Origin of the sequence: Streptomyces sp. NPDC053079 (assembly GCF_044546695.1) — a bacterium.
Lineage (GTDB): Bacteria > Actinomycetota > Actinomycetes > Streptomycetales > Streptomycetaceae > Streptomyces.
In genome coordinates this window covers 535,190-650,532 of record NZ_JBITZJ010000004.1, presented here as the reverse complement: position 1 = coordinate 650,532, position 115,343 = coordinate 535,190, and the positions used below count along the sequence as shown (strand labels likewise).

The window sequence follows — 115,343 nt, the reverse complement described above, 5'->3', positions numbered from 1 at the left end:
CTCGCCGACCAGGTCGAGCAGTACCTCCCGGACGACTTCCAGGCGGGGCTCTACGAACGCCTCGCGGAGACCGGCACGGTGGAGGCCACCGCGGCCGTCGTCAGCGCGTTCCCCGTCGACCGCATGGTCACCGTCCTCGTCGGCGACGCGGCCGAGATCGCCGAGCCGGTCAAGGCGCTCGGCATCGGCGAGGTGACCGTCATCCCCGCCTGACGGACCTGCCTGACGGAGGTTCAGCCGCCGTATTCCCGTGCCCTGTGCCGGATATGAGCGGACAAGGGAGGCGCGTGAGCCCGAAGAGGCACACGCGCCTCCCTTATGTCCAATTTCATGCAGTGGTTGCACGTTGGTCGTGTGGCGTAGGTCATAAAAGCGCCGTTCTGTTTGCCGTTCGAATCCGACGCGGATTAGCGTCAGGGCGGCAGTCCGTCAGATCGGAGCCGCAACCGCGGTCCCGGGCAGCCATCGCCGAGTTCCCGAGGCACCAGCCGAGGGGAGCCGGGGACCCAAACGTCCCTGGGGTGAATCGGGTCCCTCTCACGAGGGAGCCGTAGGAGACCTTCCTGCTCCGAACCCGTCAGCTAACCCGGTAGGCGAGAAGGAAGGAAAGGATCGCCCAGGCATGGGTAAGCACCGTCGTCCGAGTCGTGCCGTGCGCGTCAGCGCCAACGTGGCGGGCATAGCCACCCTCACCGCCGCAGGCGTGGTCGCCGGCGTCGCCGCCCCGGCCTTCGCCTCCACCGACGACGGCCACCGCACCGAGGACACCGGCCTGACGCAGGCCATCGTCATGGGTGACGTCATGGCCGGCAACGTCGACGCCCAGGCCGAGACCCAGCGCAGCGCCGCCGACGAGGCCGCCATCCGCCTCCAGGCCGAGGCCACGGCCAAGCAGAAGGCCGCCGAGGCCAAGCAGCGCGCCGAAGAGGCCAAGCGCAAGATCGAGGAGGAGCGCGCCGCCAAGGAGCGCGCCGCCCGCGACGAAGAGCGCAAGCGTCTGGGCACCTACGTGAGCCCGATCGACAGCTCCTACGTCTCCACCTCCTACAAGGCCTCCAGCGGCCTGTGGTCCTCCGGCAGCCACACCGGCATCGACATCCACGCCGAGACCGGCACCTCGGTCCACGCGGTCGCCGCCGGCACCATCGTCGAGGCCGGCTGGGGCGGCGCGTACGGCAACAACGTCGTCATCAAGCACAACGACGGCACGTACACCCAGTACGCCCACCTGTCGTCCCTCGACGTCTCCGCCGGCCAGACGGTCACCCCGGGCCAGCAGATCGGCCTCTCCGGCGCCACCGGCAACGTCACGGGCCCGCACCTGCACTTCGAGGCCCGCACGGGTGCCACCTACGGCTCCGACATCGACCCGATCGCCTACATGAGCGCCCACGGCGTCAGCCTGTAGGACCGCATCGCGGCACCGCTTCTTCACGCAAGGCCCCGGCCCCTGGCCGGGGCCTTCGTGTTTGGCCAAAAGATATCCATGAACCGGCCCACCCATCGGAAATCCCACCCGATTGCAATAGAGTCGCTGAACGGGCGTCAATCGGCCGTGATTCACGGGGGTTAAGTCATAAGTCGGAGGTACACCCATGCGGGGCCGTACGTGAACGGCGATGACGAGGGCGTGCACCGGAGGGGCGGTATTTCCGCGCACGCCGTGTGCACGGCGATCCGCGACGACATCGTCTCCGGCGCCTTTCCCCCCGGCAGCAGACTTGTCGAGGAACTCCTGGCCCGCCGTTACGGCGTCTCCCGGGTGCCGGTGCGCGAAGCGCTGCGCACCCTGGCCTCCGAGGGCTTCGTGACCACCCGGCGGCACGCCGGCGCCTGTGTCGCCGAGCCCACCGAGCGCGAGGCCGCCGACCTGCTCGACGTCCGTGCCCTGCTGGAGCCGCTGGGCGCCGCCCGGGCCGCCCAGCGGCGCACCGAGGCCCATCTGAAGGTCCTGCGGGGGCTCGTACGCCTCGGCCAGGAGCGCGCGCGTACGGGCCGGACCAGCGAATTGCGCCCGCTGGGCGACTGGTTCGACGAGACCCTCGCCCAGGCGTCCGGCAGCCCCAGCCTCGCGGCGCTGCTCACTCAGCTGCGGCGCAAGATCGCCTGGGTGTACGCGGCCGAGCCGCCCGTCAGGCCGCTGGAGAGCTGGCAGGCGTGCGGGGCGCTGGTGGACGCCGTGGCCCGCGGGGACGCCGAGCGGGCGCGGACCCTGGCCGTGGCCCGGGCCGGCCGTTCGCCCGGGAAATTCCGGCAGTGGCGGCCCGCGGCAGCGGACCGGGTGCCGGGCCCGAAACAATCCGTAAACGCGGCTGGCGCACGTTCTTAACAATGAGCCGCTATTCGCCGGGAATAGCGGCCGGGAATTCGCGGCGGTTACGACAACGGGGCCGCGGCTGCCCCGAGTCGGCCGCCGCGGCCCCGTAGCGGTCCGCGGCAATCGACGCGGGCCCGGTGGATCAGACGGTCTCGGGGAGCTCCTCGAGACCCTCGGCGACCAGCTTGGCCAGACGGTCGAGCGCGGCCTCGGCACCGTCCGCCTCGGTGGCGAGGACGATCTCCTCGCCACCCTGGGCGCCCAGGCCCAGCACGGCGAGCATGGACGCGGCGTTGACCGGGTTGCCGTCGGCCTTGGCGATCGTCACGGGGACGCCCGCGGCCGTCGCCGCACGGACGAAGATCGACGCGGGCCGGGCGTGCAGGCCCTCGGCCCAGCCGACGTTTACGCGGCGCTCAACCATGGTGTTGCCCTTCAAGTCGATATTGGTTGTCTAGACCATTGTCGCACGGGGCGCGCGGTGCCCCTGCGCGCGCCCGCTCGGGTCCGGGTAGGGCCGTCCGGCCCGCGGCCATGGGCCGCACGCCACCACCGGCTGTCAGCGGGCGGCCTTACGCTGGCCCCATGCAGACGCCGTCCGAGCATGCGTACCCGGCCCACTGGGAAGCCGATGTGGTGCTGCGCGACGGGGGCACCGCCCAGATCCGGCCCATCACGCCCGACGACGCCCAGCGCCTGGTCAGCTTCTACGAACAGGTCTCGGACGAGTCCAAGTACTACCGCTTCTTCGCCCCCTACCCCCGCCTCTCCGACCGGGACGTGCACCGCTTCACCCACCACGACTACGTCGACCGCGTGGGCCTGGCCGCGACCGTCGGCGGCGAGTTCATCGCCACCGTCCGCTACGACCGCATCGACGGCCACGGCATGCCCGCCTCCGCCCCCGCCGACGAGGCCGAGGTCGCCTTCCTCGTCCAGGACGCCCACCAGGGCCGGGGCGTCGCCTCCGCCCTGCTGGAGCACATCGCCGCCGTCGCGCGCGAGCGCTCCATCCGGCGCTTCGCCGCCGAGGTGCTGCCCGCGAACACCAAGATGATCAAAGTCTTCACGGACGCGGGCTACACCCAGAAGCGCAGCTTCGAGGACGGCGTCGTCCGCCTGGAGTTCGACCTGGAGCCCACCGCCGAGTCCCTCGCCGTCCAGCGCGCCCGCGAGCGGCTCGCCGAGGCCCGCTCGGTCCAGCGGCTGCTCGCCCCCCGCTCCCTCGCCGTCATCGGCACCGGCCGCACCCCCGGCGGCATCGGCCGCACCGTCCTGCGCAACGTCCTGGCCGGCGGCTTCACCGGCCGCACGTACGCCGTCAACAGGGCCTTCCCCGCCGAGCCGTCCGTGCTGGAGCCCGAGGGCGTCCCCGCCCACCGCTCCGTCCTCTCCATCGAGGACCCCGTGGACCTCGCCGTCGTCGCCGTGCCCGCCGAGCACGTCCCCGACGTCGTCGCCGACTGCGGCGAACACGGCGTCCAGGGCCTCGTCGTGCTGTCCGCCGGATACGCCGAGAGCGGGGCCGAGGGCCGCGAGCGGCAGCGCGAGCTCGTCCGCCAGGCCCGCTCCTACGGCATGCGCGTCATCGGTCCCAACGCCCTGGGCCTGATCAACACCGCCCCCGGCGTCCGGCTCAACGCCTCCCTCTCGCCCGAGCTGCCGGCCGCCGGCCGGGTCGGGCTCTTCAGCCAGTCCGGCGCGATCGGCATCGCCCTGCTCGGCGGGCTCCACCGGCGCGCGGCCGGCCTGGTCGGCATCTCCACGTTCGTCTCCGCCGGCAACCGCGCCGACGTCTCCGGCAACGACTTCCTGCAGTACTGGCACGACGACCCGGACACCGACGTCGCCCTGATGTACCTGGAGTCGATCGGCAATCCGCGCAAGTTCGCCCGCCTGGCCAGGCGCACGGCGGCCCGCAAGCCGCTCGTCGTGGTCAAGGGCGCCCGCCACGGCTCCGCGGCGCCGGCCGGGCACACCGTCCCCGCCCCGCGCATCCCCGACGCCACCGTCTCCGGCCTGCTGCGGCAGGCCGGGGTCATCCGGGTCGACACGGTCACCGAGCTCGCCGACGCGGGCCTGCTCCTCGCCTCCCAGCCGCTTCCCGCCGGCCCCCGCGTCGCCATCCTGGGCAACTCCGAGTCCCTCGCCCTCCTCACCTACGACGCCTGCCTCACGGACGGGCTGCATCCGCTGATGCCGCGCGACCTGACCACCGCCGCCGCCCCGGAGGACTTCCGCGCCGCCCTGGCCGAGGCCCTGGCCGACCGGGCCTGCGACGCCGTCGTCGTCACCGCCATCCCCTGGGTCGGCGACGCCTCGGCGGCCGACCTCGCCGACGCCCTGCGCGCGGCGGTCGCCGGCGCGCCGGCCGCCAAGCCGGTGGCCGTGGTCCACCTGGAGATCCCCGGCCTCGCCGAGGCCCTCGCCGCCCCGCCGCCCCACCGGCCCCCGGCGCCGGAGCCCGCGGACCCCGCCGCACCGGACGACGGGCCCCCCGCCCCCGCGGTCCGCATCCCCGCCTACCCGGCCGCCGAGCGGGCCGTCCGCCCGCTCGCCGAGGCGGTGCGCTACGCCCAGTGGCGGCGGCAGGCCGCCGCCCCCGGACGGGTGCCCGAGTACGACGACATCGACGAGGCGGGTGCCGACGCCGACATCGACGTGCTGCTCGAGGCGCACGGCGCGACCGCGCCCCGGGCGGTGACCCTCTCCGCCGCCGACACCCAGCGCCTCCTCGCCCGCTACGGCATCGCCGTGCTGCCCGCCCTGCCCGCGGCCGACCCCGACAGCGCCGTACGGGCCGCGGACCGGCTGGGCTTCCCCGTCGCGCTCAAGCCCACCGCACCGCATCTGCGCCACCGCGCCGACCTCGGCGGAGTCCGCCTGGACCTCGGCGGTGAGAGGGAACTGCGCCGCGCCTACGCCGAGTTGACCGATCTGCTCGGCAAGCCCGAGGAGACCCGGCTCGTCGTGCAGTCGATGGCCCCCCGCGGCGTCGACACGGTCGTCCGGGCCACCATCGACCCGGCCGCCGGGGCCGTGCTGTCCTTCGGGCTGGCCGGCGCCCCGTCCCTGCTGCTCGGCGACACCGCCCACCGCCTCGTACCGGCCACCGACCGGGACGCCGCCGAGCTGATCCGTTCGATCCGCACCGCGCCCCTGCTGTTCGGCTGGCGCGGCTCCTCGCCGGTCGACACCCCCGCCCTGGAGGAGCTGCTGCTGCGGGTGTCCCGGCTGGTCGACGATCATCCCGAGGTCGTGGGCGCCGACCTCGAGCCGGTGATCGTCGCCCAGCACGGCGTGCACGTCCTCGGCGCGTCCATACGGCTCGCCCCGCCGCCGGCCCGCACCGACCTCGGCCCGCGCAGCCTGCCCCCGTACTGAGCGCCCCGGCCGGGGATCGGCGGCAGGAGGGCCCCGTACGCCCCGTAGGATGGGCATATGGCGAAGACCGGTACGACGACCCAGGGGCTGCGCGCAGCGATCGAGCGCAGCGGCTACTACCCGGCCCTCGTGGCCGAGGCGGTGGAGGCCGCCGTGGGCGGGGAGCCGGTCGTGTCGTACCTGGTCCACCAGGAGACGACGTTCGATGCCAACGAGGTGCGCCGCCATGTGACCGTCCTCGTCCTGACGGGCACCCGATTCATCGTCAGCCACACCGACGAGCAGGCCGCCGACGGCACGTCGCCGTCCCCGTACGCCACCACCTCCACCGAGTCCGTCAAGCTCGACCGGATCTCCTCGGTGGTGCTCAGCCGCGTCGTCGCCAACCCCGAGGCGTACACCCCGGGCACCCTGCCCCGCGAGGTCGTCCTGACCATCGGCTGGGGCGCCGTCTCCCGCATCGACCTGGAGCCCGCCGCCTGCGGCGACCCCAACTGCGACGCCGACCACGGCTACACCGGCTCCTCCACGGCCGACGATCTGAGCCTGCGCGTCAGCGAGGCCGGCGACGGTCCGGACACCGTGCGGCAGGCCCTCGCCTTCGCGCAGGCGCTCTCCGAGGCGACCGCGGCCACGGCGGCGACCGCCCGCCGATGACCGGATACCCCCCGGGCCCCACGGCCGCAGGCTCCGCCTGGCACGATCCGGCCCCGCTCGCCCCCCGCTCCGCCCCGCTGCCCCGCTACGGCACCGGCTCGCTCGCCGACCTGCTGCCCACGGTCGCGGCGGGCATGGGCGTGCCCGGGCTCGGCTCGGGCATGGAGCTGACGCCCGCCGACCGCGTGTGCGTCTTCCTGATCGACGGCCTGGGCTGGGAGCTGCTGCGCGCCCACCCCGCGGAGGCGCCGTTCCTGCACTCCCTGCTGTCGAGCTCGATGAACGGCACCGGCGCGCCCATGACCGCGGGCTTCCCCTCGACCACGGCGACCTCCCTCGCCTCGGTCGGCACGGGACTGCCGCCCGGCGCCCATGGCCTCGCCGGCTACACCGTGGCCGACCCGGCCACCGGGCAGCTGATGAACCAGCTGCGCTGGCGCCCGTGGACCGATCCGCACGCCTGGCAGCCGTACCCCACGGTCTTCCAGCTCGCGGACGCCGCCGGGATCGCCACCTGCCAGGTCTCGGCCCCCGACTTCCAGCACACCCCGCTGACCAAGATCGCGCTGAGCGGCGGCACCTTCCACGGCCGGCTCTCCGGCGAGGAACGGATGGACCTCGCCGCCGACCGGCTCGGCGCCGCCGACCGCTCGCTCGTCTACACCTACTACAGCGAGGTCGACGGCAAGGGCCACCGCTTCGGCGTGGACTCCGAGGAGTGGCGCGGCCAGCTGATGTACGTGGACCTGCTCGCCCAGCGCCTGGCCGAGCAGCTGCCGCCGCGCTCCGCGCTGTACGTCACCGCCGACCACGGCATGATCGACATCCCGTTCGACCCGGAGTCGCGCATCGACTTCGACGAGGACTGGGAGCTGCGCGCCGGCGTCGCGCTCCTGGGCGGCGAGGCCCGTGCCCGCCACGTCTACGCCGTGCCCGGCGCGGCGGCCGACGTCCTGGCCGTGTGGCGCGAGGTGCTCGGCGAACAGATGTGGGTCGCGGGGCGTGACGAGGCGATCGAGGCGGGCTGGTTCGGCCCGCCCGGCGAGGGCGTCGACGACCGGGTGTACGGGCGGATCGGCGACGTCGTCGCCGCCGCCCGGGACGACGTCGCGATCGTCGCCACCGAGACCGAGCCGAACGAATCGAAGATGGTCGGACTGCACGGTTCCATGACGCCCGTCGAGCAGCTCGTGCCGCTCCTCGAAGTCCGTTCCTGACCCTTTTCCGACCTTCCCTCACGACAAATGAAAGGCATTGGCCTTCCCATGCCCGAGCTGGTGTTCTTCTCCGGAACGATGGACTGCGGAAAGAGCACCCTCGCTCTGCAGATCGAGCACAACCGCTCGACCCGCGGCCTGCAAGGCATGATCTTCACGCGCAACGACCGCGCGGGTGAGGGCAAGCTGTCGTCCCGGCTCGGCCTGGTCACCGACTCCGTCGAGGCGGGGGAGGGGTTCGACTTCTACGCGCACGTCGTCGGGCACCTCTCGGCGGGCGGCCGTGCCGACTACGTCATAGCGGACGAGGCGCAGTTCCTCACCCCGGAGCAGATCGACCAGCTGGCCCGGATCGTCGACGACCTCGAGCTCGACGTCTTCGCCTTCGGTATCACCACCGACTTCCGCACCAAGCTCTTCCCCGGCTCCCAGCGCCTGGTCGAGCTCGCCGACCGCATCGAGGTGCTGCAGGTCGAAGCCCTGTGCTGGTGCGGTGCGCGGGCCACGCACAACGCCCGTACGATCGGCGGACACATGGTCGTCGAGGGCGAGCAGATCGTCGTCGGCGACGTCAACCAGCCCGAGACCGTGGTCGGTTACGAGGTGCTGTGCCGCCGCCACCACCGCCGCAGGCTGACGGCCGCCGCGGCCCGTGCCGCCGCGCTGTCGCCGGATGTGCTGCCGGTGGATCCCGAGGGCTCCGACTAACGTCCCGTCCGCTGCAGGGTGAAGGCCGCGCCCTCGGGGTCGGCGACCGTCGCCACCCGGCCGGCAGGGGTCTCCTGCGGGGCGCTCACCACGCGTCCGCCCAGCTCGGCGACCCGACGAGCGGTGGCGTCCACATCCGCCACCTCGAAGTACGTCATCCAGTGCGGGTGGCGCAGCGAGGGCCCGGCGCCGCGGATCGAGGCGACCGGACGGCCGTCCACGTGCAGCGTGAAGGCGTCGGAGTCGACGGCTCCGGCCGCCTTCGTCTCGTACCCGAAGAGGGCGCGGTAGAACTTCAGCACCGCCGCCGCGTCATGGGTCACCAGTTCGTGCCAGACCGGCGTGCCTTCGGCGCCGGGCGTGCCCGCCGGCCGGGGACCCAGCAGCCGCTGCCCCTGCCAGACGCCGAAGGGTGCCCCCGCGGGGTCCGTGGCCAGCACCAGCCGCCCCGCCCCCTCGGCTGCCAGCGGGCCCACCCCGACCGTGCCGCCGGAGCAGCGGATCCACTCCGCGCACACGTCCGCGTCGTCGCTCGCCAGATAGGTGGTCCACGCGTTGGGGAGTTGACGGTCGGGCGGCAGCTCCCCGATCCCGGCCACATTGTGGCCGTCGAGCGTGGCGCGGACGTACGGCCCCAACTGGCGTGGACCGGGGCTGTAGTACGTCCAGCCGAACAGCCTGCCGTAGAACTCCTTGGTCGCCTCCAGGTCGTGCACCAGGAGGCTCGTCCAGCAGGGAGTGCCCGGTGTGTGGTGCCGGGTCTCCTCCTCGCCGGTCTCGGAGGATCCCCATACCTCGGTCATCGTCAGTCGTCTCCTCGGACCCTCGTGGTGGCCGCGCGTCCCGCTCTCCGGGCGCGCGGGGGGTGGTACAGGGCGGTGCCCGACCAGATGTTTGCACCACCTGTCGTGAGACGCCCCCCGGCCGCGCCGGACTTCATGGGTTCCCGCAGGAGAATGCCCGCTTTCGCGTCCCGCTTCCCTGCCCGCGTCATTGCCGTCCAGTATCGATCAGCATCGCGGCGTCTGGCCAGGGGGCCATTCGGCGCAATGCCGACTACGCCAGGATGGGGGCATGGATGCCATCATCACCGCACAGCAGTGGGCGAGCGCCTCGGAGGGCGAGCGAGGGCCCACGCTTCTGGACGTTCGCTACCGCCCCGGGGGCCCGCCGGGCCTGCCGCAGTACGAGGCCGGGCACCTCCCCGGCGCCGTCTACGTCGACCTGGAGAGCGCACTCGCCGCCCCCGCGGGGCCGAGGGGCCGTCACCCGCTCCCGGACACCGAGGTGTTCGGCGCCGCCATGCGGCGCGCCGGGGTCCGCTCGGACCGCTCGGTCGTCGTCTACGACGACGGGCTGGGCTGGGCCGCCGCCCGCGCCTGGTGGATGCTGCGCTGGGCGGGTCACCCGGACGTACGGGTCCTCGACGGCGGGCTCGCCGCGTGGACGGCGTCGGGCGGGCGGCCGACACGGGAGGTGCCGCCCGTGGAGGAGGGCGACTTCGTGCCGGCGCCGGGGGCGCTGCCGCTGCTCGACGCGGACGGCGCCGCGGAACTGGCGCGCCGGGGGCTGCTGCTGGACGCGCGGGCGGGGGAGCGGTACCGCGGCGAGGTCGAGCCGCTCGACGCGGTCGCCGGCCACATCCCCGGCGCCGTCTCCGCGCCCACGACCGACAATGTGGGCGCGGACGGGTGCTTCCTGTCGGCCGCCGAGCTCGCGGCGCGGTTCGCCGGCCTGGGCGCTTCGGCCGGTACCGAGGTGGGGGTCTACTGCGGCTCGGGGGTCTCCGCCGCGCAGGAGGTGCTGGCGCTGGCGGTCGCGGGCATTCCGGCGAGCCTGTACGTGGGTTCGTGGAGCGAATGGTCGTCCGACCCCGCCCGACCGGTGGCGACCGGGCCCCTGCCGGGCTGACGGCCTGTCGGAAACAGCCCTCAGGCGCCGGACGGCTCCACTGGAGTCCGTCCGGCGCCTGAGGGCGTGTCAGCCCTGGCTAGTCCTGTTTCTTGCGGCGGGTGCCGAAGACGATCTCGTCCCAGCTCGGGACCGCGGCGCGGCGGCCGGGGCGGACGCCGTCCGCTTCGGCCTGGCGATCGGTGGTGCCGATCAGGCGGTCGCGGTGGCCGGCCACCGAGCGTGGCATGAGCACATCGGCGTACGCGGACCCCGCACTGGCGGCCGGGGCCGGCGGTTCCACGGAATCCGCTTCCTCGCCGGGCGTGTCGGAGGCCGGCGAGGGGATCGGAGCCGTGGTGGCGCTCTCCGGTACGACCATGTCGCCCCGGAAGCTGGGTACCGCCTCGAGCAGGCTCGTCAGCGAGTCCCGCTCCTTGGCGGGCTCCTCCGCCGGCGCTTCGTCGGAGGACGCCTCCGGATCGGTGGAGGGGGCGGACGTCTGCCGCTCCCGGTCCAGGGTGCGGTCCAGCGGCCGGTCGCGCGGCAGCCGGGCGATGCGCGGCACGAACGGGAAGCTCGGCTCGGGCGTCTCGTCGGTCTCGCCGATGAGGGCCCGCGCCTCGTCGTCCAGCGCCTGAACGATCCGGCGCGGCGGGTCGTAGGTCCAGCTGGCCGCGCGCGGCTCGCCGGAGGCGCGGTAGACGAGCAGGACCTCCCACGTGCCGTCGTCGCGGCGCCAGGAGTCCCACTGGGCGCTGTCCTTGTCGGCACCGCGCAGCAGGAGCCGCTCTCCCACGGCCTCGCCGAGCGGCGGGCCGGTGTTCTCGCCGGGCCGGCGTACGGGTGTCTTACGGGCCCGCTCCGCCATGAAGGCGCGCTCGGCGAGGACGGGGCCCTCGAAGCGCCGGACCCGTTCCACGGGAATGCCCGCGAGCTGCGCGACTTCCTCCGCCGACGCACCGGCCCGGATACGGGCCTGGATGTCGCGGGGGCGGAGGTGGCTCTCCACTTCGATCTCGATCTGGCCGAGACGCGCACGGTCGTTGCGCACGGCGGCACGCAGCCGCTCGTCGATGGGAAGCGTGTACTCCGTGCTGTCCGCAGCCTTGAGCACCAGCCGTGTGCCGTCGTTGGAGACTGCCACGACACGCAGTTCGGGCATGGGGACCTCCCGGGTGGTGCCTGCCGACGTCACCTGCGTCGCTGCTTCCGCTAGTCGAGTGTGGCCTGCCCGGGTAGCAGCCTGCCACAACATTGCCGAGTTGACGGGGCCAGAGCCGCCCGAGCCCCTCCCGTTGGGTCCGGTTCGTTCCGGGCGGTCCGGACGGGATATTGGGGCCAGGGCTCGTCACAGTACTCCATTCGGGCCACTGGGGGTGGATCGGCGCGCCAGCGAAGTTCACGTGCGACAAGGGAGTTGAAATGCGCCCCTTGTGGCGGAGCGCCTACCCGTGGGTGGCGAGGTTCACACAATCGCCGGATCCGGAACTGTTCGTTAGGCTCGAATGTCTCTTCTGGCTACAAGAGGTACTGAAGGGACCAACAGGGGCTGGAGATGGACGACAAACCCGAAAGTGAGGCAAAACCCCAGGGCAAGCGGCTCGACCTGAGCGTCGCACAAGTGGCCGGTAGCGCACTGGCGGCGGTGGTCGCCGCGCTGCTCGCGGGCAAACTCGGTGTATACGGCACGGTCATCGGTGCCGGTGTCGTCAGCGTCGTGGCCACCACGGGTGGCACAGTTTTTCAACACCTGTTCAAACGTACGGGTGAGCAGCTCCGCGATGTCACGCTGCCGCCGGAGACCGGATCGCGCCGGGTTCCCGTGCGGGACACGGCCGACACGACGCGCGTGCTGCCGAAGGCCCAGGACCGCACGCAACTGCTGCACCAGGCGCCACATCCGGGAGCAAACCCGGCGCAATCTGAGGCGCACGCCGGTGCGTACACCGGCGCACCTGATCACGCGCACTTCCACGGGTACTCCGAGGACTACACGACCGGCACGACCCACGGCACCCGGCTGCGCGGCTGGAAGCGCCCGTTGCTGGCGGCCGGCGCCGTCTTCGCGCTGGCGATGGGCACGGTGACCGCCGTGGAGCTGGTCTCCGGCTCCAGCGCGGACGGCAGCAAGGACGGGACGACCGTCAGCCGGCTGTTCCAGCCGCAGAAGCAGGAGCAGAAGCGGGACCCGGATCCCTCGCACGTGCCGGACCCCGGCCGTTCCCAGGGCGGCGCCGGGCAGGAGACGGACGGAAGCGACGGTCCGTCGCCGTCCCCGGGCGCGTCGCAGGGCGGCGGTACGGGCAAGCAGTCGCCGAATCCCTCGACCTCCCCGTCCTCCGGCAGCGGTTCCTCGCCCTCGCCCGCCCCGTCGAACCCCACCCCCGGCGCGTCGCCGGGCGGCAAGGGCCAGGACGACGGCAAGGGCACCACCACCGGCGGCCAGGGCGCGGGCGGCACCACGGGCGGCCAGTCCACCCCGCCGCCGCAGGGCCAGAACGCGGCGGCGGGCACGAGCGCGGGCACCGCCGCCGGCACGACCGCCTAAGGGCCGGCCGGCGCCGGCCTCACTCGCCGAGGACGCGCCGCACGTAGTCGTTGGTGAACACGCGGTGCGGGTCCAGCCGGTCCCGCACCGCGAGGAACTCCGCGAAGCGCGGATAGACACCGGCCAGATATGCCGCGTCGCGGCTGTGCAGCTTCCCCCAGTGCGGCCGGCCGCCGTGGGCCGTCATGATCTGCTCGGCCGCGGTGAAATACGCCCGGTGCGGCGTCCCCCTGTACATGTGTACGGCCAGATAGGCGGTGTCCCGCCCGGCGGCCGTCGACAGCGGGATGTCGTCCGCCGGAGCCGTCCGCACCTCCACGGGAAAGGCGATCCGCAGCCGCTTGCGCTCGATCACCGCCCGCAGCTCCCGCAGCGCCGCCATCGCCGCCTCGCGCGGCAGCGCGTACTCCATCTCCAGGAAGCGGACCCGGCGCGGGCTGGTGAAGACCTTGTACGGGACGTCGGTGTACGTACGGGCCGACAGGGCGCGTGCGGCGAGGGCGGCGATGCCCGGGACGGCGGCCGGGACGGCCCGGCCCAGCGCACAGGCGGCCCCGAAGACGCCGTTGGACAGGAGCTCGTCCTCCACCCAGGCGCCGATGCGGCCGTTCGGCACGGCGGGGCCGGCGCTGCGGTTGTTGCGCTTGGTGGTGCAGCTTTCCGTATGCGGAAACCAGTAGAACTCGAAGTGCTCGTTCTCGGCGACGAGCTGGTCGAACTCCGCCGTCACCCGGCCGAGCGGCATCGGTTCCTCCCGCGCCCGCAGCAGGAACTCCGGCTCCACCGCGAAGGTGATCGCGGTGATCACGCCCAGCGCGCCGAGGCCGACCCGGGCCGCCGCGAAGACCTCCGGGTTCTCCCGGGCCGAGCACGTCAGCACCGAGCCGTCGGCCGTCACCAGCTCCAGGCCGGTGATCTGGGCGGCGATCGAGCCCGAGTCGCGGCCGGTGCCGTGGGTGCCGGTGCTCACGGCACCGGAGACCGTCTGCTCCATGATGTCGCCCATGTTCGTCAGCGACAGGCCGTGCGCCGACAGGGCCGTGTTGAGGTGCTTGAGCGTGGTGCCCGCCGCGACCGTGACGGTGCCGGCGGCCCGGTCGACCGCATGGATGCCGGTCAGTCGTTCGGGGCGTATCAGCAGCCCGTCCGTGACGGCCGTCGTCGTGAAGGAGTGACCGGTGCCGGCCGCCTTCACCTTCAGGCCGTCCGAGGCGGCCCGGCGGACCGCCTCCGCCAGCTCCCGTGCCGTGGCCGGTGCCACCGACCGCGCGGGCCGGGCGGTGACGTTGCCCGCCCAGTTACGCCACGCGCTGCTCGTTCTTGTCCTTGTCGTTGCGGTCATCTGTGCCGACCCCCACCCGCTCAGGCGCCGGCCGGAGCCGGCGGTACCCGAGGAACGCGCCGGCGGCCGCGAGCCCACCCGCCACGCCGGGCACCGCGTACCCCGCCGCGGCGCCGGCGGCGTCCACCACCCAGCCGGCGGCCGACGAGCCGAGCGCCACTCCGACCGCGAGCCCGGTGCTCGTCCAGGTCATGCCCTCGGTCAGCTTCGCGCGCGGTACGTACTGCTCGACGAGGGCCATCGTCGTGACCATCGTCGGCGCGATGGACAGGCCCGCGACAAAGAGAGCCACGGCCAGGAACGGCAGGTTCCCGACCAGTTGGAGGGGGATCATACTCACGGCCATCGCACACACGCCCAGAACCCAGCGCCGGGCCGGGTCGCCCTTCAGATGCAGCAGGCCGAAGACCGCCCCCGCCAGGCAGGAGCCCAGCGCGTACACCGCGAGCACCAGGCTCGCCGCGGCCTTGTGCCCCTCCTCCTCGGCGAAGGCCACGGTCACCACCTCGATCGAGCCGAAGAGGGCGCCGGTGGCCACGAAGACCCCCACCAGGACCTGCAGCCCCGGCGAACGCAGCGCCGAGCCGCCCGTGTGCTCGGCGCGCGGATGGGGCGTGGGCTCGGTGGCGCGCTGGGCGGTCAGCCAGTAGACGCCGGCCGCGAGGAAGCAGGCGGCCAGCAGGGGGCCCGCCTCGGGGAACCACGCCGTCGACAGACCGATCGACAGGATCGGCCCCACGATGAAGACCACCTCGTCGATCACGGACTCGGCGGAGTACGCGGTGTGCAGCTCGCGCGGGGAGCCCCCGTAGATCGCCGCCCACCGGGCCCGCACCATGGAGCCCACGCTCGGCACGCAGCCCGCCCCCGCCGAGAAGACGAACAGCGTCCAGTCCGGCCACCGCTGCTGCGCGCTCACCAGTAGTCCGGCCACCGCCACGAGCGCGATCGCCGTCGCGGGGCGCAGCACGCGGCGCTGTCCCAGCCGGTCGACCAGCCGGGAGACCTGCGGACCGCAGACGGCCGCGGAGAGCGCCATCGTCGCGGAGAGCGCGCCCGCCAGGCCGTACCGCCCGGTCAGCTGCGAGACCATCGTGACGATGCCGATGCCCATCATCGACAGCGGCAGCCGGCCGAGGAAGCCCGCCGCGGCGAAGCCCTTGCTGCCGGGGGCGGCGAATATCGCGGTGTAGGGACTGGACAAAGACGGCTCCCAGGAGGCTTGGGACGGGGGGACGGGACGAGGGTGCCGTAAGGGATGTAGGTGGCCGATACAGATTACGTCCGGACCTTCGTTCGATGCACTCGCATTTCCCGCTGTCAGCGCCGGGTGGCAGGATCGGAGCCATGTCGGATCAGCCAGCCCACGCCCCCTATGACGCCCTGCTGTTGCTCTCCTTCGGCGGGCCCGAGGGACCGGACGACGTCGTCCCGTTCCTGGAGAATGTGACCCGTGGCCGCGGCATTCCCCGCGAGCGGCTCAAGGAGGTCGGGCAGCACTACTTCCTCTTCGGCGGCGTCAGCCCCATCAACGACCAGAACCGCGCGCTCCTGAGCGCCCTGCGCGAGGACTTCGCCGCCCAGGGCATGGACCTGCCGGTCTACTGGGGCAACCGCAACTGGGCGCCGTACCTGACCGACACCCTGCGCCGGCTGGTCGCCGACGGACACCGCCGCGTCCTCACCCTGGCCACCAGCGCCTACGCCTCCTACTCCGGCTGCCGGCAGTACCGGGAGAACCTCGCGGACGCGCTGGCCGCGCTCCAGGCGGAGGGGCTGCCGCTGCCGCGCGTCGACAAGCTGCGGCATTACTTCAACCACCCCGGGTTCGTGCGGCCCATGGTCGAGGCGACGCTGGCCGCGCTGGAGCGGCTGCCCGAGGAGGCCCGGGCCGGGGCGCACCTGGCCTTCACCACGCACTCCATCCCGACGGCCGCCGCGGACGCCTCCGGCCCCGTCGAGGACCACGGCGACGGCGGGGCGTACGTCGCCGAGCACCTGGAGGTGGCCCGGCTCGTCGCCGACGCGGTGCGCGAGGAGACCGGCGCCGACCGGCCCTGGAGCCTGGTCTACCAGTCGCGCAGCGGCGCCCCGCACATCCCCTGGCTCGAACCCGACATCTGCGACCACCTGGAAGCCGTCCACGGCGAGGGCGCGCCGGGCGTGGTGATGGTGCCGATCGGTTTCGTCTCGGACCACATGGAGGTCAAGTACGACCTCGACACCGAGGCCACGGCCAGGGCCGCCGAGATCGGCCTGCCCGTGGCCCGGGCCGCCACGGTCGGGGCGGACCCGCGCTTCGCCGCCGCCGTGCGCGAGCTGGTCCTGGAGCGGGCCGCGAGCGAGCGCGGGGAGCTGCCCGAGCGCTGCGCGCTGGGCGCCCTTGGGCCCTCCCACGACCTCTGCCCCGTCGGCTGCTGCCCGGCCCGGGCGCCGCGCCCGGCCGCCGCGGGCGCCGACAGTCCGTACGCGTAAGGAGCACCAGCACCGTGAGCGACACCCTGAAGGCCGAACTCCTGGCCGTGGCCCTCGAGGCCGCGGGCCGCGCCGGCACCCTGCTCAGGAACGGCCGCCCGGCCGACCTGGGCGTGGCCGCCACCAAGACCAGCCCCATCGACGTCGTGACCGAGATGGACATCGCCGCCGAGAAGCTGATCACGGAATTCCTCGCGGAGAGGCGCCCGCAGGACGGGCTGCTGGGCGAGGAGGGCGCGCAGAGCGAGGGCACCAGCGGGATCCGGTGGGTGATCGACCCGCTCGACGGGACGGTCAACTACCTCTACGGCCTGCCGTCCTGGGCCGTGTCCATCGCCGCCGAGATCGACGGCGAGGCGGTCGTCGGCGTCGTCGCGGCGCCGGTGCGCGGCGAGACGTACCGGGCGGTGCGCGGCGAGGGCGCCTTCGTCGGCGACCGGCGGCTGCGCTGCCGGCCCGCGCCCGCCTTCGAGCAGGCCCTGCTCGGCACCGGCTTCGGCTATCTGACCGACAGGCGGGCCGCGCAGGCCGAGGTGCTGCGGTCGCTGCTGCCCGAGGTACGGGACATCCGGCGCGGCGGCTCCGCCGCGATCGACCTGTGCGACGTGGCCTGCGGCCGGCTGGACGCTTACTACGAGCGGGGGCTCAACCCCTGGGACTTCGCGGCCGGCACGCTGATCGCCCGCGAGGCGGGGGCGATGACGGGCGGGCGCCCGGGCGAGCCGGCCTCCGGCGAGCTCACGGTCGCGGCCCCCGCCGGGCTCTTCGAGCCGTTGCAGGAGCGGCTGGAGGCGCTGGGGGCCTGGCACGACTAGCCGGGGGAGGGAAATCGCCGGACGCCGGGCGGCTGGGTGGGCAGCCGTCCGGCGTCCGGGTGTGGGGCGGGGCCCCGGTTCGTGGGGGGATCAGGCGGCGCTGATCGGTACGCCGTGTTCGGCGGCCAGGCGGTGAAGATCCTCCAGCTCCGCCTGTTCGACGTCGGCGAGGTAGTCGTCGCCCGTTCGGCGGGCGTGGTCGAGGTCGGACCGGGTGCTCTCTATGCGCTGCAGGATGCCTGCTGTGAACGCGTCCATGGTGCTGCGCCCCCTCGTCGTGGATAGGCGGCACGGGGGTGTGCCACGGCGAAAACGATCACGTGCGTGGGTATCCGCGTACGCCGATGCGTACGGAGAAGCGTGATCGCGGGTGTGCAGACGTCTTCCCCACCCTTCTCCGGGCGGAAACCTGCGATCACCGAGCAATCCGGAATCCCTTCCCATCCTGGCCGCCGGACACCCCTTACGGCCGGTTTATCGACATCCGAGGCAGGATGGAGTGACCCACCGGGGTCATCGAAGCTGCCCACAAGGGCTCAAAAGGAAGGACCAGCGCCGTGCGCGTACTCGTCGTCGAGGACGAGCAGCTGCTCGCAGACGCCGTAGCCACCGGACTGCGCCGGGAGGCCATGGCCGTCGACGTCGTGTACGACGGGGCCGCCGCCCTGGAGCGCATCGCCGTCAACGACTACGACGTCATCGTGCTCGACCGTGACCTGCCGGTCGTCCATGGCGACGACGTCTGCCGCAAGGTCGTCGAGCTGGGCATCCCCACCCGCGTGCTGATGCTGACCGCCTCCGGCGACGTCAGCGACCGCGTGGAGGGCCTGGAGCTCGGGGCCGACGACTACCTCCCCAAGCCGTTCGCGTTCACCGAGCTGACCGCGCGCGTACGGGCCCTGGGCCGGCGCACGACCGTCGCCCTGCCGCCCGTCCTGGAGCGGGCCGGCATCAAGCTGGACCCCAACCGCCGAGAGGTGTTCCGCGACGGGCGCGAGGTGCAGCTGGCACCCAAGGAGTTCGCGGTGCTGGAGGTGCTGATGCGCAGCGAGGGCGCCGTGGTCTCCGCGGAGCAGCTGCTGGAGAAGGCCTGGGACGAGAACACCGACCCCTTCACCAACGTCGTCCGCGTCACCGTGATGACGCTGCGCCGCAAGCTCGGGGAGCCCCCTGTGATCGTCACCGTTCCCGGCTCCGGATACCGGATCTGACCCGCGATGGCACCCTCCCCCGCCACCCCCGCGCCCCCCACGCCCCCGCAGTCCGGGTCCCGGCAGGACGCCACCCCGCCGAAGCCCACCTGGGACCCCCGCCAGCCGGTCGTACGCCCGTTCCCGTGGCTGCGCCCGACCATCCGCATACGGCTCACCCTGCTCTACGGCGGGATGTTCCTGATGGCCGGCGTCCTGCTGCTGACGATCATCTATCTGCTGGCGGCCCACGCGCTGAGCGTCGGCAGCGAGCCTCTGATCAAGCTGGTCAACGGCAGCCAGGTCCAGGTGACCCGCAACACCTGCCCCGAGCTGAAGAGCCCCGGCCTCACCGCCGAGCAGGCCAACGGCATCCTCGAGGCCTGCATGCGCGACCAGCGCGCCGAGGCCCTGGGGTCCCTGCTGCGCCGCTCGCTGCTGGCGCTGCTCGGGCTCGCCGTGATCGCGTTCGCCTTCGGCTACGCCATGGCGGGCCGGGTCCTCTCGCCGCTGGGCAAGATCACCCGCACCGCCCGCCGCGTCGCCGGCACGGACCTGACCCGGCGCATCGAACTGGGCGGGCCGGACGACGAGTTGAAGGAGCTCTCGGACACCTTCGACGAGATGCTCGACCGGCTGGAGCGGGCCTTCACCGCGCAGCAGCGCTTCGTGGCCAACGCCTCGCACGAGCTGCGCACCCCGCTCGCGATCAACCGGACGCTGCTGGAGGTCCATCTTTCGGACCCCGGGGTCTCCCCGGAGCTCCAGCAGCTGGGCAAGACCCTGCTGGCCACCAACGAGCGCAGTGAGCAGCTCGTGGAGGGCCTGCTGCTGCTGGCGCGCAGCGACAACGAGATCGTGGACCGCAAGCCCGTGGACCTCGCCGAGGTGGCCTCCCAGGCCCTGGACCAGGCCCGTACGGAGGCGCAGGGCAAGGGCGTGGAGCTGCGCGGCACCCGCCAGCCCGCGGTCGTCCAGGGCAACGGCGTGCTGCTGGAGCGCATCGCGCTGAACCTGGTGCAGAACGCCGTGCGCTACAACACTCCGGACGGCTGGGTGGAGGTGACGACCCAGGCACAGCCGGGACAGGCGGTGCTGGTGGTGGAGAACACCGGCCCGGTCGTCCCCGCCTACGAGCTGGACAACATCTTCGAGCCGTTCCGCCGGCTGCGTACGGAGCGTACGGGCAGCGACAAGGGCGTGGGCCTGGGCCTGTCCATCGTGCGCTCGGTGGCCCGCGCGCACGGCGGACGGATCACCGCGGAGCCCCGTGAAGGGGGCGGCCTGGTCATGCGGGTGGTCCTGCCGACCTGAGCCGGTCCGGGAGTCTGCGAGAATGGGTCGGCCACTGGTTCGCTTTGGGCGGAATTTTCCCGTTCCGACCGACGCTGTGGTCGTGTGTGTTCAGTCACATACGCAGACTTCCGGCCATCTACTCTCCGTGACCGAAAGAGCTTCGGGAACGCCTGAAAAATGGGGGTTTCCGGGGGTCCTGATCACGGGAAGTACACGAGATGGTGCGGCCGCACCCGGCTTTCCGGCCGTGTACGGTCCCGATCGCCACCCATCCCGATCACCTCTTCAGGTGTGCGGTTGGGTGTCGATTGAGTAACAGACCTTGATGTGAGGCAAAATCTCCGCCTCGGGTCGGGCACAAGTCCGGCCTCTCACGCGTTACGTGCGCTGGAGACACCGCAGACACCCAGAGGGGGAGAGCGACATGGCAACGGACTACGACACCCCACGCAAGACCGATGATGATGTCAACGAGGACAGCATCGAAGAACTGAAGGCCCGGCGGAACGACAAGTCGACCTCGTCGGTAGACGTCGACGACTTCGAGGCCGCTGAGGGCATGGAGCTGCCCGGCGCGGACCTCTCCAACGAGGAGCTGGCCGTCCGGGTCCTGCCCAAGCAGGCCGACGAGTTCACCTGCATGAGCTGCTTCCTCGTACACCACCGCAGCCAGCTGGCCGGAGAGAAGAACGGTCAGCCGGTCTGCCGCGACTGCGAGTGAGGCGAGGGTCTGCCATGGCAGGCTCGACCCCGTTCCGGAAGCGGCGTTCCCGGCAGCCCGACCTGACCACCGGGCCTGCCGAGGGCGCACCTGGCGGCTCCGCCGGGGCCGACGTCGACCCGAGCATCGAGCGAGGCCGTAAGGCCTCGCTCGCGGCCGTGGTCGGCCGCGGCGCGCAGAAGGTGAGGATGGGCGGCCGGGGCGCGCGGGCGGGACTGACCGCCGTCGCCGACCGGATCATCGCGAACGCCCCGCGCATCCCGGTGCGCGATCTCGCGACCCTGCGCGTCCAGTTCCCCGGCCTCGGCCCGGAGGAGCTGGCCGACAAGCTGGTGGCCGGTGCCGTCTACGGCACGTCCACCGTGGGCGCCGGCATCGGCGCGGCGGCGATGCTGCCCGTGCCGCCCGCCATGCCCGCGGAGCTGGCGGCGGAGGTCATCGGCGTCGCCGCCGTGGAGTTCAAACTGATCGCCGAGCTGCACGAGGTCTACGGCGTCCCCGCGCCCGGGTCCGTGCGCCAGCGGGCCACCGCCTACCTCGGCGCGTGGGCCGACGAGCGGGGCATCGACGTCACGTCCCCCCTGACGGTCAACGCCGCCCTCGGCGGCCAGCTCAGGCGCGAGCTGCGGCAGCAGGTCCTCAAGCGCACGTTCCGCAGTCTGCCCAACGTCGCGCCCTTCATGATCGGCGCGGCCGTCGGCGCGGCGATGAACCGCCGCGACACCAAGCGGCTCGCCGCGAAGGTCCGCAAGGACCTGCGCAAGCACCAGGTGCCCTGGGACGAGTCGGGCCTGGGTCTCGCCTAGGTCAGGCCCGTACGGCCGTCAGAGCGGCCGCCAGGCGCTCGGGGGAGCGCGTGGAGAGGTAGAGGTAGGGAGTCGGGTCCGCCGGGTCCGTGACCTCGATGCGCACCGCCGTGGGCACGTACCCGCGCAGCAGCATGAACGCGCGAGTGTCGGCCTTGTGTGTGCGCCAGGCGCGGGCCTCCTCGGCGTCCAGGACCTCGGGCACCCCCAGCGCGGCCACGGGGATCCTCGCGTCCCCCGCCACGAGCGAGTCGCCCACCACCCGGATCCGCACCGCACCGTACGAACTGACCGCGACGGCCGCGAGCACCCCGCCGCCGGCCAGGCCGCCGAGCATCGGCAGCGTGCCCAGGGGCAGCAGGATCAGCGCCATGGCGATACCGGCGAGAACCGCGATGAACCACCAGGAACGGGGCGCGGTCAGGCGTTCTTCGTAAGGCTGCATACGCACAAGCTTGGCACGGACAGGACCGGGTGCCGTCGGCGCGGGTAAGGTCAGCCCCTGTGAGTGGACGAACGACAGCGCTGACACCGCCGGCCGACGCCGGGCCCCCGGTGCGGCACCCCGAAGCGCCCGCGCCCGGCGAGATCATCGGGTCGCACTACGAGTACTGCTTCGGCTGCGGCGGCGGCGTGCCGCACGGGCTGCACCTGCAGACGCGGGCCGGCGAGGGCGTGAGCGTCACCGCCGAGTTCCAGGTCAAGGAGGCCCACCAGGGCGCCCCCGGCCTGGCGCACGGAGGCGTGCTGGCCACGGCCCTGGACGAGACGCTGGGCGGGCTGGGCTGGCTCCTGCGGGTGATCGCGGTGACCGGCCGGCTGGAGACGGACTTCCTGCGTCCGGTGCCGGTGGGCACGGTGCTGCACCTGACCGCGGAGGCCGTCGCGGTGCACGGTCGCAAGATCTACTGCACGGCCACGGGACGGATCGGCGGCCCGGACGGGCCCGTCGCCGTCCACGCGGAGGCCGTCTTCATCGAGGTCAAGGTCGAGCACTTCATCGAGAACGGCCGCAAGGAAGAGATCCAGGCGGTACTCGCCGATCCCGACCAGGTCAGGGTCGCCCGTGCCTTCGAGGTGAACCCGTGAGCGCAGCAATGAGCAGGAGTACGCAGTGAGCCGTCAGCCCGTCGACGTCCTGATCCGCCGGGTCGACCCCGAGGTGGCCATTCCCTCGTACGGGCACCCCGGTGACGCGGGCTGCGACCTGGTCACGACCGAGGCCGCCGAGCTGGCGCCCGGCGAGCGGATGGTGCTGCCCACCGGCATCTCGATCGCCCTGCCCGACGGGTACGCCGCGTTCGTGCACCCCCGCTCCGGCCTCGCCGCCCGCTGCGGAGTGTCCATGGTCAACGCCCCGGGCACCATCGATGCCGGGTACCGTGGAGAGATCAAGGTGATTGTGGTCAATCTGGACCCGCGCGAAAGCGTTCGGTTCGAGAGGTTCGACCGCATCGCCCAGTTGGTTGTACAGCAGGTCGAGAAGGTTCGCTTCCACGAGGTGGCGGAGCTTCCCGGCTCGGCGCGGGCCGAAGGGGGCTTCGGGTCCACCGGTGGCCACGCTGCCGTGGGGAATGGATTCGCTTCGGTCGCCTGCGACCGGGAAGGACAGTGACGTGTTCGGTCGTCGCCGCAAGCGCAGCGAGGACGTTGTCGATCATGATCGTATCGATGACGTGACCTCCGATGAGTTGGCCGAGGACGCCCTCGCCAACGAGGACGCACATGCCTCCGCGGCCGAGAGCAGGATCCGGCTGGAGCCGGAGCCGCGCCCCGACGGGCCGTGGGACATCTCCGAGGTCATGGAGCCCGGCGACGGCCGGGTGGACCTCGGCGGGCTGTACGTCCCCGGTGTCGAGGGCATGGAGCTGCGGGTCGAGGTCGCCGGGGACGCGATCGTCGCCGCGACCGTGGTGCTGCGCGACAGCGCCGTGCAGCTGCAGGCGTTCGCCGCGCCCAAGCGCGAAGGCATCTGGGTCGAGGTCCGTGAGGAGATCGCCGGCGGCATCACCCAGCAGGGCGGTGTCGTGGACGAGGTCGAGGGCCCGCTCGGCTGGGAGCTGCGGGCCCAGGTGCCCGTGGCGCTGCCGGACGGCACCCAGGGCGTGCAGCTGGTGCGCTTCGTCGGTTGTGACGGTCCGCGCTGGTTCCTGCGCGGTGTCATCTCCGGCCAGGGCGCGGTGCAGCCGCAGACCGCCGGGCTGCTGGAGCAGATCTTCCGCGACACGGTCGTCGTGCGCGGGGAGTCCCCGATGGCTCCGCGCGACCCGATCGTGCTGAAGCTGCCGGAGGACGCCCAGATGGTCGCCGAGGGGCTGCAGCAGGAGGAGCAGGGCTCGCGCTTCGCCGGTGGCGTGGACCGCCTCCAGCGCGGTCCGGAGATCACCGAGGTGCGCTGAGCCAGGTCTGCCGCACGGCGCCGGAACGGGCCGCCGCGCGGCCGGAAGAGGCCGTTTCGCTGGGCCGGAACCCGAAGTACGGGTTCCGGCCCAGCGGCGTTTTCGCAGGTCCGGGAGGTACGCGTATGGATCTCGTCAAGGGCGCGCTAATGGCCGTAAGGGAGGCGTCAACGGACTTCGAACCGATCGGTATTCGCTGTTTCCTCTAGAGGTCCGTTCATCCGAACCTCTCTAGGAGCACACGATGGCCGATGTGGCCTTCGTCGTCACCACGATCGCGGTCTTCGCGCTGGTGGCTCTCGTCGCCAAGGGGGTGACGAAGCTGTGACCGCCGAGAACATCGTCGGCCTGCTCGTCGCCGTCGCCCTCCTGGGCTACCTGATCCTCGCCCTTGTCTTCCCGGAGAGGTTCTGAGTACAGACATGAGCCCCGTTCTCTCCGGAGTCCTCCAGCTCACCGCGGTCGTCGCGGCGCTGGCGCTGGTCTACCGCCCGCTGGGCGACTACATGGCCGGCGTCTACAGCTCCGACAAGCACCTGCGCGCCGAGAAGTGGATCTACCGCCTCATCGGCGCCGACCCCGGCGCCGGGATGCGCTGGCCCGCCTATCTGCGCGGCGTCCTCGCCTTCTCCGCCGTCTCGCTCCTCTTCCTCTACCTGCTGCAGCGAATCCAGGGCGTCCTGCCCGACTCCCTGTCGCTGGGCTTCACGGCGATCAGCCCCGACCAGGCGTTCAACACCGCCGCGTCGTTCGTCGCCAACACCAACTGGCAGTCGTACTCCGGCGAGCAGGCCATGGGCCACGCCGTGCAGACGCTCGGCCTCGCCGTGCAGAACTTCGTCTCGGCCGCCGTGGGCATGGCCGTCGCCATCGCGCTCGTCCGGGGCTTCGCCCGCTCGCGCACCGGCGACCTCGGCAACTTCTGGGCGGACCTGGTGCGCGGCACCGTCCGCATCCTGATCCCGATCTCCGTCGTCGGCGCGCTCGTCCTGGTCGCCTGCGGCGCCATCCAGAACTTCGCCGGCATCCACGAGATCGGGCAGCTCACGGGCGGCACCCAGCAGGTCAACGGCGGCGCCGTGGCCTCGCAGGAGGTCATCAAGGAGCTCGGCACCAACGGCGGCGGCTACTTCAACGCCAACTCCGCCCACCCGTTCGAGAACCCCAACGCCTTCACCAACCTCTTCGAGATCTTCCTGATCCTCGTCATCCCCTTCTCGCTGACCCGCACGTTCGGCAGGCTCGTCGGCAACGTCAAGCAGGGCTACGCGATCCTGGCCACCATGGGCCTGATCTGGCTCGCGTTCACCGCGCTGATGATGTGGACCGAGTACGCCCACCACGGCGCGGCGCTCGAGGCGGCCGGCGGGGCGATGGAGGGCAAGGAACAGCGCTTCGGCGTCGGGGCGTCCGCGATCTTCGCGACCACGACGACGCTGACCTCCACCGGCGCGGTGGACTCCTTCCACTCCTCCTTCACCGGCCTCGGCGGCGGCATCACCCTGCTCGGCATGATGCTGGGCGAGATCGCGCCCGGCGGCGTCGGCTCCGGCCTCTACGGCATGCTCGTCATGGCGATCATCGCCGTCTTCATCGCGGGCCTGATGGTCGGCCGTACGCCCGAGTACCTCGGCAAGAAGATCGGTACCCGCGAGATCAAGCTCGCCGCGTGCTACATCCTCATCACCCCGACCCTGGTGCTGGGCTTCACCGCGCTGTCCATGGCGCTGTCCTCGCCGCCGGAGTCGATCCTCAACACCGCGGGCAACTCCGTGGACAGCAGCGGGGCGCACGGCTTCTCCGAGGTGCTCTACGCGTTCACCTCCGGCGCCAACAACAACGGCTCCGCCTTCGCCGGCCTCAACGCCAACACCCCCTGGTACAACACCACCATCGGCCTCGCCATGCTCCTCGGCCGCTTCCTGCCGATGGTCTTCGTCCTGGCGCTGGCCGGCTCGCTCGCCGAGCAGAAGCCCGTGCCCGAGACCGCGGGCACCCTGCGCACGGAGAAGCCGCTCTTCGCGGGGCTGCTCGTCGGCGCGATCCTCATCATCACCGGCTTGACCTACTTCCCGGCCCTGGCCCTTGGCCCGATGGCGGAGGGACTTTCATGAGCACCACCACCCCCGTACGTACCGCCCCCGACGAGCCCCAGGACGAGCGTCCGCACGGCTCCGAGGAGTCCGGCCGCGTCTCCGGTGGCCTCTTCGACCCGGCGCAGCTGCTGAAGTCGCTGCCCGACGCGTTCCGCAAGCTCGATCCCCGGGTGATGGTCAAGGCCCCGGTGATGTTCGTGGTCCTGGTCGGCTCGGTGGCCACCACCGTGCTGGCGCTGAAGGACCCGGGCGACTGGTTCGGCTGGGCGATCACGGTCTGGCTCTGGCTGACCGTCCTGTTCGCCAACCTCGCCGAGGCCGTCGCCGAGGGCCGCGGCAAGGCCCAGGCCGACACGCTGCGCAAGGCCAAGACCGACACGGTGGCGCGCCGTCTGAACGGTGACACCGAGGAGTCGGTGGCCGGCACCGAGCTGCGCGTGGGTGACCTCGTCGTGTGCGAGGCCGGCGACATCATCCCGGGCGACGGCGACGTCGTCGAGGGCGTGGCCTCCGTCGACGAGTCCGCGATCACGGGCGAATCGGCGCCGGTCATCCGCGAGTCGGGCGGTGACCGCTCGGCGGTCACCGGCGGCACCAAGGTCCTCTCCGACCGCATCGTCATCAAGATCACGACGAAGCCGGGCGAGACCTTCATCGACCGCATGATCAACCTCGTCGAGGGCGCCGCCCGGCAGAAGACGCCGAACGAGATAGCCCTCAACATCCTGCTGGCCTCGCTCACCATCGTCTTCCTGCTGGCCGTCGTCACCCTCCAGCCCTTCGCGATCTACGCGAAGGCGGAGCAGACGATGATCGTGCTCGCCGCCCTGCTGGTCTGCCTCATCCCGACGACCATCGGCGCGCTGCTCTCCGCGATCGGCATCGCGGGCATGGACCGTCTCGTGCAGCGCAACGTCCTGGCGATGTCCGGGCGCGCGGTGGAGGCCGCGGGCGACGTCTCGACGCTGCTGCTCGACAAGACCGGCACCATCACCTACGGCAACCGCCAGGCGGCGGAGTTCGTACCCGTCGAGGGCGTCACGGCCGCCGAGGTCGCGGACGCAGCCCAGCTCTCGTCGCTCGCCGACGAGACGCCCGAGGGCCGCTCGATCGTCGTCCTCGCCACGGGCAAGTACGGCCTGGCCGAGCGTCACCGGAGCGAGCTGGTGGGCGCCGAGTGGGTGCCCTTCACGGCCCAGACCCGTATGTCGGGCGTGGACGTGGACGGCGAGAAGGTCCGCAAGGGCGCGACCGGTTCGGTCATCGCCTGGGTGGAGGAGCGCGGCGGCCGCGTCGCCGAGGACGCCCGGACGCTGACCGACGAGATCTCCCAGGCCGGTGGCACGCCGCTGCTCGTAGCCCGGGAGGACGAGAAGGGCGCGCGCGTCCTGGGTGTCATCCACCTCAAGGACGTCGTCAAGGAGGGCATGCGGGAGCGGTTCGAGGAGCTGCGCCGCATGGGCATCAAGACCGTCATGATCACGGGTGACAACCCGCTGACGGCCGCCGCCATCGCGGAGGAGGCCGGCGTCGACGACTTCCTCGCCGAGGCCACCCCCGAGGACAAGATGGCCCTCATCAAGCGGGAGCAGGCCGGCGGCAAGCTCGTCGCGATGACGGGCGACGGTACGAACGACGCCCCCGCGCTCGCCCAGGCGGACGTCGGCGTGGCCATGAACACCGGTACCTCGGCCGCCAAGGAGGCCGGGAACATGGTGGACCTGGACTCCGACCCCACCAAGCTCATCGAGATCGTCGAGATCGGCAAGCAGCTGCTCATCACGCGCGGCGCGCTGACCACCTTCTCGATCGCCAACGACGTCGCGAAGTACTTCGCCATCATCCCGGCGATGTTCGCGGTGGCCTACCCGGGCCTGGACAAGCTCAACATCATGAGCCTGACGTCCCCGGAGTCGGCGATCCTCTCGGCGGTCATCTTCAACGCGCTGATCATCGTGGCCCTGGTGCCGCTCGCCCTCAAGGGCGTGCGCTACCGCCCGATGAGCGCGGACGCCATGCTCCGCCGCAACCTCCTGATCTACGGACTGGGCGGCCTGATCTCCCCGTTCATCGGCATCAAGATCATCGACATGCTCATCTCCCTCATCCCTGGCATCGGGTGACGTCACCATGAACAACTCCGTACACAGCACGGTCCGCCTGCTGGGCGCCGGGCTCCGCGCCCTGCTCGTCCTCACGGTGGTCTGCGGGGTGATCTACCCGCTGGTCGTCACCGGCATCGCCCAGGCGGCCTTCCACGACAAGGCCAACGGCTCGGAGATCAAGGCGGGCGGCAGGTCCGTCGGCTCCGAGCGGCTCGGCCAGAGCTACGACCTGGAGGGGAAGGACAAGGACGGCAACCCGCTGCCCGACCCGAAGTACTTCCAGCCGCGCGCTTCGGCGGCCGGCGCCAACACCGAGAACACGCGGTACAAGCTGCTGGTCTCCGGCGCCTCCAACCTCTCCGCCGACAGCAAGGTGCTGCTGGAGAACGTCGGCAAGCGCCGCGCGGACGTGGCCGCCTTCAACGGCGTCTCCCCGTCCTCGGTCCCGGTGGACGCCCTGACGGCCTCCGCCTCGGGCGTCGACCCGGACATCTCGCCGGAGTACGCCCGCCTGCAGGCCGGGCGCGTGGCGAAGGCGAACGGCCTGCCGCGGGACACGGTGGCCAAGCTGGTCGAGCAGCACGTCGACGGCCGCGTCCTGGGCTTCATGGGCGAGGAGCGCGTCAACGTCCTCAAGCTGAACATCGCGCTGAAGAAGCTCGCCAAGGGCTGACCGCGTACGGTTCCGCGCCGGTGGGACGGGCATATGCCCGTCCCACCGGCGATTTCGCGTGCCGGACGGCGGCCGGAGGGGGCACTCTGGGGGCGTGGTCACCTTGCCTCAGCAACCTCATCCCCCGTCACCCGCCGCACATATGGTCCTATTCGGCGACGACGGGCTCGTGCACCGGCCCGCGGCGGAGCTCTCCGGCGTGTACGGGGAGCAGGTCACGCTCGTCGTGCCGCCGGCGCGCGACGGCCGCCGCCGCCCGGCCGCCGCGACGGGCCGGGCCGCCGCGCTGCTCGGGCGGGTGACGGGCGCCGTCGGACGCGGGGCGAACGGCGGTGGGGTGAACGGCGGCGGGGCCCACGGCGGGGGACTGGGCGGAACGCCGGCCACCGGATCGGTGCGCGTCCTGGAAGCGGCCGAGCCCGACGACGCGGCCCTGGCCGAGGCGGGCATCGAGCGGGCCGCGGCGCTGGCCCTCGTCTACGACGACGACGAGACCAACATCCACGCCGCCCTGCGCGCCCGCCGCCTCAACCCGCGCCTGCGGCTGGTCATCCGCCTCTACAACCGCCGGCTCGGCCAGTACCTCGAGGAACTCCTCGACCAGGCCGCCCTGGTGGGCGACGCCGACGCGAGCACCACCGTCCTCTCCGACGCCGACACCGCCGCCCCGGCGCTGGTGGCCGCGGCCGTCGCCGGCACCAGCAAGGTCATCGAGGCCGGCGGGCTGCTGTTACGGGCGGCCGAGCGCCCCGCGCCGGGCCCCGGCGGGAGTGCCGCGCCCGCCGGCTGCACCCTCGCGCTGCTCTCCGACGGCGACGGGCCCGACCTGCTGCCCGGCGAGCAGGAGGCACGCCACGCCGTGACGCGGGGCCGGATCGTGCTGGAGACCGTGCGCTACCCGGGAGCGGTGCGGCCCTCCACGTCCCGGCTGGCGGCCGCCCGCAGCCTGCCGCTGGGGTCCTTCTTCTCGCGGCGGCTGCGCTGGGCGCTGGCGGGGCTGGCGGCAGCCGTGCTGGGGCTGGCGGTGGCCTCGTGGCTGGTGGTCGAGGAGAGCAGCGCACAGCACGCGGTGTACCTGTCCCTGCTGGACCTCTTCGCCATCAACGACCCCGCCAAGGAGGAGTCGTTGGGCCGCAAGGTCCTCCAACTCCTCTCCGGCCTCGTGGGGCTGTTGCTGCTGCCGCTGCTGCTGGCCGCCGCGCTGGAGGGGCTGGGGACCTTCCGGTCCGCCTCCGCGCTGCGTCGCCCGCCGCGCGGCCTGTCCGGGCACGTGGTGCTGCTGGGGCTGGGCAAGATCGGGGCGCGGGTGCTGACGAGGCTGCGCGAACTGGGCATCCCCGTGGTGTGCGTGGAGCGCGACCCGCAGGCCCGCGGCATCGCCCTGGCCCGTTCGCTGCGCGTGCCGACCGTCATCGGCGATGTGACGGAGGAGGGCGTGCTCGAGGCCGCGAAGATCGGCGACAGCCGCACCCTGCTGGCCCTCACCAGCAGCGACACCACGAATCTGGAGGCCGCCCTGTACGCGCGGGCCGTCAAGCCGGACGTCCGGGTGGTCATGCGGCTGTACGAGGACCGGTTCGCCCGCGCCGTCTACCGCACCCTGCGCGACTCCCACCCCCAGGCGCTGACCCGCAGCCGAAGCGTTTCCTCACTGGCCGCCCCCGCCTTCGCCGGGGCCATGGTGGGCCGCACGATCCTGGGCGCTATCCCGGTGGAGCGCAGGGTGCTGCTGATCGCCGCCCTGGAGGCCGAGGGCCATCCGGAGCTGGAGGGCCGTACGGCGACGGAGGCGTCCGTGCCGGGGGAGTGGCGGGTGCTGGCGCTGGAACCGTACGGCGACGGCCGTCGTACCGACGGGGGCGAGCCGCGGCCCGTGCCGGTGTGGGACCTGCCCGCCGGGTACGTCCTGGGCGCCGGGGACCGCGTGGTGGTGGCCGCGACGCGCCAGGGGCTCGCGGACCTGCTGGGCCGGCGGTCCCGGCCGCGCACGGACGCCCGGTAGGCGGCCGCACGCCTCAGCCTCCGTGCCGGGAACGGCCGTTGGGCCGGCCTCGCCTCGGGGACGGCACGCATACCGGGGCGGGCCGGCATCCGCCAGCCCGCGCTCACCACACGTCGCCCGGACGCCAGTCGCAGGCGATCTCGGCGTCCAGGTCGAGCCGCACGCCCGCCACGGGCATCACGTAGACGCAGCCGTCCTCCTCCGGCGTGCGCTCGATCCCCGTCGGGGCGAGCACCGCCGACGGGCCGCGCCACAGCTGCCAGCCGCGGCCCCGGTACAGCGGCACCGCCTCGTCGGAGGCGCCGAGCGCGCCCAGCTCGTAGCCGCCGTGGCGCAGGACGTGCTCCAGCGCCGCCATGACCGCCGAGCCGTGGCCCTGGCGGCGGCGGTCGGCGCGTACGGCCACGGCCTCCACGTAACCGGTGCGCAGCGCCCGCCCGTCGTGCAGCAAGCGGCGCTGGACGAGCGAGCCGTGGGCGATCACGTCGTCGCCGTCCACGACGATCGCGTGGACGCCGCCCACCGTGTGGTCCCAGTCCTCGTCCGAGAAGTCGCCGTCGAACGCGTCGTCCAGGAGGGCGCGGACGGCGGCCAGCTCGGCCCCGGTGAGCTCAAACGTGTGGGCCGTGCGCACTACGGTCATGGTGGCGTCCTCGCGTCAGGGCGGTGTCAGGAAAACGGGCCGCGTCATTGTGCCCGCGACGCCGGGCGGCTTGCATGGCAATTTCGGCGCGGGCCCCCGGGGAGGGCCCGGTCACCGGCCGGAGCGCCACGGCTCCGGTCACGGCCGCAGGCGTCAGAGCTGCGTCAATACCTGACGCCTGACCGCTCCTCGCCCGTTATGTCCAGATCCTTGGCCGTAAGGTCGACCTACGCGGCGGTGCTGCACCTCAGGACGGAGAACCGGCCCGAACACCGTCGCGACTCGTGAAAGACAATGGGGCCATGGGACGCGGCAACCTTCGGATCTATCTCGGCGCGGCGCCGGGCGTCGGCAAGACGTACTCCATGCTCTCCGAGGCCCACCGACGGGTGGAGCGCGGCACCGACGTGGTCGTGGGGTTCGTGGAGCACCACGGCCGCCCGCGCACCGAGGTCATGCTGCACGGCCTGGAGCAGGTGCCCCGACGGGAGATCGCCTACCGGGACTCCACTTTCACCGAGATGGACGTGGACGCGGTCCTGGCCCGCCGGCCGCGCGTCGCCATCGTGGACGAACTGGCCCACACCAACGTCCCCGGCTCCCGCAACACCAAGCGCTGGCAGGACGTCGAGGAGCTGTTGCAGGCGGGCATCGACGTCATCTCGACCGTCAACATCCAGCACCTGGAGTCCCTGGGTGACGTGGTCGAGTCGATAACCGGCGTACGGCAGCGCGAGACCGTGCCCGACGAGGTGGTGCGCCGCGCGGACCAGATCGAACTGGTCGACATGTCGCCACAGGCGCTGCGCCGCCGCATGGCGCACGGCAACATCTACAAGTCCGACAAGGTCGACGCCGCCCTCTCCAACTACTTCCGGCCCGGCAACCTGACCGCCCTGCGCGAGCTGGCCCTGCTGTGGACCGCCGACCGCGTCGACGAGTACCTGCGGCAGTACCGCACCGAGCACAGCGTCTCGACCATCTGGCACGCCCGCGAGCGCATCGTCGTCGGCCTCACCGGCGGCCCCGAGGGCCGCACACTCATCCGGCGGGCCGCACGCATGGCCGCCAAGGGCTCCGGCAGCGAGATCCTCGCCGTCTACATCGCCCGCAGCGACGGCCTGACCTCCGCCTCGCCCAAGGAGCTGGCCGTCCAGCGCACGCTGGTGGAGGACCTGGGCGGTACGTTCCACCACGTCATAGGCGACGACGTGCCCGCCTCGCTGCTGGAGTTCGCCCGCGGCGTCAACGCCAGCCAGATCGTGCTCGGCTCCAGCCGGCGCAAGACCTGGCAGTACATCTTCGGGCCGGGCGTGGGCGCCACCGTCGCCCGCGACTCCGGCCCCGACCTCGACGTGCACATCGTCACGCACGAAGAGGTCGCCAAGGGCCGCGGACTGCCCGTGGCCCGCGGCGCCCGGCTCGGCCGGGGCCGGATCGTGGCCGGCTGGGCGGTCGGCGTGCTCGTCCCCGTGCTGCTGAGCCTGCTGCTGACGCGGGTCGTCCCGCCGCTCGGGCTGGCCAACGACATGCTGATCTTCCTGTGCACGACGATCGTGGCGGCCCTGCTCGGCGGCGTGTGGCCCGCCCTGGCGTCGGCGGCCCTCGGCTCGCTCCTGCTGAACTACTTCTTCGTCGAGCCCGTCCACCAATGGACGATCACCGACACCAAGAACATCATCGCCATCGCGATATTCGTCTTCGTCGCGATCTCCGTGGCCTCCGTCGTCGACGTCGCGGCCCGCCGCACCCACCAGGCCGCCCGGCTGCGGGCGGAGTCGGAGATCCTCTCCTTCCTCGCGGGCAGCGTCCTGCGCGGCGAGACCAGCCTGGACGCCCTGCTGGAGCGGGTCCGCGAGACTTTCGGCATGGAGTCCGTGGCCCTGCTGGAGCGCGCCAGCGACGTCGACCCCTGGACCTGCGCCAGCTCCGTCGTGACCAGCACGGGCAAGCCGCTGCTGCGCCCCGAGGACGCCGACGTCGACATGCCGGTCGGCGACAACATGGCGCTCGCCCTCTCCGGCCGGGTGCTGCCCGCCGAGGACCGCCGCGTGCTGGCGGCCTTCGCCGCGCAGGCCGCGGTCGTCCTGGACCGCCAGCGGCTCGTCGGCGAGGCCGAGCAGGCCCGCGAGCTCGCCGAGGGCAACCGCATCCGCACCGCCCTGCTGGCCGCCGTCAGCCACGACCTGCGCACCCCGCTGGCCGGCATCAAGGCCTCCGTGACGTCCCTGCGCTCCGACGACGTCGCCTGGTCCGAGGAGGACGAGGCCGAGCTGCTGGCCGGCATCGAGGACGGCGCCGACCGGCTCGACCACCTGGTCGGCAACCTCCTGGACATGTCCCGCCTGCAGACCGGCACCGTCACCCCGCTGATCAGGGAGATCGACCTCGACGAGGTGGTCCCGATGGCGCTGGGCGGGGTCCCCGAGGGCAGCGTGAGCCTCGACATCCCCGAGACGCTGCCGATGGTGGCCGTCGACCCGGGCCTGCTCGAGCGCGGCGTCGCGAACATCGTCGAGAACGCCGTCAAGTACAACCCCGCCGGCGCCGCGCCCGTCCTCGTGGCCGCCAGCGCCCTCGGCGACCGTGTCGAGGTACGGGTGGCCGACCGGGGGCCCGGCGTCCCCGACAGCGCCAAGGACCGCATCTTCGAGCCCTTCCAGCGGTACGGCGACGCGCCGCGCGGCGCCGGGGTCGGGCTCGGCCTCGCGGTGGCGCGGGGCTTCGCCGAGGCCATGGGCGGCACGCTGGCCGCCGAGGACACCCCGGGCGGCGGCATGACCATGGTCCTCACGCTCCGGGCCGCCGCCGGCCGCCCGCCCGTGCGGGCGGACCTGCCGGCCCAGGCCACGACGTGACGCCTGCCGCCGCCGCACAGACCCCATCGGACCAGGATCCCGGGCCCCGTCGCGGGGCCCGCACGAACAGCAGAGGTGGTTCAGCATGAACCGGGTGCTCGTGGTGGATGACGAGCCGCAGATCGTCCGCGCTCTCGTGATCAACCTCAAGGCGCGGAAGTACGAGGTCGACGCCGCGCCCGACGGCGCCACCGCCCTCCAGCTCGCCGCCGCGCGCCACCCCGACGTGGTCATCCTCGACCTCGGCCTGCCCGACATGGACGGCGTCGAGGTCATCAAGGGCCTGCGCGGCTGGACCCGGGTGCCGATCCTGGTCCTCTCCGCCCGGCAGACCTCCGACGAGAAGGTCGAGGCGCTCGACGCGGGCGCCGACGACTACGTGACCAAGCCCTTCGGCATGGACGAGCTGCTGGCGAGACTGAGGGCCGCCGTGCGCCGCGCGGAGCCCACGGGGCCGTCCGCCGGGAGCGACGACGCGATCGTCGAGACCGAGGTCTTCACGGTCGACCTCGCGGCGAAGAAGGTCAACCGGGGCGGCAAGGACGTACGCCTGACGCCGACGGAGTGGCACCTGCTGGAGGTGCTCGTACGCAATACGGGCCGTCTCGTCAGTCAGAAGCAGCTGCTGCAGGAGGTCTGGGGGCCGTCCTACGGGACGGAGACGAACTACCTGCGGGTCTACATGGCCCAGCTGCGGCGCAAGCTGGAGCTGGATCCCTCGCATCCGAAGCACTTCATCACGGAGCCGGGGATGGGGTACCGGTTCGAGGTGTGACGGGCCTGGCCGGGGCGTCCGGAGCATGTGGTTCCGCCCGGTTTTCGCGGTGTGAGCGCCGATCCGGGCGGCCCCGGCCCCCGGTACGCTGGGTGCATGAGTGCCGTACCCCGTTCCGAGAGGCCGACCGGCCGCTTCCGCCGGATGCTCGACCGGCTGTCCACCTCGCAGGAGGAGCTGCACCACGCCGAGCTGCAGCAGGACACGGAGGCCGTGGGCTGCACGCGCATATGCGACTGCGACGACCGCCAGATAGTCAAGGTCACCGGCACGCTGCGGACCGTGACCCTGCGGCCGCGCGCCGGGGTGCCCGCGCTGGAGGCGGAGCTCTTCGACGGTTCCGCCGCGCTGGACGTGGTCTGGCTGGGGCGCCGCTCCATCGCGGGCATAGAGCCCGGCCGTAAGCTGATCGCCTCCGGCCGGATCTCCATGAGCCGCGGCCGCAGAGTGCTGTTCAACCCCAGATACGAACTCCGACCGCTCGGACAGGAGTAGCCGTTGTCGTCCCTCGACAAGCCGACGGATCACCCAACGACCCCCGACGCGCAGAGCGCCTCGCCCGCGCGGGCAGCCGACTCGAGATCCGTCACCGAGGCCGCCCTGTTCGAAGCCTTCGGCGGGGTGCGGGGCATGGTGGAGACCACCGTCCCCGGTCTGGTCTTCGTCGCGATCTACACGGTCAAGCGCGACATCCACTTCGCGGCCATCGCCGCACTGGGCCTGTCCCTGGTGCTCGGCCTGGCCCGGCTCGTCCGCAAGGACACCCTCAAGCACGCCTTCAGCGGCGTCTTCGGGGTCGCCTTCGGCGCCGTCTTCGCGATGATGTCCGGTGACGCCAAGAACTTCTACCTGCCGGGCATGCTCTACAGCCTCGGACTGGCGGTGGCCTACATCGTCTCCTCGATCGCCGGCTACCCGCTGATGGGCCTGATCCTGGGGCCGGTGTTCAAGGAGAACCTCTCCTGGCGGACCCGCAACCCGGGCCGCAAGGTCGCCTACACCAAGGCCAGCTGGGCGTGGGGCCTGATCCTGCTCGCCAAGTCCGCGATCCTCTTCCCCCTCTACTGGTGGGGGGACGCCACCCAGCTGGGCTGGGTGAAGGTGGCCCTCGGCATCCCGCCGATGCTGCTGTCGGTCTATCTGACCTGGATCTTCCTGTCGAAGGCGCCGCCGCCGATCGACGTCTTCGCGGAGATGGAGGCGGCCGATGCCGCCGAGCGCGAGGCCAAGGCCAAGGCCGACGTCACGACCCGCTGACCGCACACGGCACGGACGGACACGAGGAGGGCCCCCGGGACGATTCCCGGGGGCCCTCCTCGTACGTACGCGGCCTCGGCGGCCGTCGGCCACCGTCAGCCGGTCATGTCCTCGCGGCGGACCGACAGCAGATCCTCCAGCTGTTCTTCCCGCGCGGGAGCCGCCACGAACAGCAGCTCGTCGCCCGCCTCCAGCGCGTCCTCGCGGTTGGGGGTCAGCACGCGGTTGCCGCGGATGATGGTGACCAGGGAGGTGTCCTCCGGCCAGTCCACGTCCCCGACCCGGGTGCCGGCCAGGGCGGCCTCCGGCGGCAGGGTGAGCTCGACGAGGTTGGCGTCGCCCTGGCTGAAGCGCAGCAGGCGCACCAGGTCGCCGACGCTCACGGCCTCCTCGACCAGCGCCGACATCAGGCGCGGGGTGGAGACGGCCACGTCCACGCCCCAGGACTCGTTGAAGAGCCACTCGTTCTTGGGGTTGTTCACCCGGGCCACGACCCGCGGCACCCCGTACTCGGTCTTGGCGAGCAGCGAGACGACGAGGTTGACCTTGTCGTCGCCGGTCGCGGCGATGACCACGTTGCAGCGCTGCAGCGCGGCCTCGTCGAGCGAGGTGATCTCGCACGCGTCGGCCAACAGCCACTCCGCCAGCGGCACCCGCTCCACCGAGATGGCCGAGGGGGCCTTGTCGATGAGCAGGACCTCGTGGCCGTTCTCGAGCAGCTCGCCCGCGATGGACCGGCCGACGGCGCCGGCACCTGCGATGGCAACCCTCATGAGTGTGCCGCCTCCTCGGGACCGGCGGAGAAAGCCGCCTCGACCTTCTCGACCTCGTCGGTGCGCATCATCACGTGCACCAGGTCGCCTTCCTGGAGCACCGTCGCGGACGTCGGCAGCATCGCCTCGCCCAGCCGGGTGAGGAACGCCACCCGTACGCCGGTCTCCTCCTGCAGCAGGCTCACCTTCTGGCCCACCCACGCGTCCGACGCGGGCACCTCGGCGAGCTGCACGCCACCGCTGGGGTCGCGCCACAGCGGCTCCGCGCCCGACGGCAGCAGCCGGCGCAGCATCTGGTCGGCGGTCCACCGCACGGTGGCCACGGTCGGGATACCGAGCCGCTGGTAGACCTCGGCACGCCGGGGGTCGTAGATGCGGGCCGCCACGTTCTCGACGCCGAACATCTCGCGGGCCACGCGGGCCGCGATGATGTTGGAGTTGTCGCCGCTGCTGACCGCGGCGAAGGCGCCCGCCTCCTCGATGCCCGCCTCGCGCAGGGTGTCCTGGTCGAAGCCGACGCCGGTCACCCGGCGGCCGCCGAACCCGGAGCCCAGGCGGCGGAACGCCGTGGGGTCCTGGTCGATCACGGCGACCGTGTGGCCTTGCTGCTCGAGGGTCTGCGCGAGGGCCGAGCCCACTCGCCCGCACCCCATGATCACGATATGCATGACTATTGCCCCGTGCTCCGGTCTACCGCGCTGACCTGCACCAACACCCTGCTCACATCTTCCTTCTTCGGCTCACGGCCCCACGGGAATCAGCCCGCGGGTACGACGCGACGCGCCCACGGGAACCTCGTCCGCGCAGGGCGCATGACACCACCGTATCCGCAACCCCGGACGGACCGGGCCCCCGGACCGCCGACTGGCCCCCGGCCCTTGCCCCGCGGGCCCCCGCCCGCGCCGGGGGGAGGCTCCGCTCAGTTCGGGGAGGCGAGCATCCAGGCCTGGTTCTTGTTGCCCAGGCACGTCCACTGCTGGAGCTGGGCTCCGGACGGGGGCGGATTGACCGCCGGGTTGTTGGGGTTCGCGGCGTCCAGGCACTTGTCGCTGTCGACCGAGCGTATCTCCCAGAAATTGTCGGCCCGCCGCTGGAAGTACCACTTCTGGTTGGCGCCGCCGTGGCAGGGCCACTGGATCACGGGCGCGCCGTCGTTCTTGCTGAAGCCCTGCACGTCCAGGCACTTGCCCGAGTGGCGCGCCACGATCTCGAAGGTGTTCTGATAGGCGACGCCGCCTCCCACGCGCCGGAACGTGAAGTTCTGCCGGCCCGGGGTGTTGCCGCGGAGGGTGACCTTGGTGCCGTCCGCGGTGCTGCCCCCGTAGACGTTGGCGTACAGCCACGGCGAGGTTTGGACACTGCGGATCCGGTAATAGGCGGCGGGGTACCAGAACGGGTCCTTGTCGATGTCGTTCCCCGTGATGCGGTCGCGGGTGGCCACCCAGTACGACGTCGCCCGTGCGGTGTTCCCCCGGGCGTCCTGGGCCGCGGTCGGATGGACGCAGGTGCGGTCGTTGGGCACCGCCCAGCGCCAGACCCAGTTCGAGGGCGTACAGCTGCCGTCGGGCCGGGTGTGCTCCGGCGCCTGGGCGTTCTGCAGCCTGGTCAGGCTGAACCCGTTCTGGGTGACGCAGACGTGGTCGCCCGGGATCGCCTTGCGCCAGAACATCCCCCGTATGCAGGTGTCCGGGCCGGAGGAAGGCATCGCGGCGGCGTCCGGGGGAGCCGCGTCCGGGGCGTCCGGGAGCAGCGACGCCACGTCCTGGTCCGTGAAGAGCCCCGGGGGCACGGCCGCGCCCGGGCCGGTGGAGGGCTCGGAGGCCATGGCCGGGTCCGTCCGTGCGTACGCCCCGGTGGCCTCGACCGTGGAGACCACGAGGATTCCGGCCACGACGAGTGCGGGCCTGGTGCGCCGCCCCGTCCGTCTCGTTTCGCGCATGAGTCTGCCCACCTTGTCGGCTTGTCGCTGCAGGGGGAGAGGGCTGCCGGAGGGGAGGTCCGGCGCGTCGGCGCCGGGGGCCGTGCGCCCGGCACGGGGGAAGGAGCGTGCCGCTGCCGGCGGGCCCGCCGGGGGCTGCCCGGCCCGTGGGTCCCGCCGCGCGTCGCGGCCTCCGCGGCGCCTGCTTCCTCACCCATGGTGCGCCCGCCCCCTGCCCCGTGCATCCCCGGCGCCCGGGCGGTCGGGCGACCCTCCTCTTCAGCGCGCGGGGGGTTCGCCATAGGCTCGGGTCGATGATCACCACGCGCGGAACGCCGGAGCGGATGCGCGGGACCGCCGGGGCGGGACCCCCGGAAGGCCCTGCCGTTCCGGCTGCCCTGGCCGTCCTGGCCCGAACGCGCCGCCTTGATCGCGTCACCCCCGCCCGCCGTGGCCACCGCCCCTGGAAGGTGTGGTTCCACCACGGCCGTCCTGCTGGGCGGCCTACGGCCGGATGTCCTCGCTCCCGTGACGGGCCGTCGGCAATCTCCGGACTTCGGCCGGATATCGCCTTACCTCTCCCACTCCCCGGTATATGCGCGAAGAAGGGACGTAAGCCTGTTCGGTATTCGTGACGAAGATCGGACACACGGTCACCCACACGGCTAGGATGATCGGCGTATTCCGCTTCCGGACGGGATGTCAGGACGCCGAACCTGTCCCGCCGCCGCCCCCATGCCCCCGTCGGCCAAGAGGAATTGATGTCACATCACATATCCGAGGTGGTGATCTGGTGCCTGGCCATCGCGCTGACCGTCGTCGCGGTCCTGCTGCTGCGCCAACGCACGATCACCACCGGAGTGCGCAGGCGCGTCGCCCAACTGGAGGAGAGCCTCCGCGCGCGTGACGAGGAAATGGGCCACCTGGTCGCCGTCCGGCTGCCCGCCGTCGCGGACGCCGTCAGCCAGGACGTACCCCTGCCCGGCCCGCTCGACGAGCGGCTCACCGGCACCGCCTTCGCGCAGCGACTGCAGTCGGTGATGGACCTGTTCGCCCAGGCCGTGGAGAAGGCCCAGGCCCGCGCCGACCAGTCGGCCAAGGCCGCGCTGAAGGCGTCCATGCGCGCCCTGCAGGGGCTGGCGCACGAACAGCAGCTGGCCATCTCCGACATGCAGGACCGGCACGACAACCCCGATGTGCTCAGGGACCTGCTGGAGATCGACCACGCCAACTCCCAGTTCGGCCGGCGCGCCCAGGCCATCGCCGTGCTGTGCGGCTCCTGGCCCGGCCGGCAGCGCGTCGCCTCCCCGCTCACCGACGTCGTACGGGGCGCCACCTCCCGCATCCGCGACTACCGGCGCGTCCGGGTGCACCCGCAGGCGGATCTCGCCGTCGTCAGTCGTGCCGTCGAGCCCGTCGTGCTCGCCGTCGCCGAGCTCCTCGACAACGCCGCCCGCCACTCGCAGCCCAACACCACCGTCGAGGTCAGCCTCCAGCCGGTGCACAACGGCGCCTGCGTCGTCATCGACGACGCGGGCGTGGGCATGGACGGGCGCGAAGTGCAGCAGGCCGGCGCGATGCTGTCCGGCCGGCAGGCCGTGGACGTCTCCCGGCTCGGCGACCCCCCGCAGTTCGGCTTCCCCGTCATCGGCGTCCTCGCCGCCCGCTACGGCTTCAGCGTCTCGGTCGACACGCGCTCGCCGTACGGCGGCGTACGGGCCGTCCTGTTCCTGCCCAGCGCGCTGCTGACCCAGCTCGACATCGACGGGCCGAGCACCACACCGCTGTCCGGGCACGGACGCGCCCGCAACGCCCCCGGCCACGGCGCCACGCACAAGGCCTCCCGCTCGCACGCGCGCCCCGCCGAGCGGACGCACGCCGTCCAGGAGCCCCCGCCGTTCGCCCCGCCGGCCGCCCGGCCCGCCGACGGGGCGCCCCCCGTCGCCCCGGACGTCCCCGACGCCTCCGCCGTCACCGGCTCCACCGCCGGCGGGCTGCCCAAGCGCCGCCGCCGGCAGCCGGGCGCCGCGGCGCACCGCCGCCCCGCGGCCCCGATGCCCGCCGAGACGCCCCAGGAGCGCACCGCCGAGGAGACCGCCCGGCGCATGGGCGCGTTCGCCCGCGGCACCCGCTCCGGCCGCACCGGCAACCACCCGCTCCCGCACCTCCCCGGCGGCCAGGCACCCGGACAGCCGCCGCACGGGGGCCCGACCGCCCCCGGCCCGGTCACCGGTCCGCCGCCCGGTCCACCCCATGGCGCCCCCGGCACCATGCCGCCGGGCCCCGGCGGGCCCGGCAGCCACGACGACCGCCAGGCCCCCGCCCGCCGACCCGGCACCCCCGCAGAAGACGAAGGGAACCCGCACGCGTGAACGACCACATGAACAAAGAGCTGGGCTGGATGCTCGACGAGGTCGTGAAGATGCCAGAGGCCCGGCACGCGATCCTGCTGTCCGCCGACGGCATGCTGCGTGCCCACTCCCGCGGCATCGACCGGGACGAGGCCGAGCGCCAGGCCGCCGCCCTCTCCGGGCTGCAGTCCATCAGCCGCTCCACCGCCGAGTTCTGCACCCACCCCACCCACCAGGACAGCCCCTGGCGGCAGACGCTGGTGGAGTTCGCCCACGGCTACGTCTTCCTCATCGCCGCCGGCCCCGGCGCCTACCTCGCCGTCTCCGCCGGCGAGAACGTCGACATGGAAGCCGTCACCTACCGCATGCAGAAGACGGTCGACCGGCTCGGCAAGGAACTGGTGAGCCCGCCGCGCCAGGACGGCTGGCAGGGCCCGGGCAGCCCGGCATGACCCCGCCGGCGCCGAGGCGCGAGAAAGGGCTGGTGCGCCCGTACGTCGTCACCGACGGGCGCTCCCACCCGACCCGCAACACCTTCGACCTGGTCACCCTGGTCATGGCGCACGGCGACCTGCCGCTCGGCGGCCTCAGCCCCGAAAAGCGCGCGCTCATGGAACTCTGCCTCGGCGGCGCCCTGTCCGTGGCCGAGATCGCCGGCCACCTGATGCTGCCCGTCAGTGTCACCAAGGTGCTGCTGGCCGACCTCGTGGACAGCGGCCACCTCTCCACCCGCGCCCCCATCCCCTCGGCACAGCTGCCCGAGGCCCAGATCCTCCAGGAGGTGCTCGATGGACTCCGCGCTCGCCTCTGACCCCGGCGCGTACGGCGGCCACCCCGACGGCGGCGTCTATCTGCGGCAGACCGTACGGACCGCCGCCAAGATCCTCGTCGTCGGACACTTCGCGGTCGGCAAGACGACCTTCGTCGGCTCGCTGTCGGAGATCCGGCCGCTGCGCACCGAGGAGACCATGACCCAGGCCGGGGCGCTCGTCGACGACCTGGCCGGCATCGAGGGCAAGACCACCACCACGGTCGCCATGGACTTCGGCCGGCTCACCCTCAGCGACAGCCTCGTCCTCTATCTCTTCGGCGCCCCCGGCCAGCAGCGCTTCACCCGGCTCTGGCAGGACATGACCCAGGGCGCGCTCGGCGCGCTCGTCCTGGCCGACACCCGGCGCCTGGAGCAGTCCTTCGACGTCATGGGGCTGCTGGAGGAGCACGGCCTGCCGTACGCCGTCGCCGTCAATCACTTCGACGGCGCGCCCAGCCACCCCGAGGAGGAGATCCGCGAGGCCCTCGACCTGCTCCCGGAGACCCCGCTGATCACCTGTGACGCCCGCGACCGGATCTCCTCCACACGCGCCCTGATCACCCTCGTGGAGTACCTGCAGACCCGCACCGCCCAGGAGCACGTGTGACCCACCGCCCCGACGCCGGCCCCATGCCGCCACCGGGCTGCCCCGCGCACCAGGCACCACAGCCCTACCCACCGCACCAGACCCGCCAGGCCCCTCCGGCCTACCAGGGGCTGGGCACCCCGCTGTACGGCCCCGACTTCGCCGCCGACCCGCAGGCCGTCTACCACCGGCTGCGGCAGTACGGGCCCGCCGCGCCCGTGGAGCTGGCGCCCCGCGTCCAGGCCACCCTCGTCACCGACTACCGCGCCGCGCTCGAAGTGCTCCGCAGCCCGGACCGGTTCGTCAAGGACGCCCGCCACTGGCGGGCCCTGGCCGACGGCCGGGTCGCCCCCGACAACCCCGTCGTGCCGATGATGGCCTACCGGCCCAACTGCCTGTTCTCCGACGGCGACGACCACCGCCGCTACCGGCAGGCCGTCGACGACAGCCTCGCCCGGATCGACCCCAACGCCCTGCGCGGCTACGCGGAGCGCAGCGCCGACAGCCTCATCGACCGCTTCACCGCGCTCGGCGAGGCCGACCTGCTCGGCAGCTACGCCAAGGTGCTGCCGCTCCTGGTCTTCCAGCAGCTCTTCGGCTGCCCGCCCGAGCTCGGCGACCGCCTCGTCGAGGGCTTCTCCGGCATCTTCGACGGCGTGGACGCCGAACGGGCCGACGCGCTCATCACCAGCAGCCTCCTGGAACTCATCGCCCTCAAGCGTGAGCATCCCGGCGCGGACATGACGTCCTGGCTGATGGCCCACCCGGTCCAGCTCGGCGACGAGGAGATGCTCCATCAGCTCGTCGTCCTCATCGGCGCCGGCACCGAACCGCAGCAGAACCTCATCGCCAACGCCCTGCGCCTGCTGCTGTCCGACGACCGCTTCGCCGGTGACCTGGCCGGCGGCAGCATGCCCGTCGAGGACGCCCTCGACGAGGTCCTCTGGCTCGACCCGCCCATGGCCAACTACGGCGTCCACTACCCGGTGGAGGACCTGGACTTCGGCGGCGTGCCGCTGCGCGCCGGCGAGCCCGTCGTCGTCAGCTTCGCCGCAGCCAACACCGACCCCGCCCTGCACTCCGGCCGGCGCACCGGCAACCGCGCCCACCTCGCCTGGAGCGCCGGCCCGCACCACTGCCCCGCCAAGGACTCGGCCCGCCTCATCGCGGCCGCCGCCGTCGAGAAGCTCCTGGACCGGCTCCCCGACGTGGAGCTCGCCGTACCCGCCGACCGGCTGGTGTGGCGCCCCGGGCCCTTCCACCGCGCCCTGACGGCCCTGCCCGTGCGCTTCCCCCCGGTGCCCGTACCCACACCGGCACCCGCCCCCGTCCACCCGGGGCAGCCCGACCGCCCCGGTGAGCGGCCGCACCACCCGTCCGCCGACCACCTGCCGCCCGAGACACCCGGAGAGAGCCGATGGAACGCCCCACCTGCCCCGTCACGATCGACCCCACCGGCCGTGACATCCACGGCGAGGCAGCCCGCATCCGCGCCCACGGGCCGGCGACCCCTGTTGAGCTCCCTGGCGGCGTGGTGGCATGGGCGGTGACCGCCCAGCCGCTGATCAAGCAGCTGCTGACCGACCCCCGCGTCTCCAAGGACCCGCGCCGGCACTGGCCCGCCTGGATCAACGGCGAGATCTCCCCCGAGTGGCCGCTGTACACCTGGGTCTCGGTGCAGAACATGTTCACCGCCTACGGCAGCGACCACAAACGGCTGCGCGTCCTGGTCTCCAAGGCCTTCACCGCCCGCCGCACCGCCGCCCTGCGCCCCCGCGTCGAGCGGATGACCGCCGACCTCCTCGACGACCTCGCCGCCACCCCGCCCGGTGAGATCGTCGACCTGCGCGAGCGCTACGCCTACTCCATCCCGATCCAGGTGATCTGCGAGCTATTCGGCGTCGACGACGAGCCCACGCGCGAGGGGCTGCGCGAATGCGTCGACTCGATCTTCCACACCTCCGCCGACCCCGAGGAGGTCACCGCCACCTACGGCCGGCTCTACGGCCTCCTCGGCGGCATCGTCGCCGCCAAGCGCGAGACGCCCGGCGACGACATGACCAGCGTCCTGATCTCCGCCCGTGACGACGACGCCGACGCGCCCCTGAGCGAGCAGGAACTCGTCGACACCCTCCTGCTCATGATCGGCGCCGGTCACGAGACCACCGTCAACCTCCTCGACAACGCCATCCACGCGCTGCTCACCCACCCCGACCAGCTCGCCCTCGTCCGCGACGGCAAGGCCGGCTGGAACGATGTGATCGAGGAGACACTGCGCGTCCAGGCCCCCGTCGCCAACCTGCCGCTGCGCTACGCCACCGAGGACATCGAGCTGGACGGCGGAATCGTGGTGCGCAAGGGCGACGCCATCCTCGCCTCCTACGCGGCGGCCGGCCGCGACCCGGAGCTCTACGGCGACGACGGTGCCCGTTTCGATGTGACTCGTGCCACCAAGGAACACCTCTCCTTCGGCCACGGCGTCCACTTCTGCCTCGGCGCCCCGCTGGCCCGGCTGGAGGCGTCCGTCGCCCTGCCCGCCCTCTTCGAGCGCTTCCCCGACATGGCACTGGCGGCCGCTCCGGACGAGCTGCTCCCGGTGGATTCCTTCATCTCCAACGGCCACCGGGCACTGCCCGTCCGGCTGCGGCCATAAGGCCCATCGCCCGTCGCCAGGGCGCCCGTCAAGACCGGTTCCGGGGTCTTAACGCCCCCTTAACGGATTTCGGCTCCGACGGGTAGCCGGGTGGGCGGTATCGATATCGAACCCTTACGATCCTCTGCGTGTCCAAACTGACCGACCTGCCGAAACGGATCCTCATCGGCCGGGCGCTGCACAGCAACAAGCTTGGGGAGACACTCCTCCCCAAGCGCATCGCCCTCCCCGTCTTCGCGTCCGACCCCCTCTCCTCCGTGGCGTACGCGCCGGGCGAAGTGCTGCTCGTCCTGTCCGTGGCAGGCGTGTCCGCCTACCACTTCAGCCCCTGGATCGCGGTAGCGGTCGTCGTGCTGATGTTCACGGTGGTCGCCTCGTACCGCCAGAACGTGCACGCCTACCCGAGCGGCGGCGGCGACTACGAGGTCGCCAACACCAACCTCGGGCCCAAGGCCGGACTCACCGTCGCCAGCGCACTGCTCGTCGACTACGTCCTGACCGTCGCGGTCTCCATCTCCTCCGGCATCGAGAACCTCGGCTCCGCCGTCCCGTTCGTCATCGAGCACAAGACCCTCTCGGCCATCGCCGTGATCGTCCTGCTCACGCTGATGAACCTGCGCGGCGTCAAGGAGTCCGGAAAGCTCTTCGCGATCCCGACGTACATCTTCGTCGGCGGCGTCTTCGTGATGATCGCCTGGGGTGCCTACCGCGGCCTCACGGGCGACACCATGAAGGCCCCCACCGCCGACTACACCATCCACGCCGAGCACCAGGGCCTGGCCGGCTTCGCGCTGGTCTTCCTGCTCCTGCGCGCGTTCTCCTCCGGCTGTGCCGCCCTGACGGGCGTGGAGGCGATCAGCAACGGCGTGCCCGCCTTCCGCAAGCCGAAGTCGAAGAACGCCGCCACCACCCTGGCGCTGATGGGCGGCCTCGCGGTCACCATGTTCTGCGGCATCATCGCGCTGGCCATGGTCACCAAGGTCCGGATGGCCGAGAACCCGGCCACCGACCTGCTGCGCGACGGCGTGCCCGTCGGCGAGGACTACACCCAGAACCCGGTGATCTCCCAGGTCGCCGAGGCGGTCTTCGGCAACGGCTCGTTCCTGTTCATCGTGCTCGCCGCCGCCACCGCCCTGGTCCTCTTCCTGGCCGCCAACACCGCGTACAACGGCTTCCCGCTGCTCGGCTCGATCCTCGCCCAGGACCGCTACCTGCCGCGCCAGCTGCACACCCGCGGCGACCGGCTCGCGTTCTCCAACGGCATCGTGCTGCTCGCCGCGGCCGCCGCGATACTCGTCTACATCTACGGCGCGGACTCCACGAAGCTGATCCAGCTCTACATCGTCGGCGTCTTCGTCTCCTTCACCCTCAGCCAGATCGGCATGGTCCGGCACTGGAACCGCCACCTGGCGAGCGAGACCGACCCGGCCGAGCGCCGCCGCATGGTCCGCGCCCGGGCCATCAACACCTTCGGCGCCTTCTTCACCGGCCTGGTGCTCGTGGTCGTCCTGGTCACGAAGTTCACGCACGGCGCCTGGGTGGCCCTCCTCGGCATGGTGATCTTCTACGCCACCATGACCGCGATCCGTAAGCACTACGACCGGGTCGCCGAGGAGATCGCCGCCGACGAGGGCCCCAGCGACGAGACGGTGCGCCCCTCCCGGGTGCACTCCATCGTCCTGGTCTCCAAGATCCACAAGCCCACCCTGCGGGCCCTCGCCTACGCCAAGCTGATGCGCTCCGACACCCTCGAGGCCCTGACCATCAGCGTCGACGCGGCCGAGACCAAGACGCTGCGCGAGGAGTGGTCGGCCCGCGGCATCGACGTACCGCTGAAGGTCCTCGACTCGCCCTACCGCGAGATCACCCGACCGGTCATCGACTACGTCAAGCGGCTGCGCAAGGAGAGCCCGCGCGACGTGGTCAGCGTCTACATCCCCGAGTACGTCGTGGGCCACTGGTACGAGCACCTGCTGCACAACCAGAGCGCCCTGCGCCTGAAGGGCCGCCTGCTCTTCACGCCCGGTGTGATGGTCACCTCCGTGCCCTGGCAGCTCGACTCCTCCGAGGCGGCCAAGCTGCGCGCCCGCAAGCGCGCCGAGTGGAGCGCCCCGGGTGCGGTGCGCCGCGGCCCGGTGACGGAGCCGAGGCGGGAAAAGGCGGCGACGAAGAAGTAGGGAAGCCTGCTTGCGCAGGCGGCGAGGCCGGGATTCGCAGGAAGCGAAGCCTGAAATTCGCAGGTGGGGCGGGACGAGCCGTAGACTGGACGGCTGTCCCGCCCCACCCCTTTTCCCCACGTATCTGGAGCCGACCCCCATGCAGAACGCACCGCAGGAATCGCTGGTCGGCGAGGAGTACGAGGTCGAGGTCGGCCCGGTGGCCCACGGCGGCCACTGCGTCGCCCGTACGGAGTCGGGCCGGGTCCTCTTCGTCCGCCACGCCCTCCCCGGCGAGCGCGTGGTCGCGCGCGTGACGGAGGGCGAGGAGACGTCCCGCTTCCTGCGCGCGGACGCGGTGGAGGTCCTGGAGGCGTCCAAGGACCGGGTGGAGGCCCCCTGCCCCTTCTCCGGCCCCGGCAAGTGCGGCGGCTGCGACTGGCAGCACGCCAAGCCCGGCGCCCAGCGCCGCTTCAAGGGCGAGGTCATCGCCGAGCAGCTCAAGCGCCTGGCGGGCCTCACGCCCGAGGAGGCGGGCTGGGACGGCACGGTCATGCCGGCCGAGGGCGACAAGCTCCCGGCGGGCGAGGTCCCGGCCTGGCGCACGCGCGTCCAGTACGCGATCGACGCCGAGGGCCACGCGGGCCTGCGCAAGCACCGCTCCCACGAGGTCCAGGTCATCGACCGCTGCCTGATCGCCGCCCCCGGCGTCACCGAGCTCGGCATCGAGAAGCGCGAGTGGCCCCAGATCGCCTCGGTCGAGGCCATCGCGGCGAGCGGCTCGGCGGACCGCCAGGTGATCCTCACCCCGAAGCCGGGGGGCCGCCTGCCGATCGTGGAGCTGGACAAGCCGGTCTCGGTTCTTCGCGTGGGGGAGAAGGACAAGCAGGTCCACCGCGTCCACGGCCGCCCCTTCGTCCGCGAGCGCGCGGACGAGCGCACCTACCGCGTCGGCGAGGGCGGCTTCTGGCAGGTCCACCCCCAGGCGGCCGACACCCTGGTCAAGGCCGTCATGCAGGGCCTGATGCCGCGCAAGGGCGACATGGCCCTCGACCTCTACTGCGGCGTGGGCCTCTTCGCGGGCGCCCTCGGCGAGCGCGTGGGCGAGAAGGGCGCGGTGCTGGGCATCGAGTCCGGCAAGCGCGCGGCGGAGGACGCCCGCCACAACCTCCAGGACCTCGACCGCGTCCGCATCGAACACGGCAAGGTCGAGCAGGTCCTCCCCCGCACGGGCATCGACTCCGTGGACCTCGTCGTCCTCGACCCCCCGCGCGCCGGCGCCGGCAAGCAGACGGTCCACCACCTGGCCTCGCTGGGGGCTCGCCGCATCGCCTATGTGGCCTGCGACCCGGCGGCCCTGGCGCGGGACCTGAAGTACTTCGCGGAGGTGGGGTACCGGGTGGTGAAGCTGCGGGCGTTCGATCTGTTCCCGATGACGCATCATGTGGAGTGCGTGGCGATTTTGAAGCCGGTGGGGTAGGGGCCTGGCCTGCAGGTTTGCCGGTGCGCATTATGTGTGGTGTGGGAGGGACGGGCGATACCTTGGCGCTCATTTGACGCCCGTTCTGATGACCACGTCAACTGATGGTCCCCAGCGTCCAGCAGCCAGTCCGGTCCGTCATCTGCGGACGCCTCCCGGGCGGATGCCCCTTCCAGGCGTGGGGGCGACCGCTTGCCTGGGATCGTCTGCGGTGCGCGGGCCGTTCTCCTCGCTGCCCTCCCGGGGGCCGCCGTTCGGCGTCACATTCTTCCCGTGGCCGTCGATGCCGCGCCACTGTCCTCTGCCGACTCCACGCTCACAGCCATTGTCTCTGCTGGGCCAGTCGGAGCCGCGCCATGACTTCGCGTCCGCAGTATTGTCAGGCACCGGAGTGGGCTGCGGCGATCAACGAGTTTGGTGTCGGCGCGGATGATGACCTGCATATACGCCTCGAATCGGTGGTTCAGTATGGACGCACCGACTTCCGGTCACGCACCGGGACCAGCGTGCCGTCATGGCGTTCCTGATGCCGGTGAAGCTGGGCGCTTGCTGGGGTGGCATCAGGGCTGGGATGCCCGGAGTGCGGGTGAGCTGTTCATCCAGGCTGCGTCGAACTGCTGCAGGGCGATGGAGTATAGGAGTCCGGGCGCCCGGGCGTACAGGCACGGGGAGTTCCTGCCATGAGCGGAGCTGCTGTAGAAGGTGAGGTAGGCAGCCCGGTCCGTTGCGATCACGCGGCAGGTGTTGGGCAGGTTGAAGTTGCGAAGCTCGAAGTTGCGTTGTGTGCGCGCTACACGGGCCAGGTAATCCATGTTCGTCCGGACCTGGCACCTGAGCAGGTCCGGGGTGAAGCCGGGATCGAACCGGCGCATGTCGTGCGAGCGTCGGTCAAGCCAGGAGTCACCTTGGGTGCGGTGGTCGGGCAGTAGGACCTGAACGGAATCCGGGGGGCCGGCCCGCACTGCCTGGTGGCTACGTCCAGAAGGGCGGGACCTTGCGCGAGGGGCGCTGCGTGAACTCTGGGAGGAGGCCGGGGTCGACGGCGGCCGACTGCACTTGGAGCAGCTCGGCGCCTACGGAGATCCTCGACGCGACCCGAGGGGAAGGGTGGTCACCATCGCCTATCTCGCCCTAGGGCCGGATCTTCCCGTTCCTGTGGGTGGTACTGACGCCAGGTGTGCCTACTGGGCCCCTGTGTCAGAACTGGCGGACGGTACGAAGGAGCTGGCGTTCGATCACTCGGTCATTCTCGCGGACGCCTTGGAGGAGATCCGTAGGAAACTCGAGTACACCGCTGTCGCCACGGTCTTCTGCGGAGATTCGTTCACCCTGAGCGAGCTGCGCGCGGTCTACGAAGTGATCTGGGGGCAGTGCCTGGATCCGAGCAACTTCCGCCGCACAGTGCTCAACACCGCAGAGTTCGTGCAACCCACAGGGGAACGGCGGCTGCCCCCCACCGGGCGTCCAGCTGCCCTCTACCGCCGGGGAAGCGCATGGCTGCTCAGCCCGCCTTTGCTACGCGGTGCCGGCCACCTTGCATAGCCGGCTTCGGCTTCGACCGGCACGCAGCCCGGGGTGTGGCGGTAGCTCGAGCACCGTTCACCACTCATTGTCGAGCAGCCATGGCTGAGGGGTCGGCTTGCCCATGTGTAAGCACCCGCCGCACTCGTCCGCAGGACACGGCTACCGCGTTGGGTTAGGAGTTCTTGAGCACTCGTCGGCCTGGACTTGGGAGGGCGTATGGCCTGAATCCTCAGCACACGTGATGGTCAGACTTGCACACAGTCGAACGTACCTGTGTCTGCCGGAAGCTTCGTGTCTTGCCTTCCCATCTGAGGTTTGACCTGTCCAGCCGCGCCCTGCGGTTCCTGGTCGGCCACCTGGCCACCCATCTGCAGAAGTCCGGTACATGATGGCGACGTCTCAAGGCAGCCGCGATCCTAGTCCTTTGCTCGTGCTGCCGACGCGGGGCGTTACTCGGCCAAGGCGTCGTACAGTTCGGGGTCGCCGGGAGTGCAGGAGAAGGCGATCCAGGGGTACGTGGTCAGGTAGTGCCCGATCAAGTAGGGCGCGGCGTAGGCCGTCCCTGGTACACCGGGCGCCCCGATCCCTTCTGTCCCGGCATCGAGATGGCGCTATCCCGGCCTGGGGACTGATCGCAGCTGGGCGTCCTCGAGCGACACGGAACAGAGGTCGCACTTGTGCACACCGAGGGCCTGGTTGACGGGCTGCTCCTCCAGTGCTGTCAGCAACTTTGAAACACGAACCCCGAGAGCGTTGGCGCCGTAGTCCAAAGCCACCCCGCTTCCAGCTCAGGGTGCCGCTCGGAACATGATGTTCCGGCTCCGGGCCGGGAGGGGGAGCTGACGTTGGGGCAGGACCTGGGGCGCGGGACGGCTACCGTGCCGCGTGCGTGGCTGAAGAGTTCGACGGCTTGGCTCAGATGGGCAGTCTGCGGGAGCAGGAAGCAGATCAGCTGGCGCGGGAGTTCAGCCATTGCTGGCCGCATCGTTTGTTTGTGCCGTTTGTCGAATCTCGTGATCCGGGGGAGGGCTATCGTTGGCGAGTCGCCCGCGCAGATAATACGACGCGCCGCGTGTGCACGCCCGAACAGGTCACGCCCGACGTGTACATGCCGGGCGCGCCGAAACAGGGTGACCAGCAAGAACACCCCGGCCTTCGGGCCGCCACCCTTTGACGAACAAGGACACCCCGGACTGATGGCAGTGACCCAGCAGTTGATCGAGAACCGGTTATGGGACGCCGCCGACGAGCTGCGCGTGGCGATGCCCGAAGCGCAATACTCCTCGGTCGTCTTCCCGCTGATGTTCTGGAAGTACCTGTCGGACACCTGGGAGCACCACCACCAAGAGTTCCTGGCCGACAATGAGGGCCTGGACGACCTCTCCGCCGAGGAAGCCCACGAGATCGAGTACCGCGACTACCAGTCGTTCGAGATCCCGTTCATCCGCCCCGGCACGGTCCAGAAGCGTCGTGCCTCCTGGACGTCCATCCTCGCCACCATCACCCAGCCCGGCCTCGGTCAGCGGGTCCGTGCCTCCCTGCAGGCGATCGAGACGGCTAACCCAGACAAGTTCACGCGTGTGTTCGGGTCTATGACATGGACCTCCGAAGAGGTGCTGCAGGGGGAGGTACTGGCGGCGGTCATGCAGGCGATGGACCGCACCCCGAAGATGCACGAGGGCAACCTGTCTCACGACGTGCTCGGCGGGGCATACGAGTACCTGCTGAAGCGGTTCTCCGACGGGTCCGGCACCCGCGCCGGCCAGTTCTTCACTCCACGCGAGGTCGTCGAGCTGATCGTCGAGATCCTGGAGCCCAAGGGCTTCGAGTCGGTATACGACCCGACATGTGGGTCGGGCGGCATGCTCATCGCCTCCGCGAACCTTCTGAAGGCCCACGGCGGGCGTGGCTACACGCTCAGCCTGTACGGGCAGGAGGCCGTACAGGACACTGCGGGTGTGGCACGCATGAACCTCTTCATGCACAACCTCACCCAATTCCAGGTCGAGGTCGGCGACACCCTGAAGGACCCGCGCTTCAAGAAGCCGGACGGGTCCGTCGCACAGTTCGATGTGATCGTCGCCAACCCGCCATACAGCCTGAAGTGGAAGCCCTGGACCCAGGACCCGCGCGCCCTCGGCGGGGTCGCCCCGCAGTCGTCGGCGGACTGGGCGTTCGTGCAGCACATGATCGCCAGCATGGACCCGAAGAAGGGGCGCGCAGGCGTCGTCTTGCCGCACGGTGTCCTCTTCCGCGGCGGCCAGGAAGCAGCCATCCGCCAGCGCGTCCTGGACGACGACCTGCTCGAAGCGGTCATCGGACTGCCTGCCAACCTCTTCTACAACACCAGCATCCCCACAGCGATCCTGGTGTTCCGCGCACCCGGCACCAAGGCCCCTGAGCGGCGGGACGGCGTGCTGTTCATTGACGCCTCACAGCGGTTCACCAAGGCCAAGAATCGCAACATCCTCACCGACGCCGACCTCGCCGACGTTGTGACCGCCTACCACTCGAAAATCGACGTGGACGGCAACCCGGTGGACTCCGACGGAGCAAGCGGACTCGCGGCGCGATTCGTCCCGACCACGGAGATCGTGGCAAAGGGGTACGACCTCAACATCGGCCGTTACATCAAGCAGGCCGCCGCCGAGCAGGAAGACCTCGGCAGCCTGATCGACCTATACAACATCGCCCGAGCAGAGCGTCAGAAGACTGAGCAGCGGATGCTCGCTCTCCTCTCCGCCGCAGGGATCGAGGGCTTTGATGAGTGACTGGCAGCAGATCGCCCTCGGTGACCTGCTGACTCGTGTGCGCCGCAAGGTGGCTGTGGAGGATGGCGTCACCTACCCCGCAGTCAGTGTCCAGATGTATGGGCGTGGCCTCGGTGAGAAAGAGGCATTCACCGGCGGTGTCTCGAAGTACACGACGCTGAATACGGTGCGAGAGAACGACGTCGTTCTCCGCACGATTACGGCGTTCGAGGCCCCTACAGGCGTCGCGCGGGCGGAGCATGACGGCACCCACGTATCCGGTGCCTTCATCACTTATGAGGTGGACCAGAGAGCTCTCCCGGCGTTCCTGGGGCTGTACTTCCAGACGCCAGCGTTCTGGGACGAGATGCAGAACCGTGCCTCGGGAACAGTCCTGCGTCGCAAGACCATCTCCGACGCTTCGTTCCGTGCCATCCCGTTCGCTTTACCTCCGCTGCTGACACAGGAGCGGATCAACGAGGTCATCGGCGTGGTTGACGACCAGATCACCGCACTCGACGAAGAGGGCGAGGCGCTGGACCGCCTGTCAACGGCCGTTGCTGGAGACCTGCTCTCCAACGAACCAATCGTGGCGCTCGGAACAATACTCGATGACATTCGAGGGGGAAGGAGTCCCCAGGCAGACACGAGGCCGCCGGGCGCTGATGAGCATGGAGTGTTGAAGGTCAGCGCGGTCACACCCTTCCGGTTCCTCCCGGAAGAGTCCAAGGCTCTTCTACCTGGCACGCCCATGCCTGAGTTGGCGCTTGTTCAGCCTGGCGATGTACTCATCACGCGAGCGAACACACCTTTACGAGTCGGTGCCGTCGCGCGAGTCCCTGCCGATGTCCGGAACGGCCTCTACCTCGCCGACAAGACTCTTCGGCTCGTGCCGTCGTCAAAGCTGGACCCGGACTTCCTCGTGGTGGCGATGGCGCTGAAGTCGGCCCGAAGCCACCTCACAGGTTCAGCTACAGGCACCAGCGCCTCAATGTTCAACATCAGCCAGGAGCGCATTCGCGAGACGCCGATCCCGCTTCCTGACCTGGACCGGCAGCGGGAGGTTTCATCCGCCGTGCTGTCCGTTCGCGCGAACGCCGATGCGGCGCGCGCTGAGGCAGCCCGCCTCCGGGATACACGCTCCTGCCTGCTCGCGGGCTTGCTGGACCGCACCATCGACATCGAGTCGACCGAGCAGGAGGTCTGAGCCGTGGCGAAGGGCATTCGAGAGCGCGAGTTCCAGAACCTGATGATCCAGTGGTCCCTCCCAATGGGCTGGGGCTTCGCAGCGGGCAGGTCGTTACCGCGTGAAACGACGCAGACGGTGGTCACCAGCCCTCTGCGGGACGCCATCGTCCGGTTAAACCCTGGGGTGATCGACGGATTAGACGTGGACGCGGTGGTCGAGGAGATCGTCACCACCATCAACGCCGTCGAGGGCGGGCTGGTGCGGGCCAATGAGCAGGTGTTACGCCTGCTGCGTGGGCGTAAGGAATTCCGAGACGCCGACGGTGTGTGGCACGCCCTGAAGGTCATCGACTTTGAGCACCCGACCGCCAACACGCTGGTCGTGTCCGACGAGGTGACCATAACCGTCCCCGGCAAGACTTCCCGCCGGTTCGACCTCGTCTACTGGGTCAACGGTCTGCCTCTGGTCGTGGTCGAGGTGAAGTCCCCGACCGCGAAGTCCGGGTGGACGGACGCTGCTCGCGAGATCAACCACGTATACGCCACCGAGTATCCGTGGTTCTTCACCCCCAACGTCTTCGCCGTCGCCTCCGACGGGCTGAAGCTGCGGTTCGGTGCCGTTGGTGCGCCCACGAACCTCTGGCAACCGTTCCGGTCCACCGTCGACGATGAGAACTTGGCCGGGCAGGCCGACGTGCAACGCTCCGTCGAACTGCTGATGAACCCGGCCACGATCTTAGACATGCTCGCCAACTTCACCCTCTTCGACACTTCCGGAGGTGGCGCGGACAAGAAGTACCTGCCCCGCTACCCGCAGATGGAGGCCGCGCACCTGATCCACCGGCGGGTCCTGGAAGGGGGTTCGAAGGGCCTAATCTGGCACCACCAGGGGTCCGGGAAGACACTACTGATGGTGTTCGCCGCCTCGCTGCTGCTGGCCGACACCCGCACCGAGTCGCCCACAGTCGTCCTGCTCTCGGACCGGACCCAGCTCGTCCGGCAGACCTCCGGAGTGTTCACGTCAGCGATGGGAGACGCTTATTTCCACCAGCCCGCCAGCAGCCATGAGTTGCGTTCCCTGCTGGCCGACGACGTGCGCGGCGTCATCTCCACTACCGTCCACAAGTTCGCCGACGCCGGCAATAACCTGTCGACCCGGGGCAACATCATCGTGCTGGTCGACGAGGCACACCGCACCCAATCCGCAAGGTCGAAATCCCTGGCCGGGCAGATGCGCGCAGCGTTGCCGCATGCGAAATTCTTCGGCATGACCGGCACCCCTGTCAGGAACCTCGCCACCGACACCTTCGCCCTCTTCGGCGAGGAGACCGACCCGGGCAGGGTGCTGCATCGGTACTCGGTGTCCCGGTCTCTGCTGGACGAGGCGACCGTCCCCGTCATGCTCGATCCGCACCCGGTCTCCTTCGAGATTAACGACCAGCCGCTGCAGGCTGAGTTCGACCAGTTCGCCGACGACTTCGACCTCGACGATCCCGACCGAGAGGCCCTCTCCCGCAAGTTCGGGCGCCTCACTTCGGTGTTCGCCAACCCAGACCGCATCCACGCAGTCTGCCAGGACGTTGTGGACCACTACCTAGCCGGCGCCTATCGCAACGGCCTCAAGGCCCAAGTCGTCGCCTACAACCGTGAGCTGGCCGTGGCGTACACGGAAAAGATCAACGAGCTGCTGGCCGGCTTCGAGGCGTCACAGGTGCTCGCCGAGGTCGGGAAGCATGACCGGATCACCGCTGAGGTGAACATCTCCGTCTCGGACTCCAAGGGCGAAGACCCCGCCATGCGGGCGTTCCAGCTCTCGGAGGCCGACGAGGAGGTGCAGAAGCGGCGGTTTCTCAGTTCGAACGACCCGATGTGCTTCCTGGTGGTGACCTCGAAGCTGATGACTGGGTTCGACGCCCCCAACGAGGGCGTCCTCTACCTGGACAAGCCGTTGAAGGCCCACACCTTGTTCCAGACGATCACGCGCCCGAACCGCACCTGGGTGTCCCCGAGCGGGTTTGTGAAGACTTCCGGCGTGGTCGTGGATTACATCGGCCTGGCCGAAGAGGTCCAGCGTGCCGTCGCCGACCCCACCTCGGAGGAGTCCGGCAAGGTAGGCGGGTTCGTCACCGACCTTTCCGGGCTGGTCGCCGAGTTCCGCGCCACTTTTGCTCGCATCGAAGACCTTCTCGTGGACTTGGATGGCGTGGACCTCATCGTTCACGGATATGAGTCCGTGCGAGCCATCAACGTCTTTCTGGACTCCAATCCAGGCGCCGCGGAGGTGTTCACCAAGGACTACCGGCTCCTGGCACGCCTGTACCCGCTCATCAACACCGACAAGCGGGTCGCCAAATACCGGGATGGCTTCGGGCTATTCGGGTCCGTGTATACGACCCTGTTCAAGAAGTCCTCCGACGAGGAGAGAAGGGAACGGTTGGGCGAGCTGGGGCCGATGGTCCTGGAGATCATCAATGCCCACGTCCACTCTTTCTCCGTGGTCGCCTCCCAGGAGGAACCTCTCGTCCTGGACGCCCAGGGCATCGCCATACTCAAGGAGCTGCTGGCCCTCGTCCGCCCGAAGCCCGACAAGGACGACGGCGAGGGCCAGAAGCCGCCGTCCGCGGCGGAGATCTTGGAACACATTAAGGCCGCCCTCGAAAAGGGCGTCGAACCGGGGTCCGCGAAGTACACTGCCCTCGCAGAGCGGATCAAGCAGCTCCGGGACCGGATCATCCAGAACTCTCAGGACGCTCTGGAGTTCCTGGCCGAAGCACTCCGGGTCGCCCGCGCCATCGTGAACGCCGAGAAGCACCCGGACGAAGCCGTCGTCGTGCTGGACGACGACCACGTGGGTGTCCTATCGCGGATCATCCACGACCATGCTCCGTCCGGCCTCACGGTCACGGAGAAGAACCTGGCCGAGGAGATCGACAAGGTGGTCACCCAAACCCTCGCCCGGTCATGGGACAACGCCGACGCTCGCAACCGAGGCGCCCGCCGCGCCACCGCCACGGTCTTCCGCCGGTACAGGTTGAAGCCGGTGGGGGAGCCGTATGACTCCACCGTCTCCTACATCGAAGCCCACTACCTCGTTGACTGACGGACGCACGGAGGTCCGGCAACCTGGCGATTGCCGGACCTCATCGCGCTGCTCGGATCCTGATCTATCCCCTGGACCACGCCTGACGGCAAGCCAGCAAGCAGGTGGCGGACCTCCGGGTGCAGCTCGGCGAGCCGGTTGCGGGCCGCACGGGGGAACGTAGCCAGTCGCGAAGGGCGGAACCGGGCTTGCAGATCCCTAAAAGGTCTGCATCAGAGGCCTCGCTCACATGCGTTCAACCACCATGGAAAACCCACCCCCCGGCCTGTACGATCACAACTGGTCGGGGCTGGTCATATTCGGATGGCAGCAGTGCCGACGAATCGGGGGAAAGTTCGGGGGAGTTCGGTATGGCCGCAGTGGTCGTTTTTGGGCGTGCAGGGAAACGTCCGAGCTGATCGGTGTCTGGCCATTCATCCCCCCTGCGCCGTGCCGTGTCGTCGGCCGGCGGTCGCCTTCGGTCCCGTGCGAGATGTTCTGTGAACGTGAAGCCGTGCGCGGCCCGCGTGCTCGTGGCACGGCGTGTAGGAGGTTGGGAAAGCAATGTCGGCAGCGTCGTTCTCGTTGGTGTGCCTGCCTTATGCCGGGAGCGGGGCCGGGTTCTACCGGCCCTGGAATGCGTTGGGGCTGGAGGGCGGGCAGGTCGTTCCGCTGCAACTGCCCGGGCGGGAGGAGCTGTTCCTCGACGATCCGTACGAGGATGCCGCGGACGCGGCACGGGAGCTGGCGCCGCGGGTCGTCGAGCTCGTCGGGGAGCAGGCGCCCGTCGCGCTGTTCGGGCACAGTCTCGGTGCCGTTCTCGCCTTTGAACTCGCCCGGGAGCTTCTGCGCCTGGGGCACCCCGGGTTGCGGCATCTTTTCGTGAGCGGTTCTCCCGGGCCGTGGAGCGGGCGTACCGAGCGGGCCACCGGGCTCGGGGACGAGGAGTTCATCGAGCGGGTCGGGGAGTTCGCCGGGTACCGGCACGAGGCCTTCGACGATCCCGATCTGCGCGAGATACTGCTGCCCCTGCTCCGGGCCGACGTGGCCATGCACGAGAACTACAAGCCCGCCTCGGACGAGCCGCTGCCGATACCCGTCACCTCGCTGCGCGGCGCCGACGACCAGCTCGTCAGCCGGGCGCAGGCCGAGGAGTGGCGGGCGGCCACCAGCGGGCGCTTCGCCTACCGGGAGGTGCCGGGCGGGCACATGTACCTCGTCGACTCCCCGCAGAGCGTCCTGGAGACGGTCGCACACGAGCTGGGCACCGCCGCCCACGCCGGCTGAGGGGGCGGCGTGCTGTTGCAAGGCAAGACCGCTGTCATCACCGGCGCTGCCCGCGGGCTCGGCCGGGCCTGTGCGGAGCGGTTCGCGCGGGAAGGGGCCGACCTCTTCCTGCTGGACATCGCCGAGGACCTGCCCGGCGTGCCCTATCCGCTCGGTTCGGCCGGCCAGCTCGCGCACACCGCGGCGCTCTGCGAGCGGCACGGTGTCGCCGTCGCCACCGCCGCGGCCGACCTGCGCGACCCGCAGGCCGTCGCCGCGGCCGTGGAGCAGGCGCTCGACCGGTTCGGGACCGTGGAGATCCTCCTCAACAACGCGGGCATCGCCGCGCCCTCCGGCAAGAGCACCCACGAGATCACCGAAGCCGAGTGGTCCCTGATGCTCGACATCGACCTGTCGGGCGCGTGGCGCATGATGAAGGCCGTCGCACCGGCCATGATCGAGCAGCAGGCCGGCAGCATCGTCAACGTCTCCTCGACCGCCGGGCTCGTCGGCTACCGCCACTTCGCCGGATACGTCGCCGCCAAGCACGGCCTCGTCGGCCTGACGAAGGCGGCCGCGCTGGACTACGCGCCGTTCGGCGTGCGCGTGAACGCGCTCTGCCCCGGATCCGTACGCGACGACCTGGCCGTAGAGGGCCGCATGCTGTCGGAGATCGCCCGCTCGCTCGACGTCCCGGTCGGCGAGCACGAGGACGTCTTCGTCCGGGACCAGCCGATGAACGCGCTCATCGAGCCGGAGGACGTGGCGGGCGCGGCCGTCTGGCTCGCCGGGGACGACTCCCGCCAGGCCACCGGGACGGTCCTCACCGTCGACGGCGGGTTCAGCGCCCGCTGACCGGATCGCTCACCTCCCTCACCGCAACTCTTCTCGCAGGAGGCCTCCCATGGCCACAGCCACCCCACCACCCTCCACGCGAACGCCCCGGGCAGCCGCGTTGCGCCGGGCCTGCCACAGCCTGACCGTCCGCGCGGACCGCCCCGTCGACGCCGTGCGGGCCGCCCGCCGTCTGCAGGACGCCGCCGCGCTGCGGCTGTGGACCCTGCGCCTGCCGGTGGACTCCCAGGATCCCGCCGGGCGGGCCCGGGTCCGCGCCGAGGCCGAGCGGCCCGTGCGCCCGGACGACGGGGCGCCCCGTGCCGTCCTGATCGAGTACGCCGACGGGCTCGCCGACCTCGTCCTCGTCGCCGCCCGGTCCCTGGTACCGCTCAAGACCCTCGAACGGCTGGCCGCGCTGGTGCTCGACGGGGCCGAGGGCGCCGGGGAGCCGGCGCCCGTGCCCACCGGCCGGACGCTGCCCGCCGGGCGCGTGCCGCGCACCGACAGGCCCGGCCCGGAATGGGGCCTCGGCACACCCGCCCGGGCCGGCCGCTTCGGGACCGTACCGGTTGCCTTCGAGGCCGACGGCGACGACGACGCCCTTCTCCTCGCCGCCGTGTCGCTCACGCTGGCCCGCTACGGCGCCCAGCCGGAGGTGACGGTCGCCGTCCAGGACGCCGACTCCGCCGACGGCTTCCGCCCCTTGGCCGTCACCGTGGACGAGGACGACACGGTCGCCGCCCACCTCCAGCGGTGCCGCGTCCCGCGCGGAACCGCCTCCGCCGACGACCCGGCCGTCGCCGTGGTCCTCACGCCGGCACGGCCCGGCGCCCACTACCGCCCGTTCCTGGCGCCCCCCGCGCCCCTCACCCTCCACTTCGTGCGGCAGCAGGACGGCTCGTACACCGGCACCTGCTGGTACGACGAGGGCGCCGTGGCCCCCGCGATCGGCGAGATGTTCGCCGCCCGCGTCGAGCGCGCCGCCCGGCAGCTGGCCGTGCTGCCCGGGGACGGACCCCTCGCCGGCGTCGGACTCCTGGACGCCGACGAGGCCCTCGACGTCCTCCGCCTCGGCGGCCTCGGCACCACGCACCACGGAACCGGATCCGGCTCGTCCGGCACGATCCACGGCCGGATCGCGGAGACGGCCCGCAGCCGGCCCGACGCCGTCGCGGTCACCGACGGGCAGCAGGAGCTGACCTACCGGCAGCTCGACGAGCGGGCCGAGCGGATGGCCGCCGGGCTGACTGCGCTCGGCGTGGAGGCCGGGACCGGTCGGGTGGGGGTGTGCCTGGAGCGTGACGCCACGCTCGTCGTCACCCTGCTCGCCGTGCTGAAGGCGGGCTGCGCCTACGTCCCCATGGACAGCCGCTACCCCGACGAACGGCTCCGCAACACCACCACCGACGCGGGCGTCGGCGTGGTGATCGGCGACCCCGGGCAGTTCCCGCGCATCGACGGCGTACGCGTCGTCACCCCCGCCGAACTCATGGAATCCGGCGCGCCGGGGGAGCGGGAGGATCGGGAGGAGAGCGCCGACGACGGCCTCGCCGCCTACGTCATCTACACCTCCGGCTCCACCGGCCGCCCCAAGGGCGTCGTGGTGCCGCACCGCAACGTCACCGCCCTCGTCGAGGCCACCGCACCGGACTTCGGGCTCGGCCCCGACGACGTGTGGACCCTCTTCCACTCCACCGCCTTCGACTTCTCCGTATGGGAGATCTGGGGCGCCCTGCTCACGGGCGGCCGGCTCGTCGTCGTCCCGTACTGGGTGACGCGCGCCCCCGACGAGTTCCACGAGCTGCTGGCCGGGCAGCGGGTCACGGTCCTCAGCCAGACCCCGTCGGCCTTCGCCCAGCTCGTCGAGGCCGATCGCCAGTCCGCCTCGGCAGCCGGACCCGCTGGACCCGCCGGATCCGTCGCACCCGCCGCGCTCGGCGCACTCCGGCTGGTCGTCTTCGGCGGCGAGCCGCTCGACGTGACGATGCTCGCCCAGTGGCTCACCCGGCACTCCCACACCCGGTGCCGCCTGGTGAACATGTTCGGCATCACCGAGACCACCGTCCACGTCACCGCGCAGACCGTCACCCCCTCCGACGTGATCGCCCGCTCCCGGTCCGTGGGCCGGGCGCTGCCCGGCTGGTCGGTGTCCGTGCGCGACCAGCGCGGGCGCGTCCTGCCGCCCGGCGCGTCCGGCGAGATCTACGTCGGCGGGGCCGGGGTGGCCGACCGCTACCTGGGCCGCCCGGAACTCACCGCCGAGCGCTTCGTCGTCGACGCGCTCACCGGCGAGCGCGTCTACCGCAGCGGCGACCGCGGCCGGCTCGCGCCGGACGGCCGCCTCGACCACCTGGGCCGCCTCGACAACCAGGTCAAGGTCCGCGGCCACCGCATCGAGCTCGACGAGATCCGCTCCGTGCTGCTCGCCGAACCGACGGTCGGCGGGGCCGCCGTGGTCCTGCGCCAGGACACGCCGGGGGACGCGGCGAGCACCCGGATCCATGCGTACGTGGTGCTCACCGACGGCGGTACGGAGAAGGACGCGTACGAAGCGGCGCGCCGGGTGCTGCCGGACTACATGATGCCGGCCACCTTCACCGCGATCCCCGCGATACCGCTGACCATCAACGGCAAGGTCGACACCGCCCGGCTGCCCGAACCCGGCGCCCGCCAGGCCGTCGCACAGCCGTCCCCCACGAGCACCGTCCCGGAGGCCGCTGAGGCGGCTGAGGCCGCTGGGGGCGGAGACGGCGGTGAGCTCGGAGCGCAGCTCCTCGAACTGTGGTCCGGCCTCCTGGGCGTCGACGTGCGCCCCGAGGACAACTTCTTCGAGCTGGGCGGCAATTCGCTGCTCGTCGTCCGCCTGCTCTCGGAGATGAAGTCCAGGGGCCTGCCCAAGGTGACGATGCGGCAGTTCTACAGCAACTCCACCGCCTCCAAGTTCATCGACCTCGTCGACGGACTCGGCTGAACACCGGCGGGCGGGAACGAAAGGGGGCGGGGCCCGGTCTTCACGACCGGGCCCCGCCCCTTTCCCGCTACCTCCCTAGCGCACGAGCTTGCTCAGCTTCTCCGCCAGGACCGGCCCGATGACCCGCAGTGATTCGGGCGTCGCCATCGCGGCGTGCTCGCAGTCGACCTCGTGGAAGTCGACCGCCCCGTCGAAGTACGGGTCCCACACGCCCGGCGTGAGCACGTCCTTCGGCTTGTCCGTGGCGGCGAAGACCAGGGCGTCGGCCGTCACCCGCCCGTGCCGGTACTCGGGGCTGATGCGGATGTCATTGATCATCACGTTGAGGATCGCGGTGATCTGCTCCTCCTCGAAGTCCGCGAAGACCGAGTTCCGCTCCCGGGCGATCGCGACGAACCGCTCGTACGTGACCGGCTCGCCCGCCACCTGGCCCGGCAGGGCGTCCGTGTCCACGCCGAGCGCCTTGAGCAGCGTCAGGTAGACCATGGACGCGTCCAGCGTCGCCTCCTCCGCCAGCTCCTCCTCCGTCCTGGGCCGGGCGGGCTGGGCGTCCAGGATGACGACCAGCGGCACCTCCCGGCCGCGCTCGCGCAGCTTCGCGGCCATGGCGTGGGCCACGACGCCGCCGAAGGACCAGCCCAGCAGGTAGTAGGGCCCCTCCGGCCGGATCCGGGTGATCTCGCCGATGTAGTCCTCGGCCACCTCCTCGACGGACCGCGGCAGATGGTCCGGCTCGGACAGCCCGCGCGCCTGGATGCCGTAGACCGGGAAGTCCGGGTCCAGGTGCGGGAGCAGACCGGCGTACGACCAGCTCAGGCCGCCGCCGGGGTGGATGCAGAACAGCGGCGCGTGCCGGCCCTGCGGACGCAGCGGCAGGACCACGTCGAACGCGTCGCTCCCGCTCTCGCCGCCGTCGATCCGGCGTGCCAGTCCGGCCACCGTCGGCGTCTCGAACAGGGCCCGCAGCGGCAGTTCGACCCCCAGCACCGCACGGATGCGGCTGATCAGCCGGGCGCCGAGCAGCGAGTGCCCGCCCAGGTCGAAGAAGCCCTCGTCGACGCCGACCCGGTCGACGCCCAGCACCTCGCGGAACAGGGCGCCGAGCACCTCCTCGCGCGGGGTGCGCGGCGCGCGCCCGCCGGTGGAGGCGTAGTCCGGTGCTGGCAGCGCCCGCCGGTCCAGCTTGCCGTTGGGCGTGAGCGGCAGCGCGGGGACGGTCAGGACCGCCGACGGCACCATGTACTCCGGCAGGCGCCGGCGCAGCAGGTCACGCGACTCCGGCGCACCGGGCATCGTGCCGTCACCCGGCACGACGTAGGCCACCAGCCGCCGGTCTCCCGGCGTGTCCTCGCGGACCACCACGACGGCCTGCGACACGCCGGGCTGCTCGCACAGCGCGGCCTCGATCTCGCCGGGCTCGATGCGGAACCCGCGGACCTTGACCTGCTGGTCCGCCCGGCCGATGTACCTCAGGCTGCCGTCCCGGTCCCAGCTGACCAGGTCGCCGGTGCGGTACATCCGCTCGCCGGCCGGACCGTAGGGGTCGGCCACGAAGCGCTCGGCGCTCAGCCCGGGCCGGCCCAGGTAGCCGAGAGCCAGACCGGATCCGGCGATGTACAGCTCTCCGGGCACGCCCGGCGGCACCAGGCCCAGCCGCTCGTCCAGCACGTACGTGCGGGTGTTGGCGATCGGCGCGCCGATGACGGGGGCGGCGCCGGCCCGTACGGGGGCGGCGGTGGACCAGATGGTGGTCTCTGTCGGCCCGTAGAGGTTCGTCACCTCCGCCGCGTGCGCGGTCAGCGTCCGCGCGAGGTCGGACGGCAGGGCCTCGCCGCCGACGAGGACCCGCAGCCCGTCGAGCGCGTCGGGCCGCTCCTCGGCGAGGGCACGCCACAGGGTCGGCGTGGCCTGCGCGATGGACGCCTTGCTGCCGACGACGAGGTCGGCCAGCGCCTGCGGGGTCCGCACCGTGTCGCGGTCGGCCAGCACCAGCGCCGCACCGCTGATCAGCGGCAGATAGATCTCCAGCGCGGAGATGTCGAACCCGACGGTCGTCACCCCGACCCAGCGGTCACCGGCGTCCAGCGGGAAGCGCACGGCCATGTCCGCGAGGAAGTTCACCAGCGCGCCGTGCGGCACGACGACGCCCTTGGGAGTGCCGGTGGAGCCCGAGGTGTAGATCACGTAGGCCGGGTGGGACGGCCGCGGCCGCCGCCCGGGGTCGGTGTCCGGCTGCGCGGCGAGAGCCGCGGCCGTCTCCGGGCCGTCGAGGGCGACGACGCAGGCCGCCTCCGGCTCGGGCAGCAGCCCCGCGAGCGCACCGGTGGTGACGACCAGGGCCGGAGCCGCGTCCGTGACCACGTGGGCCACCCGGTCCGCCGGGTACTCGGGGTCGACGGGCAGGTAGGCCGCGCCGGTCTTGAGGACGCCGAGGAGGGTGACGATCAGGTCCGGAGTGCGTTCGAGGAGTACGGCGACGGTGCGGTCCGGTCCGGCGCCGCGGCCGGTCAGCCAGTGCGCCATCCGGTTGGCCCGCGCGTCGAGCTCCGCGTACGTCAGCTCCACGCCGTCGACGACGAGCGCGGTGACCCCCGGCGTACGGGCGGCCTGCGCGGCGAACAGCTCCGCGACCGTCGCGTCCGGGACCTCCCGGACGGTGTCGTTCCACTCGGTGTGGACCAGCGCCCGTTCGCGGTCGGTGAGGACCTCGGCCCGGGCGATGGGGCGGTCCGGGTGGGCGACGAGGGCGTGGAGAAGGGCCGTCCAGCGGGTGGTGAGGGCAGAGACGGTGGCGGGGTCGAAGAGGTCAGTGGCGTACTCCGCGTACCCGTCGATGCCGGCGGCACGGCCGTGCGCGTCCTGCTTCTCGGCGAGGCTGAGGGTCAGGTCGACACGGGAGACGCCGGTGGCGGCGGGCTCGGGCCGGGCCGTCAGACCCGGCAGGGCGAAGTCCGCCCGGGCGTTGTTCTGCCAGGCCAGCATGATCTGGAACAGCGGGTGATGGGCCGTCGAGCGCTGCGGGTTGAGCTCTTCCACGAGGTGCTCGAACGGCACGTCCTGGTGGGCGTACGCCGCCAGGCTCGTCTCCCGCACGCGGGCGATGAGCTCGGCGAACGTCGGGTCGCCCGACGTGTCCGTGCGCAGCACCAGCGTGTTGACGAAGTCGCCGATCAGATCGTCGAGCGCCTGGTCCGTGCGGCCGGCGATCGGCGAGCCGAGCGGAATGTCCGTGCCCGCGCCGAGCCGCGTGAGCAGGGTGGCCAAGGAGGCCTGCAGCACCATGAAGACCGTGGCGTCGTGGGCACGGGCCAGGTCGTTCAGGGCCCGGTGCAACCCGGCGTCCAGCTCGAAGTGCAGGACGTCGCCCGTGTAGCTGGCGTGCGCGGGACGCGGCCGGTCGGTGGGCAGGGTCACCTGCTCCGGGAGACCGGCCAACTGCTCGCGCCAGTACGCGACCTGGCCGCTGAGGACGCTGTCCGGGTCGGAGGCGTCGCCGAGCAGCTCGCGCTGCCACAGCGTGTAGTCCGCGTACTGCACCGGCAGCGGCTGCCAGCCGGGCTCCTCGCCACGGCTCCGCGCGGCGTAGGCATCCGCGAGGTCACGCGCCAGCGGCGCCAGGGACCAGCCGTCACCGGCGATGTGGTGCAGCAGGATCAGCAGCACGTGCTCCGCCGGTCCGGTGCCGAACAGCCAGGCACGCACGGGGATGTCGGTGCTCAGGTCGAACGCGTGGCGCGCGGCCTGGGCCATCCGCTCGTCGAGCTCACGCTCGTCGACGTCCTGGACCTCCCAGCCGAGGCGGGTGTCCGCGGCGGCGAGGACCGTCTGCCGGGGCTCGCCGTCCACCTGGGTGAACAGGGTCCGCAGCGACTCGTGGCGTGCCACGACGTCGCCGAGTGCGGCCTCCAGGGCCTGGCGGTCGAGGTCGCCGGTCAGGCGCAGGGCCATCGGCATGTTGTACGTCGCCGAGGGGCCCTCCAGCTCGTGCAGGAACCACAGGCGCTGCTGCGCGAACGACAGCGGCAGCACCTCGGGACGCACCGCGGGCACCAGCTCCGCCCGCCGCGGCCCGCTGGCCTTGTCGAGCCGCTCGGCCAGACCGGCCACGGTCGGGGTTTCGAACAGGGCCCGCAGCGGCAGCTCGACGCCGAGCGCCCTGCGGATGCGGCCGACCAGGCGCGTGGCGAGCAGCGAGTGCCCGCCCAGGCCGAAGAAGCCGTCGTCCACGCCGACCCGGTCCAGCTCCAGGACCTCGGCGAACAGGCCGCACAGCAGCTCTTCGCGCGGGGTGCGCGGACCGCGGTCCACGACGGGGGCGTAGTCCGGCTCCGGCAGGGCCGCCCGGTCCAGGGCGCCGTCGGGCGTGAGCGGCAGCACGGGCACCGCCACGACCGCCGACGGCACCATGGGCGCGGGCAGCTGGTACCTGAGGTCCTCGCGGACGCGGGCCGCGGAGAACTCGGTCGCGACGACCGGCACCACGTAGGCGACCAGTCGCCGGTCGCCGGGCGTCTCCTCGCGGACCGTCACCGCCGCCTGCGCCACGCCGGGCCGGCCGCGCAGCGCGGCCTCGACCTCGGCGGGGTCGACGAGGACGCCGTGGACGGTGACCCGGCCGTCGGTACGGCCGACCAGCCGCACCCGGCCGGCGCCGTCCCGCCGCGCCACGTCCCCGGTGCGGAACATCCGCGTCCCCGCCGGACCGTGGGGGTCGGCGACGGCGGCGGCGCCGGCCGTCGGGGCGGGGCCGGCGACGTAGAGCTCACCGGGCACGCCCGCCGGCACGAAGCGCAGCCGCTCGTCCAGGACGTACGACCGGGGCGCGACGAGCGGGAGTCCGGCGGCGCCGAACGTCTCCACCACCCGGCGCCCGGCCGACCACTGCTCGATCAGGCCGGTCGGGTACGGCTCGGCGCCGACGATCAGCGTGGTGAGGTCCGTCAGCCGCTCGGCGGAGCCGCCGGGCAGCGCCGCCAGCACCGGGGGCGCGACGAGCGCGTGGGTGATCCGGCGGTCGGCCAGCTCCCGGGCCAGCTCCTCGCCGGCGGGACGCTCCCGGCCGGCGAACACCAGGGTGGCACCCGGGGCGAGGGCCGTGACGAGCTCGAGCACGGCCGTCCCCGACGCCGGCGAAGCCAGCGCCAGCACACGGGCGTCAGCGTTCGCGACGCCCTCGCGCCGCAGCGACGCGGCCAGATCCGCGATGCCCTCGTGCGGGACCACCACGCGCTCGGAACCCGAGATGGGCAGCACACAGGCCGGCAGCTCCGGCCGGAGCGACTGCCCCGGCTCGGTGTCCGGCTGCGCGGCGAGGGCGGCGGCCGTCTCCGGGTGGTCGAGGAGGACGACGTCGGCGGCCGCGCCGCCCGCCAGGTCCGCGAGCGGACCGGCGGTGACGACCAGGTCCGGCGCGGCGTCGGTGAGCAGACGGCTCACGTACGCCGCCGGATATCCGGGGTCGAGCGGCAGGTAGGCCGCGCCGGCCTTGAGGATGCCCAGGAGGGTGACGATCAGGTCCGGGGTGCGTTCGAGGAGGACGGCGACGGTCCGGTCGGGTCCGGTGCCCTGGCCGGTCAGCCAGTGCGCCATCCGGTTGGCCCGCGCGTCGAGCTCCGCGTACGACAGCTCCACGCCGCCGCCCTCCAGCGCGACCGCGTCCGGCGTACCGGCCACCTGAGCCAGGAACGACTCGATCAGGGTCGGCGCGCCTGCAGGAAGGTCGCCGGACGTCTTCGCCCCGGCCGCTTCCGCGAGGAAGCGCTCGTGCTCCTCGGCGGTGAGGATGTCGGCCTCACCGACAGGCCGCTCGGGCTGAGCGACGAAGGCGTGCAGAAGGGCCGTCCAGCGTGCGGTGAGGCCGGTGACGGTGTCGAGGTCGAAGAGATCGGTGGAGTACTCGGCGAAGGCGTCGATGCCGTCCGGCCGGCCCTCGCCGTCGTGACGCTCGACGAGGCTGAGCGTCAGGTCGAGGCGCGAGACCCCGGTGGTGGCGGCCTCGGGCCGGACCGTCAGACCCGGTAGGGCGAAGTCCGCCTGCTCGTTGTTCTGCCACGCCAGCATCACCTGGAACAGCGGGTGATGGGCGGTGGAGCGCTGCGGGTTGAGCTCCTCCACGAGGTGCTCGAACGGTACGTCCTGGTGGGCGTACGCGGCCAGGCTCGTCTCCCGTACCCGGGCGATGAGCTCGGCGAACGTCGGGTCGCCCGACGTGTCCGTGCGCAGCACCAGGGTATTGACGAAGTCGCCGATCAGATCGTCGAGCGCCTGGTCCGTGCGGCCCGCGATGGGCGAGCCCAGCGGAATGTCCGTGCCCGCGCCCAGGCGCGTCATCAAGGCCGCCAGAGCCGCCTGCAGCACCATGAACACCGTGGCGTCATGGGCCCGCGCGAGATCCGTGAGACCCCTGTGCAGCTCGGCGTCGATCGCGAACTGCGCGATGTCACCGGTGTAGCTGGACTGTGCAGGGCGCGGCCGGTCGGTGGGCAGGGTCACCTGCTCCGGGAGACCGGCCAACTGCTCGCGCCAGTACGCGACCTGGCCGCTGAGGACGCTGTCCGGGTCGGTGGCCTCGCCGAGCAGCTCGCGCTGCCACAGCGTGTAGTCCGCGTACTGCACCGGCAGCGGCTGCCAGCCGGGCTCCTCGTCCCGGCAGCGCGCGGTGTAGGCCGCGACCAGGTCACGGGCCAGCGGCGCCAGGGACCAGCCGTCACCCGCGATGTGGTGCAGCAGGATCAGCAGCACGTGCTCGGCCGGTCCGGTGGCGAACAGCCGGGCCCGGACGGGCAGATCGACCGCGAGGTCGAAGGTGTCACGTGCGGCGGCCTCGAGGGCCGCGGGGAGCTCCTCCTCGGTGGTGTGCAGCAGTTCCCAGTCGACGCGCGCGTCCCCGGCGGCGAGGACCGTCTGCCGGGCCGCACCGTCGGTCTTGGTGAAGACCGTGCGCAGCGACTCGTGGCGTGCCACGACGTCGCCGAATGCGGCTTCCAGGGCCTGGCGGTCGAGGTCGCCGGTCAGGCGCAGGGCCATCGGCATGTTGTACGTCGCCGAGGGGCCCTCCAGCTCGTGCAGGAACCACAGGCGCTGCTGCGCGAACGACAGCGGCAGCACCTCGGGACGTCCGCCCGCCGTCAGGGCCGGCCGCACCGGCCCGCCGTCGGCGAGCCGCTCCGCCAGCCGGGCCGGCGTCGGGGCCTCGAACACGGTACGGACGGAGACCTCGGCGCCCAGGCCGTCGCGGACCCGGCTGACCAGGCGCATCACCATCAGCGAATGGCCGCCCAGCGCGAAGAAGTCGTCGTCGGCGCCGACCTCGTCCAGGCCCAGCACCTCGGCGAACGCCGCGCACAGCGCCCGCTCCCGGTCCGTACGCGGTGCCCGGCCGGACACCGCACGCGTGAAGTCGGGTTCGGGCAGGGCCTTGCGGTCGAGCTTGCCGTTCGCGGTGAGCGGCAGCCCGGTCAGCGTGACGAAGGCCGCGGGGACCATGTACTCGGGCAGCGAGGCGTGCAGGGCCGCACGGATCCCGTCCGTGTCGAGCCCGTCCCGCTCCCCGTCGCCGGCGGCGGGCACCACGTAGGCGACCAGCCGGTTCTGCCGTGCCACGACGACCGCGCGGGCGACCGACGGGTGCCGGGTGAGCGCCGCCTCGATCTCGCCGAGCTCGATGCGGAAGCCACGGATCTTGACCTGGTCGTCCAGCCGGCCGAGGAACTCCAGCACCCCGGCCCGCGTCCAGCGGGCGAGGTCGCCGGTGCGGTACATGCGCTCGCCCGGCGCGCCGAAGGGATCGGCCGTGAACCGCTCGGCCGTCAGTCCGGGGCGGCCCAGGTAGCCGTGGGCCAGCTGCGTGCCGGCCAGGTACAGCTCGCCCGCCACGCCCGGCGGGACCGGCCGCAGCGCCGCGTCGAGCACGTACGTCCGCGTGTTCCACACCGGCCGGCCGATCGGCACCACTCCGCCGCCCGCGTCCGTGGCCGGGGCGGTCTGCCAGAAGGTGACGTCCACCGAGGCCTCGGTGGGGCCGTAGAGGTTGTGCAGCTCGGCGTCGACGGTCGCGTGGAAGCGGTCCGCCAGCTCGGCCGGCAGCGCCTCACCGCTGCACATCACCCGGCGCAGACCGGTGCAGCGCGCGGCGGCGGGCTCGGCGAGGAAGACGTCCAGCATGGACGGCACGAAGTGGGCCGTCGTGACGCCCCGCTCCTGGATCAGGCCCGCCAGGTAGGCGGGGTCCTTGTGCCCCTCGGGGGCGGCCACCACCAGCGTCGCGCCGGTGATCAGCGGCCAGAAGAACTCCCACACGGACACGTCGAAGCTCGACGGCGTCTTCTGCAGCACCCGGTCGTCGGCCCCGAGGCCGTAGGCGTGCTGCATCCACAGGAGGCGGTTGACGATGCCCCGCTGCGGGACGATGACGCCCTTGGGGGTGCCGGTGGAACCCGAGGTGTAGATCACGTACGCCGGGAGCTCCGGGGAGAACGTCACGGCCGGACCGCCGTCCGCGCCGTCCGCCCCCCGCGTCACCTCGGCGACGAGAGCGGGATCGTCGAGGACGAAGGCCGGACGGGCGTCGGCGCGCATGAAGGCGAGGCGCTCGGCCGGGTAGTCCAGATCCAGCGGCAGATAGGCCGCACCGGCCTTGTGCACGGCGAGCAGGGCGACGACCAGCTCGACCGAGCGGGGCAGCGCCACGCCGACGGTGCCGCCGGGGCGGACCCCGCGCTCGACCAGCAGGTGCGCCAGCCGGTTCGCGCGGGCGTCGAGCTGCGCGTAGGTCAGCTCGGCGTCCCCGAAGACGAGCGCGGTGGCCTGCGGCGTACGGGCGGCCTGGGCGGCGAACAGCTCCGGCAGCGTCGTGGCCGGCACGTCCTGAGCGGTGGCGTTCCACTCGGTGACGACCTGGTCGTACTCGTCGGAGGTGAGGATGCCGGCCGTGCCGACGGGCTCGTCGGGGTGAGCCGCGAGGGTGTGCAGGAGACGGGTCCAGCGCTCGACGAGCGTGCGGACGGTCGCGGCGTCGAAGAGGTCCGTCGCGTACTCGGCCATCGCCGTGATCCCGGCGGGCCCGCCCTCGTCGTCGCGGCTCTCGGCGAGGCTGAGGGTCAGGTCGAGGCGGGAGACGCCGGTCGCCGAGTGCACGGGCCGGGCCGTGAGGCCGGGCAGCGCGAAGTCGGCCTGGGCGTTGTTCTGCCAGGAGAGCATGACCTGGAACAGCGGGTGGTGCGCCGTGGAGCGCTGCGGGTTGAGCTCTTCCACGAGGTGCTCGAACGGTACGTCCTGGTGGGCGTACGCCGCGAGGCTGGTCTCCCGCACCCGGGCGATGAGCTCGGTGAACGTCGGGTCGCCCGAGGTGTCCGTGCGCAGGACGAGGGTGTTGACGAAGACGCCGACGAGGTCGTCGAGCGCCTGGTCGGTACGGCCGGCGATCGGCGAGCCGAGCGGAATGTCCGTACCGGCGCCCAGACGCGTGAACAGGGTCGCCAGAGCCGCCTGGAGAACCATGAACACCGTGGCGTCGTGCGCGCGGGCCAGGTCGTTCAGGGCCCGGTGCAGTTCGGCGTCCAGCTCGAAGTGCAGGACGTCGCCGGTGTAGCTGGCGTGCGCGGGGCGCGGCCGGTCCGTGGGCAGGGTCACCTGCTCCGGGAGGTCCGCCAGCTGCTCGCGCCAGTAGGCGACCTGGCCGCTGAGCAGGCTGTCGGGGTCGGTGGCGTCGCCGAGCAGCTCGCGCTGCCACAGCGTGTAGTCCGCGTACTGCACCGGAAGGGGCTCCCAGCCGGGCTCCCCGCCCTGGCAGCGCGCCGTGTACGCGGCGACCAGGTCCTCGGCCAGCGGCGCGACCGACCAGCCGTCACCCGCGATGTGGTGCAGCAGGATCAGCAGCACGTGGTCCGTCGGACCGGTGCCGAACAGCCAGGCGCGGACGGGGATGTCGGTGCTCAGGTCGAACGCGTGGCGCGCGGCCCGCGACATCCGCTCGTCGAGCTCACGCTCGTCGACCTCCTCGACCTCCCAGCCGAGGCGGGCGTCCGCGGCGGCGAGGACCGTCTGCCGGGGCTCGCCGCCGGTGTGGCCGAAGACCGTGCGCAGCGACTCGTGGCGTGCGACGACGTCGCCGAGCGCGGCCTGCAGGGCGGCGCGGTCGAGGTCGCCGGTCAGGCGCAGCGCCAGCGGCATGTTGTAGGTGGCCGACGGCCCTTCCAGCGTGTGGAGGAACCACAGGCGCTGCTGGGCGTACGACAGGGGCAGCACGTCCGGGCGCACCGCGGGCACCAGCTCCGCGCGCCGCGGCCCGCCGGCCCCGTCGAGCCGCTCGGCCAGGCCGGCGACCGTGGGGGACTCGAACAGGTCCCGCAGTGGCACCTCGACGCCGAGCACGGTACGGATGCGGCTGACCAGGCGCGTGGCGAGCAGCGAGTGCCCGCCCAGGTCGAAGAATCCGTCGTCCGCGCCGACCCGGTCCAGGCCGAGCACCTCGGCGAACAGGGCGCACAGCGCCTCCTCGCGCGGGGTGCGCGGGGCGCGCCCGGTGACGAGGCCGGAGAAGTCGGGCGCGGGCAGGGCCTTGCGGTCCAGCTTGCCGTTGAGCGTCAGGGGCAGCGCGGAAAGGGTCACGACCGCCGACGGCACCATGTACTCCGGCAGCCGCTGCCGCAGCGCGTCCCGTGCCGCGGACGGCGGCAGTTCCGCGCCGTCCGCCGTGACGACGTAGGCCACCAGACGGCGGTCGCCCTCCTGGACCTCGTGGACGAGCACGGCGGCCTGGGTCACCCCGGGCAGCTCGCGCAGCGCGGACTCGACCTCGCCGGGCTCGATCCGGAAGCCCCGGACCTTGACCTGGTGGTCGGCCCGGCCGACGAACTCCAGCCGGCCGTCGCGGTTCCAGCGCGCCAGGTCGCCGGTGCGGTACATCCGCGCCCCCGCCGGACCGTACGGGTCGGCGACGAAGCGCTGGGCGCTGAGCGCGGGCTGGTGGATGTAGCCGCGCGCCATGCCGGCGCCGGAGACGTACAGCTCACCCGCGACCCCGGGCGGCACCAGCCGCAGCCGGTCGTCCAGGACGTAGACGCGCTTGTTCGCGACCGGGCGGCCGATGGGCAGCGCCGGCTCGAGGGCGCGGCCCGGCTCCATGACGTGCAGCGAGGCGAAGGTGGTGGTCTCGCCGGGGCCGTAGCCGTTGACGACCACGACGTCCGGGCAGGCGTCCATCACCCGCCGGACCGCGGCGGGCGGCACCACTTCACCGCCGGTGAAGACCTGGCCCATGTGGCGGAAGGCCTCCGGGCACTCCTCGGCCATCACCTTGAACAGACCGGCGGTGATCCACATCGAGGTGATGCGGTGCTCGACGATGACGTCGCGCAGGCCCGCGGCGTCGAGCCGTACGTCCGGCGCGATCACGACCTGGCCGCCGAGCAGCAGCGGGACCCACAGTTCGAAGGGCAGGGCGTCCCAGGCGGTCGGCGAGTGGAGCAGGACGCGCCCGGCGTGCCGGCCCACGTCGGGGTCGTCGCTCAGCGCCGCGATGGCGGCGTGCGTGAGCGCGATGCCCTTCGGCTTGCCGGTCGAGCCGGACGTGTAGACGACACACGCCAGCTGATCGGGCGAGGCGGGAGTCGCGAAGTCGCGGGCCGCGGCGGCGGGGACGTCGGCGTCCCCGGCGTCGTCGCCCAGCAGCAGCACCTGCTCCCCGGGCACGAACTGCGGCACGCGCGACGGCGAGTCGGTCAGCAGCAGCGAGACGTCGTTGTCGGCCCACATCAGGCGGACCTGGCTCTCGGGGTACCGCTCATCCAGCGAGACGTACGTGCCGCCCGCCTTCACCACGGCCAGGACGGCGACGACGAAGCCGACGGAACGCGGCATGGCGATCGCCACGACCTGCTCCGTGCCGACGCCCCGGTCGACCAGGTCCCGGGCGAGCCGGTTCGCCCGCGCGTCGAGCTGCGCGTACGTGAGCGAGGCCGCGCCCGCGACGACGGCGACGGCGTGCGGGTCCAGCCCGACCCGCTCCTCGAACGCCTCGACGAGGGTCCTCGCCGGGACGGGCCGCCGCGCGGCGTCCCAGTCGGCCCGGATCCGGTCGTGCTCCCCGGCGGTGAGGACGTCGGCGTCGGTGACGGGCCGGTCGGGGTGGGCGGCGAGCGTGTCGAGGAGGCCGGTCAGCCGGGTGGTCAGGGTGGTGACGGTCCCGGCGTCGAAGAGGTCCGTGGCGTACTCGGCGAAGGCGTCGATGCCGGCGGGCCGGCCCTGCGCGTCCTGCTTCTCGGCGAGGCTGAGGGTCAGGTCGACGCGCGAGACGCCGGTGGCGGTGGGCTCGGTCCGTACCTGCAGACCGGGCAGCGAGAAGTCCGCCTCCGCGTTGTTCTGCCAGGCCAGCATCACCTGGAACAGCGGGTGGTGGGAGGTGGAGCGCTGCGGGTTGAGTTCCTCGACGAGGTGCTCGAACGGTACGTCCTGGTGGGCGTACGCGGCCAGGCTCGTCTCCCGCACCCGGGCGATGAGCTCGCTGAACGTCGGGTCGCCGGAGGTGTCCGTGCGCAGGACGAGGGTGTTGACGAAGACGCCGACGAGATCGTCGAGGGCCTGGTCGGTGCGGCCGGCGATCGGCGAGCCGAGCGGAATGTCCGTGCCGGCACCCAGCCGCGTCAGCAGGGTCGCCAGAGCAGCCTGGAGGACCATGAACACCGTGGCGTCATGGGCCCGGGCCAGGTCGACGAGCCGCTGGTGCAGCGCCGCGTCGAGCGCGAAGCACACCACGTCGCCGGTGTAGCTGGCGTGCGCGGGGCGCGGCCGGTCGGTGGGCAGGGTGACCTGCTCCGGGAGACCGGCCAACTGCTCGCGCCAGTAGGCGACCTGGCTGCTGAGCAGGCTCTCGGGGTCGGTGGCGTCGCCGAGCAGCTCGCGCTGCCACAGCGTGTAGTCGGCGTACTGCACCGGCAGTGGCTGCCGGCCGGACTCCTCGCCCTGGCAGCGCGCCGTGTAGGCCGCGACCAGGTCGGCGGCGAGCGGCGCCATGGACCAGCCGTCACCCGCGATGTGGTGCAGCAGGATCAGCAGCGTGTGGTCCTCCGGACCGGTACTGAACAGCCAGGCGCGGACGGGGATGTCGGTGCTCAGGTCGAACGCGTGGCGCGCGGCCTCCCGCAGGGCCGGTGCGAGCTCCTCCCGTGTGACGTCGGCGGCGTGCAGCTCCATCCGCGCCCGGCTCGTGTCCAGGATCAGCTGACGCGGCCCGTCCTCGCCCTCCGCGAGGATCGTGCGCAGCGACTCGTGGCGTGCCACGACGTCGTCCAGCGCGGCCTGGAGCGCCTCGCGGTCGAGGTCGCCGGTCAGCGTCAGGGTCAGCGGCATGTTGTAGGTGGCCGAGGGGCCCTCCAGCTTGTGGAGGAACCACAGGCGCTGCTGCGCGTAGGACAGGGGCAGCACGTCCGGGCGCACCGCGGGCACCAGCTCCGCCCGCGCCGGGCCGCCCGGGCCCGTACCGCCGTCGAGGTGCTCGGCCAGGCCTGCGGCCGTGGGGGCCTCGAACAGCACCCGCAGCGGCAGCTCCACGCCGAGCACGGTGCGGATGCGGCTGATGAGCCGGGTGGCGAGCAGGGAGTGCCCGCCCAGGTCGAAGAACCCGTCGTCCACGCCCACCTGCGCGAGGCCCAGCACCTCGGCGAACAGGGCGCACAGCGCCTCCTCGCGCGGGGTGCGCGGGGCGCGGCCGTCGGTGGGGGTGTAGTCGGGGGCGGGCAGGGCCCGCCGGTCGAGCTTGCCGCTGGGCGTCAGCGGCACCGCGTCGATCGCCACGACGGCGGACGGCACCATGTACTCCGGCAGCCGCTCGCGCAGCCCGTCCCGCAGCCCGGCCAGCAGCTGTCCGGTCGTCCGCGACCCCAGCGGGTTGTTGGTCAGCGCCCGCAGCGAGGCGGTGCCGGCCGCCGGGCGGTACACGCCGGTGTAGACCGTGCCGCCGTCCCCGGCGCCCTCCGTGCCCCCGGGCAGGAACACCGCGTCGAAGGCGTCCACCGCGCGCGGCGACCAGGTCGCGAGGACCCGGTAGCCGTGGCGGGCGCCCCACTCGTGCAGGGCCTCGGGGTCCAGCCCCGCGTGGCCGCCGTCCACCGGCTCCAGGATCCGCCGGATCCGCTCCGGCGAGGCGCCCTCGGACAGGGCCCGCGAGGCGGCGACCTCGGCGGCCAGCCGGCTGTTGACGATGTCCGTCACCCGCACCGGACCGGCGTGGCCGGCCAGCAGCCCGGGCAGCGCCTCCAGACCGTCGAGGTCACGGCCCCACACCAGGGCGGGGGCGTCGGCGAGGGGCACGCAGTCCGCGGCCGACGGCGCCTTGTGCAGGACGACTTCGTAGCGGTGGCGGGTCAGCTCGTTGTGGTACGCGCCCCGCTTGAGGCGGATGTCGACCCCGCCGAGGTCGGCGTGGCCCGCGGCCCACGTGGTGAAGAAGTCCGGCTCGATGACCAGTTCCTTCTCCACGACCATGGCGTGCTCGACGGCGGCGCGCATCCGCGCGGCGTCGTTCAGCTCGCCGCCCTCCTCGGCGCGGCCCGCGTGGATGGCGGTGTGGAACGCCCGCAGCGAACCGCGGCTGCGCACGTCGCCCACGATGATGCGGCCGCCGGGAACCAGCAGGCCCAGCGCACCGTCGAGGACCCGGGCGAAGTAGTCGGCGTCGGGGAAGTACTGGATGATCGAGTTCAGCACCACGGTGTCGAAGAAGCCGGTGGGCAGCCCGTCGGTCACGTCGGCGGACTGGCAGCGCGGCTTGACCTTCTCGCTCCAGCCGGCCGCCTCGACCTGCTCGGTCAGGCGCTGGATCGTCGGCGCGGAGAAGTCGGTGGCCCAGTAGGACTCCACCTGCGGGGCCAGCGGGCCCAGCAGCAGGCCGGAGCCGACGCCGATCTCGAGGATCCGGCGCGGAGCCGACTCCATGATCCGGGCGACGGCGGCGTCCCGCCAGTCACGCATCTCCTCGAGCGGGATGGGCTCGCCGCTGTAGGAGCTGTTCCAGCCGAGGAAGTCCTCGCCCAGACCCGCGCGTTCGGCGTCCTTGCCGGTGTACACGGAGTCGTAGATCTCACGCCACTCGCTCACCTGCTCGGCGATGACGTCACCGGCGGCGTCCGCGGCGCCGTCCGGGGCGGCCTCCGCGGCGTCGCCGGCGTCCTCGCCGTCGGGCACGACGTAGGCCACGAGCCGCTGGTCGCCGGGGGTGTCCTCACGGACGACCACCACGGCCTGGGCCACGCCCTGCTGGGCGCGCAGCGCGGCCTCGATCTCGCCGGGCTCGATGCGGAAACCACGGATCTTGACCTGCTGGTCGGCGCGGCCGACGTACTGCAGCAGGCCGTCGGTACCCCAGCGGGCGATGTCGCCGGTGCGGTACATCCGGGTGCCCGCGGGGCCGTAGGGGTCGGCGACGAAGCGCTCGGCGCTCAGGCCGGGCCGGCCGAGGTAGCCGCGGGCCAGGCCGGCGCCCGCGAGGTAGAGCTCTCCCGCGACGCCCGGGGGCACCAGCCGCAGCCGCTCGTCCAGGACGTAGGCGCGCGCGTCGTCGACCGGGTGGCCGATCGGCGCCTGACGGCCGGACAGCGGGCCGCTGATGGCGGCGCAGACGGTGGACTCGGTGGGGCCGTAGGCGTTGACCATCCGGCGACCGGCCGACCACTGCTCGACGAGGTCGGGCGCGCACGCCTCGGCGCCGACGATCAGCGTCGCGAAGTCGGTGAGCCGCTCGGCGGAGCCGGCGGGCAGCGTGGCGAGTACCGACGGCGGGATGAGCGCGTGCGTGATCCGCCGGTCGGCGAGGACCTGTGCCAGCTCCTCGCCGATGAGCCGGTCCCGCGCGCCGACGACCAGCGCGGCACCCGAGGAGAAGGCCATGACCATCTCCAGCACGGCCGCGTCGAAGCTCGGCGAGGACAGCTGCAGCACCCGGGAGTCGCCGTCGACGACGCACGCGCGGCGCAGCGTCGAGGCCAGGCTCGCGATGCCCTGGTGCGCGACGACCACGCCCTTGGGCGTGCCCGTGGAGCCGGAGGTGTAGATGACGTAGGCGGGGTGGGACGGGCGCAGCGCGGCGATCCGGTCGGCGTCGGCCGGGTCGGTGTCCGGGCAGGCCCGCAGCGCCTGGGCGACGGAGGGCGCGTCGACGGCGACGGCCTCGGCGGACACGGTGGCGGGCAGCAGCCCGGCCAGCGCGCCGGTGGTCAGGACCAGGGCCGGGGCGGCGTCGGCGACCATGTGGGTGACGCGGTCGCCCGGGTAGTCCGGGTCGATCGGCAGGTAGGCCCCGCCCGCCTTGAGGACGCCGAGCATCGCGGCGATCAGCTCGGACGAGCGCTCGAACATGAGGGCAACGCGCCGCTCGGGGCCGATGCCCCGGGCGATGAGCCAGTGCGCGATCCGGTTGGCCCGCGCGTTGAGCTCCTCGTAGGTGACGGCTTCGCCGTCCGCGACGACCGCGACGGCCTGCGGGGTGCGGGCAGCGTGCGCCTGGAAGGTCTCCGCCAGGGTCTCGGCGGCCGGGAGCGCGGCGAGGTCGTGCCACGCCCCGGTGATCTCCTCGCGCTCCTGGGCGGTGACCACGTCGGCCTGTCCGATGGCCAGGCCGGGCTCGGCCACCACCGTCCGCATCAGCCGGGTCCAGCGGGAGATGAGCGTGTCGACGGTGGCGGCGTCGAAGAGGTCGGTGGCGTACTCCACGTACGCGTCGACGCCCGCGGGCTTGCCGTCCTCGCCGTGGTTCTCGGTGAGGCTGAAGAACAGGTCGAAGCGCGAGGTGCCGGTGCCCGCGAGCTCGGGGCGCACGTCGAGGCCCGGCATGTCGAACCGCGCCCGCTCGTTGTTCTGCAGGGTCAGCGCCACCTGGAACAGCGGGTGGTGGGCGGTGGAGCGCTGCGGGTTGAGCTCCTCCACCAGGTGCTCGAACGGCACGTCCTGGTGGGCGTAGGCGGCGAGGCTGGTCTCCCGCACGCGGGCGATGAGCTCGGTGAAGGTGGGGTCGCCGGAGGTGTCGGTGCGCAGCACCAGCATGTTGACGAAGAAGCCCACGAGGTCGTCGAGGGCCTCGTCCATGCGCCCGGCCACGCCGCTGCCCAGCGGAATGTCGGTGCCGGCGCCGAGACGGGTGAGCAGCGCCGCCATGGCGGCGTGCAGCACCATGAACACGGTGGCGTCGTTCTCACGGGCCACCTCGCTCAGGGCCCGGTGCAGATCGGGGTCCAGGGTGAAGCGGGTGACCTCGCCGGTGTAGGAGGCGACGGCCGGGCGGGGCCGGTCGGCGGGCGCGGTCACCACCTCGGGCAGGTCCGCCAGCTGCTCGCGCCAGTACGCGACGTGCCGGGCGAACAGGCTGTCGGGGTCGGATGCGTCGCCGAGCAGCTCGCGCTGCCACAGCGTGTAGTCCGCGTACTGCACCGGCAGCGGCCGCCAGTCGGGCGCCTGCCCGGCGCCGCGGGCGGTGTAGGCGGTGGCCAGGTCGCGGGCCAGGGGCACGATCGACCAGCCGTCACCGGCGATGTGGTGGAGCACCACTACGAGGACGTGCTCCTCGGGGCCGGTGCCCAGCAGCCAGGCCCGGATCGGCACCTCGGCCGACAGGTCGAACTCGTACCGGGAGGCGTCCGTCAGCGCCTGCGCCAGGTCCTGCGGGGCGACCTGCCGGGTGTGCAGCTCCATGCGGGCCCGGCCGGCGTCCAGGATCTTCTGGTGGGGCAGGCCGTCGTGCTCGGGGAAGACCGTGCGCAGCGACTCGTGCCGTACGAGCAGGTCGCTTAGGGCCGCTTCGAGGGCGTCCCGGTCGAGGTCGCCGCGCATCCACAGGGCCAGCGGCACGTTGTACGTCGCCGAGGGGCCCTCCAGCTTGTGCAGGAACCACAGCCGCTGCTGGGCGAAGGACAGGGGCAGCACCTCGGGCCGCGCCGCCGGGACGAGCGCTGCCCGCCGCCGGCCGCCGTCGTCGTCGAGGCGGGCGGCCAGCGCGGCCGCGCTCGGCGCCTCGAACAGCGCCTGGATGGACAGTTCGGCGCCCAGGACGGTGCGGACGCGGCTGATGAGACGGGTGGCGAGCAGCGAGTGCCCGCCCAGGTCGAAGAACCCGTCGTGGACACCGACGTGCGCCAGGCCCAGCACCTCGGCGATGAGCCCGCACAGCAGCTCCTCGCGCGAGGAGAGCGAGCGGATCTCGTCGACCGTCAGGATCTCCGCGGGCAGCAGCGACGCGGGCAGGTGGCCGGCCAGTTCGCCGAGCAGCCGGGCGCCGGTGACGCCGCTTTCGGCGGGCAGGACGTAGGCCGCGGCCTGCCCTTCCGCCCGGGCGACCACGACGGCGTGGGCGACGGCGGGGTGCCGGGTGAGCTCCGTACGGACGAGGTCGAGCAGTTCGCGGCCGCGGTGGGCGTCGCCGGTCCCGGCCTGCCCGTCGGCCGCGGCCGTGCCGGCGGAGCCGGCGGCGGTGCGGCGGGGGCGGCGCACCAGGCCGCGCAGGACCGGGGGCAGCGGCTGGGCGGAGGCGCGCAGCGCGTCGGTGTCGATGCCGACGGGCGCCAGGACCGGCAGCCGTCCCCGCAGCGACAGGTCGAACAGGGCCAGTGCCCGCGCGCTGGGCAGCGCGGCGACGCCGGACGCCGCGATGCGCGCCAGCTCCGCGTCGTCCAGGGCGGCGGTGATGCCGCTGGCCTGCTCCCACAGGCCCCAGGCCAGGGACGTGGCGGGCAGGCCCTGGGCGCGGCGGTGCTGGGCGAGGGCGTCCAGGAAGGTGTTGGCGGCCGCGTAGTTGGCCTGGCCGGGGCTGCCGACGGTGCCGGCGAAGGACGAGAAGAGCACGAACGCCGACAGGTCCATGTCGCGGGTCAGCTCGTGCAGGTGCCAGGCGGCGTCGACCTTCGGGCGCAGCACGGCGCCCAGACGGCCGGCGGTCAGCGCCTCGAACGCCGCGTCGTCGGTGACGCCGGCGGTGTGGACGACGGCGGTCAGCGGGTGCGCGGCGGGCACGGTGGCCAGCAGCGCGGCGAGTGCGTCGCGGTCGGAGGTGTCGCACGCGGCGATGGTGACCTGCGCGCCGAGTGCGGTGAGTTCGTCGCGCAGCGCGTCCGCGCCGGCGGCGTCCGGGCCGCGGCGGCTGGTGAGCAGCAGGTGCCGCACCCCGTGCCGCGCGACCAGGTGGCGTGCGAGAAGGGAACCGAGGGTGCCCGTACCGCCGGTGATCAGCACGGTGCCCGCGGCGGCGGGGGCGGTGCCCCCGGTCAGGGCGTCCGGGGCGACCCGGGCCATGCGCGGGACCACGGTGCGGCCCTCGCGCAGGGCCAGTTGGGGCTCGTCGTGCGTCAGGGCGGTGGCGACGGCGCCGTGCACGGCGGCGGCGTCGGCGGGGCCGGCGCCGAGGTCGAGCAGGGTGAAGCGGCCGGGGTGCTCGGCCTGCGCGGAGCGCAGCAGACCCCACACCGCCGCGCCGGCGAGGTCGGTGACGTCCTCGTCCGGGGCGGTGGCGACCGCGCCACGGGTGATCAGGACGAGGCGGGAGCCGGCCAGCCGGTCCTGGGCGAGCCACTCCTGTACGAGCGCGAGCACGCCCGCAGTGACGGTGTGGGCACCGGTCACGGCACCGGCACCCTCGTGCGGCAGACCGCCGCCGACGATGTGCGGTACGGGCACGAGGACGGCCGCGGGGACGGCGGCGCCTTCCTCGACGGCCCGCACCAGCGAGGCCAGGCCCGGGTGGGCGGCCGCACCGGCCTGCCCGAGGTCCTCGGAGCCGAGCACGGCCCAACCGGAGCCGTCACCGGACGAGTCGGGCGAACCGCCGAGGGCGGGCCACTCCAGCCGGAACAAGGAGTCCCCGGCCCCGGAGGGCTCCGGGACCGGACGCTGCGAGGGCACCGGACGCAGGGTCAGCGAAGCGATGCGCAGCACGGGCAGGCCCATGGCGTCGGCGAGCAGCACCTCGACGCCGTCCCGCCCCACGGGACGGATCCGCACACGGGCGGCACGGGCCCCGGTCGCGTACAGCTCCACGCCCGTGACCGCGGCCGGCATGCGCACGGCGGGCAGGGCGTGGGACGCCGGCAGGTGCAGGGCGGCGTCCAGGAGCGCGGGGTGCACGCCGTAGCCGGTGGCGTCGGCGTCGTCGGTGAGGCGCACCTCGGCGTAGACGTCGTCGCCGTGCCGCCAGGCCGCCGTGAGGGCCCGGAAGGCGGGCCCGTAGGCGTAGCCGGCCGCGGCCAGGTCGTCGTAGAGCGTGTCCGTGGCCACGGCGGTGGCACCGTGCGGGGGCCAGACGGCCAGCTCGGCGGTGTCGCCGTCCGCGCTGCCCACGGCGAGGACACCGGTGGCGTGCCGGGTCCAGCCCGCCTCGTCACCAGTGGCGTCCGCGCCGTCGGCGGGCCGGGAGTGGACCGTCATCGACCAGCGGCCCCGGCCGTCGGGGTCCAGGGTCACCCGCAGGTCCACGGCCGAGCGCGCGGGGAGCGCGAGCGGAGTCTCGAACGCGAGCTCCTCCACCTGGTCGCACCCGACGCGGTCGCCCGCGGCGACCGCCAGGTCGACGAGCGCCGACGCGGGCAGCAGCGCCGCCCCGGCGAGGGTGTGGTCGGCCAGCCAGGGGTGGGTGCGCAGGGAGATCCGGCCGGTCAGCACCCGGCCCCGCCCGTCGGGGCGGGTCACCGCCGCGCCCAGCAGCGGATGGCCGCCGGCGCCGAGACCGAACCCGGCCGCGTCGCCGTGCGCCGCGCCGGCGGCGTCCCGCAGCCAGAAGGTCTCGTGCTGGAAGGCGTAGGTGGGCAGGTCGACGCGGACCCCGGCCGGCAGCCACGGGGAGAAGTCCACCGGCACACCCTGGACGTACAGGCGCGCGGCGTTGGCCAGGAACTGCCGGGCCGCGGCGTGGTCGCGGCGCAGCGAACCCACCACGACGGTGGGGGAGTCCGCGTCGGCGAGGGCCTCCTCGACGCCCATGGTCAGCACCGGGTGCGGGCTGGACTCGACGAAGACGCCGTACCCGTCGGCTGCGGCCGCGCGGATCGCCCGCTCGAACTCCACCGGACGGCGCAGGTTGCGGTACCAGTACGCGGCGTCGAGTTCCCTCGTGTCGATCGGAGAACCGGTCACGCTGGAGTAGAACGCGATGTCGCAGGCGGCCGGCGTGATGCCGGCCAGGGCGTCCGCGAGCCGCTCGCGCAGCGGCTCCACGCTCACGGAGTGCGAGGCGTAGTCCACGGCGATCCGCCGTGCCGCGATGTCCTCCTCCTGGCAGCGGGCCAGCAGCGCGTCCACCGCCTCCGGGTCGCCCGAGACCACGGTGGAGGACGGGCCGTTGACCGCCGCGATCTCGATGCGCCCCTCATGGCCGGCCAGGCGCGCGCGGACCTGCTCCACGGGTGCGCCGACCGAACCCATGGCACCCGTGCCCGCGAGGCTCGCGAGGGCCTGGCTGCGCAGCGCCACGATCTTCGCCGAGTCCTCGAGGGACAGCGCCCCGGCGACGCAGGCCGCGGCGATCTCACCCTGGGAGTGGCCGACGACCGCGTCGGGCCGTACGCCCGCGGCCTGCCACTGCGCGGCGAGCCCGATCATCACGGCCCACAGCACCGGCTGGACGACGTCGACACGGTCCAGGGAGGGGGCGCCCTCGACGCCCTTCAGCACCTCCAGCAGCGACCAGTCGACGTGCGGGGCGAGTGCCTCCGCGCACGCCTCGAGGCGCTCGGCGAACACCGGAGAGGTTTCCAGCAACTCCCGTGCCATGTCCGCCCACTGCGAGCCCTGCCCGGGAAAGACGAACACCGTCCTGCCGAGGCCCGCCGCCGGCTCGCCGGCCGTGCGCACGAGGTCGGAGTGGGGCGCGTCGTGCTGGAGCGCCTCGAGTGCGGCGGTGTGGCTGCCGGTGATGACGGCGCGGTGGGCGAAGTGGGTGCGGGTGGTGGCGAGGGAGTGGCCGATGTCCGCGGGGGAGTGGTGGGGGTTGGCCTGGAGGTGGTGCTGGAGGCGTGCTGCCTGCTCCTGCAGGGCCTGGGGGGTCTTGGCGGTGAGGAGCCAGGGCGTGGCGCCTTCGCGAGGCGCGGGTACGGGCGCCTGGGTGCCCTCCGTAGCCGCTACGGGCTCCTCGAGGATCAGGTGGGCGTTGGTGCCGCTGATGCCGAAGGAGGAGACGGCCGCACGGCGCGGGTGGTCGCCGCCGGGCCAGGCCTGCTCCTGGTCGAGGAGACGGACGGCTCCGGCTTCCCAGTCGACCTTGGGCGTGGGCTCGTCGACGTGCAGGGTCCTGGGCAGCTTCGCGTGGTGAAGCGCCATGACCATCTTGATGATGCCGGCGGCGCCCGCGGCGGCCTGGGTGTGGCCGATGTTGGACTTGATGGAGCCGAGGTAGGCGGGTGCGCCGGTGGTGCGGTGCTGGCCGTAGGTGTTGAGGAGTGCGTGGGCTTCGATGGGGTCGCCGAGGGTGGTGCCGGTGCCGTGGGCCTCGATGGCGTCGACGTCGGCCGGTGCGAGGTTGGCGTCGGTCAGGGCGGCGCGGATGACGCGTTCCTGCGACGGTCCGTGGGGTGCGGTGAGTCCGTTGCTGGCGCCGTCCTGGTTGACGGCGGTGCCGCGGATGACGGCGAGGACGGGGTGGTTGTTGGCGCGGGCCTGGGAGAGGGGTTCCAGCAGCAGCATGGCGCTGCCCTCTGCGAAGCCGGTGCCGTTGGCGGTGCCGGAGAAGGCACGGCACCGCCCGTCGGCCGACAGCCCCCGCTGCCGGCCCAGTTCGACGAGCGTCGTCGGCGTCGCCATGACCGTGGCACCGCCGGCCAGGGCCATGCCGCACTCGCCGCGGCGCAGGGCCTGGACGGCGAGGTGGGTGGCCACCAGCGAGGAGGAGCAGGCGGTGTCGACGGTGATCGCCGGCCCCTCCAGCCCGAAGGTGTAGGCGATACGGCCCGAGGCGACACTGGCCGTATTGCCGGTGCCCACGTAGCCCTCGATCTCCCCCGGCGTGTTCGCCAGCCGGGAGACGTACTCCTGCACCATCACACCGGCGAACACGCCCGTGTCGCTGCCGCGCAGCGTGGTCGGGTCGATGCCCGCCCGCTCGATGGCCTCCCAGGCGTTCTCCAGCAGCAGGCGCTGCTGGGGGTCCATCGCCGCGGCCTCGACCGGGCTGATGCCGAAGAACGCCGCGTCGAAGCGCCCCGCCTCGTGCAGGAACCCGCCGCCCGTCGCATAACAGGTCCCCGGAACCGAGGACTCCGGGTCCGGGTCGTAGAGGGCCTCCAGGTCCCAGCCGCGCTCGGTGGGGAACCCGGAGATCGCGTCGGTGCCCTCGGACACCAAGCGCCACAGGTCCTCGGGCGAGTTCACGCCGCCCGGGTACCGGCAGGCCATGCCGATGATCGCGATCGGTTCCTGGGCCTTTTCCTCGACCTCGCGCAGTCGCTGCCGGGCCTGACGCAGATCTGTCGTGGCCCGCTTGAGATAGTCACGGAGCTTGGCTTCATTGGACATGGTTGGTGCCTTTACCTCTTAGCGCGACAGCTCGTTGTCGAGAGCATCGAAAAGGTCGTCGTCGGAGATCTCGTCGAGATCGTCGGCGGAACCGTTGGCGGTGGGGGAGTCCTGCAGGGCGTTCCACTTGCGCAGGAGCGCCTCCAGACGGGCTGTGATCTTCGCGTGGGCCTTGCCGTCGCCGGAGAAGGCGGACATCGCCGCGTCCATGTGGTCGGCGTCCGCGAGGATGCGGACCTCCGGGTCGGCCTCTTCGGGGACGAAGGTGGCCAGCAGGAGATCGACGATGGCGTCGGGCGTGGGGTAGTCGAAGATCAGCATGGCGGGCAGCTTGAGCCCGGTGGCGGTGTTGAGCCGGTTGCGCAGCTCCACGGACGTGAGCGAGTCGAAGCCGAGCTGCTTGAACTCCTGGTCGGTGGCGACCGTTTCGGGCTTCGGGTGGCCGAGCACCGCCGCGATCTCCGTACGGACCACGTCCTTGAGCGTTTCGCGCCGGTCCTGCTCGGACAGCGGCGCGAGCCGCTCGGGCCAGGAGGCGGCGCCCGCACCGGCGGCCGCGGCCACCGTGCGCCGGGCGGCCGGGACCCGCACCAGCTCCCGCAGGAGGGCGGGCACGCCGGTCGCCGTCGTGTCCTCGCGCAAGCGGGTCACATCGAGCGGCAGCGGGGCCAGGAGGGACTCGGTGGCCTGCCAGGCCGCGTCGAACAGCGCGGTGCCCTGGGCGGAGGAGATGGCCTTGAAGCCGGACCGCTCCAGGCGGTTGCGGTCGTTCTCCCCCATGTTCCCGGAGATGGCGCTGGTCTCCTCCCACAGGCCCCAGGCCAGGGACGTGGCGGGCAGGCCCTGGGCGCGGCGGTGCTGGGCGAGGGCGTCCAGGAAGGTGTTCGCCGCCGCGTAGTTGGCCTGGCCGGCGTTGCCGATGAGCCCGGCGATGGAGGAGTACAGGACGAACGCCGACAGGTCCATGTCGCGGGTCAGCTCGTGCAGGTTCCAGGCGGCGTCCACCTTCGGACGCAGCACGGAGGCGATCTGCTCGGGCCGCAGCGAGGAGACGATCCCGTCACTGGCCACGCCGGCGGTGTGGACGACGGCGGTCAGCGGGTGCGCGGCGGGCACGGTGGCCAGCAGCGCGGCCAGCGCGTCGCGGTCGGACGTGTCGCACGCGGCGATGGTGACCTGCGCGCCGAGCGCGGTGAGTTCGTCGCGCAGCGCGTCCGCGCCCTCGGCCTGCGGGCCGCGGCGGCTGGTGAGCAGCAGGTGCCGCACCCCGTGCCGCGCGACCAGGTGCCGTGCGACCAGGGAGCCGAGCGTGCCCGTACCGCCGGTGACCAGGACCGTGCCCCCGGCAGCGGGAGCGCTCGGCACCGTGAGCACGATCTTGCCGATGTGCCGGGCCTGGCTGATGTACCGGAACGCCTCCGGTGCCCGCCGGATGTCCCACACCGTGACGGGCAGGGTCTCAAGCGCGCCCGCCTCGAACAGCTCGACGAGCGCGAGCAGCATCCGCTGGATGCGGTCCGGCTCGAGCCACATCAGGTCGAACGCCTGGTACGCCGCGTCGGGAATCGACTCGGGCTCGCGGATGTCCGTCTTGCCCATCTCCAGGAACCGCCCGCCCGGCCGCAGCAGCCGCAGCGAGGCGTCCACGAACTCGCCGGCCAGCGAGTTGAGGACCACGTCGACGCCGTCGGCGCCCGCCGCCCGCAGCTCCCGGCCGAAGCTCTCCTCGAACCCGAGGTCGCGGGAGGAGGCGATGTGCCGGTCGTCCAGGCCCAGCGAGCGCAGCGTGTCCCACTTGCCCGCGCTCGCGGTGCCGAAGACCTCGGCGCCCAGGTGGCGGGCCAGCTGCACGGCGGCCATGCCGACGCCGCCGGCCGCCGCGTGCACCAGCAGCCGCTCGCCCCGGCGCAGGGAGCCCAGCTCCACCAGGGCGTGATAAGCCGTCAGGAACACGGCCGGCACCGACGCCGCGCGGGCGAAGGTCCAGCCGGCGGGGATGCGCACGAGCAGCCGGTGGTCGGCGACCGCGACCGGCCCGAACGCGCCGGTCAGCAGGCCCATCACCCGGTCGCCCGGGGCCAGAGAGGCCACGCCGGGACCGACCTCGGTGACCACGCCCGCGCCCTCGATTCCGGGCGGGCCGGCCTCGCCGGGGTAGAGCCCCAGCGCGTTGAGCGCGTCGCGGAAGTTCAGCCCGGCGGCGCGTACGGCGATCCGTACCTGTCCCGGCTCCAGGGGCGCCAGGGACTCGGCGTGCGCCCGCAGCGACAGGGCGTCCAGCGAGCCGTTGGCCGCCACCTCCATGCGCCAGGCGGCCTCGCCCTCGGGGGCCTGCAGCAGCCCCTTGCCGGAGTGCCGGGCCAGGCGGGCGGCGAGGACCGTGCCGCCGCGCAGGGCGAGCTGCGGCTCGTCGCAGGCCGACGCCAGGGCCACCGCCGTACGCAGCGACGACCACCCGGCCTCCGGCCCGGCGGCCGGCAGCTCGCGGGCGTCGAGGTCGACCAGGACGAACCGGTCGGGGTGCTCGGTCTGCGTGGAGCGCAGCAGGCCCCACACCGCCGCCGTCGCGACGTCGGCGACCGCCTCGTCGGGACCGGCGGCGACCGCACCGCGGGTGAGCACCACCAGGCGCGCGGCGTCGAACCGCTCCGCCGCCACCCAGTCCTGCACCACGGTCAGCACGCGCCGCGCCGCGGCGTGCGCGTCGGTCACCACGTCGGCGCCCGCGTCCCCCAGGCAGGGGAGGAGGACGACGTCGGGCACGGGAGCTCCCTCGTCGACGGCCCGGGCGAGGGCGGCCACATCGGCGTACACCGGCGAGGCGGCCGGCCACGGGCCCGGCGCGCCGGCACCGAGGACGGCCGGGGCCGCCTCCGGCAGACGGGCGTCCTCGGGCAGCGCGACCTCGGTCCAGTCGATCCGGAACAGCGACTTGTTGCCGCCGCCGGAGGCGCCCGGCCGGCCGGGCGCCATGGCGCGCAGCGCCAGCGACCCGACCGTGGCGATCGGCGCCCCCGTGGCGTCGGCCAGCGTGATGGACACGGCGTCCGTGCCGGTGGGGCTCAGCCGTACGCGCAGCGCGGTGGCGCCGGTGGCGTGGACGGCCGCACCGGACCAGGCGAAGGGCAGCCGCACCCCGTCCGCGGAGTCCAGGACCAGCATGTGCAGGGCGGCGTCCAGCAGCGCGGGGTGCACGCCGTAGCCGGCGGTGTCCGTGCCGTCGGCGAGGTGCACCTCGGCGTAGACGTCCCGGCCGAGCCGCCAGGCGGCCCGCACTCCCTGGAAGGCGGGGCCGTAGGCGTAGCCGCCCGCCGCCAGGTCCGCGTACAGGCCGGCCACGTCGACGGGGGTGGCCTCCGGCGGCGGCCAGGCGCCGCCCAGGCCGGCCGGTTCGGCCGCGCCGCCGTCGGCGAGGACGCCGGAGGCGTGCCGGGTCCACTCCGCCGCGTCACCGGTGGTGTCCGGTCCACCCGCGCTCTCGGCGGGCCGCGAGTGGATCGTCACCGACCAGCGGCCGGGCTCGGCGGCGTCCACCGCCACCTGCAGGTCCACGGCCGACTGCTCGGTGAGCACGAGCGGCGCCTCGAGGGTGAGCTCCTCGACCACGCCGGAGCCGACGAGGTCACCGGCGGCGACGGCCAGGTCCACGAACGCGGTCCCGGGCAGCAGCACCGCTCCCGCGATCGCGTGGTCGGCCAGCCAGGGGTGGGTGCGCAGCGAGATCCTGCCGGTCAGCAGCCCGCCCTGCCCGTCGGGACGGGAGAGGGCCGCGCCCAGCAGCGGGTGACCGGCCGCGGTCAGCCCGGCGGCCGTGACGTCGGTGGCGGGCGCCGACTCCATCCAGTACGTCTCGTGCTGGAAGGCGTAGGTGGGCAGGGCCACCGGGGACGCGCCGGGGAAGACGGCCCGCCAGTCCAGGCCGGCGCCGCGCGCGAGGGCGTGGCCCAGCACGGCGGCCACCGCGGCGACCTCGGCACGCCCCGCGCGCAGGCTCGGCACGGCGACTACGCCGGCCTCGGCGCCCTCGGCGGCCTCGCCCAGGCAGTCGTGGGCCATGCCGGTCAGCACCCCGTCGGGGCCCAGCTCGACGAGCGTGCTCACGCCGTGCCCGGCGAGGCAGGCGACGCCGTCGAGGAACCGGACCGGCTGCCGGATGTGGGACACCCAGTACGCGGGCGACCGCAGCTGCTCGACGGTGGCCAGCCGGCCCGTCACGTTGGAGACGACGGGGACGGCCGGCTCGTCGAACCGCAGCCCGTCCAGGACGGCGCCGAACTCCTCCAGCGCGCTGTCCATGTGCGCGGAGTGGAAGGCGTGGCTGACCCGCAGCCGCTTGGTCTTGCGGCCCGCGCGGTCGAACCGCTCGGCGACCTCGTCGGCGGCCCCGGCGTCACCGGAGATCACCACCGACCGGGGGCCGTTGACCGCGGCCACCGCGACCCGGTCGCCGTAGCCCTCCAGCGCGGCCAGGACCTCTTCCTCGGACGCCTGGACGGCGACCATGGCACCGTCGCTCCGGGCGGCCTGCATCAGCCGGCCCCGGGCCGCCACCAGCACGGCGGCGTCCCGCAGCGAGAGGACCCCGGCCACGTGGGCGGCCGTCACCTCGCCGATGGAGTGCCCCAGCAGATAGTCCGGCCGCAGACCGTAGTGCTCCATGAGCCGGAACAGCGCGGTCTCCACGGCGAACAGCGAGGCCTGCGCGAACACGGTCCGGTTCAGCAGCTCCGCGTCCTCGCCGAACACCACCTCGCCCAGCGGGCGCGGCAGTTGCCCGTCCAGCTCGGCGCACACGGCGTCGAAGGCCGCGGCGAACACCGGCGACGCCTCGTACAGCTCCTTGCCCATGCCGAGCCGCTGCGCGCCCTGGCCGGTGAACAGGAACGCCAGCTTGGCCTCCCGGCCGCCCTGCGGGGCCTCGGACCGCACGATTCCCGCGTGGGGGGCGCCGTGTCGGAGCGCCTCGAGTGCGGCGGTGTGGTCGGTGGTGATGACGGCGCGGTGGGGGAAGTGGGTGCGGGTGGTGGCGAGGGAGTGGCCGATGTCCGCGGGGTTGTGGTGGGGGTTGGTCTGGAGGTGGTGCTGGAGGCGTGCCGCCTGGTCCTGGAGAGCCTGGGGCGACTTGGCGGTGAGGAGCCAGGGGGTGACGGCGGTACGAGGCGCGGGTACGGGTGCCTGAGCGGCTTCCGCGCCGTCCGCGGCCTCTTCGGCCTCTTCGAGGATCAGGTGGGCGTTGGTGCCGCTGATGCCGAAGGAGGAGACGGCCGCGCGCCGCGGGTGGTCCGTCTTCGGCCACGCGTGGTCGTCGGTCAGCAGCTCGATGGCGCCGGCTTCCCAGTCGACCTTCGCGGTGGGCTCGTCGACGTGCAGGGTCCTGGGCAGCTTCGCGTGGTGAAGCGCCATGACCATCTTGATGATGCCGGCGGCGCCCGCGGCGGCCTGGGTGTGGCCGATGTTGGACTTGATGGAGCCGAGGTAGGCGGGTGCGCCGGTGGTGCGGTGCTGGCCGTAGGTGTTGAGGAGTGCGTGGGCTTCGATGGGGTCGCCGAGGGTGGTGCCGGTGCCGTGGGCCTCGATGGCGTCGACGTCGGCCGGTGCGAGGTTGGCGTCGGTCAGGGCGGCGCGGATGACGCGTTCCTGCGAAGGGCCGTGGGGTGCGGTGAGTCCGTTGCTGGCGCCGTCCTGGTTGACGGCGGTGCCGCGGATGACGGCGAGGACGGGGTGGTTGTTGGCGCGGGCCTGGGAGAGGGGTTCGAGGAGCAGCATGGCGCTGCCCTCTGCGAAGCCGGTGCCGTTGGCGGTGGAGGCGAAGGCGCGGCAGCGCCCGTCGGCCGACAGACCCCGCCGGCGACTGAACTCCACCATGGTCCGCGGCGTCGCCATGACCGTGGCGCCGCCGGCCAGGGCCATGCCGCACTCGCCGCGGCGCAGGGCCTGGACGGCGAGGTGGGTGGCCACCAGCGAGGAGGAGCAGGCGGTGTCGACGGTGATCGCCGGCCCCTCCAGCCCGAAGGTGTAGGCGATACGGCCCGAAGCGACGCTGTTCTCGTTGCCGGTGAGCAGGTGCCCCTCGTATTCGACGGGAACCACGGGCGGCTCGTAGTGGTTGCGCATCACACCGGCGAACACGCCCGTGTCACTGCCGCGCAGCGTGCCCGGGTCGACCCCGGCCCGCTCGATGGCCTCCCAGGCGTTCTCCAGCAGCAGGCGCTGCTGGGGGTCCATCGCCGCGGCCTCGACCGGGCTGATGCCGAAGAACGCCGCGTCGAAGCGCCCCGCCTCGTGCAGGAACCCGCCGCCGGTCGCGTAGAACTTGCCCGACGCGTAGGGGTCGGGGTCCGGGTCGTAGAGGGCCTCCAGGTCCCAGCCGCGCTCGGTGGGGAAGCCCGAGATCGCGTCGGTGCCCTCGGACACCAAGTGCCACAGGTCCTCGGGCGAGTTCACGCCGCCCGGGTACCGGCAGGCCATGCCGATGATCGCGATCGGCTCCTGGTCGTCGACGGGACCGCGCCGTGCCACGGCGGCATCGCGGTGCTCGCCCGTCGCCTCCGCGCGCAGCCGGTCGGTCAGCAGGCCGGGCGTGGGGAAGTTGAAGATCAGGGTGGGGGAGAGGTGCAGCCCGGTCGCGGCGGTGAGCCGCTCCAGGAACTCGACCACGCCCACCGAGTCGAAGCCCAGGTCCTTGAACGTCCGCGTGGGGTCCACCGCTTCGGGCCCGGCGTGGCCCAGGACGGCCGCCGCGGTGGAGCGCACGAGGTCCGCGAGCTCCTCCCGGCCGTGCGCCCGCACACGATCGCCGGGCTCGGCGGCGGCCTCCTCGGAGGAAGCGGGCGGCGCGGCCAGGTGGGTGCGCCGCCAGTCCGCCAGCGCGGGCAGGACCTCCCGCAGCGCCGTGCGCCGCTCCTCGTCCATGCCGAGCGCGTCGGCCAGCGCCGCCGCGTCGGCGCGCTCCACCGCCTGCCAGAAGGGGGCCTCGGCGGCACCGGCCCGGGCCGTGCCCTCCAGCCAGTGGCGCTGCCGCTGGAAGCGGTAGGTGGGCAGCGCGACCCGGCGTGCCGGACGGTCGCCCAGGCCGGCGCGCCAGTCGACGTCCACGCCGCGTACGTACAGCTGTGCCACGGACGTCAGCAGACGGCGCAGGCCGCCCTCGTCGCGCCGCAGCGTTCCGACGACCGTCGCCGGATGCGTCCGGCCGTCGCCGGCGGCCTGCCCGTCCACGGTCGGCTGGAGCGCCGTCGTGAGCACGGGGTGGGCGCTGACCTCGACGAACGTCCGGTGGCCGTGCTCCAGCAGGGTGCGGGTGGCGTCCTCGAACCGTACGGGCCGGCGCAGATTGCCGTACCAGTAGTCGGCGGTCAGCTCCGCGGTGTCCAGGGCCTCGCCGCTCACGGTCGAGTAGAAGGCGATCTCGCCCGACCGGGGAGCGATGCCGGCCAGGGCCTCCAGCAGTTCCTCGCGCAGGACCTCGACGTCGGCCGAGTGGGAGGCGTAGTCGACGGGGATCACACGGGCCCAGGAGCCCTCGGCCTCGCACTCGGCCACGAGCTGCTCGACGGCCTGTGCGCTGCCCGAGACCACGGTGGAGAAGGGCCCGTTGACGGCCGCGATCTCCAGCCGGCCCTCCGCCGTCCGCAGCTTGTCGCGGACCTGCTCCACCGGCACCGAGAGGGTGGCCATCGCGCCGGTGCCCGTGAGGCGGGCCAGGGCCAGGCTGCGCAGGGCCACGATCTTCGCCGAGTCCTCCAGTGACAGCGCCCCGGCCACGTACGCGGCCGCGATCTCTCCCTGGGAGTGCCCGACCACGGCGTCCGGGTGCACGCCGAAGGAGCGCCAGACGTCGGTGAGCGCGATCATGACGGCCCACAGGGTGGGCTGGACGACGTCGACGCGCTCGAGCGCCGGAGCGCCCGGTGCCTCGTTCAGCACGTCGGTCAACGACCAGTCCACGTATGGTCGCAGCGCCTGGTCGCAGGCGGCGATCCGGTCCCGGAAGACGGGGGATCCGGCGAGCAGCTCACGGGCCATGCCGGCCCACTGCGAGCCCTGCCCGGGGTAGACGAACACCGTCTTCCCCGGTTCGCCGGCCGTGCCCCGCACCAGCGCGGCGTCCGTGCCGTCCACCGCTACGGCATCCAGAGCCCGCGCGAACTCCTCCTGCTCGGAGGCGATCACGACGGCACGGTGCTCCCAGGCGCCTCGCGTGGTGGCCAGGGACAGCGCCACGTCGGCCGGGCGGAGCCCGGGGGCGTCCGCGAGGAACTCCCGCAGGTGCCCGGCCTGGGCGCGCAGCGCCAGGGGGGTGCGGCCGGAGACCACCCACGGCACGACGCCGTCCCCGCCCGTGCCGCGGGACTCCCGCTCCGCGCCCGCCGGGGGCTCGGACACGACCACGTGGCAGTTGGTGCCGCCGATGCCGAACGAACTCACACCGGCGACGAAGGAACCCGCCTCACCACCCCATACGGCGTCGTCCGCCCTCGCGTCCGTCACCACGCGGAGCTTCCACTCGGCGAGCGGGATGTCCGGGTGCGGCGTCGTGAAGTTGAGGCTGGGGGCCAGGTTCCGGTGCTTGATGCACAGGGCCGTCTTCACCAGGCCGACCACGCCGGCGGCCGCCTCGAGATGCCCCACGTTCGTCTTGGCCGAGCCGACGAGCAGCGGCGACGCGTCGGTGCGCGGGGTTCCGAGCACGGCGCCCAGCGCGGCGGCCTCGACGGGGTCGCCGACCTTGGTGCCGGTGCCGTGCAGTTCGACGTACCGCACCTGGTCCGGGCCGATGCCCGCCCGCTCGTAGGCGAGCCGCAGCACGTCCTCCTGTGCGGAGCGGTTGGGGACCGTCAGGCCGTCGCCGCCGCCGTCGTTGTTCACCGCGCTGCCGCGTATCACGCAGTAGACGGAATCGCCGTCGGCGAGGGCGCGGGAGAGGGGCTTGAGCACCACGACCGCGCCGCCCTCGCCGCGCACGTAGCCGTTGGCCCGGGCGTCGAAGGTGTGGCAGCGGCCGTCGGGAGAGAGCGCGCCGAGCCTGGCCATGCCGATCGCGGCATCGGGCAGCAGGTTGAGGTGCACACCGCCGGCCAGCGCCAGGTGCGACTCGCCGCGCCGCAGGCTCTCGCACGCCATGTGCACCGCCGCCAGCGACGACGCCTGGCCGGCGTCGACGGTCAGGCTCGGGCCGCGCAGGCCCAGGGCGTAGGACACGCGGTTGGCGATGATGCCCCGCTGGGCGCCGGCGACCGCGTGCGGGCTCCGGGTCGCGGTGCCGCTGCGGTCGAGGAGGGTGGCGTAGTCGTTCGACGCCGCGCCGATGAAGATGCCGGTGGGGCCGCCGCGCCACTGGCCGGAGACGATCCCGGCGTCCTCCAGCGCCTCCCAGCTCAATTCCAGGACGAGCCGCTGCTGCGGGTCCATGACGGCGGCCTCGCGGGGCGAAATTCCGAAGAACCCCGCATCGAATTGATCGACGTCGTCCAGGAAACCGCCCCGGCGCGTACGGTCCCTCAGCTCGTCGGGAAGGTCCGCGGCCGACCACGCGTCCTCGGGCCAACGCCCCGGGGGAACCTCACCGATGGCGCTCTCGCCACGGCTCAGCAGGCGCCAGAACTCCGCGGGACCGGCCGCTCGCGGAAGGCGGCAGGAGAGGCCGACCACCGCGATGTGATCTTCCTGCGTCAGGTTCTCTTCCGAGGTGTTCATTCCCGAGGTGTTCCGTTCCGAGGCAGAGTCGGAAAACACGTCGTGCAGGTCGGTCACTGCGCCCCTCATTCACCATGGCGATGCGCGGGCGTCAACTGGTAACAGCCCAAGTCCGAATTGGAATATCAGCGCACGCGGCTCTGTGGCGCGCGCGGCTCGAATACACGTGAAACGGGACCCCTGTCGCGTCCGCGAGTCCCCCGACTCCCCCTGTCAGTAACGCCTGGCGGCTTCAGTCGCGAGAGGACGTCGTACAGGGGTGCCGTCACCAAGTCGTCCGCCCCCCGTGGCGTCGCGCCGCCGAACCGCGCGATTCAGACACTGTCATGAGGGGGCATGTCTTGGGCAAGGGTTGATCCAAAGTAACCGTCGAGATCGAGCCACCGAGAGTCCGGTGGTAGTACGGGGAAAAATGCCCCATGAAGGAAGGTTCCCCTCGGTGACAGTGGCCCAGGTGTCCGGAAAGGGGCGGGTGGGGCGGTCGCGTCCCGGCCGGGCGACCGGGCGTCCTTCGCCTGCGCCTTGGCGAAATATCGATCACAGCGCCCTCAGTTGATCGAGCCTCAAGGAAGGCCGACGGGAGGAAAAACGCCAGGTCAACGCCCGAAGGCGGGATCGGATACGAACGGTTGTGCCGCTTGGGGCTGGCCTACACTGCTCGTGCGCCGCCAGGGTGCTCGGCGAGCCGGCGGACGGTGTGCCACCACACAGCACGAGGAACGTCATTGACCAGCGCACAGACCACGGAGAACCCCATGACGACGAGCGAATCCACCGATGCCCTGCCGCGGCGGACGGGCCTCGTCGTCATCGTCGCGCTGGTGCCGCTGGTGCTGGATTTCGTCACCAAGCAGATCGCGCTGACGCACTTCTCCGCCGACGAACCGGTGCGGCTGCTCGGCGGTCTGCTCCGGTTCAGCCTGGTGACCAACGGGGGCGCGGCCTTCTCCATCGGCGAGGGTTCGACGTGGCTGTTCAGTCTGGTCAAGTTCGGTGTGATCTGCGGCATGCTCTGGTTCTCGCTGCGGATCCGCTCCCGCATCTGGGCGGTCACCTTCGGCCTGATAATGGGCGGCGCGGCCGGGAATCTGGTGGACCGCGTCTTCCGTGCCCCGGCCCCGCTGGAGGGCCGCGTCGTGGACTGGATCCAGCTGCCGAACTGGCCCGTCTTCAACGTCGCCGACATGGCCGTCGTCTGCGGCGGCGCCCTCGTGGTGTGGGCGTCCTTCCGCGGCATCAACATGGACGGAACGATCGAGTCCGACGAGCCGGCGGAGTCCGCCCGCAAGGACTGAACGTCCCCGTTCCGCAGGCGACTTCGGCATTCCGCGCCGCGCGTGCCGCGCATTCGACTACCGAGGAGTCCTCGTGACGCACACCCGTATTCCGTTCGGTGGGGAGGAGCTCGGGCCGCTGCTGGCCCGGCGCACCCACCGGGTCCGCTCCGACGCCCTCCGCGACATCCTGGCCGCGGCGGCCATGCCGGGCATGCTGTCCCTGGCCGGAGGCATTCCGGCGGCCGAGAGCTTCCCGGTGGACCGGATCACCGAGGTGATGGGCCAGGTCATGGCCCGTTCCGGAACCGGCGCCCTGCAGTACGGGCCGACCGAGGGCCTGCCGGCGATGCGCGAGGCGCTGGCCCGCCAGGCGAGCGCCACGGGCGCCACCGTGCCCGCGTCCCGGGTCATGGTCACCAGCGGCAGCCAGCAGGGGCTGGACCTGGTGGCCCAGGCGCTGCTGGACGAGGGCGACACGGTGGCGCTGGACGACCCCAGCTACCTGGGCGCCGTCCAGGTCTTCCAGCGCGCCGGAGCCCACCTGCTGGCCGTTCCCGGCGACAACGACGGGATACGGACCGACCTCCTGGAGGAGCGGCTCGCGGCCGGCGCCCGGTGCAAGCTCGTCTACGTCGTGCCGAACTTCCACAACCCCACCGGCGCGGTCCTCAGCGCGGAGCGCCGCGTGCACCTGGCCGCGCTCGCCGACCGCTACGGCTTCCTGATCGTGGAGGACGACCCGTACGCCGCCCTGACGTTCACCGGCGAGCGCCTGCCCTCCGTGGACGTGCACAGCGACCGCGTGATCCGGCTGATGAGCCTGTCCAAGACGCTCTGCCCGGGCCTGCGCGTGGCCGGGCTCGTCGCCCCCGCCGCGCTGATCCCCGAGCTGGTCGCCGCCAAGCAGTGCGGCGACCTGCAGACCAACACCCTCGGCCAGTACGTGCTCGCCGACCTGCTGGCCGACGCGGAGTTCCTGCCCCGGCACACCGAGCGGCTGCGCGGTCTGTACCGCGACAAGGCCCAGGCGCTGGCGGCCCTGCTGCGCGAGCGCCTGCCCCGGCTCTCCTTCGGCGAGCCGCGCGGCGGCCTGTTCCTGTGGTGCACGGTGGACGACGACCGCGTCACCGCGCAGGCGCTGTACGCCAAGGCGCTGGCCGAGCACGTGACGTTCGTCCCCGGCGCCCACTTCTGCGTCGAGCGGGACGGGTCGCACCTGCTGCGGCTGTCCTACGCCTCGCTCGACGACGCGCAACGACGGGAAGCCGTGGACCGGCTGTCCGTCGCCTTCGAGAAGGTCCTGGCCGACGTCGGCTGACGTCGGCGCCCGCATCCGCGGCACACGAGAAGAACACCAGGGGGACATCATGACCACACCGCCCGCCGAGCGCTCAGCCGACGTCCTGGTCGGCGACCTCTTCCACGTCATCGACAACCGCCACTGGGACGACCTCGCCTCGGTGTTCGACCAGGACGCCGTCTACGAGCGGCCCGGGTACGAGCCGTTGGAGGGCCTGGAGCGCATCCGCCGGTTCTACGAGCACGAGCGCATCATCGCGGCCGGCCGCCACCACGTGGACCATGTGGCGGGCGGCACCGGGGCGGTGGCCTGCTGGGGCCGCTTCCTGGGCAGCAGCAGGGACGGCGTCGCCCTCGACGAGGCGTTCGCCGACACCTATGTGCTCCGGGACGGGAAGATCCTGCGCCGTAAGACGTTCTTCTTCCGGCCGGCCATCTGAGCACCGCGCGCCGCGGCCGCCCGGGCGTCGTCGCTAGGGGGCCGCGGCGGACAGCGCCGCCTTGTACGTCCGCAGGGAGGGCGACCGGTAGGCGTCGGCGACCCGCAGCAGATGCTCGATCTCGTCCGTGAGGTCGTTCGCCGCGGGGCCGGCGAGGTTGACCGTCTGGGAGTGCGGGGGCCGTCCGTTGCGCCGGGCGTCCAGGGCGGCGGTGAGCCAGCAGGCCGTGACGTGGGCGTTGACCAGATGCTCGGGGACGGTCTGCTCGGCGACGTGCCGGTGCACGGCCTCGAGCGCGGCCGGGGTGACGTAGTTGCGCAGCACGATCATCGCGTCCCTGATCTCGATGACGCGCCGGTACAGCCGTAGTTGGAGGGGCATCGCCGCCTCCCACAGGCGGTTGTCCGGCGTGAGGACGACATCGGGGCTGGCGGCGGTCAGGTCGTGCCACAAGGGGGCGAGCCGCCGGTAGGTGCGCCGGTAGCGGCGGTGGGCGCGCAGCTGGATCACCACCGGCAGCGCGGCGCCGATCGCCATGAACCAGGCCTCCACGCCGGTGACGGGGGAGAACCAGAGGCAGACGGCCGTCGACCGCGTGTGCAGATAGACGAGCTTGAGCACCCACAGCAGGGACGCCAGCAGGGTGCCGGTGCCGAACAGCCGCAGCCCCAGGCGCAGGAGCCGCGGGGTGTCCTGCCGGCCGTAGCGCCAGCACACCACTCCGCAGGTCGTGTCCGCCACCAGATGGAAGACGAAGAAGAGCCACCAGTACGCGAGGGGCACGCCCGGCGTCGCCGCCGATCCGGTGATCTGGTTGCGGGCGTGCCCGGGCGCCCCCAGATCCAGGAGCACCAGAGCGGACATGACGGTGGCGGCGGTGCAGAACACCAGGGCCGTATGGCGGTGCCGGTCCGCGGCGCCGAAGATGAACCACAGCACTGCGGCCGCGTCGATGATGCTGAACAAATGTTTGGTCAGATCGATCCAGTGCTCGTCAGGCACCAGGTGTCCCAGTGCGGCGGTGACCGGTTCCAGGTGGATCGACATCGCGAGCGCGATCATGACGATGGCCAGCCACAGGGGCCGTTGGGACCGGTCGCGCAGGCCCTGCGGAGCACGGGCGATCGCCACGACCCACAGGGCGGCGATGCCCGTGGTCTCTAACCACGCGAGCATGACGCTCCCGTGGTGCGCAGGCCGCGCAGCCCCATGGCGGACTCCAGTCCGCCCAGCATCCCCGAGAGCCGGCTCGGTGCGGGCAGCCGGCCGGCCGCCTCCAGGATGAGGGTGGCGATCATCTCCGCTTCCTGTTCCTGCTCGTCGGAGTAGCGCAGCCGGGGCAGCACCTGCCGGATCGACCGCGGGTCGGTGATGTCGAGGTGCCGGAACAGCCGTTGCTCGTCACCCTGCGAGCGGTGGTCGCACACCATGTGGCCGATCTCGTGCATGATGATGTGCTCCTGGTGCAGGGGGCTGGTCTGCGCGTCGTAGAAGACATAGTCACCGCGTTCGGTGACCAGCCACATGCCCGACGGCGTGCCCGGGACCGTCGGCGTCGGAAGCGGCAACAGATGCAGGGGACGGGCCCGTTCGGCCGACAGGCGGGCGCAGAGCTCCTGGGCGGAGAAAGGTTCCGGCAGAGGGATGCCGCTGATCACCTTGCGGCATTGCCGACGCAGACGCCTCCAGTGCATCTCGGCCCGCTCCCCGTGGCTCGTCCGGACAGGAGGGCACACCACCTCGTACCCGTGTCGCATCATGCCACCGCCCCGGGCTCAGGTGGGTGGAGGGGACGGAGACTCCTTCGCGCACTGCTCCAGGTCACGCAGCTGCCGGATCATGTCCGCGGCCATGCGCTTGCCTTCCGGGGACAGGGCCGCGAGATTGCCGCGGAGAAACAGCGCGCTCACCCCCGCCTCGGCCATGGACCGGTCCAGCTCACGACTGGCCAGGAGTTCCTCGTCGATCATTCTCCGCGCGACGTCGTCGTCGGTGAAATAGGAGACGGGCACCTCGAAATACCGTGCCATCGCCACCAGATGACGCAGGGTGGGATTCGTGCGTTCACCGCGGTGCAGCTGCCACAGATACGGGCCGGAGAACGTCTCCCCCGACTGGGCCGCGATAGCCGCAGCGAGCGCTTTGTAGGACGGTTTGCCGTCCTCGCTCAACTCGGCGCGCAATGTGATCAGGTGGTCGAGCTTCTCCGCCACCGTCAGCTTGCGCCGGGCCTGTCCGTCCCTCTCGCCGTTCATGGGCTGCTGCCCCCCTTTTGCATGGCACCAGTGAATGCGCCGGTTGACCTCCGACGACTGTGGGGCCACCCACACTTTGCCAGATATCGGGCGCAACTGAAACTCGTTCGATGGGTATTGGCCTGTTCATCCTGGCTGACGCGGGAAGGTTTCGCCGCCCCGCATCAGCCGGCCGTCATGGCTCCCGGAACGCCGGCAGCCCGGCGCGGTAGACCGCCCGGACCGCACGGATCGCGCCGATGTCACGGACGGGATCACCGGCCACGGCCAGCAGATCGGCGTCGTACCCGGCGGCGACGCGCCCCTTGCGGCCGGCCAGGCCGCAGGACTCGGCGGCCAGGGAGGTGACCGAGACCAGCGCCTCGGTGTTGGTGGCGACCTGCGAGGCGAAATAGACCAGATCGCCGGGGAGCACGTCGTGCGGCTTGTGCGGGTTGATGCCGGCGTCGGTGCAACAGACGACGCGCACGCCGCGGCGGTGCATGGAGGCCTGGTTCTCCCAGTACGGCTCGATGGTCCGCAGCACCTCGTCGGGCATGCCCTCGCGGGGCTTGACGACCGTGCAGCCGACGAACGTGCCCGCCGCGGCCATGGCGTCGACCGTCGCGGGATCCATCCGCACCCCCGACGGCGTCATGAACGTGCAGTGCTCGATGCCGTCGACACCGGCCGCCACGGCATCGGCTATGCCCGAGGCCGCGTGCGCGTGCGCGGTGACCGGCAGGCCCAGTCCGTGCGCGGTCCGCGTGACCGCCCGCAGCTCCGACAGGCCGTACTGCGCCCCTCCCGGGTCCGACCCCCTGGTGGACATCCCCCCGGTCGCCATGATCTTGATGAGGTCCGTCCCCCTGCGGGCGCGGGCTTCGACGGCCGCCACCGCCTGCTCGGTGTCGTCGGCCTCACCGCCGAGGTACCAGCAGTGCCCGCCGCCGCGCGTGATGGGCGGCCCGGCCGCGATGATCTGCGGCCCCAGCGCCCCGTTCGCGTACTCCTCGCGCAGCCGCAGCGCGAGGTACCCGCGGTCGCCGAGGTCACGCACGGTGGTGATCCCGGCCCGCAGGGCGCGCGCGGCGTGCTCCCGCATCCGGGCCAGCACGGTGACGTCGTCGTCGTGGACCATCTGCTGCTCGGTGGGCCCGTTCGGATCGAAGACCAGATGACTGTGCGCGTCCACCAGTCCCGGCAGCAACGTGACGTCCCCCAGGTCCGTCACGGCCACGCCCTCCGGCGGGTTGGCGCCGGTGAGATCGACGTCGGTGATCCGCCCACCGTCGACCAGGACCATGACCGGGCCGTCGTGCGCGGTGACTCCGTCGAATAAGCGGGCGGCGCGTATGGCCGAGCGGGAATCGTCCACGGACGTAGCTCCAAGTGTCGTCGAGGTGTCGGCAGGCCCGGCGGTGCACCGCGCGCGGCGTACAGGCATGAAACCAGCAGGAATCGGCCCACGGCTATCAGATCGTTCCCCATGTGTCCACTGCGATGTACAGTTGAACAGCTGATCGGACAGGCGGGGGACTTGGGGGAGTCACCAGGTGGGGTACGGCGCGTCGGGAGATGATTCCGCGAGAGCCGGAACAGGTCGTACTACCCCATCGGAGAGTGATGAGTCGGCGATGCCCGCCTACGCAAGGAAGAGGTAAGCCCATGACTGGTAAGCATGTGCGGGCCGAAGCCGAAGAGCTCGTCATGAGACTCCCCGACCTTCCCCGCCCGTGGGACGTCGAAGTGTTGTGCCGCTCCTTGGCGCAGTTGCGGGGCCGCCCCCTGACGCTGCACCCGATGGACCTGCCGGCCATGCCCTTCGGGCTGTGGTTCGACGACGGGTCCGGCGATCGCATCATCTACCGCTCGTCCGCCACCGGTTACTACCGCGACCACATCGTCCTGCACGAGATATGCCACATGCTGGCCGGCCACGGGAAACCGCCCGAGGAACTGCTGGGCGAGTCCGGCGCGGCGGCTGCGGCCGGCGGGGGCGAGCAGCCCGCGAGCGGCAAGCCGTGCAGCAACGCCGAGGAGGAGCTCGCCGAGACGTTCTCCACCATGGTCCTCAAGAAGGCGGGCCAACTGCGGCCGAAGAGCGTCAGCGCCGTGGAGCGCCGCGCCGAACAGCTGCTCGGAGCCGGCTTTGCATAATGTGCCGTCCTGGGTCGAGACCCTGCGCGGGGTCATCCTCTTCATCGTATGGACCGTTCTGGTCCTGCGGATCTCCGCTCTCTGGCGTGCACCCCAACGACCCGTCTGGGTCGTGCTGTTGGTCCTGGCGACCGGTTCACTGATGATCCAGGCCCCGGTGGGGCGCTGGTTCGACAGCACCACCGGCGTGGCCAAGGCGGGCGAACTCGCCGTCGCCCTGGTCGCGCTCACCGACTTCGCCGCGGTCTGGTGGTTCGCGGTCGCCCTGCACCGGGCGGGCCATGCCACCCCCCTCTGGCTGCGCCGCGCCCCCGCGGTGAGCGCCGCCACCATGGCCGCCCTCGCCCTGGCCTTCTTCGTCGTCACGCCCGCCTCCGACCGCTTCGGGGCCCAGGCCCGCGGCTGGTGGGCCGGCTACGCCGTCGCCTGGATCACCTTCGGACTGGTCACGGCGGTGGGGGCGGGCGCCCTCTTCTGGCGCCACGGCATCACCATGCGCAGCCCCGTACTGCGCCTGAGCATGCTGGCGCTCGCCGTCGGCACCACCGCCGAGCTGCCCTACCTGGTCATCCGTGCCGTGCGGTGGTTCACCGAGGCGCCGCCCACGCTCGCCCTGGTCGGCTTCTGGTGCTCCTTCACCCGCTTCGTCCTCGTCGCCCTCGGATGCTCGCTGGCCGCGCTCGAGCCACTGCGCAAGGCGGCCCTGTACTGGTACCGCAGGCAGCGTCTGTACGGACTGTGGATGCTGCTGCGCCAGGCGACCCCCGAGCTGGTGGTGATCACCCCGCGGTCGCGGATCGCGGACGTGCTGACGTTCAGCAACGCCTGGGAGCAGCTCCACCAGCGCGTCATCGACATTCGCGACAGCATCACGTTCCTGCACGACGGCTGGGCCTCGCCGCGGCTCCTGGAGGAAGCGTCGAGCAAGGCCGCCGAGGCCGGCCACCGCGAACGCGAACGGCTGCTCGCCGCGGCGTGCTGGATCGAGGCCACCCGGCGCGACGCGCTGGCCGGGGCGACCAAGCTCCACCACGAGCTCGACAAGGACCTGCTGCCGGAGGTGCACGCCAGCGAGTCCACCGTGCATCGCGAGATCCGGCACCTGCTGCGACTGCACCGGGCCCTGCGGACCCGTGCGGTGCACGCCTTCGCCGACACGGTCCAGCACCGGCCCCCGGCCACCGCGACGTCGTGAGGCTCGCTCTCTCCTTCGAGCGTGTCCCCCGTCGGGGAGCGGCGCGTGTCATTGGGCCTAACGGGGGTGTTTCCCCCTAAAATCGCGGGATGTACATAGCCAGCACGTTCCCCGGAAGGGTGTGATCCGGTGAACAGGTCCGAGGCCACCGACGAGCAGTGGCAGGGACTGGCCGAGGTCGTCCCGTTGCGCGGACATCAGACATGGCCGTCCTGGCCCGACCACCGGGCGCTGCCCGAGGAGGAGCCCGAGCAGAACCAGCGGCGGCTCGTCGTGCTCCGCGTACAGGTCTTCGCGGACGCGCGCGAGGTCGCCGAGTATCTGATCGCCCGGATCCCGGTGCTGCTGGATCTCACGAGCGCCGACTCCGACGTCGCCAGGCGGATCCTGGACTTCTCCAGCGGCGTCGTCTTCGGGCTGGGCAGCGGTATGCACCGGGTCGACACGAATGTCTTTCTGCTCGCGCCCGAAGGGACGGAGGTGGCCTCGGCGTACCCCGATCGTAGGAAGAATGATCAGCTGAAACGGTTTGGCTGAGGCGCCGCCGCATACGGTCCCGGCATGGACGCAGCCACCCAGCTTCAGCGCCCGGCCGTCACCGAACTGCGGCTTTCCGCCTTCAAATCGCACCGCAACGCCGTCTATCCGCTCGGCCCGCTGACCCTGTTCCGGGGGCCGAGCGGCAGCGGCAAGTCCAGCGCCCTCCAGGCCTACGAGGCCCTCGCGCGGCTCGCGGGAGGCGACACCCTCGACGAGGCGCTCGCCCCCGTGGCAGGCGGCGCCGGCGCGTGCGTACCGCAGGGCGCCCGGCCCGACGAGCAGGGGCGGCGCGGCTTCCGCATCGGCTGCACGGTGGAGGGGCCGGCGGGGCCGGTCCGGCTGGACGTGGCCGTGCAGGCGGAGCCCGAACTGCGGGTCGTCGGTGAACGGCTGACCGGTTCCGGGCGGACGCTGCTGTCCACCGCCCTGCGCGACCCGGGGCTGCCGAGGGTGGAGGCGGCCTGGCACACGGCGGGCTCGGTGCCCGTCACCCGGGCCCCGCTGCCCGACGACCGGCTGGGCACGGCACTGCTGCCGCTGCGGGTCGCGGGCAAGACCGCCGGGCAGCGGATGGTCCTCGACGCGGCCGAGCAGGTGGTGGTCGCCCTGCGTTCGGTCTTCCCCTGCGACCCGCGGCCCGAGCTGATGCGCGCCCCGGTCGCCGCACGCGACGGGCTGCTGCGCGGCGCGTGCGACAACGTTGCCGCGGTGCTGGGCCGTACGCGCCACGAATGCGTCACCCGGCACGCGGCCCTGGTCACGGCGGCCGGCGCCGGGTGCCGGGGAGCGGTCGAGGGGGTGGCGGTGCAGGGGCTGGACGGCGGCTTCGTACGGGCGGTGCTGGCGCGGCAGTCCGGTGCGACGACGCCCCTGGAGCGGCTCGGGGACGGGGAGCTGCGCTATCTGGCCCTGTGTCTGGTGCTGCTGACGGGGCCCGGGGTGCTGGCGATGGACCAGGCCGCCGAGGTGCTGCCGGCGCGGCAGGTGCTGACCGTCCTGGCGGACGGCCTCGACCGGTGCCTCGATCCACGGCAGTCAAGGGAACTGCTGGGGCTGGCGGCGCGGATGTGCGAGCGGGGGCACATCAGACTGGTGGGGACGGTGCGAGGTACGACGGGGGAAGGGGCGGAAGAGGTGCCAGGGGCGTCGATGGTAGACCTGGGGACGTGACCGAACACCCCCAGCACCGTCTTCCCGAGCAGCCCCTCGACCTCCCGGCGCTGCAGCGCCGGCTGGCCGCGTTCGCGGCCGCGCGCGACTGGCAGCCCTTCCACACGCCCAAGAACCTCGCCTCGGCGCTGAGCGTCGAGGCGTCCGAACTGGTGGAGATCTTCCAGTGGCTGACGCCCGAACAGTCGGCGCGCGTGATGGAGACGCCCGCGACGGCGCACCGGGTGGAGGACGAGGTCGCGGACGTCCTGGCGTACCTGCTGCAGTTCTGCGACGTGCTGGGGATCGACGCTCTGGCGGCGCTGTCGGCGAAGATCGACCGAAATGAGCGGCGATTTCCGGCACCGGGGCAGCCGGGCAGCGGGGGAGTGGATCACGGTGATGGTCACTCTCCGGAGTGATGGGGATATCCACACCGCATCTGGTATCCACAGATTTCTGAATTCCCCTGGCTTTTCCGGCGGTTAGTCATCACTCTGGGTAGTGAGAGCGGGCGGACGGGAAGTATGGGGGACGGTCATGGAGGCAGCGCGGCTGATCGAAGCCACGAGGCACGCCCTGGCGCAGGCCAGGACGGTTCAGGACATCGTCGTCGAGGCATGGCAGGCGCAGGCGCTGGCGGAAGCCGTCGGCAGCCATCTCGCGGTCCAGGGGCCCTTCGAGGCGCGCGTGGCGGCCCGGGGTCTGAGCGAGGCGGGCTGCCGGGCCTCCGGCGGGCTGCGCCGGACGGCGTCGCGCGCCGGAGGCTTACGGGCGGCACAGCTCACCGAAGTGCGCGACGCCTGGACGGTGCTGACGCGCCTCGCCGAGCTCCTGGGTGAGGTGGGCATAGCCCTGGTGGGCGTGGCCTGCGCCTGCGAGGAGGATGCCGTCTATTGGCAGTGCATCGAAGGGATCGACGCCGCCGACGAGACGACGGACCGGATAGGCGGACTGCTCAGACGGCTCGCCCTGCGTGAGCGGGGAGGTGCCGCATGAGGAAGGCGCGGAGCGCGGGTGCGTGGATGCCCGCGGGGTGTACGTCAGTCCGTGCCGGCGCCGCCCTGGTGCGGGGCCTGCTCGGCCGGGCCGGCGGGGCCGGTCGTGGACGGCCGGTCCGACGACTGAAGGTCGGCGTCGAGCTGCGTCAGATCGGCGTTGAGCGCCGCCATCAGCTCCTCCATCTGCTGCAGCAGGCCCTTGGGTGCGCTCTGCTGCTGGGAAGCGGCCTGGGTGGGCACTGCCTCGTCGGGCACGGCTTCCTGGGTCATGGTGGCCTCCTCGGCCCTCGCCCTCCCGGTGGGGGAGGGCGGCGTTGCGATCGTCGCCTCCGGCAGCGGACACCGGTGCGCGGGCCGGGCGGTCCGGCTCCGCCCGAGCCAACGACCACCGGGCGCGTCCGGACACTGGCGGATGCCGCGCCGGCCCGTGGGCGCCGGGGAATTTCACCCGGCAGGAGTGAGCCGGACGGTGCCGGTGCCGTCGGTTGACGGGTGTTCGAAAGGGCGGGAGTGAGGGGGCAGGATGGGGCCCGACGGCCGTCGAGACGACCGCCGGCCCGCACCAGGACACCGCGGAGGATCCCCCGATGGCCACCACGCCCTCCATCACGCCCCTCGCCGAGGCGCTCGCGCGCGGGCCGCTCGTCCTGGACGGCGGGCTGTCCAACCAACTCGTGGCACAGGGCTGTGACCTCTCCGACGAGCTGTGGTCGGCCCGGCTGCTCGCCGACGCGCCCGAACAGATCGAGGCGGCGCACACGGCCTATGTACGGGCCGGGGCGCGCGTGCTCATCACCTCCAGCTACCAGGCCACCTTTGAGGGCTTCGCCCGGCGGGGGATCGGCCGCCGGGAGGCGGCGGCGCTGCTGGGGCGGAGCGTGGAGCTGGCGCGGCGGGCGGCCGGGCGGGCGGCACGGGAGGTCTGGGTGGCCGCGTCCGTCGGGCCGTACGGGGCGATGCTCGCGGACGGCAGCGAGTACCGGGGGCGGTACGGGCTGAGCGTGGCGGAGCTGGAGCGGTTCCACCGGCCGCGGATCGAGACGCTGGCCGCCGCCGGGCCGGACGTGCTCGCGCTGGAGACCGTCCCGGACGTGGACGAGGCGCGGGCGCTGCTCGCGGCGGTGCGCGGCTGCGGGGTGCCGGTCTGGCTGTCCTACAGCGTGGCGGGCGGCAGCACCCGGGCCGGACAGCCGCTCGAGGAGGCCTTCGCGGTGGCCGCCGGGAACGACCAGGTCGTCGCCGTCGGCGTCAACTGCTGCGAGCCGGCCGACGCGGACGGGGCCGTGCGCATCGCGGCCGAAGTGACGGGCAAGCCGGTGGTGGTCTATCCGAACAGCGGGGAGGGATGGGATGCGCGGGCACGGGACTGGCGGGGGCGGCCCACGTTCGACCCCGCGCGGGTCGGCGTCTGGCGGGCCGCGGGGGCCCGGCTCATCGGCGGCTGCTGTCGCGTCGGGCCGGAGCGGATCGCCGAACTGGCCGAGCTGGTGGAAAACCCATAGGAAACGGGCCGGTCGCGCCGGGATAATCGGCCGGGTGTTCCTGACGATCAGCACCTCCGGCGCTCCCGGGCGCCCCGCGACCGACCTCGGATTCCTGCTGCACAAGCATCCGGACAAGGCGCAGCGGTTCTCCACCTCCCATGGCACCGCGCACGTCCTCTACCCCGAGGCGAGCGCGGAGCGCTGCACGGCAGCTCTGCTGCTCGAGGTCGACGCGGTGGCGCTGGTCCGGCGCGGCAAGGACAAGGGGCGCGGTGGCGCACCCGACTCCGCGCTGGCGCAGTACGTCAACGACCGCCCCTACGCGGCGTCCTCGCTGCTGGCCGTGGCCATCGGCAGCGTCTTCTCCAGCGCGATGAAGGGGCAGTGCACGGCCCGGCCCGAACTTCCCGGGCAGAGCCTGTCGTTGCGCATCGAGGTGCCCGTCCTGCCGGCGCGGGGCGGCGCGGCTCTGGTGGAGCGGCTCTTCGCGCCGCTGGGCTGGACGGTCACGGCCCGGCCGGTGGAGCTCGACGAGCGCTTCCCCGAGTGGGGCGCCTCGCACTATGTCTCGCTGGTGCTGGAGGGCGAGCTGCGGCTGGCCGACGCCCTGCGCCAGCTGTATGTGCTGCTGCCCGTGCTCGACGACGGCAAGCACTACTGGGTGGCGCCGGACGAGGTCGAGAAGCTGCTGCGCTCCGGCGAGGGGTGGCTGGAGGACCACCCCGAACAGCGCCTGATCACCCATCGCTATCTGGCCCGCCGCCGGTCCCTGACCGATGACGCGCTCGACCGGCTCGCCCTCGCCCGCCTCGCCGAGGCCGACGACACCGAGGCGGAGGAGCTCGACAATGAGGCCCCGGCGTGCGAAGAGGGGCGGGACGCGCCGTCCGTACCGCTGGCCGTCCAGCGGTGCGAGGCGGTCCTCGGGGTGCTGCGGCGGGCCGGAGCGGCGCGCGTGCTCGACCTGGGGTGCGGTCAGGGCCGGCTGATGGGGGAGCTGCTCAAGGACGTGCGCTTCACGGAGATCGTGGGCGTGGACGTGTCGGTCCGCGCGCTGAAGGAGGCCTCGCGGAGGCTGGGCCTGGACCGGATGGCGGAGCGGCAGGCCGCCCGGGTGACGCTGACGCAGGGCTCGCTCGCCTACACCGACCGGCGGCTCGCCGGGTACGACGCGGCCGTGCTCAGCGAGGTCGTCGAGCACGTCGACCCGGACCGGCTGCCCGCGCTCGAGCATGCTGTCTTCGGCGCGGCCCGCCCGGCGACGGTCGTGGTGACCACCCCCAACGTGGAGTACAACGTCCGCTGGGAGTCCCTGCCCGCCGGGCAGGTGCGCCACGCGGACCACCGCTTCGAGTGGACCCGCGAGGAGTTCCGCGCCTGGGCGGGGAAGGTGGCCGAGCGGCACGGTTACGACGTGGAGTTCGCCCCCGTGGGCCCGGACGACCCCGAGGTGGGGCCGCCGACCCAGATGTCCGTCTTCCGCAAGCACCAGACTCCGAAGGAGGCGGAGGCCGTATGACCACGACGAGCATCCCCCTCGCCGTACCCGATCTGTCCCTCGTGGTCCTCGTCGGCGCCACCGGCTCCGGCAAGTCCACCTTCGCCGCGCGTCACTTCAAGCCCACGGAGACCGTCTCGAGCGACTTCTGCCGCGGCCTGGTCAGCGACGACGAGAACGACCAGAGCGCGAGCAAGGACGCCTTCGACGTCCTGCACTACATCGTCGGCAAGCGGCTCGCGGCCGGACGGCTGACCGTCGTCGACGCCACCAATGTGCAGTCCGAGCCCAGGAAACAGCTCGTGCGGCTGGCCCGCGAGCACGACGTGCTGCCCGTGGCCATCGTCCTCGACGTCCCGGAGGACGTCTGCGCCGCGCGCAACGCCGCCCGTCCCGACCGGGCCGGGCTCGCCCGCCGCGTCATCCAGCGCCACCAGCGCGAACTGCGCCGCTCCCTGAGCCAGCTGGAGCGCGAGGGCTTCCGCAGGGTGCACGTCCTGCGCGGCGCCGAGCAGGTGGCGGCGGCCGAGGTGGTCCGGGAGCGGCGCTTCAGCGACCTGCGGCACCTCACCGGCCCCTTCGACATCGTCGGTGACATCCACGGCTGCCGCTCCGAGCTGGAGAGCCTGCTCACCGCCCTGGGCTACGCCCTCGTCCGCGACGGGACGGGCCGCCCGGTGGACGCGGCGCACCCCGAGGGGCGCACCGCCGTCTTCGTCGGCGACCTCGTCGACCGCGGCCCCGACAGCCCCGGCGTGCTGCGCCTGGTCATGGGCATGGTCGCCGCCGGGCACGCCCTGTGCGTCCCCGGCAACCACGAGAACAAACTGGGCCGCTTCCTGGAAGGCCGGCAGGTCAACGTCGCGCACGGCCTCGCCGAGACCGTTGAGCAGCTGGAGCGGGAGGCGGAGCGGGACCCGGAGTTCCGCGAGCGGGCGCGGCAGTTCATCGCGTCCCTCGTCAGCCATTACGTCCTCGACGGCGGCTCCCTGGTCGTCTGCCACGCGGGGCTGCCGGAGAAGTACCACGGCCGCACCTCCGGCCGGGTCCGCTCGCACGCCCTGTACGGCGACACGACCGGCGAGACCGACGAGTTCGGCCTGCCCGTGCGCTACCCCTGGGCGGAGGACTACCGGGGCCGCGCCGCCGTGGTCTACGGCCACACCCCCACCCCGACCGCGACCTGGCTCAACAACACCATCTGCCTGGACACCGGCGCCGTCTTCGGCGGCAGGCTGACCGCCTTGCGCTGGCCCGAGCGCGAGCTCGTGGACGTACCCGCCGAGCGGGTCTGGTACGAGCCCGTCAGGCCGCTGTCGGCCGAGGCGCCCGGTGGGGCCGACGGCCGCCCGCTCGACCTCGCCGACGTCACCGGGCGCCGCGTCGTGGAGACCCGGCACCTGGGCCGGGTGGCGGTCAAGGAGGAGAACGCCGCGGCGGCTCTGGAGGTCATGAGCCGCTTCGCCGTCGACCCCCACCAGCTCGTCTACCTCCCGCCGACCATGGCCCCGTGCGCCACCTCGAAGGAGGAGGGCTATCTGGAGCACCCGGCGGAGGCCTTCGCCGCGTACCGCGCGGACGGGGTGCGCCAGGTGATCTGCCAGGAGAAGCACATGGGCTCGCGCGCGGTGGTCCTCCTGTGCCGGGACGCGGAGGTGGCGCGCGAGCGCTTCCGCACCGGCGAGGGCCTGCCGGGCGCGGTGTACACCCGCACGGGCCGGCCGTTCTTCGACGACGCCGGCCCGGCCGGGCGCGTGCTGACCCGGCTGGGCGAAGCCGTCACGGCCGCCGGCCTGTGGGAGGACCTCGACACGGACTGGCTGCTGCTGGACGCCGAGCTGATGCCCTGGTCGCTGAAGGCGGCCGGGCTGCTGCGCCACCAGTACGCGGCCGTGGGCGCCGCCTCCCGTACGGCCTTTCCCGAGGTCCTCGCGGCCCTGGAGTCGGCCGCCGCACGCGGCGTGGACGTCTCCGGCCTGCTCGGCCGCCAGCGCGAGCGCGCCGAGGACGCCGCCGCCTTCACCCGGGCCTACGGGCGCTACTGCTGGCCGGTGGGCGGCGGCGCCGGGGAAGGAACCGAGGGCATCCGGCTGGCTCCGTTCCAGATCCTGGCCGCCCAGGGCCGCAGCCTCGCCGCGCTCCCGCACGACGAGCAGCTGGCGCTGATCGACCGGCTCGTGGAGGCCGACCGCCCCGAGGACGGGTCCGCCGGCCTGATCGCGCCCACCCGCCGCCTGGTCGTCGACACCGAGGACGAGGACTCGCTCGCCGCGGGCACCCGGTGGTGGCTGGAGCTGACCGGGCAGGGCGGCGAGGGCATGGTCGTCAAGCCGCTCGCGGCGTACGTCCGCGGGACCGACGGCAGGCTCGTACAGCCCGGCGTCAAATGCCGCGGCCGGGAGTACCTGCGCATCGTCTACGGCCCCGAGTACACCCGCCCGGAGAACCTCGCCCGGCTGCGCATACGCCACCTCGGCCACAAGCGCTCCCTGGCCCTGCGCGAGTACGCGCTCGGGCTGGAGGCGCTGGACCGGCTGGCGGCCGGGGAGCCGTTGTGGCGGGTCCACGAGGCGGTCTTCGCGGTGCTCGCCCTGGAGTCCGAGCCGGTGGACCCACGCCTGTAGCGGGGCCGCCCGGGCGGACGCCCGGCACGCGGCGGCACTCCGTGCCCCGCGTGCCGAGTGATCACGGCACGTTCAGGTCAGGATGGGAAGATGGGATTCCATGTCGATTCCGAGGCCGGGCGGCTGCGCCGCGTCATCCTGCACCGCCCCGACCTGGAGCTGAAGCGGCTCACACCGTCCAACAAGGACGCCCTCCTCTTCGACGACGTGCTCTGGGTGCGCCGCGCCCGCGCCGAGCACGACGGCTTCGCCGACGTGCTGCGCGAGCGCGGTGTGGAGGTGCACCTCTTCCAGGACCTGCTGGAGGAGAGCCTGCGCGACCCCCTCGCCCGGGCGATCGTCCTGGACCGGGTCTTCGACGAGAAGGAGTACGGCCCGCTGGCCACCGACCACCTGCGGGCCGCCTTCGACGGGATGCCCGTGCCGGAGCTGACCTCCTGGCTCGTCGGGGGCATGACCAAGCGCGAGTTCCTCGCACGGCACGCCGAGCCGGTCTCCGTCCGCTTCCATGTGATGGAGCAGGACGACTTCCTGCTCAACCCGCTGCCCAATCACCTCTTCACCCGGGACACCTCCGCATGGATCTACGACGGGGTGTCCATCAACGCCATGCGCTGGCCCGCCCGTTGGCACGAGACCGTGCACTACGAGGCCGTCTACCGCCATCACCCGCTCTTCGCCCAGGGCGGCTTCCACATCTGGTGCGAGGGCCAGGCGGCCTACCCGTCGACGATCGAGGGCGGCGACGTCCTGGTCATCGGCGAGGGCGCGGTGCTGATCGGGATGAGCGAGCGCACCACGCCGCAGGCGGTGGAGATGCTGGCCCGCGGGCTGTTCGCGGCGGGGTCGGCCCGTACGATCGTGGCGCTGGACATGCCCAAGGGACGGGCGTTCATGCACCTGGACACCGTGATGACCATGGTCGACGGCGATACGTTCACCCAGTACGCGGGCCTGGGCATGCTCCGCTCGTACACCATCGAGCCCGGCGTCGGCGAGCGCGAGCTGAAGGTCACCGACCACCCGCCGGAGCACATGCACCGCGCGATAGCCGCCGCCCTGGGCCTGGACTCCATCCGGGTGCTGACCGCCCGGCAGGACGTCCACGCCGCGGAGCGGGAGCAGTGGGACGACGGATGCAATGTGCTGGCCATAGAGCCGGGTGTGGTGGTTGCCTACGAACGGAACGCGACGACCAACACCTTCCTGCGCAAGCACGGCATCGAGGTCATCACCATCCCCGGCAGCGAGCTGGGCCGGGGCCGGGGCGGTCCGCGCTGCATGAGCTGTCCGGTCGAGCGGGATCCGGTACCCGGTTCCTGACCCACGAGACCCATCTGCATACTGATGCGAGTGGTCGTATAGACTTCCATTTTTGCCGCACTGTTGATGACCTAGGAGCCCATCCCATGGCGACAAACCTCAAGGGCCGTCACTTCCTCAAGGAGACGGACCTCACCGCCGAGGAGTTCCACGGCCTGATCGAGCTGGCCGCCGAGCTCAAGGCCGCCAAGCGCGCGGGCACCGAGGAGCGCCGACTCCAGGGTCGCAACATCGCGCTCGTCTTCGAGAAGACCTCCACCCGCACCCGCTGCGCCTTCGAGGTCGCCGCCTCGGACCAGGGGGCCTATACGACCTACCTCGACCCGGCCGGCTCCCAGATCGGCCACAAGGAGTCGGTCCGGGACACCGCGCGGGTGCTCGGCCGGATGTACGACGCCATTCAGTACCGCGGTCACGGCCAGTACATCGTCGAGGAGCTCGCCGCCTACGCCGACGTGCCCGTCTACAACGGCCTCACCGACGAGTGGCACCCCACTCAGATGCTCGCCGACGTGCTCACCATGACCGAGCACACCGCCAAGTCGCTCGACCACGTCGCCTACGCCTACCTCGGCGACGCCCGCTACAACATGGGCAACTCCTACCTCGTCACCGGCGCCCTCCTGGGCATGGACGTCCGCATCGTGGGCCCCCGGGAGCTCTGGCCGGCCCCCGAGGTCGTGGCCCGCGCCCACCGGCTGGCGGAGACGAGCGGCGCCCGGATCACGCTCACCGAGGACGTCGCCGAGGGCGTGCGCGGCGCGGACTTCGTCGCCACCGACGTCTGGGTGTCGATGGGCGAGCCCAAGGAGGTCTGGGACGCCCGCATCGCCCTGCTCGCCCCGTACACCGTCACCATGGACGTGCTGCGCGCCACCGGGAACCCGGCCGTGAAGTTCCTGCACTGCCTGCCCGCCTTCCACGACCTGGGCACCACGGTCGGCCGCGAGATCTACGAGCGCCACGGGCTGACCTCGCTGGAGGTCACCGACGAGGTCTTCGAGTCGGTGCACTCCGTCGTCTTCGACGAGGCCGAGAACCGGATGCACACCATCAAGGCGATCCTGGTGGCCACCCTGGCCGACTGAGCCGACGTCCGCACGGACCCACGCCGGACCCGCGACGCCCCCGCCCCACGAGTGCGCGACAGGGCCTGACCCCTATCGCGCACTCGTGACGACGGTCACGTAGCGGTGATAACTTCACCGGGCAGGCACCAGCCCCCCGGCTGAAGGAGGCCGTGCTCCATGAGTCCGTTCACCGGCTCCGCGTCCCGCACCGAGGAATGGCGGCACCTGCGCCTGACCCTCGACTCCGGCGTCGCCACCGTCACCCTCGCCCGCCCCGACAAGCTCAACGCCCTCACCTTCGGCGCCTACGCCGACCTGCGCGACCTCCTTCCCGAACTCGCCCGCGACGGCTCGG

76 protein-coding genes and 1 riboswitch (2 of these 77 running past the window's edge) are annotated in these 115,343 nt (G+C 72.4%); of the genes, 58 read left to right on the top strand and 18 right to left on the bottom strand.

Annotation, left to right across the window (positions count from 1 at the left end; all coding sequences use genetic code 11):
* The 3 genes from ACIGXW_RS18560 to ACIGXW_RS18550 all read left to right on the top strand — a co-directional run.
* Positions 1-213: the 3' end of a M16 family metallopeptidase gene (locus ACIGXW_RS18560; RefSeq protein ID WP_399574068.1), read on the top strand. 1,164 nt of this gene lie to the left of the window's left edge; only the last 213 of its 1,377 coding nucleotides appear in the window; its start codon lies off the left edge, out of view; the stop codon is at positions 211-213.
* A gap of 243 nt (positions 214-456) precedes the next feature.
* A riboswitch (cyclic di-AMP (ydaO/yuaA leader) is annotated at positions 457-611 on the top strand.
* 11 nt (positions 612-622) lie between these two features.
* Positions 623-1,408 (top strand): M23 family metallopeptidase, encoded by a 786-nt coding sequence (locus ACIGXW_RS18555; protein WP_399573959.1) that lies wholly within the window; start codon positions 623-625, stop codon positions 1,406-1,408.
* A gap of 201 nt (positions 1,409-1,609) precedes the next feature.
* Positions 1,610-2,329 (top strand): GntR family transcriptional regulator, encoded by a 720-nt coding sequence (locus tag ACIGXW_RS18550; RefSeq protein ID WP_399573957.1) that lies wholly within the window; start codon positions 1,610-1,612, stop codon positions 2,327-2,329.
* Between the two features lie 130 nt (positions 2,330-2,459).
* Here the strand turns inward: ACIGXW_RS18550 and ACIGXW_RS18545 are convergent, their stop codons facing one another.
* On the bottom strand, positions 2,460-2,741 hold the full coding sequence (locus ACIGXW_RS18545; RefSeq protein ID WP_071964671.1) for an HPr family phosphocarrier protein: 282 nt from the start codon (positions 2,739-2,741) through the stop codon (positions 2,460-2,462).
* Between the two features lie 161 nt (positions 2,742-2,902).
* On the opposite strand from ACIGXW_RS18545, the gene ACIGXW_RS18540 reads away from it, so the two are divergent.
* From ACIGXW_RS18540 to ACIGXW_RS18525, 4 genes are read left to right on the top strand one after another with little or no spacing between them, the layout of a single operon-like run.
* Positions 2,903-5,701 (top strand): GNAT family N-acetyltransferase, encoded by a 2,799-nt coding sequence (locus ACIGXW_RS18540; RefSeq protein WP_399573956.1) that lies wholly within the window; start codon positions 2,903-2,905, stop codon positions 5,699-5,701.
* A gap of 57 nt (positions 5,702-5,758) precedes the next feature.
* A complete protein-coding gene (locus ACIGXW_RS18535) occupies positions 5,759-6,358 on the top strand; it encodes a DUF5998 family protein (protein ID WP_071963446.1) in 600 nt (199 codons plus the stop codon).
* Positions 6,355-7,575 (top strand): alkaline phosphatase family protein, encoded by a 1,221-nt coding sequence (locus ACIGXW_RS18530; protein WP_399573955.1) that lies wholly within the window; start codon positions 6,355-6,357, stop codon positions 7,573-7,575. Before ACIGXW_RS18535 ends, ACIGXW_RS18530 begins: the two co-directional genes overlap by 4 nt.
* A 48-nt stretch (positions 7,576-7,623) precedes the next feature.
* Positions 7,624-8,283 (top strand): thymidine kinase, encoded by a 660-nt coding sequence (locus ACIGXW_RS18525; protein WP_071963448.1) that lies wholly within the window; start codon positions 7,624-7,626, stop codon positions 8,281-8,283.
* Here the strand turns inward: ACIGXW_RS18525 and ACIGXW_RS18520 are convergent.
* Positions 8,280-9,086 carry a VOC family protein gene (locus tag ACIGXW_RS18520; protein WP_399573954.1) on the bottom strand — a complete coding sequence of 269 codons (807 nt, stop codon included), beginning with the start codon at positions 9,084-9,086 and terminating at the stop codon, positions 8,280-8,282. The two genes, ACIGXW_RS18525 and ACIGXW_RS18520, sit on opposite strands and share 4 nt — an antisense overlap.
* A gap of 271 nt (positions 9,087-9,357) precedes the next feature.
* Here ACIGXW_RS18520 and ACIGXW_RS18515 point away from each other — a divergent pair, with 271 nt between their 5' ends.
* Positions 9,358-10,194 carry a sulfurtransferase gene (locus tag ACIGXW_RS18515; RefSeq protein WP_399573953.1) on the top strand — a complete coding sequence of 279 codons (837 nt, stop codon included), beginning with the start codon at positions 9,358-9,360 and terminating at the stop codon, positions 10,192-10,194.
* A gap of 79 nt (positions 10,195-10,273) precedes the next feature.
* On the opposite strand, the gene sepH is transcribed toward ACIGXW_RS18515, so the two are convergent.
* On the bottom strand, positions 10,274-11,371 hold the full coding sequence (sepH, locus tag ACIGXW_RS18510; protein WP_360910686.1) for a septation protein SepH: 1,098 nt from the start codon (positions 11,369-11,371) through the stop codon (positions 10,274-10,276).
* Between the two features lie 360 nt (positions 11,372-11,731).
* On the opposite strand from sepH, the gene ACIGXW_RS18505 reads away from it, so the two are divergent.
* Positions 11,732-12,724 (top strand): hypothetical protein, encoded by a 993-nt coding sequence (locus ACIGXW_RS18505; RefSeq protein WP_399573951.1) that lies wholly within the window; start codon positions 11,732-11,734, stop codon positions 12,722-12,724.
* 19 nt (positions 12,725-12,743) lie between these two features.
* Here ACIGXW_RS18505 and ACIGXW_RS18500 read toward each other — a convergent pair whose 3' ends face one another.
* Both ACIGXW_RS18500 and ACIGXW_RS18495 read right to left on the bottom strand, forming a co-directional pair.
* Positions 12,744-14,066, bottom strand: coding sequence for a D-arabinono-1,4-lactone oxidase (locus ACIGXW_RS18500; RefSeq protein ID WP_399573950.1), 1,323 nt, complete (start codon positions 14,064-14,066; stop codon positions 12,744-12,746).
* The gene (locus ACIGXW_RS18495; protein ID WP_399573949.1) at positions 14,023-15,270 is read right to left on the bottom strand and encodes an MFS transporter; all 1,248 of its coding nucleotides are present in this window, start codon (positions 15,268-15,270) and stop codon (positions 14,023-14,025) included. Before ACIGXW_RS18495 ends, ACIGXW_RS18500 begins: the two co-directional genes overlap by 44 nt.
* Positions 15,271-15,413: 143 nt before the next feature.
* Between ACIGXW_RS18495 and ACIGXW_RS18490 the strand changes: the two genes are divergently transcribed.
* Both ACIGXW_RS18490 and ACIGXW_RS18485 read left to right on the top strand, forming a co-directional pair.
* Positions 15,414-16,541: a ferrochelatase gene (locus tag ACIGXW_RS18490; RefSeq protein ID WP_399573948.1), complete on the top strand. Its 1,128-nt coding sequence runs from the start codon at positions 15,414-15,416 to the stop codon at positions 16,539-16,541.
* 14 nt (positions 16,542-16,555) lie between these two features.
* Positions 16,556-17,356: an inositol monophosphatase family protein gene (locus tag ACIGXW_RS18485; RefSeq protein ID WP_071961698.1), complete on the top strand. Its 801-nt coding sequence runs from the start codon at positions 16,556-16,558 to the stop codon at positions 17,354-17,356.
* A 90-nt stretch (positions 17,357-17,446) separates the two neighbouring features.
* Here ACIGXW_RS18485 and ACIGXW_RS18480 read toward each other — a convergent pair whose 3' ends face one another.
* A complete protein-coding gene (locus tag ACIGXW_RS18480) occupies positions 17,447-17,614 on the bottom strand; it encodes a hypothetical protein (protein ID WP_177337439.1) in 168 nt (55 codons plus the stop codon).
* Between the two features lie 299 nt (positions 17,615-17,913).
* Between ACIGXW_RS18480 and ACIGXW_RS18475 the strand changes: the two genes are divergently transcribed.
* The 4 genes from ACIGXW_RS18475 (at position 17,914) to ACIGXW_RS18460 (ending at position 21,369) form a co-directional block, all read left to right on the top strand.
* Positions 17,914-18,567, top strand: coding sequence for a response regulator transcription factor (locus ACIGXW_RS18475; protein ID WP_071961699.1), 654 nt, complete (start codon positions 17,914-17,916; stop codon positions 18,565-18,567).
* 6 nt (positions 18,568-18,573) lie between these two features.
* Positions 18,574-19,860, top strand: coding sequence for a sensor histidine kinase (locus tag ACIGXW_RS18470; protein WP_399573947.1), 1,287 nt, complete (start codon positions 18,574-18,576; stop codon positions 19,858-19,860).
* 406 nt (positions 19,861-20,266) lie between these two features.
* A complete protein-coding gene (locus ACIGXW_RS18465; protein WP_360910672.1) occupies positions 20,267-20,563 on the top strand; it encodes a DUF4193 domain-containing protein in 297 nt (98 codons plus the stop codon).
* 14 nt (positions 20,564-20,577) lie between these two features.
* On the top strand, positions 20,578-21,369 hold the full coding sequence (locus ACIGXW_RS18460) for a hypothetical protein (RefSeq protein ID WP_399573946.1): 792 nt from the start codon (positions 20,578-20,580) through the stop codon (positions 21,367-21,369).
* A gap of 1 nt (position 21,370) precedes the next feature.
* On the opposite strand, the gene ACIGXW_RS18455 is transcribed toward ACIGXW_RS18460, so the two are convergent.
* Positions 21,371-21,814 carry a DUF3093 domain-containing protein gene (locus ACIGXW_RS18455; protein WP_399573945.1) on the bottom strand — a complete coding sequence of 148 codons (444 nt, stop codon included), beginning with the start codon at positions 21,812-21,814 and terminating at the stop codon, positions 21,371-21,373.
* 59 nt (positions 21,815-21,873) lie between these two features.
* Between ACIGXW_RS18455 and ACIGXW_RS18450 the strand changes: the two genes are divergently transcribed.
* The 8 genes from ACIGXW_RS18450 (at position 21,874) to ACIGXW_RS18415 (ending at position 30,644) form a co-directional block, all read left to right on the top strand.
* Positions 21,874-22,458, top strand: coding sequence for a PaaI family thioesterase (locus tag ACIGXW_RS18450; RefSeq protein WP_399573944.1), 585 nt, complete (start codon positions 21,874-21,876; stop codon positions 22,456-22,458).
* Positions 22,459-22,483: 25 nt separating this feature from the next.
* Positions 22,484-22,984, top strand: coding sequence for a dUTP diphosphatase (gene dut, locus ACIGXW_RS18445; RefSeq protein ID WP_360910664.1), 501 nt, complete (start codon positions 22,484-22,486; stop codon positions 22,982-22,984).
* A gap of 1 nt (position 22,985) precedes the next feature.
* Positions 22,986-23,768 carry a DUF3710 domain-containing protein gene (locus ACIGXW_RS18440; RefSeq protein WP_399573943.1) on the top strand — a complete coding sequence of 261 codons (783 nt, stop codon included), beginning with the start codon at positions 22,986-22,988 and terminating at the stop codon, positions 23,766-23,768.
* A gap of 324 nt (positions 23,769-24,092) precedes the next feature.
* The gene (gene kdpF, locus ACIGXW_RS18435) at positions 24,093-24,182 is read left to right on the top strand and encodes a K(+)-transporting ATPase subunit F (RefSeq protein WP_071961700.1); all 90 of its coding nucleotides are present in this window, start codon (positions 24,093-24,095) and stop codon (positions 24,180-24,182) included.
* Positions 24,183-24,190: 8 nt separating this feature from the next.
* Complete coding sequence (gene kdpA, locus ACIGXW_RS18430; RefSeq protein WP_399573942.1) at positions 24,191-25,882, top strand: potassium-transporting ATPase subunit KdpA; 1,692 nt, start codon at positions 24,191-24,193, stop codon at positions 25,880-25,882.
* Positions 25,879-27,987 carry a potassium-transporting ATPase subunit KdpB gene (kdpB, locus tag ACIGXW_RS18425; RefSeq protein WP_399573941.1) on the top strand — a complete coding sequence of 703 codons (2,109 nt, stop codon included), beginning with the start codon at positions 25,879-25,881 and terminating at the stop codon, positions 27,985-27,987. Before kdpA ends, kdpB begins: the two co-directional genes overlap by 4 nt.
* A gap of 7 nt (positions 27,988-27,994) precedes the next feature.
* Positions 27,995-28,642 carry a K(+)-transporting ATPase subunit C gene (gene kdpC, locus ACIGXW_RS18420; RefSeq protein ID WP_399573940.1) on the top strand — a complete coding sequence of 216 codons (648 nt, stop codon included), beginning with the start codon at positions 27,995-27,997 and terminating at the stop codon, positions 28,640-28,642.
* Positions 28,643-28,784: 142 nt separating this feature from the next.
* Positions 28,785-30,644, top strand: a complete 1,860-nt coding sequence (locus ACIGXW_RS18415; protein WP_399573939.1) for an NAD-binding protein — start codon at positions 28,785-28,787, stop codon at positions 30,642-30,644.
* Positions 30,645-30,747: 103 nt separating this feature from the next.
* On the opposite strand, the gene ACIGXW_RS18410 is transcribed toward ACIGXW_RS18415, so the two are convergent.
* The gene (locus ACIGXW_RS18410) at positions 30,748-31,287 is read right to left on the bottom strand and encodes a GNAT family N-acetyltransferase (protein ID WP_399573938.1); all 540 of its coding nucleotides are present in this window, start codon (positions 31,285-31,287) and stop codon (positions 30,748-30,750) included.
* Between the two features lie 302 nt (positions 31,288-31,589).
* Between ACIGXW_RS18410 and ACIGXW_RS18405 the strand changes: the two genes are divergently transcribed.
* From ACIGXW_RS18405 to ACIGXW_RS18390, 4 genes are all read left to right on the top strand, one after another.
* Positions 31,590-34,145, top strand: coding sequence for a DUF4118 domain-containing protein (locus ACIGXW_RS18405; RefSeq protein WP_399573937.1), 2,556 nt, complete (start codon positions 31,590-31,592; stop codon positions 34,143-34,145).
* An 85-nt stretch (positions 34,146-34,230) separates the two neighbouring features.
* Positions 34,231-34,920 (top strand): response regulator, encoded by a 690-nt coding sequence (locus tag ACIGXW_RS18400; protein ID WP_360910645.1) that lies wholly within the window; start codon positions 34,231-34,233, stop codon positions 34,918-34,920.
* Between the two features lie 96 nt (positions 34,921-35,016).
* Positions 35,017-35,415 (top strand): OB-fold nucleic acid binding domain-containing protein, encoded by a 399-nt coding sequence (locus ACIGXW_RS18395; RefSeq protein ID WP_079273549.1) that lies wholly within the window; start codon positions 35,017-35,019, stop codon positions 35,413-35,415.
* A gap of 3 nt (positions 35,416-35,418) precedes the next feature.
* Entirely contained in the window at positions 35,419-36,177 is a 759-nt protein-coding gene (locus ACIGXW_RS18390; protein ID WP_399573936.1) for a DUF3159 domain-containing protein, read from the top strand.
* Between the two features lie 95 nt (positions 36,178-36,272).
* Here the strand turns inward: ACIGXW_RS18390 and ACIGXW_RS18385 are convergent, their stop codons facing one another.
* From ACIGXW_RS18385 to ACIGXW_RS18375, 3 genes are all read right to left on the bottom strand, one after another.
* A complete protein-coding gene (locus ACIGXW_RS18385; RefSeq protein ID WP_071961710.1) occupies positions 36,273-36,950 on the bottom strand; it encodes a TrkA family potassium uptake protein in 678 nt (225 codons plus the stop codon).
* The gene (locus ACIGXW_RS18380; RefSeq protein WP_360910641.1) at positions 36,947-37,618 is read right to left on the bottom strand and encodes a TrkA family potassium uptake protein; all 672 of its coding nucleotides are present in this window, start codon (positions 37,616-37,618) and stop codon (positions 36,947-36,949) included. Before ACIGXW_RS18380 ends, ACIGXW_RS18385 begins: the two co-directional genes overlap by 4 nt.
* Before the next feature lie 251 nt (positions 37,619-37,869).
* Positions 37,870-38,889 (bottom strand): RICIN domain-containing protein, encoded by a 1,020-nt coding sequence (locus tag ACIGXW_RS18375; protein WP_399573935.1) that lies wholly within the window; start codon positions 38,887-38,889, stop codon positions 37,870-37,872.
* A 740-nt stretch (positions 38,890-39,629) separates the two neighbouring features.
* On the opposite strand from ACIGXW_RS18375, the gene ACIGXW_RS18370 reads away from it, so the two are divergent.
* The 16 genes from ACIGXW_RS18370 (at position 39,630) to ACIGXW_RS18295 (ending at position 62,520) form a co-directional block, all read left to right on the top strand.
* Positions 39,630-41,240, top strand: a complete 1,611-nt coding sequence (locus ACIGXW_RS18370; protein WP_399573934.1) for an ATP-binding protein — start codon at positions 39,630-39,632, stop codon at positions 41,238-41,240.
* 8 nt (positions 41,241-41,248) lie between these two features.
* The gene (locus tag ACIGXW_RS18365; protein WP_399574066.1) at positions 41,249-41,671 is read left to right on the top strand and encodes a roadblock/LC7 domain-containing protein; all 423 of its coding nucleotides are present in this window, start codon (positions 41,249-41,251) and stop codon (positions 41,669-41,671) included.
* Positions 41,668-42,030, top strand: a complete 363-nt coding sequence (locus ACIGXW_RS18360) for a DUF742 domain-containing protein (protein ID WP_071965822.1) — start codon at positions 41,668-41,670, stop codon at positions 42,028-42,030. Before ACIGXW_RS18365 ends, ACIGXW_RS18360 begins: the two co-directional genes overlap by 4 nt.
* A complete protein-coding gene (locus ACIGXW_RS18355; RefSeq protein WP_071965823.1) occupies positions 42,008-42,637 on the top strand; it encodes an ATP/GTP-binding protein in 630 nt (209 codons plus the stop codon). Before ACIGXW_RS18360 ends, ACIGXW_RS18355 begins: the two co-directional genes overlap by 23 nt.
* Positions 42,638-42,660: 23 nt before the next feature.
* Complete coding sequence (locus ACIGXW_RS18350; RefSeq protein WP_399574064.1) at positions 42,661-44,166, top strand: cytochrome P450; 1,506 nt, start codon at positions 42,661-42,663, stop codon at positions 44,164-44,166.
* A complete protein-coding gene (locus ACIGXW_RS18345) occupies positions 44,163-45,269 on the top strand; it encodes a cytochrome P450 (protein ID WP_399573932.1) in 1,107 nt (368 codons plus the stop codon). Before ACIGXW_RS18350 ends, ACIGXW_RS18345 begins: the two co-directional genes overlap by 4 nt.
* 128 nt (positions 45,270-45,397) lie before the next feature.
* Positions 45,398-47,446, top strand: coding sequence for an APC family permease (locus tag ACIGXW_RS18340; protein WP_399573931.1), 2,049 nt, complete (start codon positions 45,398-45,400; stop codon positions 47,444-47,446).
* A 139-nt stretch (positions 47,447-47,585) separates the two neighbouring features.
* Positions 47,586-48,905 carry a class I SAM-dependent RNA methyltransferase gene (locus tag ACIGXW_RS18335; RefSeq protein WP_399573930.1) on the top strand — a complete coding sequence of 440 codons (1,320 nt, stop codon included), beginning with the start codon at positions 47,586-47,588 and terminating at the stop codon, positions 48,903-48,905.
* Between the two features lie 1,008 nt (positions 48,906-49,913).
* The gene (locus tag ACIGXW_RS18330; RefSeq protein WP_399574062.1) at positions 49,914-50,447 is read left to right on the top strand and encodes an NrtR DNA-binding winged helix domain-containing protein; all 534 of its coding nucleotides are present in this window, start codon (positions 49,914-49,916) and stop codon (positions 50,445-50,447) included.
* An 871-nt stretch (positions 50,448-51,318) separates the two neighbouring features.
* Entirely contained in the window at positions 51,319-51,603 is a 285-nt protein-coding gene (locus ACIGXW_RS18325) for a hypothetical protein (RefSeq protein WP_399573929.1), read from the top strand.
* Positions 51,560-53,200 carry an N-6 DNA methylase gene (locus ACIGXW_RS18320; RefSeq protein WP_399573928.1) on the top strand — a complete coding sequence of 547 codons (1,641 nt, stop codon included), beginning with the start codon at positions 51,560-51,562 and terminating at the stop codon, positions 53,198-53,200. The genes ACIGXW_RS18325 and ACIGXW_RS18320 overlap by 44 nt, the downstream gene beginning before the upstream one ends.
* On the top strand, positions 53,193-54,386 hold the full coding sequence (locus ACIGXW_RS18315; RefSeq protein ID WP_399573927.1) for a restriction endonuclease subunit S: 1,194 nt from the start codon (positions 53,193-53,195) through the stop codon (positions 54,384-54,386). The genes ACIGXW_RS18320 and ACIGXW_RS18315 overlap by 8 nt, the downstream gene beginning before the upstream one ends.
* A gap of 3 nt (positions 54,387-54,389) precedes the next feature.
* Positions 54,390-57,467, top strand: a complete 3,078-nt coding sequence (locus ACIGXW_RS18310; RefSeq protein WP_399573926.1) for a type I restriction endonuclease subunit R — start codon at positions 54,390-54,392, stop codon at positions 57,465-57,467.
* 543 nt (positions 57,468-58,010) lie between these two features.
* Positions 58,011-58,733, top strand: coding sequence for a thioesterase II family protein (locus tag ACIGXW_RS18305; protein ID WP_399573925.1), 723 nt, complete (start codon positions 58,011-58,013; stop codon positions 58,731-58,733).
* A 9-nt stretch (positions 58,734-58,742) separates the two neighbouring features.
* On the top strand, positions 58,743-59,567 hold the full coding sequence (locus ACIGXW_RS18300; protein WP_399573924.1) for an SDR family oxidoreductase: 825 nt from the start codon (positions 58,743-58,745) through the stop codon (positions 59,565-59,567).
* Between the two features lie 49 nt (positions 59,568-59,616).
* A complete protein-coding gene (locus tag ACIGXW_RS18295) occupies positions 59,617-62,520 on the top strand; it encodes an amino acid adenylation domain-containing protein (protein ID WP_399573923.1) in 2,904 nt (967 codons plus the stop codon).
* A gap of 75 nt (positions 62,521-62,595) precedes the next feature.
* Here ACIGXW_RS18295 and ACIGXW_RS18290 read toward each other — a convergent pair whose 3' ends face one another.
* The gene (locus ACIGXW_RS18290) at positions 62,596-85,998 is read right to left on the bottom strand and encodes a non-ribosomal peptide synthase/polyketide synthase (RefSeq protein ID WP_399573922.1); all 23,403 of its coding nucleotides are present in this window, start codon (positions 85,996-85,998) and stop codon (positions 62,596-62,598) included.
* 18 nt (positions 85,999-86,016) lie between these two features.
* The gene (locus tag ACIGXW_RS18285; RefSeq protein ID WP_399573921.1) at positions 86,017-95,694 is read right to left on the bottom strand and encodes an SDR family NAD(P)-dependent oxidoreductase; all 9,678 of its coding nucleotides are present in this window, start codon (positions 95,692-95,694) and stop codon (positions 86,017-86,019) included.
* Between the two features lie 755 nt (positions 95,695-96,449).
* Between ACIGXW_RS18285 and lspA the strand changes: the two genes are divergently transcribed.
* The 3 genes from lspA (at position 96,450) to ACIGXW_RS18270 (ending at position 98,710) form a co-directional block, all read left to right on the top strand.
* A complete protein-coding gene (gene lspA, locus ACIGXW_RS18280; RefSeq protein ID WP_079273911.1) occupies positions 96,450-96,989 on the top strand; it encodes a signal peptidase II in 540 nt (179 codons plus the stop codon).
* A 73-nt stretch (positions 96,990-97,062) separates the two neighbouring features.
* Positions 97,063-98,289 (top strand): PLP-dependent aminotransferase family protein, encoded by a 1,227-nt coding sequence (locus tag ACIGXW_RS18275; protein WP_399573920.1) that lies wholly within the window; start codon positions 97,063-97,065, stop codon positions 98,287-98,289.
* Between the two features lie 49 nt (positions 98,290-98,338).
* Positions 98,339-98,710 carry a nuclear transport factor 2 family protein gene (locus tag ACIGXW_RS18270; protein ID WP_360910608.1) on the top strand — a complete coding sequence of 124 codons (372 nt, stop codon included), beginning with the start codon at positions 98,339-98,341 and terminating at the stop codon, positions 98,708-98,710.
* 33 nt (positions 98,711-98,743) lie between these two features.
* Here the strand turns inward: ACIGXW_RS18270 and ACIGXW_RS18265 are convergent, their stop codons facing one another.
* From ACIGXW_RS18265 to ACIGXW_RS18250, 4 genes are all read right to left on the bottom strand, one after another.
* Positions 98,744-99,886: an MAB_1171c family putative transporter gene (locus tag ACIGXW_RS18265; protein WP_399573919.1), complete on the bottom strand. Its 1,143-nt coding sequence runs from the start codon at positions 99,884-99,886 to the stop codon at positions 98,744-98,746.
* A complete protein-coding gene (locus ACIGXW_RS18260) occupies positions 99,871-100,404 on the bottom strand; it encodes an ImmA/IrrE family metallo-endopeptidase (protein ID WP_071963403.1) in 534 nt (177 codons plus the stop codon). Before ACIGXW_RS18260 ends, ACIGXW_RS18265 begins: the two co-directional genes overlap by 16 nt.
* Before the next feature lie 81 nt (positions 100,405-100,485).
* Positions 100,486-100,965, bottom strand: coding sequence for a hypothetical protein (locus ACIGXW_RS18255; RefSeq protein WP_071963402.1), 480 nt, complete (start codon positions 100,963-100,965; stop codon positions 100,486-100,488).
* A 175-nt stretch (positions 100,966-101,140) separates the two neighbouring features.
* Positions 101,141-102,322, bottom strand: a complete 1,182-nt coding sequence (locus ACIGXW_RS18250; protein WP_399573918.1) for an amidohydrolase family protein — start codon at positions 102,320-102,322, stop codon at positions 101,141-101,143.
* 290 nt (positions 102,323-102,612) lie between these two features.
* Between ACIGXW_RS18250 and ACIGXW_RS18245 the strand changes: the two genes are divergently transcribed.
* From ACIGXW_RS18245 to ACIGXW_RS18220, 6 genes are all read left to right on the top strand, one after another.
* A complete protein-coding gene (locus ACIGXW_RS18245) occupies positions 102,613-103,104 on the top strand; it encodes a hypothetical protein (RefSeq protein WP_399573917.1) in 492 nt (163 codons plus the stop codon).
* Between the two features lies 1 nt (position 103,105).
* Positions 103,106-104,299, top strand: a complete 1,194-nt coding sequence (locus ACIGXW_RS18240) for a DUF6545 domain-containing protein (RefSeq protein WP_399574060.1) — start codon at positions 103,106-103,108, stop codon at positions 104,297-104,299.
* A 129-nt stretch (positions 104,300-104,428) separates the two neighbouring features.
* A complete protein-coding gene (locus tag ACIGXW_RS18235; RefSeq protein ID WP_399573915.1) occupies positions 104,429-104,836 on the top strand; it encodes a cell division protein SepF in 408 nt (135 codons plus the stop codon).
* A gap of 24 nt (positions 104,837-104,860) precedes the next feature.
* Positions 104,861-106,009: an AAA family ATPase gene (locus ACIGXW_RS18230; RefSeq protein WP_399573914.1), complete on the top strand. Its 1,149-nt coding sequence runs from the start codon at positions 104,861-104,863 to the stop codon at positions 106,007-106,009.
* Positions 106,006-106,410, top strand: coding sequence for a nucleotide pyrophosphohydrolase (locus tag ACIGXW_RS18225; protein WP_399573913.1), 405 nt, complete (start codon positions 106,006-106,008; stop codon positions 106,408-106,410). Before ACIGXW_RS18230 ends, ACIGXW_RS18225 begins: the two co-directional genes overlap by 4 nt.
* 118 nt (positions 106,411-106,528) lie before the next feature.
* Complete coding sequence (locus tag ACIGXW_RS18220; RefSeq protein ID WP_071963398.1) at positions 106,529-106,987, top strand: DUF6099 family protein; 459 nt, start codon at positions 106,529-106,531, stop codon at positions 106,985-106,987.
* Positions 106,988-107,031: 44 nt separating this feature from the next.
* Here the strand turns inward: ACIGXW_RS18220 and ACIGXW_RS18215 are convergent, their stop codons facing one another.
* A complete protein-coding gene (locus ACIGXW_RS18215; protein ID WP_399573912.1) occupies positions 107,032-107,259 on the bottom strand; it encodes a hypothetical protein in 228 nt (75 codons plus the stop codon).
* A 317-nt stretch (positions 107,260-107,576) separates the two neighbouring features.
* On the opposite strand from ACIGXW_RS18215, the gene mmuM reads away from it, so the two are divergent.
* The 6 genes from mmuM to ACIGXW_RS18185 all read left to right on the top strand — a co-directional run.
* Complete coding sequence (gene mmuM, locus ACIGXW_RS18210) at positions 107,577-108,491, top strand: homocysteine S-methyltransferase (protein ID WP_399573911.1); 915 nt, start codon at positions 107,577-107,579, stop codon at positions 108,489-108,491.
* Positions 108,492-108,525: 34 nt separating this feature from the next.
* Positions 108,526-109,992: a 3' terminal RNA ribose 2'-O-methyltransferase Hen1 gene (locus ACIGXW_RS18205; RefSeq protein WP_399573910.1), complete on the top strand. Its 1,467-nt coding sequence runs from the start codon at positions 108,526-108,528 to the stop codon at positions 109,990-109,992.
* Positions 109,989-112,595: a polynucleotide kinase-phosphatase gene (locus ACIGXW_RS18200; RefSeq protein ID WP_399573909.1), complete on the top strand. Its 2,607-nt coding sequence runs from the start codon at positions 109,989-109,991 to the stop codon at positions 112,593-112,595. Before ACIGXW_RS18205 ends, ACIGXW_RS18200 begins: the two co-directional genes overlap by 4 nt.
* Positions 112,596-112,685: 90 nt before the next feature.
* On the top strand, positions 112,686-113,918 hold the full coding sequence (locus ACIGXW_RS18195; RefSeq protein ID WP_399573908.1) for an arginine deiminase: 1,233 nt from the start codon (positions 112,686-112,688) through the stop codon (positions 113,916-113,918).
* Positions 113,919-114,004: 86 nt separating this feature from the next.
* On the top strand, positions 114,005-115,006 hold the full coding sequence (argF, locus tag ACIGXW_RS18190; RefSeq protein ID WP_399573907.1) for an ornithine carbamoyltransferase: 1,002 nt from the start codon (positions 114,005-114,007) through the stop codon (positions 115,004-115,006).
* A gap of 159 nt (positions 115,007-115,165) precedes the next feature.
* Positions 115,166-115,343, top strand: the beginning of a protein-coding gene (locus tag ACIGXW_RS18185) for an enoyl-CoA hydratase family protein (protein WP_399573906.1). Its footprint extends 650 nt past the window's final position; only the first 178 of its 828 coding nucleotides appear in the window; the start codon lies at positions 115,166-115,168; its stop codon lies off the right edge, out of view.

Bases quoted from the DNA above. Each gene is read 5' to 3' on its own strand.
- ACIGXW_RS18355 (WP_071965823.1), top strand. From the start codon at position 42,008: ATGGACTCCGCGCTCGCCTCTGACCCCGGCGCGTACGGCGGCCACCCC.
- ACIGXW_RS18260 (WP_071963403.1), bottom strand. From the start codon at position 100,404: ATGCACTGGAGGCGTCTGCGTCGGCAATGCCGCAAGGTGATCAGCGGC.
- ACIGXW_RS18540 (WP_399573956.1), top strand. From the start codon at position 2,903: ATGCAGACGCCGTCCGAGCATGCGTACCCGGCCCACTGGGAAGCCGAT.
- ACIGXW_RS18350 (WP_399574064.1), top strand. From the start codon at position 42,661: ATGCCGCCACCGGGCTGCCCCGCGCACCAGGCACCACAGCCCTACCCA.
- ACIGXW_RS18370 (WP_399573934.1), top strand. From the start codon at position 39,630: ATGTCACATCACATATCCGAGGTGGTGATCTGGTGCCTGGCCATCGCG.
- ACIGXW_RS18500 (WP_399573950.1), bottom strand. From the start codon at position 14,066: ATGACCGCAACGACAAGGACAAGAACGAGCAGCGCGTGGCGTAACTGG.
- mmuM (WP_399573911.1), top strand. From the start codon at position 107,577: ATGGCCACCACGCCCTCCATCACGCCCCTCGCCGAGGCGCTCGCGCGC.
- ACIGXW_RS18480 (WP_177337439.1), bottom strand. From the start codon at position 17,614: ATGGACGCGTTCACAGCAGGCATCCTGCAGCGCATAGAGAGCACCCGG.
- ACIGXW_RS18200 (WP_399573909.1), top strand. From the start codon at position 109,989: ATGACCACGACGAGCATCCCCCTCGCCGTACCCGATCTGTCCCTCGTG.
- ACIGXW_RS18365 (WP_399574066.1), top strand. From the start codon at position 41,249: ATGAACAAAGAGCTGGGCTGGATGCTCGACGAGGTCGTGAAGATGCCA.
- ACIGXW_RS18465 (WP_360910672.1), top strand. From the start codon at position 20,267: ATGGCAACGGACTACGACACCCCACGCAAGACCGATGATGATGTCAAC.
- ACIGXW_RS18535 (WP_071963446.1), top strand. From the start codon at position 5,759: ATGGCGAAGACCGGTACGACGACCCAGGGGCTGCGCGCAGCGATCGAG.
- ACIGXW_RS18360 (WP_071965822.1), top strand. From the start codon at position 41,668: ATGACCCCGCCGGCGCCGAGGCGCGAGAAAGGGCTGGTGCGCCCGTAC.
- ACIGXW_RS18515 (WP_399573953.1), top strand. From the start codon at position 9,358: ATGGATGCCATCATCACCGCACAGCAGTGGGCGAGCGCCTCGGAGGGC.
- ACIGXW_RS18230 (WP_399573914.1), top strand. From the start codon at position 104,861: ATGGACGCAGCCACCCAGCTTCAGCGCCCGGCCGTCACCGAACTGCGG.
- kdpB (WP_399573941.1), top strand. From the start codon at position 25,879: ATGAGCACCACCACCCCCGTACGTACCGCCCCCGACGAGCCCCAGGAC.
- ACIGXW_RS18520 (WP_399573954.1), bottom strand. From the start codon at position 9,086: ATGACCGAGGTATGGGGATCCTCCGAGACCGGCGAGGAGGAGACCCGG.
- kdpC (WP_399573940.1), top strand. From the start codon at position 27,995: ATGAACAACTCCGTACACAGCACGGTCCGCCTGCTGGGCGCCGGGCTC.
- ACIGXW_RS18290 (WP_399573922.1), bottom strand. From the start codon at position 85,998: ATGTCCAATGAAGCCAAGCTCCGTGACTATCTCAAGCGGGCCACGACA.
- ACIGXW_RS18305 (WP_399573925.1), top strand. From the start codon at position 58,011: ATGTCGGCAGCGTCGTTCTCGTTGGTGTGCCTGCCTTATGCCGGGAGC.
- lspA (WP_079273911.1), top strand. From the start codon at position 96,450: ATGACGACGAGCGAATCCACCGATGCCCTGCCGCGGCGGACGGGCCTC.
- ACIGXW_RS18255 (WP_071963402.1), bottom strand. From the start codon at position 100,965: ATGAACGGCGAGAGGGACGGACAGGCCCGGCGCAAGCTGACGGTGGCG.
- ACIGXW_RS18245 (WP_399573917.1), top strand. From the start codon at position 102,613: ATGACTGGTAAGCATGTGCGGGCCGAAGCCGAAGAGCTCGTCATGAGA.
- ACIGXW_RS18335 (WP_399573930.1), top strand. From the start codon at position 47,586: ATGCAGAACGCACCGCAGGAATCGCTGGTCGGCGAGGAGTACGAGGTC.
- ACIGXW_RS18470 (WP_399573947.1), top strand. From the start codon at position 18,574: ATGGCACCCTCCCCCGCCACCCCCGCGCCCCCCACGCCCCCGCAGTCC.
- ACIGXW_RS18265 (WP_399573919.1), bottom strand. From the start codon at position 99,886: ATGCTCGCGTGGTTAGAGACCACGGGCATCGCCGCCCTGTGGGTCGTG.
- ACIGXW_RS18285 (WP_399573921.1), bottom strand. From the start codon at position 95,694: ATGAACACCTCGGAAGAGAACCTGACGCAGGAAGATCACATCGCGGTG.
- ACIGXW_RS18405 (WP_399573937.1), top strand. From the start codon at position 31,590: ATGGGACGCGGCAACCTTCGGATCTATCTCGGCGCGGCGCCGGGCGTC.
- ACIGXW_RS18525 (WP_071963448.1), top strand. From the start codon at position 7,624: ATGCCCGAGCTGGTGTTCTTCTCCGGAACGATGGACTGCGGAAAGAGC.
- ACIGXW_RS18385 (WP_071961710.1), bottom strand. From the start codon at position 36,950: ATGAGGGTTGCCATCGCAGGTGCCGGCGCCGTCGGCCGGTCCATCGCG.
- ACIGXW_RS18490 (WP_399573948.1), top strand. From the start codon at position 15,414: ATGTCGGATCAGCCAGCCCACGCCCCCTATGACGCCCTGCTGTTGCTC.
- ACIGXW_RS18270 (WP_360910608.1), top strand. From the start codon at position 98,339: ATGACCACACCGCCCGCCGAGCGCTCAGCCGACGTCCTGGTCGGCGAC.
- ACIGXW_RS18295 (WP_399573923.1), top strand. From the start codon at position 59,617: ATGGCCACAGCCACCCCACCACCCTCCACGCGAACGCCCCGGGCAGCC.
- ACIGXW_RS18415 (WP_399573939.1), top strand. From the start codon at position 28,785: ATGGTCCTATTCGGCGACGACGGGCTCGTGCACCGGCCCGCGGCGGAG.
- ACIGXW_RS18375 (WP_399573935.1), bottom strand. From the start codon at position 38,889: ATGCGCGAAACGAGACGGACGGGGCGGCGCACCAGGCCCGCACTCGTC.
- ACIGXW_RS18555 (WP_399573959.1), top strand. From the start codon at position 623: ATGGGTAAGCACCGTCGTCCGAGTCGTGCCGTGCGCGTCAGCGCCAAC.
- ACIGXW_RS18195 (WP_399573908.1), top strand. From the start codon at position 112,686: ATGGGATTCCATGTCGATTCCGAGGCCGGGCGGCTGCGCCGCGTCATC.
- ACIGXW_RS18530 (WP_399573955.1), top strand. From the start codon at position 6,355: ATGACCGGATACCCCCCGGGCCCCACGGCCGCAGGCTCCGCCTGGCAC.
- ACIGXW_RS18220 (WP_071963398.1), top strand. From the start codon at position 106,529: ATGGAGGCAGCGCGGCTGATCGAAGCCACGAGGCACGCCCTGGCGCAG.
- ACIGXW_RS18455 (WP_399573945.1), bottom strand. From the start codon at position 21,814: ATGCAGCCTTACGAAGAACGCCTGACCGCGCCCCGTTCCTGGTGGTTC.
- ACIGXW_RS18380 (WP_360910641.1), bottom strand. From the start codon at position 37,618: ATGCATATCGTGATCATGGGGTGCGGGCGAGTGGGCTCGGCCCTCGCG.
- ACIGXW_RS18460 (WP_399573946.1), top strand. From the start codon at position 20,578: ATGGCAGGCTCGACCCCGTTCCGGAAGCGGCGTTCCCGGCAGCCCGAC.
- ACIGXW_RS18505 (WP_399573951.1), top strand. From the start codon at position 11,732: ATGGACGACAAACCCGAAAGTGAGGCAAAACCCCAGGGCAAGCGGCTC.
- argF (WP_399573907.1), top strand. From the start codon at position 114,005: ATGGCGACAAACCTCAAGGGCCGTCACTTCCTCAAGGAGACGGACCTC.
- ACIGXW_RS18400 (WP_360910645.1), top strand. From the start codon at position 34,231: ATGAACCGGGTGCTCGTGGTGGATGACGAGCCGCAGATCGTCCGCGCT.
- kdpA (WP_399573942.1), top strand. From the start codon at position 24,191: ATGAGCCCCGTTCTCTCCGGAGTCCTCCAGCTCACCGCGGTCGTCGCG.
- ACIGXW_RS18315 (WP_399573927.1), top strand. From the start codon at position 53,193: ATGAGTGACTGGCAGCAGATCGCCCTCGGTGACCTGCTGACTCGTGTG.
- ACIGXW_RS18215 (WP_399573912.1), bottom strand. From the start codon at position 107,259: ATGACCCAGGAAGCCGTGCCCGACGAGGCAGTGCCCACCCAGGCCGCT.
- ACIGXW_RS18395 (WP_079273549.1), top strand. From the start codon at position 35,017: ATGAGTGCCGTACCCCGTTCCGAGAGGCCGACCGGCCGCTTCCGCCGG.
- ACIGXW_RS18410 (WP_399573938.1), bottom strand. From the start codon at position 31,287: ATGACCGTAGTGCGCACGGCCCACACGTTTGAGCTCACCGGGGCCGAG.
- ACIGXW_RS18545 (WP_071964671.1), bottom strand. From the start codon at position 2,741: ATGGTTGAGCGCCGCGTAAACGTCGGCTGGGCCGAGGGCCTGCACGCC.